Annotated in this window: 66 protein-coding genes (1 of these 66 cut by a window edge); 44 read left to right on the plus strand and 22 right to left on the minus strand. The window is 68.2% G+C overall.

All coding sequences use genetic code 11. The annotated features are described in order from the left end of the window. Positions 1-77: the end of an ABC transporter ATP-binding protein gene (locus tag ACFY36_RS48875; RefSeq protein ID WP_499752777.1), read on the plus strand. Its footprint begins 922 nt before the window's first position; the window shows 77 of its 999 coding nt (coding positions 923-999); its start codon lies off the left edge, out of view; it ends in the stop codon at positions 75-77. After that, the gene (locus ACFY36_RS48880) at positions 74-892 is read left to right on the plus strand and encodes an ABC transporter ATP-binding protein (protein WP_499752778.1); all 819 of its coding nucleotides are present in this window, start codon (positions 74-76) and stop codon (positions 890-892) included. Before ACFY36_RS48875 ends, ACFY36_RS48880 begins: the two co-directional genes overlap by 4 nt. A 23-nt stretch (positions 893-915) precedes the next feature. On the opposite strand, the gene ACFY36_RS48885 is transcribed toward ACFY36_RS48880, so the two are convergent. Then, on the minus strand, positions 916-1,521 hold the full coding sequence (locus tag ACFY36_RS48885; RefSeq protein ID WP_499752779.1) for a TetR/AcrR family transcriptional regulator: 606 nt from the start codon (positions 1,519-1,521) through the stop codon (positions 916-918). A gap of 89 nt (positions 1,522-1,610) precedes the next feature. Here ACFY36_RS48885 and ACFY36_RS48890 point away from each other — a divergent pair, with 89 nt between their 5' ends. From ACFY36_RS48890 to ACFY36_RS48920, 7 genes are all read left to right on the plus strand, one after another. Then, entirely contained in the window at positions 1,611-2,087 is a 477-nt protein-coding gene (locus ACFY36_RS48890; RefSeq protein WP_499752780.1) for a hotdog family protein, read from the plus strand. A gap of 8 nt (positions 2,088-2,095) precedes the next feature. After that, positions 2,096-3,520 carry an amidase gene (locus ACFY36_RS48895; protein WP_499752781.1) on the plus strand — a complete coding sequence of 475 codons (1,425 nt, stop codon included), beginning with the start codon at positions 2,096-2,098 and terminating at the stop codon, positions 3,518-3,520. 39 nt (positions 3,521-3,559) lie between these two features. Continuing rightward, positions 3,560-5,215 (plus strand): CocE/NonD family hydrolase, encoded by a 1,656-nt coding sequence (locus ACFY36_RS48900; RefSeq protein WP_499752782.1) that lies wholly within the window; start codon positions 3,560-3,562, stop codon positions 5,213-5,215. Positions 5,216-5,357: 142 nt separating this feature from the next. After that, positions 5,358-6,941 carry a class I adenylate-forming enzyme family protein gene (locus ACFY36_RS48905; RefSeq protein WP_499752783.1) on the plus strand — a complete coding sequence of 528 codons (1,584 nt, stop codon included), beginning with the start codon at positions 5,358-5,360 and terminating at the stop codon, positions 6,939-6,941. A 160-nt stretch (positions 6,942-7,101) separates the two neighbouring features. Continuing rightward, positions 7,102-8,652, plus strand: coding sequence for a CocE/NonD family hydrolase (locus ACFY36_RS48910; protein WP_499752784.1), 1,551 nt, complete (start codon positions 7,102-7,104; stop codon positions 8,650-8,652). A gap of 111 nt (positions 8,653-8,763) precedes the next feature. After that, positions 8,764-10,224 carry an AMP-binding protein gene (locus ACFY36_RS48915; RefSeq protein ID WP_499752785.1) on the plus strand — a complete coding sequence of 487 codons (1,461 nt, stop codon included), beginning with the start codon at positions 8,764-8,766 and terminating at the stop codon, positions 10,222-10,224. After that, the gene (locus ACFY36_RS48920) at positions 10,214-10,969 is read left to right on the plus strand and encodes a TIGR03084 family metal-binding protein (RefSeq protein ID WP_499752844.1); all 756 of its coding nucleotides are present in this window, start codon (positions 10,214-10,216) and stop codon (positions 10,967-10,969) included. Before ACFY36_RS48915 ends, ACFY36_RS48920 begins: the two co-directional genes overlap by 11 nt. 123 nt (positions 10,970-11,092) lie before the next feature. Here ACFY36_RS48920 and ACFY36_RS48925 read toward each other — a convergent pair whose 3' ends face one another. Then, positions 11,093-12,031 (minus strand): 3-carboxyethylcatechol 2,3-dioxygenase, encoded by a 939-nt coding sequence (locus tag ACFY36_RS48925; RefSeq protein WP_499752786.1) that lies wholly within the window; start codon positions 12,029-12,031, stop codon positions 11,093-11,095. Continuing rightward, positions 12,031-13,011 (minus strand): zinc-binding dehydrogenase, encoded by a 981-nt coding sequence (locus tag ACFY36_RS48930; RefSeq protein ID WP_499752787.1) that lies wholly within the window; start codon positions 13,009-13,011, stop codon positions 12,031-12,033. Before ACFY36_RS48930 ends, ACFY36_RS48925 begins: the two co-directional genes overlap by 1 nt. 101 nt (positions 13,012-13,112) lie before the next feature. Here ACFY36_RS48930 and ACFY36_RS48935 point away from each other — a divergent pair, with 101 nt between their 5' ends. The 11 genes from ACFY36_RS48935 (at position 13,113) to dmpG (ending at position 22,796) form a co-directional block, all read left to right on the plus strand. Beyond that, the gene (locus ACFY36_RS48935; protein ID WP_499752788.1) at positions 13,113-13,883 is read left to right on the plus strand and encodes a 2-keto-4-pentenoate hydratase; all 771 of its coding nucleotides are present in this window, start codon (positions 13,113-13,115) and stop codon (positions 13,881-13,883) included. A gap of 14 nt (positions 13,884-13,897) precedes the next feature. Further along, positions 13,898-15,196 (plus strand): aromatic ring-hydroxylating dioxygenase subunit alpha, encoded by a 1,299-nt coding sequence (locus tag ACFY36_RS48940; RefSeq protein WP_499752789.1) that lies wholly within the window; start codon positions 13,898-13,900, stop codon positions 15,194-15,196. Further along, positions 15,193-15,531 carry a non-heme iron oxygenase ferredoxin subunit gene (locus ACFY36_RS48945; protein ID WP_499752790.1) on the plus strand — a complete coding sequence of 113 codons (339 nt, stop codon included), beginning with the start codon at positions 15,193-15,195 and terminating at the stop codon, positions 15,529-15,531. The genes ACFY36_RS48940 and ACFY36_RS48945 overlap by 4 nt, the downstream gene beginning before the upstream one ends. Continuing rightward, on the plus strand, positions 15,528-16,703 hold the full coding sequence (locus ACFY36_RS48950) for an NAD(P)/FAD-dependent oxidoreductase (protein WP_499752791.1): 1,176 nt from the start codon (positions 15,528-15,530) through the stop codon (positions 16,701-16,703). Before ACFY36_RS48945 ends, ACFY36_RS48950 begins: the two co-directional genes overlap by 4 nt. Before the next feature lie 4 nt (positions 16,704-16,707). Further along, positions 16,708-17,217, plus strand: coding sequence for an aromatic-ring-hydroxylating dioxygenase subunit beta (locus tag ACFY36_RS48955; RefSeq protein ID WP_499752792.1), 510 nt, complete (start codon positions 16,708-16,710; stop codon positions 17,215-17,217). Between the two features lie 9 nt (positions 17,218-17,226). Further along, positions 17,227-18,051 carry an alpha/beta fold hydrolase gene (locus ACFY36_RS48960; protein ID WP_499752793.1) on the plus strand — a complete coding sequence of 275 codons (825 nt, stop codon included), beginning with the start codon at positions 17,227-17,229 and terminating at the stop codon, positions 18,049-18,051. Continuing rightward, positions 18,048-18,872 (plus strand): 3-(cis-5,6-dihydroxycyclohexa-1,3-dien-1-yl)propanoate dehydrogenase, encoded by an 825-nt coding sequence (gene hcaB, locus ACFY36_RS48965; RefSeq protein WP_499752794.1) that lies wholly within the window; start codon positions 18,048-18,050, stop codon positions 18,870-18,872. The genes ACFY36_RS48960 and hcaB overlap by 4 nt, the downstream gene beginning before the upstream one ends. A gap of 81 nt (positions 18,873-18,953) precedes the next feature. Further along, on the plus strand, positions 18,954-20,498 hold the full coding sequence (locus tag ACFY36_RS48970; RefSeq protein ID WP_499752795.1) for an AMP-binding protein: 1,545 nt from the start codon (positions 18,954-18,956) through the stop codon (positions 20,496-20,498). Then, positions 20,495-20,833, plus strand: coding sequence for a hypothetical protein (locus ACFY36_RS48975; RefSeq protein WP_499752796.1), 339 nt, complete (start codon positions 20,495-20,497; stop codon positions 20,831-20,833). The genes ACFY36_RS48970 and ACFY36_RS48975 overlap by 4 nt, the downstream gene beginning before the upstream one ends. 2 nt (positions 20,834-20,835) lie before the next feature. After that, positions 20,836-21,732 carry an acetaldehyde dehydrogenase (acetylating) gene (locus ACFY36_RS48980; RefSeq protein WP_499752797.1) on the plus strand — a complete coding sequence of 299 codons (897 nt, stop codon included), beginning with the start codon at positions 20,836-20,838 and terminating at the stop codon, positions 21,730-21,732. Then, positions 21,729-22,796, plus strand: coding sequence for a 4-hydroxy-2-oxovalerate aldolase (gene dmpG / locus ACFY36_RS48985; protein ID WP_499752798.1), 1,068 nt, complete (start codon positions 21,729-21,731; stop codon positions 22,794-22,796). Before ACFY36_RS48980 ends, dmpG begins: the two co-directional genes overlap by 4 nt. 97 nt (positions 22,797-22,893) lie before the next feature. On the opposite strand, the gene ACFY36_RS48990 is transcribed toward dmpG, so the two are convergent. Continuing rightward, on the minus strand, positions 22,894-23,685 hold the full coding sequence (locus tag ACFY36_RS48990; RefSeq protein ID WP_499752799.1) for an IclR family transcriptional regulator: 792 nt from the start codon (positions 23,683-23,685) through the stop codon (positions 22,894-22,896). Between the two features lie 105 nt (positions 23,686-23,790). On the opposite strand from ACFY36_RS48990, the gene ACFY36_RS48995 reads away from it, so the two are divergent. Beyond that, positions 23,791-24,393: a helix-turn-helix domain-containing protein gene (locus ACFY36_RS48995; RefSeq protein WP_499752800.1), complete on the plus strand. Its 603-nt coding sequence runs from the start codon at positions 23,791-23,793 to the stop codon at positions 24,391-24,393. Here ACFY36_RS48995 and ACFY36_RS49000 read toward each other — a convergent pair. Then, complete coding sequence (locus tag ACFY36_RS49000; protein ID WP_499752801.1) at positions 24,302-26,005, minus strand: tyrosine-type recombinase/integrase; 1,704 nt, start codon at positions 26,003-26,005, stop codon at positions 24,302-24,304. The genes ACFY36_RS48995 and ACFY36_RS49000 overlap by 92 nt on opposite strands. A 170-nt stretch (positions 26,006-26,175) precedes the next feature. Between ACFY36_RS49000 and ACFY36_RS49005 the strand changes: the two genes are divergently transcribed. Next, positions 26,176-26,301, plus strand: coding sequence for a hypothetical protein (locus ACFY36_RS49005; RefSeq protein WP_499752802.1), 126 nt, complete (start codon positions 26,176-26,178; stop codon positions 26,299-26,301). Positions 26,302-26,456: 155 nt separating this feature from the next. Further along, complete coding sequence (locus tag ACFY36_RS49010; RefSeq protein WP_499752803.1) at positions 26,457-27,662, plus strand: tyrosine-type recombinase/integrase; 1,206 nt, start codon at positions 26,457-26,459, stop codon at positions 27,660-27,662. A 15-nt stretch (positions 27,663-27,677) separates the two neighbouring features. Here the strand turns inward: ACFY36_RS49010 and ACFY36_RS49015 are convergent, their stop codons facing one another. From ACFY36_RS49015 to ACFY36_RS49035, 5 genes are all read right to left on the minus strand, one after another. Then, positions 27,678-28,217 (minus strand): hypothetical protein, encoded by a 540-nt coding sequence (locus ACFY36_RS49015; RefSeq protein ID WP_499752804.1) that lies wholly within the window; start codon positions 28,215-28,217, stop codon positions 27,678-27,680. 2 nt (positions 28,218-28,219) lie between these two features. Continuing rightward, complete coding sequence (locus ACFY36_RS49020; RefSeq protein WP_499752805.1) at positions 28,220-28,783, minus strand: hypothetical protein; 564 nt, start codon at positions 28,781-28,783, stop codon at positions 28,220-28,222. 97 nt (positions 28,784-28,880) lie between these two features. After that, complete coding sequence (locus ACFY36_RS49025) at positions 28,881-31,094, minus strand: DEAD/DEAH box helicase (RefSeq protein WP_499752806.1); 2,214 nt, start codon at positions 31,092-31,094, stop codon at positions 28,881-28,883. A 46-nt stretch (positions 31,095-31,140) separates the two neighbouring features. After that, complete coding sequence (locus tag ACFY36_RS49030; protein ID WP_499752807.1) at positions 31,141-32,532, minus strand: hypothetical protein; 1,392 nt, start codon at positions 32,530-32,532, stop codon at positions 31,141-31,143. Positions 32,533-32,719: 187 nt separating this feature from the next. Next, positions 32,720-33,070: a hypothetical protein gene (locus ACFY36_RS49035; RefSeq protein WP_499752808.1), complete on the minus strand. Its 351-nt coding sequence runs from the start codon at positions 33,068-33,070 to the stop codon at positions 32,720-32,722. A 642-nt stretch (positions 33,071-33,712) separates the two neighbouring features. Here ACFY36_RS49035 and ACFY36_RS49040 point away from each other — a divergent pair. The 6 genes from ACFY36_RS49040 to ACFY36_RS49065 all read left to right on the plus strand — a co-directional run bounded on the left by ACFY36_RS49040 (position 33,713) and on the right by ACFY36_RS49065 (position 48,131). Then, the gene (locus ACFY36_RS49040) at positions 33,713-34,153 is read left to right on the plus strand and encodes a hypothetical protein (protein ID WP_499752809.1); all 441 of its coding nucleotides are present in this window, start codon (positions 33,713-33,715) and stop codon (positions 34,151-34,153) included. A 628-nt stretch (positions 34,154-34,781) separates the two neighbouring features. Next, positions 34,782-35,621: a hypothetical protein gene (locus ACFY36_RS49045; RefSeq protein ID WP_499752810.1), complete on the plus strand. Its 840-nt coding sequence runs from the start codon at positions 34,782-34,784 to the stop codon at positions 35,619-35,621. A 116-nt stretch (positions 35,622-35,737) separates the two neighbouring features. Continuing rightward, positions 35,738-36,865: a TIGR02391 family protein gene (locus ACFY36_RS49050; protein WP_499752811.1), complete on the plus strand. Its 1,128-nt coding sequence runs from the start codon at positions 35,738-35,740 to the stop codon at positions 36,863-36,865. 735 nt (positions 36,866-37,600) lie between these two features. Then, entirely contained in the window at positions 37,601-44,461 is a 6,861-nt protein-coding gene (locus ACFY36_RS49055; RefSeq protein WP_499752812.1) for an AAA family ATPase, read from the plus strand. A 1,046-nt stretch (positions 44,462-45,507) separates the two neighbouring features. Continuing rightward, on the plus strand, positions 45,508-46,731 hold the full coding sequence (locus tag ACFY36_RS49060; RefSeq protein ID WP_499752813.1) for a DUF3500 domain-containing protein: 1,224 nt from the start codon (positions 45,508-45,510) through the stop codon (positions 46,729-46,731). Then, positions 46,728-48,131, plus strand: coding sequence for a nickel/cobalt transporter (locus tag ACFY36_RS49065; protein WP_499752814.1), 1,404 nt, complete (start codon positions 46,728-46,730; stop codon positions 48,129-48,131). The genes ACFY36_RS49060 and ACFY36_RS49065 overlap by 4 nt, the downstream gene beginning before the upstream one ends. A gap of 78 nt (positions 48,132-48,209) precedes the next feature. Here the strand turns inward: ACFY36_RS49065 and ACFY36_RS49070 are convergent, their stop codons facing one another. Continuing rightward, a complete protein-coding gene (locus ACFY36_RS49070; protein WP_499752815.1) occupies positions 48,210-48,437 on the minus strand; it encodes an RICIN domain-containing protein in 228 nt (75 codons plus the stop codon). A gap of 198 nt (positions 48,438-48,635) precedes the next feature. On the opposite strand from ACFY36_RS49070, the gene ACFY36_RS49075 reads away from it, so the two are divergent. The 8 genes from ACFY36_RS49075 (at position 48,636) to ACFY36_RS49110 (ending at position 63,477) form a co-directional block, all read left to right on the plus strand. Beyond that, positions 48,636-50,483 carry a sigma-70 family RNA polymerase sigma factor gene (locus ACFY36_RS49075; RefSeq protein ID WP_499752816.1) on the plus strand — a complete coding sequence of 616 codons (1,848 nt, stop codon included), beginning with the start codon at positions 48,636-48,638 and terminating at the stop codon, positions 50,481-50,483. A 109-nt stretch (positions 50,484-50,592) separates the two neighbouring features. Then, positions 50,593-51,951 carry a hypothetical protein gene (locus ACFY36_RS49080; RefSeq protein WP_499752817.1) on the plus strand — a complete coding sequence of 453 codons (1,359 nt, stop codon included), beginning with the start codon at positions 50,593-50,595 and terminating at the stop codon, positions 51,949-51,951. A gap of 307 nt (positions 51,952-52,258) precedes the next feature. Next, positions 52,259-55,486, plus strand: a complete 3,228-nt coding sequence (locus ACFY36_RS49085; RefSeq protein WP_499752818.1) for a family 43 glycosylhydrolase — start codon at positions 52,259-52,261, stop codon at positions 55,484-55,486. Positions 55,487-55,500: 14 nt separating this feature from the next. Further along, positions 55,501-58,263 (plus strand): alpha-L-arabinofuranosidase family protein, encoded by a 2,763-nt coding sequence (locus ACFY36_RS49090; protein ID WP_499752819.1) that lies wholly within the window; start codon positions 55,501-55,503, stop codon positions 58,261-58,263. A gap of 11 nt (positions 58,264-58,274) precedes the next feature. Beyond that, the gene (locus tag ACFY36_RS49095; RefSeq protein ID WP_499752820.1) at positions 58,275-60,704 is read left to right on the plus strand and encodes an immunoglobulin-like domain-containing protein; all 2,430 of its coding nucleotides are present in this window, start codon (positions 58,275-58,277) and stop codon (positions 60,702-60,704) included. Between the two features lie 13 nt (positions 60,705-60,717). Beyond that, positions 60,718-61,326: a hypothetical protein gene (locus ACFY36_RS49100; protein ID WP_499752821.1), complete on the plus strand. Its 609-nt coding sequence runs from the start codon at positions 60,718-60,720 to the stop codon at positions 61,324-61,326. Then, entirely contained in the window at positions 61,323-62,252 is a 930-nt protein-coding gene (locus tag ACFY36_RS49105) for a COG1470 family protein (protein ID WP_499752822.1), read from the plus strand. The genes ACFY36_RS49100 and ACFY36_RS49105 overlap by 4 nt, the downstream gene beginning before the upstream one ends. Before the next feature lie 325 nt (positions 62,253-62,577). Next, a complete protein-coding gene (locus ACFY36_RS49110; RefSeq protein WP_499752823.1) occupies positions 62,578-63,477 on the plus strand; it encodes a hypothetical protein in 900 nt (299 codons plus the stop codon). Here ACFY36_RS49110 and ACFY36_RS49115 read toward each other — a convergent pair. The 3 genes from ACFY36_RS49115 to ACFY36_RS49125 are packed head-to-tail and all read right to left on the minus strand — an operon-like array spanning position 63,462 to position 65,919. Then, positions 63,462-64,154, minus strand: coding sequence for a 4'-phosphopantetheinyl transferase family protein (locus ACFY36_RS49115; RefSeq protein ID WP_499752824.1), 693 nt, complete (start codon positions 64,152-64,154; stop codon positions 63,462-63,464). The genes ACFY36_RS49110 and ACFY36_RS49115 overlap by 16 nt on opposite strands. A 5-nt stretch (positions 64,155-64,159) precedes the next feature. Then, positions 64,160-64,999 (minus strand): metallophosphoesterase family protein, encoded by an 840-nt coding sequence (locus ACFY36_RS49120; protein ID WP_499752825.1) that lies wholly within the window; start codon positions 64,997-64,999, stop codon positions 64,160-64,162. Then, complete coding sequence (locus ACFY36_RS49125) at positions 64,996-65,919, minus strand: phytanoyl-CoA dioxygenase family protein (protein ID WP_499752826.1); 924 nt, start codon at positions 65,917-65,919, stop codon at positions 64,996-64,998. The genes ACFY36_RS49120 and ACFY36_RS49125 overlap by 4 nt, the downstream gene beginning before the upstream one ends. Before the next feature lie 145 nt (positions 65,920-66,064). On the opposite strand from ACFY36_RS49125, the gene ACFY36_RS49130 reads away from it, so the two are divergent. Both ACFY36_RS49130 and fgd read left to right on the plus strand, forming a co-directional pair. Further along, on the plus strand, positions 66,065-66,706 hold the full coding sequence (locus ACFY36_RS49130; RefSeq protein WP_499752827.1) for an O-methyltransferase: 642 nt from the start codon (positions 66,065-66,067) through the stop codon (positions 66,704-66,706). Between the two features lie 81 nt (positions 66,707-66,787). Then, positions 66,788-67,792: a glucose-6-phosphate dehydrogenase (coenzyme-F420) gene (gene fgd, locus ACFY36_RS49135; protein ID WP_499752828.1), complete on the plus strand. Its 1,005-nt coding sequence runs from the start codon at positions 66,788-66,790 to the stop codon at positions 67,790-67,792. A gap of 27 nt (positions 67,793-67,819) precedes the next feature. Here the strand turns inward: fgd and ACFY36_RS49140 are convergent, their stop codons facing one another. The 3 genes from ACFY36_RS49140 to ACFY36_RS49150 all read right to left on the minus strand — a co-directional run bounded on the left by ACFY36_RS49140 (position 67,820) and on the right by ACFY36_RS49150 (position 70,464). Continuing rightward, on the minus strand, positions 67,820-68,581 hold the full coding sequence (locus tag ACFY36_RS49140; protein WP_499752829.1) for an alpha/beta hydrolase family protein: 762 nt from the start codon (positions 68,579-68,581) through the stop codon (positions 67,820-67,822). A gap of 76 nt (positions 68,582-68,657) precedes the next feature. Continuing rightward, positions 68,658-69,479, minus strand: coding sequence for an LLM class flavin-dependent oxidoreductase (locus ACFY36_RS49145; protein ID WP_499752830.1), 822 nt, complete (start codon positions 69,477-69,479; stop codon positions 68,658-68,660). Positions 69,480-69,651: 172 nt separating this feature from the next. Next, positions 69,652-70,464 carry an NAD(P)H-binding protein gene (locus tag ACFY36_RS49150; protein ID WP_499752831.1) on the minus strand — a complete coding sequence of 271 codons (813 nt, stop codon included), beginning with the start codon at positions 70,462-70,464 and terminating at the stop codon, positions 69,652-69,654. A 466-nt stretch (positions 70,465-70,930) separates the two neighbouring features. Here ACFY36_RS49150 and ACFY36_RS49155 point away from each other — a divergent pair, with 466 nt between their 5' ends. Both ACFY36_RS49155 and infA read left to right on the plus strand, forming a co-directional pair. Next, positions 70,931-71,680: a GNAT family N-acetyltransferase gene (locus ACFY36_RS49155; protein ID WP_499752832.1), complete on the plus strand. Its 750-nt coding sequence runs from the start codon at positions 70,931-70,933 to the stop codon at positions 71,678-71,680. Next, positions 71,677-71,898: a translation initiation factor IF-1 gene (gene infA / locus ACFY36_RS49160; RefSeq protein ID WP_499752833.1), complete on the plus strand. Its 222-nt coding sequence runs from the start codon at positions 71,677-71,679 to the stop codon at positions 71,896-71,898. The genes ACFY36_RS49155 and infA overlap by 4 nt, the downstream gene beginning before the upstream one ends. Before the next feature lie 66 nt (positions 71,899-71,964). Here the strand turns inward: infA and ACFY36_RS49165 are convergent, their stop codons facing one another. Together ACFY36_RS49165 and ACFY36_RS49170 are read right to left on the minus strand one after the other, a co-directional pair. Beyond that, on the minus strand, positions 71,965-72,606 hold the full coding sequence (locus tag ACFY36_RS49165; RefSeq protein WP_499752834.1) for an NADPH-dependent FMN reductase: 642 nt from the start codon (positions 72,604-72,606) through the stop codon (positions 71,965-71,967). A 68-nt stretch (positions 72,607-72,674) separates the two neighbouring features. Further along, positions 72,675-72,929 (minus strand): hypothetical protein, encoded by a 255-nt coding sequence (locus ACFY36_RS49170; protein ID WP_499752835.1) that lies wholly within the window; start codon positions 72,927-72,929, stop codon positions 72,675-72,677. A gap of 577 nt (positions 72,930-73,506) precedes the next feature. Between ACFY36_RS49170 and ACFY36_RS49175 the strand changes: the two genes are divergently transcribed. Together ACFY36_RS49175 and ACFY36_RS49180 are read left to right on the plus strand one after the other, a co-directional pair. Beyond that, a complete protein-coding gene (locus ACFY36_RS49175; protein ID WP_499752836.1) occupies positions 73,507-74,799 on the plus strand; it encodes a response regulator transcription factor in 1,293 nt (430 codons plus the stop codon). Between the two features lie 87 nt (positions 74,800-74,886). Beyond that, complete coding sequence (locus ACFY36_RS49180) at positions 74,887-76,029, plus strand: questin oxidase family protein (protein ID WP_499752837.1); 1,143 nt, start codon at positions 74,887-74,889, stop codon at positions 76,027-76,029. A gap of 65 nt (positions 76,030-76,094) precedes the next feature. Here the strand turns inward: ACFY36_RS49180 and ACFY36_RS49185 are convergent, their stop codons facing one another. The 3 genes from ACFY36_RS49185 to ACFY36_RS49195 form a co-directional block, all read right to left on the minus strand. Beyond that, on the minus strand, positions 76,095-79,343 hold the full coding sequence (locus ACFY36_RS49185; protein WP_499752838.1) for a DUF6531 domain-containing protein: 3,249 nt from the start codon (positions 79,341-79,343) through the stop codon (positions 76,095-76,097). Between the two features lie 15 nt (positions 79,344-79,358). Next, positions 79,359-80,138 (minus strand): phytanoyl-CoA dioxygenase family protein, encoded by a 780-nt coding sequence (locus ACFY36_RS49190; RefSeq protein WP_499752839.1) that lies wholly within the window; start codon positions 80,136-80,138, stop codon positions 79,359-79,361. 106 nt (positions 80,139-80,244) lie between these two features. Then, positions 80,245-81,477, minus strand: coding sequence for a cytochrome P450 (locus ACFY36_RS49195; protein ID WP_499752840.1), 1,233 nt, complete (start codon positions 81,475-81,477; stop codon positions 80,245-80,247). A gap of 267 nt (positions 81,478-81,744) precedes the next feature. On the opposite strand from ACFY36_RS49195, the gene ACFY36_RS49200 reads away from it, so the two are divergent. Beyond that, positions 81,745-82,659: a serine protein kinase RIO gene (locus tag ACFY36_RS49200; protein WP_499752841.1), complete on the plus strand. Its 915-nt coding sequence runs from the start codon at positions 81,745-81,747 to the stop codon at positions 82,657-82,659. The last annotated feature ends 139 nt before the right edge of the window (positions 82,660-82,798 follow it).

The raw sequence follows: 82,798 nt of genomic DNA on the forward strand, positions 1-82,798 counted from the left end.
GGCAGATCGGCACTCACACCGTGGCATGTCACCGCGCCGAGCAGGTGGCCGATCAGATGGTGGGAGAATTGGCATGACCGGCGACATCTTGCAGGTCGACGGCCTGCGGAAGGTATTCCGTGGCCGTGGCAGCCACCTCGGCCAGCACGTCGCGGTCGACGACGTGAGCTTCACCGTCGCGCAGGGATCATGCCTGGCGATCGTGGGCGAGTCCGGATCCGGCAAGACCACGACCGCCCGCATCATCGCCGGTCTGGAGCAAGCCGACGCGGGAACGATCACGCTGGCGGGCAACGCTCGGGATGTTCGCGACCGTTCCCGGCGGCATCGCGACACCGGCGTACAGATGGTGTTCCAGGACCCGTTGGGTTCCCTGGACCGCCGGCAGCGCATCGGCGACGGCCTCGCCGAATTGCTGAGCCTGGGACGGCGGACTCCCGCCGGGGCACGCCGAGACCGCGTTGCCGAGCTGTTGACGCAGGTCGGTCTCGACGAACGGCACGCCGCTGAACTCCCACGCAGCCTGTCCGGGGGGCAACGCCAGCGAGTCGCGGTCGCCCGGGCCTTGGCGATGCGGCCGTCACTACTGATCCTCGATGAACCGACATCGGCGCTGGACGTCAGCGTCCAAGCACAAGTGCTCAATGTGCTCAGCCGCCTGCGACGCGACACCGGGATCAGCTACCTGTTCGTCACGCACAATCTCGCGGTGGTCCGGCAGGTCAGTGACCGCTGCCTGGTGATGCGGGAAGGGCGGGTCGTCGAGCACGGCCCGACCGATGACGTCCTTTCGCGCCCGCAGCAGCAGTACACGCAACGGCTGATCGCATCGATCCCGCGCCCGGGCTGGCGTCCGGTGCGGGCGCAGACGGTACCGGAGGCGATCCGATGATCGCGCCGGCCCTGACCCGGCCCTCAGGCGCCGTCGGGGAGCATATGCTCGTCGGCAGCCAGGCCGAGCCCGCGCAGCGCGCGGTCCACCGCCTGTTCCACGGCGCTCTCCGGCCACATGCCGGGATGCTCGACCGCCGACAGGGTCAGCCCGTTGACTACGGCGCGCAGGTAGGCGACCGCCGAGCCGAGTTCGTCGTCACCGACCAGACCGACCAGGCGGATGCGCAGCATGGTGCGCATTATTTCCTCCATCGCGTCGAAGAAATGGCTGATCGCGTCGTGACCGGCCCGCTGGGAGATCAGCGCGATCCGTCCCGCCTCCGACTCGATGTCCTGCGGCGTCGTCGGCGCCATCCAGAGCAGGAGGGCGCGCAGCCTGTCGTACCCGCCCAGGCCGTCGTCGATCGAGGCCAGTTCGGCCTCGTAGCTGGCAATGAGCTCATCGGTGATCGCGACGAACAGTTGCTGCCGGTTGGCGACGAAGTGCGTCACCAGGGTGATCGATCCACCGAGTTCCTCGGCCAGGCTCTTCAAAGTCAGTGCCGAGGCGCCGCCCCGGGCCAGGATCCGGATGGAAGCGTTCGTGATCTCCAGGCGACGCTGCTGCGCATCGATGGGGCTGGGCAACCGAGCTCCTCACGGGTGAACGCGTCGCGGGAGAACACCCGGACCGCAGTACATCACGCCCACTATATAAGACACGCTATGTACGGAGGATGTCTGTGTTCCTGATCGCTGACGATCCGATCAGCGCCAGTGCGACCTGGGCTGAGGTGCCTGGCCTGGCCGGCCGTACCTTCCGAGGCTCATGGTTCTCGGCCTCGCCGGAGCGTAACGGCGCTTTCGACGAGGTGACTTACGTGCACGACAACGTCCATCAGCTCGACGGCGGGCACTTCCCGGACGGGCTGATGGAAGGCTTCTACGTCCTGTCGTTGCTCGATCATCTGGTCAATGAGGTCGTCTATGTCGACGACCCGCGCTGGAGCGGCTGGAACTACGGCCTCGACCGGGTTCGATTCGTCAGCCCGTTGACGGTCGCCGACCGCTTCCGGGTCCACGGGACCATCCGCGAGATCACTGCTCGCGGCGAGAACTACTTGGTCCTGCTCGACTGCGCGTTCGAGGTGGAGGGCCGGAACAAGCCCGCGATGGTCGCGGCATGGCGCGTCCTGTGGACACGAGAGAAGTGAGGAACAGCGTGAGTAACGACGACATAGTCTGGATGCCCGGTCACGAGATGGCGGCGGCGATCAAGGACAAGAAACTGTCTCCCACTGAGGCGGTCACGGCGGTGCTTGCACAGTTGGAGAAGGTCGAACCGCACATCAACGCCTTCGTCACCGTCACCGCCGAGCAGGCTCTGGAGCAGGCGAAGCAGGCCGAGCAGCACTTGGCCCGGGGCGAAGCGGTCGGCGCCCTGCACGGGGTGCCGATCACCGTGAAGGACCTGACCAGCACCGCCGGTGTGCAGACCACGTACGGGTTGAAGTCCTTCGCCGGTCACGTGCCCGAACACGACGACACCTCGTGGGCCCGGTTGAAGGCCGCCGGCGCGATCCTGATCGGCAAGACGACCACCCCCGACATGGGCATGCTCGGCATCACCGACTCCAGCCTCACCGGCAAGACGTCGACGCCGTGGGCGGCGGGAACTCACACGTCCGGTGGTTCCAGCGGCGGTGCCGCGGCATCGGTGGCGTGCGGTGTGGCGCCCTTCGCGTGGGGCTCGGACGGTGGCGGTTCGATTCGGGTTCCGGCTGCCTGCTGTGGCGTGGTCGGCCTCAAGTCCTCGCCCGGCCGGATCCCGGACGGCGAGTCCGCCTGGGACACCACCGGCGTGGTCGGGCCGCTGACACGCAACGTGCGCGATGCGGCCCTGCTGCTCGATGTCACGGCCGGGCCGGACCCGAGACGGCCGCTGAGCCTTCCCCGGCCGACCGAGTCGTTCGAAGGGGCGACCATCGGCGCGTCCCTGCACGGGCTGAAGATCGCTTTCTCGCCTGACTTCGGGTCGGCGGAGATCGACACCGAAGTTCTCGCCATCGTCACCGCGGCTGTGCTCAGCATGGAATCGCTGGGCGGTGCCTACACGGAGCAGGTCGAGATGACTGTTCCGGACCCGATCGAGTACTTCGGCAACGTCTACGGTCCGGTGTTCGCCAACGCCCTCACGATGGTGCCCCCGGACCTGGCGATTCACCCAGCGATCCGGTACATCGCCGAAAAGGGCAAGTCGATGACGGCGCTGGAGTTCTTCCACACCGAGTACGCCGTCCGCACTCAGATCCTGCAAGGCTTCCTCGCCGTTCTCGAGGACTACGACCTGATCGTCTCCCCGACCATGCCGGTGGCCGCGTTCCCGCACCCCGGACCGGAGGCCGGCAACACTCACGTCAACGGCAAGCCCGTTCGCGAGCCCATGCTCGACTTCCACCGGATGACCGAGTCGCCGACCCACGCCGCGCTGCCGGCGATCACCGTCAACTGCGGCTTCACCTCCCAGGGCCTGCCCGTCGGGCTTCAGATCATCGGCGGCCAGCATGCCGACGCCGCAGTCCTGGCCGCTGCCGCCGCCTTCGAGTCGATCACCGACTGGCACACCCGCCGTCCCCCGATCGCCTGACTCGCCCCCGTCGAGCACCCAGCAGGGAGCACATCCCCCATGAAGATCGATCGACTTGGTCCCGGCCGGCCGGCCGAGAACGCTGAGCAAGTCGCAGTCCCGATGCGCGACGGCGTGCACCTGGCTGCCGACCTCTATCTGCCGACAGGCGCCGCGGCGCCGGTGCCGGCAGTCCTGGTACGCCTGCCGTACGACAAGAACGGCAGCTACTGCTTTATGGAGGAGCTCGCCACCCACATCACCGGCCGCGGCTATGCCGCCGTCATCCAGGACGTCCGCGGAAAGTTCCGCTCCGAGGGCGAGACCGTCTTCGCCATCCATGAAGTCGACGACGGCTACGACACGGTCGACTGGGTGGCCCGGCAGGACTGGTGCGACGGGTCCGTGACGATGTGGGGCGACTCCTACTTCGGCTTGACCCAGCTCGCCGCGGCCGCCTCCGGGCATCCGTCGCTACGGGCCATCGCACCACGCCTGACCGGCACCCAGTTGGCGAATGTCGTCACGCACGCGGCTGGAACCACCACTGTCGACCAGACCTCACGCCGCGCCTATTTCGCCACTCATTTCGTCGGTCGCGACACTTACGACTGGCCCATGGACTTCACCCGCCGCCCTCTGGCCGACGGTGTTGAGGAGTTCTTCACTGAACTGGGCACCCGGTCGCCCAGCTACGATCTCGACCTGAAGAACCCGGCAGGACTCGGCGTCTCGATCGAGCAGCTCCTGCACGCCCGGCCGGTGCCGACATTGTTCACCGTCGGTCAATATGACAACTGCGCCGTCTGGTCCTGGGCCGACCTCACCGCCCTATTGGCGGATCCCACCTGGTCAGCGGAGTTGCACATCCGCTTCGAAGCGATCGATCATGAAAACTACCGACGGGCGGACGTGCCGATCACCTCCGACAACGACCACACCCAGTCGGCTGCCGCTCGTGCCGAACTGATCCCGCGCATCCTCGATCCCGCGCTCGACTTCTTCGACCACATCCTGGGCCGACAATCGGCCAGTTCGCCGCCGCGGGTGGCCTACCAAGTGGTCAACGACCGATGGCATTCGGCAACGCAGTGGCCTCCGGCCGGGAGCCGGGCTTGGACCCTGCACGCCGTGGCCGGTGACGACGACCGAACCGCTGTGCTGACTGAGCTGCGCCCGGCGGACGGTGGCAGCTTGCGCTGGACCTCCGACGGCGTCCACCCGGTGCCCTCGATCGCCGAAAACCCGTTCGCCCTGATGCTGGCCACTGCCGACCTGTCCGCAGTCGCCGACCGGAACGACGTGGTCACCGCCACGAGCAGCCCAGTCGATCATGATGTTGTGCTGATCGGCGAGGTCGAGCTGACCGGAAGCCTCACCGCGACCCTGCGCAGCGTCGATCTGTTCGCCCGGCTGCTCGATGTCAGCCCGCAGGGCGAAGCCACCCTCATCGCTCGCGGTGACCTGCGCCTGCACGGCCTCGACGGCGAGCAGCAATTCCGGATGAGTCTGCTGCACGTGGCATACCGCCTGGTGGCCGGCCACCGGATCATGCTGCACCTGGCCGGCTCCGACTACCCCGAGTACACCCTCAACCCGGGTGACGGCTCCGACCCGTGGCTGGCCGTGAGTATTCCCGCGGTGACCACGACCCTGCGCCTCGGTACGACCGATGGGCTGACCTTGCACCTGCGAACGGCAGCAGCCGACGACTGACCGGCTTGCCGGTGCGTTTACCTGGGCAAACCCATGGCGGAGAATATAGTGAGCGCTATATAGCGCATTCTACTCAGCGGTGGTCGGCCACATGGCCAAACGTCCTCCTGACCTGGATCACCACGACATAAGCGAGAACCACATGACCGCCACTTTGACGATCGACCTGGACTCCCACCAGCGCGCCCTGCGCCCGATGACCATCCCCGAGGCGCTCGACTACGCCGCCGCCACGTGGGGCGACCGGCTCGCCCTGACCACCCTCGAAGACGACCAGCCGTCCTACACCTGGGCGCAGCTGCGGCAGCAGATCGCACAGTTACGGTCGGGATTCGAACAGGCCGGGATCGCACCGGGCACCAAGGTCGGGATCATGCTCGGCAACGACCGAGCCTTCCCGCTGAGCTGGCTGGCCGTCATCGAAGCCGGCGCGGTCGCAGTGCCGCTCAACCCCAAGTACACCGCCCGCGAAGTCGACTTCATCCTGCGCGACGCCGGGGCCACCTGGCTGATCACCACGAGTGAGACCGCGCAGCGACTCGTCGAGGGCGATGCCGTGGGCCCGGTCCTGTCGGCCAACATCATCGAGGCCGAGGGGCGGCTGACCGAGTTGATGCGGTCACCGGTCACCCCGCGCACCCACGTGCCGGGCCCGCGTGACGTCGTCAACATCCAGTTCACGTCCGGTACGACCGGGCTGCCCAAGGGCTGCCTGCTCACCCACGAATACTGGGTGGAGTTCGGCGTCTACTCCAGCGCCCTGTTCGACCAGCCGCAGCGGCTGCTGGCCGACCACCCGTTCTACTACATGCAGAACCAGGCGTATTTCTGGATCGCCCTCGCCGGCGGCGGCGCCCTCTACGTCACCAAAGGCCTGAGCCGTCGCAAGTTCATGGGATGGCTGCGCGACCACCGGATCGACTTCGCCTGGATCGACGAGTTCATGCTGGAGGAACCCGAGCGGGACGACGACCGGCAGTTGGGCATCAAAAAGGCGCCCATCGCCGGTATCTACGGTGACACCCATCGCGCCCTTGAAGAGCGCTTCGGTCTCCAGGCCCGCGACTGGTACGCCAGCACCGAGGCCGGCAACGGCACCTTCGTGCCGTGGGAACGCACCGACCTGGTCGGCGTACCCACCATTGGCCTGGCCTGGGCCACCCGCGAAACCAAGATCGTCGACGAGTACGGGCAGGACGTGCCCGCCGGCCAGCCGGGCGAACTCTGCCTGCGCGGCACCGGCATGATGCTCGGCTACCACAACCGGCCCGACGTCAACGCCGAGCTCTTCCTCGAAGGCGGCTGGTACCGCACCGGTGACCTGGTCCGCAAGAACGCGGACGGACTGCACTACTTCGAGGGCCGGCTCAAAGACATGATCAAACGCAGCGGCGAGAACATCAGCTGCGCCGAAGTGGAACTGCACATCATGGGCCTGCCCGAGGTACAGGAAGCCGGCGTCATCCCCGTACCCGACCCCGACCGCGGGGAAGAGGTGAAAGCCGTCATCGTCCTTAAAGCTGACGCCGACCTGTCGGTCGAGAAGCTCGAAGCGTGGTGCCGGCAGGGACTGGCCGCCTTCAAGATCCCGCGCTACGTCGAGTTCCGCGACGCGCTGCCTCATACGCCCAGTGGCAAGGTCGCCAAGTCCGAGCTGCGCAGCGAACCCGATCCGTTCGGCGACAACGTGCTCGATCTGCGTCCGGTGAAGTCCGCGTTGCGCTAGTGACGCGAGCCGCGACAGCTGAAGGAAAGACCGTCACGGGCCACACGGAACCCCCGTCAACCCAACCGGCAACCGGAAAGGTAGTTCTCTGATGGCCCCAGGCGCGATCGGCTTCGAGCCGAGCCCGGTACCCCCCTCTGCCGCGCAGCACTTAGTTGTCATGCGTGACGGCATCCGGCTGGCGACCGACGTCTACCTGCCCGAGGCCGACCGCAGCCCGGCGGTCCTGGTACGGCTGCCGTACGACAAGAACAGCCGCTACGTGTTCATGGAAACAGTGGCCAAGCGGCTCACCGCCCGTGGCTACACCCTCGTCGTGCAGGACGTCCGCGGCAAGTACCGGTCCGAGGGCGAACCGCTGGGACCGCTCAACGAGGTCCGCGACGGCTACGACACCATCGACTGGGTCAGCAAACAGCCATGGTGCGACGGCCGGGTCGGCATGTTCGGCGACTCCTACTACGGCTTCACCCAATGGGCCGCCGTCAGCGCGAACCACCCGGCGCTGCGCGCCATCGTCCCCAGGGTCACCAGCATGCGCATCCCGCTGTTCGACCACCTCGAACACGGCACCGTCACGGACCTGCCCTGGTTGCAGTTCGTCACCTACATCGCACAGTGCTGGACCGGAAAACACATCCATGACGCGGCGTTCGATTGGGATCGCCTGCCGCTCACCGACGTGTACGAGCAGTTCTTCCGCGAGGTCGGCGAACGTTCCAGCTGGTACGACCTGATGGTGCCGCGAGTCCTGCCGGTGCCGGTCTACCCCGAGGGCCATCCGAGCGACGCCCGGCCGGTTCCCGCCCTGCATTGCGTCGGCTGGTTCGACAACGTCGCCACGTACTCGATGCGCGACTATCTGGCCCTGACCGCGAAACCGGGCTGGGCGCCCCTGCAGTACCTGTACGCCGACTCCACCGATCACGAGAACTTCCACCTCGACAACGTGCCGATCCGGCCCGAGGACAACCACGACAGCAACGACGACGCCCTCGACCGGATGATGGTCAAGTATCTCGGGCCGGCCATCGACTTCTTCGACGTCTTCCTCGCCGAGAAGTCGGAGCCGTCCACCTTGCCGCGCGTGCGCTGGCACCTCGGCCATGTCGGCTACCGCGATGCCGCGTCGTGGCCGCCACCTCAGGCGAAACCCCAAACCCTTCATTTGGGTACGGACGAGCTGCTCACCGAAGCTCCGGATGCGGCCGAGATCGTGACGTGGAACTACGATCCGCAGAACCTTCCGAAGTCGACGATCGGTGACTCGTTCGCGTTCATCCTCGAATACCCGGACGAGGCCGTCGCCGCCGAGCACCCCGACGTCGTGTGTTTCGACGGTCCCGTTGCCGACGCGCCGATCGACCTGGCCGGGTCGGTCGACCTCTACGTACGGGTTTCCTCGACCGCCCCCACCACCGACGTGTTCGCGAAACTCTGCGACCGCACGCCGTCCGGTGAGATCCGCCAGATCGTCCGCGGCCAGGGGCTGCTCACCACGCCCGGTCCTGACGGGCTCGCTCGCATCGAGCTGGGTCACACCGGTTATCGGCTGCGGCCTGGACACCGCCTGCACCTGCAGATCTCCAGCAGCGACTATCCGGAGTTCCCGCCCAACTCCGGTTCCGACGCCGACCGCTGGACGGCCATCGATCGGCGCCCCAGCGTGCAGACCCTGCACGCCGGACACCTGGTTGTGCACACGCTCTGACCGTGACGAGTCGGTCCGGTTCACGAGGCGTTCCGCCCGGCGGCACGAGCGATGGCATCCCGGCACCGTTACGCCGACGATGCCTGACACGACCGTTTCGAGGAGGCAGCAGTGAACTGGATCGACCACCATGCCGCCCGAGATCCCGGACGGGTCGCCCTCATCGATCTGCACCGTGGCCATCACACCAGCTACGGCGAGCTGGCCGCTCGAATCCGGTCATTGGCCTGGTCGCTGAAGCACGAGTACGGCGTGCAGGCCGGCGATCGGGTGGCGATCCTGTCCCACAACGACACCCGGGTGTTCGAATCGATCTACGCCTGCGGAGTGGTCGGGGCCATCGCCGTGCCGCTGAACTGGCGGCTGACCCCGGCCGAACTGGCTGGTATCCGCGCCGACGCACGACCCGCGGTGCTGCTGCACGAGGGTGACCCCATGGGCCTGGACGTTCCGGTCACCATCGGGTGGGACGACTCCTACGAGTCCGCGGCCACCGCAGCGGTGCCCGCGGACTGGGAACCGGAGCCGGTGGACCCGGACGCGGTGTGGACGATCATCTACACCTCGGGCACCACCGGCCAGCCCAAGGGCGTGCAGGCCACTCACCGTGGGGTGCTTGCGAGCATGCTCGGCATCCTGGTCGCCCACGGTGTCACCGCCGAGTCCCGCTGTCTGACCGTGCTGCCGACCTTCCACGTGGCCGGCCTCAACCTTTTCGCCAACCCGGTGCTGTATGCGGGCGGCACCGTCCTGGTCGCCCGCATGTTCGACCCGGCGCAGACCCTAAGGCTGCTGGCCGAGATCACGCATTTCTGCGGCGTTCCGGCCAATTATCAGTTCGTCCAGCAGCTGCCCGGGTTCGCCGACACGCCGCTGCGGCCGTTCACCGCCGCGGTCGGCGGGTCACCGGTGCCGTCCGCACTGGTGGAGAACTGGGCACAACGCGGGATCCGGCTGACCACCGTCTACGGCATCACCGAGGCCGGTGCCTGCGTGACCACCATGCCGCCCGGCCGGGAATTGAGCCACAACGGCACCATCGGCCTGCCGACCCTGTACGCGCGCTGCCGCATCCGGACCGCCGACGACGAGCCGGCGACGGTGGGGGAGACCGGCGAACTACAGATCTCCGGTCCGCTGGTCACCTCCGGGTACTGGGGCAAGCACGACGCCACCGCGGCGGCGTTCACCGCCGACGGCTGGTTGCGGACCGGGGACGCCGCCATGATCGGCGAGGACGGCCACCTCGTCCTGGTCGACCGTTGGAAGGACATGTACATCTCCGGTGGCGAGAATGTGTACCCCGCCGAAGTGGAGAACGTCTTGTACACCCATGCCGCCGTCGCGCAGACCGCGGTCGTCGGGGTGCCCGATGATCGTTGGGGTGAGACTGGTGTCGCGTTCGTTGTTCGCGCTGTCGGCGCTGCCGTCACCGCCGACGAGCTGACCGCCTGGTGCCGGGGCCGGCTTGCCGGCTTCAAGGTGCCGTCCCGGATCCGGTTCGTAGATGAACTGCCCCGCAACGCCACCGGCAAGGTGCTCAAAGCTCCGTTGCGTGCCGATGCCTGCTGACCTCAACAGTCTCCGGGTGGATCTGGCCGCCGAGTCCGACGAGCTGTTCCGGTTGCTCAATGGTGCCGATCTGTCGCTGGCGACGCCCGCCGAGGGCTGGACGATCCACGACCAGGTGACGCACCTCGCTTACTACGACCACGCCACCCGGCTTGCGATCACCGATCCCGACCGGTTCCGCCGTGATGCTCTCGGCGAACCGGAGACGGTCGCCGTCCGGTACCGGGCATTGATGGTGCCGGAAGTGGTGCCCTGGTTGCGCCGCGAACGTGACGAGCTGCTGCGGATCTACACCACGCTGCCGGCCGACCGACGGTTGCCGTGGTTCGGCCCGGCGATGAGCGTGGCCTCGTCGATCACCGCGAGGCTGATGGAGACGTGGGCCCACGGCCAGGACATCGCCGACGCTCTCGGGGTTCCTCGGCGGCCTTCCGGCCGCTTGCGGCACATCGCCCATCTGGGGGTACGGACGTTCGGCTGGAGCTTCCAGGTCCATGGCCGCCCGGATCCCGGCATACCGGTGCGGGTCGAGCTGGACGCCCCGGACGGCTCCCGCTGGGAGTGGGGCCCGCAGGAGGCCGTCGATCGAGTCACCGGTCCCGCCGAGGACTTCTGCCTGGTCGTCACCCAACGCCGGCACGTCGCCGCCACCGCGCTGGAAGCCACCGGGCCGGCCGCCATCGAGTGGTTGTCACTCGCCCAGGCCTACGCGGGCCCTCCAGGATCGGGCCGGCCGCGCAACTGAGGTGGCCGGCCGTGGTTGTCCACGGCCGGCCACCCGACCTATCGGGCTCCCAGGCGCAGCGCGCGGTCGAGCCGGATCGTCTTGCCATTGAGCATGGGATTGTCGACGACGTGCCCCAGCAGCTCAGCCAGGCAGGGCGGTGGTGATCGCGAAGCCGGCGATCCACTCCGGGATCGCCCGGTAGAAGCGCGAGGTCACGGTGTACGGCCCGGTCGCCGCGAGGGAGGCGTAAGCGGCGATCCAGGTACGGACCTCGTGCCCCGAGCCACCCCCCTCGGCGCCCATCCACTCGACCGTCCACGCGTCGACCTGCTCCAGCGAGCCGCCGGCGAGCGTGTCGAGGACAAGGTTGTCCCAGGCGGGGTTGATCGGGATCATCGCGGTGGAGCCGGCCGCGTAGTCGCGCCCGGCCTTCACCACCCGCTCCTCCCCGCGAGCGCGCTGCTCGGGAGTCGGCGAATGCCCCTCGATCAGCGCGTCGGCGACCCGCGGCGGCGCACCCTCGAGGACTGGGACCGGCGGGTCGTGCGACAGCCCACCAGAGCCGAGGAACAGCACGCGCTTGTCCAGATCGGCGGCGGCCCGGCCGATCGCGTCACCGAGGGCGCGGATCCGGGCGATCGGCCCCAGGGGGGTGGCTACGCCGTTGACGAAGATCGGCACCACCGGTACCCGGTTGATGCCACCGAACAGCACCTCCAGAGGCTGCACGAAGCCGTGGTCGACGGTCATCCGGGCGGAGATGGTCAGGTCGACGCCGCGGGCGAGAACGCCTTCGGCGATGGCCTGCGCGGCGGCGGTGTCCACCGACAGCGGGCCGGCGGCCGAGCCGAAGTCGCCGACCGCGGTCGCTGCGGTGGCGAGACAGAACGGTGGCATCTCCTTGTAGAAGAAGCCGTTGTAGTGGTCAGGCGCATAGAGCACGACCAGCTCGGGATCGAACTTGCGGACGAAGGCGCGCGCCTGATCGACGGCGTCCTCGACCGCGGCCAGCACGGATGGATCCGGGTCGTTCTTGCCGATCAGTGGGGAGTGGGACAGGCCCACGAGGGCGGCGGGCATCACTTACCTCCGGACGGGTGGATGACGAGCTTGCCGGTCAGCTCGCCGTCGATCATGAGCTGGAAGCCCTGGTAAATCTCGGTCAGTGGCAGCGTGCGGTCGATGATCGGGCGCACCCCGGTGGCCTGCATCATCCGCAGCATGGCGACGAGCTCGCTGCGGGTGCAGCCGGTCGAGCCGAGGATGCGCTGTTGCAGGTAGAAGATGCGGCCGAGATCGGCGGGCGGGTTCATGCCGCTGGTCGCGCCGGCGATCACGACCGTACCGCCGGGTCGTAGCGCCTTGAGCGAGTGTGACCAGGTGGCTTCGCCGACGGTCTCGATGACCACGTCGACCTTTTCCGGCAACCTGTCACCAGTGGCGACGGCCTCCGAGGCGCCCCATTTGACCGCCTCGGCGCGCTTGGCCTCGGAGCGGCTGGTCGCATAGACCACCGCGCCGGCTGCCGCGGCGAGGCTGATCGCCGCGGAGGCCACGCCGCCACCGGCGCCCTGCACCAGGACCCGGTCACCGGCGGTGATCTTGGCTTGGGTGAACAGCATCCGGTAGGCGGTGGTCCAGGCCACCGGAAGGCAGGCGGCCTGGTCGAAGGAGAGCCAAGCCGGCTTTGGTACGAGATTTCGCGTGGGCACGGTCAGATATTCGGCGAACGCGCCGTTGTGGCGTTCGGACAGCAGCGCCCGGTTCGGGTCGAGGGTCTCGTCGCCGCGGCCGGCGTCCGGGTCGGCGATCACCGGGTGCACGATGACTTCGTTGCCGTCCTGGTCGATGCCGGCGGCGTCGCATCCGAGCACGATCGGCAGCCGATCGGCGGGGTGTCCGACGCCGCGCAGCGTCCACAGGTCGTGCATGTTCAACGACGAGGCGACGACGCGGACCACCGACCAGCCGGGTTGGGGTTCGGGATCGGGGACGTCGCCGACCACCAGACCGGACAACGGGTCGGTGGCGCTCTGGGAGATAGCGCTGGCTGCGAGCATGGCACCACCGTGCCGCAGCACCGGCTACCTGCGACAACGCGTGTGCCGTCAGGTGGCACAACGGTTCGCCACCGCGTTTGTCGATCATGTCTTCTTGGTCCGTGACCGACATCCGGGCCGAACTGGCCGATCAACTTCGCCGCGCCGAGCGCGACCGCGTCGCCGTTCCTCCGCTGACCGCCCAGGCGCAGCTGAGCCCGAACGATGCGTATGCGGTGCAGGCGATCAACACCGAGCGCCGGCTCGCCGAGGGGGAGCTGATCGCCGGCCGCAAGGTCGGCCTGACCTCGCTGGCGATGCAACGGCAACTCGGCGTCGACGAGCCGGACTTCGGTGTCGTCTTCGACCGCATGGTCATCCCGAACGGCGGCACGCTGCTGCTCGACGAACTGATCGCCCCGCGGGTCGAGGCGGAGATCGGCTTCCGGCTCGGAACCGACCTTGGCGGACCGGATGTCACCGAGGAACAGGCCGGTGCGGCGGTGGACGAGGTGTTCCTGGCCCTGGAGGTGATCGACAGCCGGATCGCCGAGTGGAAGATCACCCTGGCGGACACCATTGCCGACAACGCGTCCTCGGCGCGCATGGTGACCGGGCCGGGCCAGAAGTACCCGGCCGACCTGCCAGGCGTGCACATCTCCCTCGCCGTCGACGGCGAGGAGATCGCCACCGGCGCCGGTGCCGCTGTGCTCGGCGACCCGATCAAAGCCCTGGTCTGGCTTGCGCGTCGCCTGAGCGCGTTGGGCGAGACCCTGCGCGCCGGTGAGCTGATCCTGGCCGGTGCCGTGCACGCCTCCGTGCCATTGACCGCCGGCACCCGGGTGACCGCCGCCGCCTTCGGCTTCGCCCCGGTACACCTGACCATCCGATGAGAGAGGAGAGCACGATGCACCGACCTGCCGCATTGGCGCCGATCCTGGACGTCTCGGGCCTGGTCGACGCCGAGGGTGGACTGCTGGATCGGGCGATCTTCACCGATCAGCAGATCTACCGGCAGGAGCTGCGCCGGGTGTTCGCTCCGAGCTGGTTGTTCCTGGCGCACACCGACCAGTTCAAAAAGCCCGGCGACTTCTTCACCACGTACATGGGTGAGGACCCGGTCATCGTCACGATGGACAAGACCCGCACGATTCGGGCCTACCTGAACTCGTGCCGGCACCGCGGTGCCCGGGTCTGCCGCGCCGACATGGGCACCACCCGCAACTTCACCTGCACCTACCACGGCTGGGCTTACGACCTGGGTGGTGACCTGGTCAGCGTCCCGAACGAGGCCGGCTACCCGTCGACCTTCGAACGCAAGGACTGGGGTCTGGTCGAGGTCGCGAAGGTCGACAGCTACCGCGGCCTGATCTTCGGGACCTGGAACCCCGCCGCCCCGGCTCTGCGCGAGGCACTCGGGCCGATGACCTGGTACATGGACGCGATGCTCGATCACGATGAGCAAGGCACGGAAGTGGTCGGCGGCGTACACAAATGGGTTCTTGAAGGCAATTGGAAGCTGGCCGCGGAGCAGTTCGCTACCGACTGGTACCACGTCAACATGAGCCACGCGTCGGCGCTCATGGTGATGTCGCCGACCGGCAAAGGGCCCAGGGACGAGATCGTGCACCGGACCGGGCGGCAGTACACCGACACGAACGGGCACGGCGCCGGCTTCCCGGTGCATCCGAAGAATCGTTTCGACGCCAAACCGGTTCACCAGCACGTCGACTATGCGGCGCTGCGGGAACGACTCGGTGACGCGCGCGTCGAAGGGCCGCTGACCAACGGGCACGCCACAGTCTTCCCGAACTTCTCCTATCTGCCGGTCAACGGCAGCGTCCGGATCTGGCACCCGAAGGGCCCGGACCGGATGGAGGTGTGGGCTTGGACGCTGGTCGACAAGTCCTGGCCCGACGAGATCAAAGAGGCGCAGCGGCTCTACAACCTGCGCACCTTCGGGCCGAGCGGGATCTTCGAGCAGGACGACGGGGAGAACTGGAGCGAGGTGCAGGCCATTTCGCACGGCTTCGTCACCAACAGGGTCCCGCTGAACTATCAGATGGGTTTGGGGTCGGAGAAGGACGACGGCCGTTACCCGGGGCAGACCAGCGAGCTGTACAGCGACGCGGCCGGCCGGGCCTTCTACGCCCGCTGGAAAGACCTGATGACGACCCCCGCCTGGCACGAGAAGGACCCATCATGAGTGACGGTATCCGGGTCGCGGCCCTTGACGACATCCCCGAGGGCGAGGGCATCGCCGTCGACCGGGAGGTCACCGGCACCGACGACGACATCGCGCTGCTGCGCGACGAGGACGGCTCGGTGTGGGCACTGAACAACACCTGCACGCACGAAGTCGCTTCGCTTGCCGAAGGCTGGGTGGAAAGCGGCAAGGTCGAGTGTCCCCTGCACTCCAGCAAGTTCTGCCTGCGCACCGGTGAGGTGTCCGGCCTGCCCGCGACCCGTGGCGTCGTGCCGCACCGAGTCGAGGTCCGCGACGGCGAGGTCTACCTGTATCCCGGCGAGGTCCCGTCATGAGGATCGTGATCGCCGGCGCCGGGGTCGCGGGAGTCAGCACGGCCGCCGCGCTGCGTGCCGGCGGCTTCGGCGACACGATCACCCTGATCGACGCCGGTGACTTCCCGCACGACCGCCCGCCGCTGACCAAGGACTACCTGGCCGGCCACAGCGACGCCAAGCAGCTCGCCCTTCAGCCGCCGGAGTGGTACGACCAGCAGGACATCGACCTGCGGGTCAACACGTCGGTGGTGGCCCTGCGCCCCTCTGCCGGTGGTGTCGAGCTCTCCGATTCCACGACGCTGCCGGCCGACTTCGTGGTGCTGGCCACCGGCGGCCGCGCGGCCCGTCCACCGATCCCCGGGATCGGGGCGGCCCACACGATTCGCACGATCGAGGACGCCGACCGTCTGCGCACCCACCTGGTCCCTGGCACGCGGGTGCTGGTCATCGGTGCCGGCCTGATCGGCGCCGAGCTGGCCTCGACCGCGGCGGCGCTGGGCTGTGCGGTCGTGCTGGTGGACCCGGTCGCGGTGCCGCTGGCCGGCGCGGTCGGTACCGACTTCGCGACCTGGTTGCACGAACAGCACGCGACGCGCGGCATCACGACGCTGCACGCTGGAGTCGCCGAACTGCGTGAGCATGAGGCGATCTTGACCGATGGCCGGACCGTGCCGTTCGACGTGGTGGTCGCGGGCGTCGGGATGACGCCCGCGACAAGGCTGGCCGAGAGCGCGGGACTCGCCGTCGATCGGGGCATCCTCGTCGACCAGCGCCAGGTGACGTCGCATCCACACGTGCTTGCGGTCGGCGACCCCTCCAGGCGTACGGGTGAGAACCGCGCCGAGCACTGGGAAGCCGCCCAGCGGGGCGGCGAGCGAGCAGCAGCGACCCTGCTCGGGATCGCCGCGCCGCCGGCGCAGGCGTCCTGGTTCTGGACCGATCGGCACGGCTACCACGTGGAGGCGGTGGGCCGGATGGCCGACGCCGACCTGACGGTGCTGCGCGGATCCTTCGACGACACCACGTTCGCGGTGTTCGGGTTGCGCGGCGACAGCGTGGTCGCCGCCGCTTCCGTCAACGACAGTATCGCGGTGCGCACCGCCCGCCGGCTGATCGATCGCGGACTGGTGGTTTCCGCAGCGCAGCTCGCCGACCCGTCGGTGAACCTGCGCCGCCTGGTGAAGGGATGACGCCGTGACTCTGACGACTCCCGAGCACCTCGCCCTTCAACACGAGGTCGAGCAGCTCTACTACCGCGAGGCGGAACTGCTCGATGACGGCCGGTACACCGACTGGCTGGAGCTTTTCGCCGACGACCTCGTCTACTGGATGCCGACCCGCACCAACCGGCTGCGTCGCCAGCAAGCCTTGTCGATCGCGGCCCGCGGCGAAGCGGCGTTCTACGACGAGACCAAGGAAAGCCTCGCCTGGCGGATCCGGCGGTTCGACTCCGGGATGGCCTGGGCGGAAGATCCGCCGTCACGGACCCGGCACCTGATCACCAACGTGCGGATCACACCGGAAGGTGACGACTTCCGGGTGCGCTCCAACTTCCTGGTCTACCGCAACCGCCTGGAACGCGAGGAGAACGTCTTCGCCGGCCAGCGGACCGACCTGATCCGGCGCGACCTGCTGATCTGCGAGCGCGTGATCCTGCTCGATCAGAACGTCCTGCTGGCCAAGAACATCTCGACCTTCTTCTAAGGACGCCGCGTGAAGACCTACACCGTGCCGACGAAACTCGGCGACATCTCGATCAGTGAGGCCGGCGAGGGTCCGGCCCTGGTCATGCTGCACGGCGGCGGCCCCGGTGCCTCCGGCGTCAGCAATTACCACCAGAACCTCGCCGCGTTGACAAAATCCTTCCGGGTGATCCTGCCGGACCAGCCGGGCTTCGGCGCAAGCTTCCGTCCCTCGGCCGAGGACCTTACCGCGCGCTCGATCACGGACATCACCGTCGACGCGCTCGCCGAAGCTCTCGGCGACGAAAAGTTTCATCTGCTCGGCAACAGCCTCGGCGGCGCCGCGGCGATTTCCTTCGCCCAGCGGCACCCCGAGCGGGTCGAGAAGCTGGTGCTGATGGCGCCCGGTGGCGGCTGGCTGCCGTTCGGCCCGACCCCGACCGAGGGCCAGAAGGAGATGTTCCGCTACTACAACGGCACTGGCCCCAGCGAGAAGAAGATGGCCGCGTTCATCCGGACGATGGTCTTCGACCACAAGCAGTTCGGCGAGGACGTGGTCAAGGCGCGTTACGAGGCGTCGCTCGACCCGTCGCACATCGCCTTCTACCACCTCTACAACGCGGCGTTCGCCAAGCGTGGCGGCATGGACTCGCTCTGGCGCGACCTGCACCTGATCAAGGCGCCGACCCTGCTGCTCTGGGGCCGCGACGACCGCACCATCACCCTCGACGGGGCGCAGCTGATGCTCAAACAGATCCGCGACGTGCAACTGCACGTCTTCGGCCGCTGCGGCCACTGGGTCCAGCTCGAACGCCAGGCGGAGTTCGAACGTCAGGTCCTGGGGTTCCTGTCGTGACGGGCTGGCTCGCCGGCGACGTCGCCCTCATCACCGGCGGCGGTTCCGGGATCGGGGCGGCGGTCGCGCACCGCTTCGTCGAGGAGGGTGCTTCCGTTGTCATCCTCGGAAGAGAGGATCAGAAGCTTTCCGCCGTACGGGATGAGTCGCCCGCCCCGGCCCGCGTCCACACCGTCGTCGGTGATGTCCGTTCGATGGCGGACCTGAACCGTGCCGTCGGCGAGACCGTCGAGCGGTTCGGCAAGCTCGACACGCTCGTCGCCAACGCCGGCGTGTGGGACTACCAGCGCCAGCTCACCCGGTTGACGGGCGAGCAGCTGGACACCGCCTTCGACGAGGTTTTCTCGATCAACGTGAAGGGCTACCTGCTGGCGGCGTCCGCGGCGTGGCCCGAGCTGGTCAAGTCGCGCGGAAGCATCGTGATGACACTGTCCAACGCGTCCTTCTACGTCAACGGCGGCGGCCCGCTCTACACCGCCAGCAAACACGCTTGTCTGGGGTTGATGCGCGAGCTCGCGTACGAGCTGGCCCCGAAGGTCCGGGTCAACGGCGTGGCCTGCGGCGGCATGCGCACCGACCTGCGCGGCCCGGAGTCCTTGTCGCTCAGGGGCCGATCAATCGCGGCCTCATTCGACAAGCAGACCGGACCGCCGCCGATCCCGCTGCACGATTCCAGCGTCGACCCGTACGACTTCACCGCCCCGTACGTGCTGCTCGCCGCTCGTGCGCAGAGCGGCACCATCACCGGCCAGGCCATTCAGGCCGACGGCGGCATCGGTGTGCGCGGCTTCGCGTCCGCTGCCGGCGGCGATCACCTCTGACCCCCGGTCGGTTCCCGCCGCTGTCCCCGGCCCCTCGGGACAGCGGCGGGAGCTGGGCGGCACTGCCGATCGGAGTGCTCGATGAACATCAACCCGGCCGCCGGCCTCGCCCGGCGCGCCCGATACTTCCCCGACGAGATTGCGATCCGTTACGAGGGCGGTGACCTGACCGCTCGTGAGCTCGACGACCGTGCCGCCCGGCTGGCCACCGTGCTGGCCGCGCGCGGCGCCGCTGTCGGCGAACGGGTCGCGTACGCCGGCCTGAACAGCCCATCCTTTTTGATCACATTGCTGGCCGCGGCCCGCCTAGGTGCCATCTTTGTCCCGTTGAACTTTCGTCTCGCCGGTCCGGAGTTGCGGCAGATCCTCGACGGCAGCGAAGCGCGCATCATCGTCGCCGAACCCGGTCACCGGCCGGTCGTCGACGAGATCGCCGGCCAGACCGGACTCAAGCAGTTCCTGCTCGTCGACGACGACCCGGCCGTTCCCGCCGGTGACGCCCCGGGGCCGTGGCAGCCATGGTCATCCCTGCTGGGCGCCGTGACCGAACACCCGGAGATCGCCGAGCGTGACTTCGGCGACCCGGCCATCCTGATGTACACCAGCGGCACGACCGGCCTGCCCAAGGGCGTGATCCTCACGCACGGGAACGTGTGGTGGAACGCGGTCAACGTCGACACCATCGTGGACACCCGCCGTGGCGACGTGACCCACGCGGCCGCGCCGCTGTTCCACATCGGCGCCCTGAACTCGTTCACCCTGCGCAACCTGGTGCGCGGCGGCACGGTCGTGGTCCGCCGCGGCTTCGACCCGGCGCAGATGCTCGACGACATCGTCCGGCACCGGGTGAACTCGACGTTCGGCGTTCCGGCGATGTTCGCCGCGCTGGCCAGAGTGCCGGGATTCTTCGACGCCGACCTGAGCAGCCTGCGCTCGATCATCGTGGCCGGCGCGCCGGTCCCACCGTCGCTGATCGCCGACTACGCCAAGCACGGCGTCACTCTGCAACAGGCGTGGGGGCTGACCGAGACTGCGCCGTTCGCCACCCATCTGCCCGTCGAGCGCACCACCGACAAACTCGGCTCGGCCGGCATCCCGATGAGCTACACCGAGGTACGCGTCGTCGAGCCGGGCACCAGCGCCCCGGTGAGGGCGGGGAAGCACGGCGAGGTGATCGTTCGCGGCCCCAACGTCACTCCCGGCTACTGGCAGAACAACGAGGCCACCGACGCCGCGTTCGACGCCGATGGCTGGTTCCACTCCGGCGACATCGGCTACCTCGACGACGACGGCTATCTGTTCATCGTCGACCGGCTCAAAGACATGATCATCACCGGTGGGGAGAACGTCTACCCGGCCGAGGTCGAGTCCGCGTTGGCTGATCTGCCGGGCGCGGTGGACGTGGCGGTGGTCGGTGTCCCGGACGAGAAGTGGGGCGAGACGGTCGTCGCGCTGGTCAGCGTGACCGGCGCCGTGCCGACCCTGGAGGACGTTCGTGAGCACGCCGCCCGCAAAGTCGCCCGCTACAAATTGCCCACCCGGCTGAAGGTTGTCGACATGGTGCCCCGCAACGCCTCCGGCAAGCTGAACAAGCAGGTCATCCGCCGATTGGCGGCCGAGCAATGATCACCTTCGAGCGCTGCGCGACCGGCCGGCTCCGCAACGCGTACCCGGTCAGCGAGAACGACCTCGAAGTGGACGTCTCGGATCCAGCGCTGCTGTGGACGGCCACCACGCAGGCTCTGGTCGCCGAACCCGCCTGCCGCCGGATCATCTACGCGGTCCCCGAAGGCGACCTGGCCGGCATCGAGGCCGCCGAAGCGGCCGGCTTCCGGTACGTCGTGGACGTCGACCTGCCCGACGGCTCCGCCCTCAGCCTGCTCGTCGTGGAACCGGACTGGGTCACCCGCATCGACCACGACACCGACGCCATCACCGCTACCGCCCCACCAAGGAGTTGACCATGGGCTTGCGCTGCGCGGTCGTCGGATCCGGCAACATCGGATCCGACCTGCTCATCAAGATGACCCGATCCACCACTCTCGAGCCCGCCCTGCTGGTCGGCATCGACCCCGCCTCCGACGGTCTGCGCCGTGCCCGCGAGATGGGCATCGAGGCCACCGCCGGCGGTGTCGACGAGCTCATCGCCCGAGCCGGTGAGTTCGACCTGGTCTTCGAGGCGACCTCGGCGGCGGCCCACGCGGCCAATGCGCCCCGCTACCGGGAAGCCGGGCTGACCGCGCTCGACCTCACCCCGGCAGCGGTCGGCCCGTACGTCGTCCCGGCCGTGAACCTCGACCAGGTCAAGGCCGAGCCGAACCTGAACCTGGTCACCTGCGGCGGGCAGGCGACCGTCCCGATCGTCGCCGCGATCTCAGCGATCGCCCCGGTCAGCTACGCCGAGATCGTCGCAACGATCTCGTCCCGCGCGGCTGGGCCGGGCACCCGGGCCAACATCGACGAGTTCACCGAGACCACCGCGAACGCCCTGGAACAGGTCGGCGGCGCGGGCCGCGGCAAAGCGATCATCATCCTGAACCCGGCCAAGCCGCCGGTCATCATGCGCAACACGGTGTTCGCCGCTGTGGACCCGAACGCGGAGCCTGCGGCGATCATCGCGTCGATCGAGGCTATGGCCGAGACCGTCCGCGAATACGTGCCCGGCTATCGGCTCAGCGCGCCGGTCCAGGTCGACCCGGGTGCCGGCCCCGGCGGCAGCACCAAGGTCAGTGTCTTCATCCAGGTGGTCGGCGCCGGAGACTACCTGCCGGAATACGCCGGCAACCTGGACATCATCACGGCCGCCGCGATCGCCACCGCCGACCGGCTCGCACCGCAACTCGTCAAGGAGAACGCATGAGCCTCGAAACACCGGTGATCAGCGACCCCTCCTCCGCCGATCCGCTCCGCGGCCGGCCGATCGAGATCTGCGACACCACGCTGCGCGACGGATCCCACTCGATGGCCCACCAGTTCAGCATCGGCAACGTCGAGGAGATCACCGCCGGGCTCGACGCCGCTGGGGTCGACGTCATCGAGGTGACCCACGGCGACGGTCTTGGCGGTTCGTCGTTCAACTACGGCTTCGGCCGCTGCGACGACCTTGACCTGATCACCGCGGCACGCAAGCAGATCAACCGGGCCAAACTAGCCGCGCTTCTGCTGCCCGGCATCGGCACGATCCACCACCTCAAACAGGCCGCTGACGCCGGCATCGACATCGTGCGAGTGGCGACGCACTGCACTGAGGCCGACATCGCGATCCAGCACCTGCGGGCGGCCAAGCAACTGGGGCTGGAGACCGTCGGCTTCCTGATGATGTCGCACATGACCAGCCCCACCGCACTCGGCGAACAGGCCGTGATCATGCGCGACGCCGGGGCGGACACCGTCTACGTCGTCGACTCGGCCGGAGCGATGCTCCCGCACCAGGTCGCCGAACGGGTCGTCGCCATGCGCGCCGCCGTCGGACCGCAGACGCGGATCGGCATGCACGCGCACAACAACCTCGGCTGCGGGATCGCGAACGCGCTCGCGGCGGCCACGGCCGGGGCAGTCATCCTCGACGGCTCCTGCCACGGACTCGGCGCTGGCGCGGGCAACGCCTCCACCGAGGTGCTGGCCGCCGCACTGGACCGTTCGGGGGCGTCCACCGAAATTGACACCCTCGCTCTGGTGGACGTGGCCGAGGATATTGTGGCCCGGATCTGCGAGGGGCATCTGCCCAGCCTGGATCGGGGAAGCCTGCTGCTCGGCTACGCCGGGATCTACAGCTCCTTCCTGCTGCACACCCGCCGGGCGGCGTCGAAGTACAACGTCGCCGAGGCGGACGTCCTGCTGGAGCTGGGCCGGCGCCGAGTGGTCGGCGGTCAGGAGGACATGATCATCGACGTGGCGATCGAGCTGGCGAGCAGCGGGACCTGACGAGCGGAACGGCCCGGCACTACTGCGAGTGCCGGGCCGCGCTTCACGACGTACCGAATCAATCGGTTGATCTTGCTTTGGCTCTTGATTCTCGTCCTTACCCGCGACGCTGAAAGGGGGTCTGAGCGGCGGCGAGCGCCCGACCCGCCGCGAAGCACGCCCGGCGCAGTGCCGGCGCGTGGGCCTGCGGCGCGAAGCGGCCGGTAGGGCCGGAGACCGAGATCGCCGCGACCGGACGCCCGTCGGGCCCGAAGATCGGCGCGGCGACACAGGTCAGGCCATCAAGAACCTCGCCGTTGTCGAACGCGACGCCGTCGCGGCGGACCTGGCTCAAATGCGTACGCAGCTCGGCCGAGTCGACGATGGTATGGGCAGTGACCGGTCGCAGGCCCTGGCGCAGCGTCGCCTCGGTCGCTTCGGCGTCGTAGGCCAGCAGTACCTTGCCCACGCCGGTGCAGTAGGCCGGCACCTGTCCGCCGAGCCGTGACGGCGAGCGGACGCCACGGTGACCGAAGAGCTTGTTCACGTACAGCACGTTCGTGCCCTGCAATACGGCCAGGTGCACCGTCTCGTGAGTCATCTCGTAGATCTCGGCCAGGTATGGCGTGAGTAGCGCGCCAAGCCGCTCGTTGGCGGGGGAGTAGACGTGTCCACCGAGCTCGTGCAGTACCCGGCCGAGCCGGTAGTCGCTGCCCGCCCGTTCCACCATGCCGTTGCGTTGTAGCACGCCGAGCAGCCGGAACGTGGTCGACTTGGTCAGCCCGCTGCGCCGTGACAGTTCGGAGACGCCAATGCCGGTGTGCGACTGCGGCCCGAACGAGGTCAACAGGATGAGGGCCTTGTCGACCGCGGTCGGCTCACTCGCCACGGCGGTATCCGCGCTGGCCATGGTGCCTCCAGGGGAATTGTTGCGGGGGTATTGCCATCGTCGGTGAGACGACTACGATCGGTCAAGATTGACGATCGGGCAATTAAAAGTGACGGCGGAAAGCGGATGAACGACACCAACAAGCTGGTCGCACGCAACATCCGGCGCTTCCGGCAGGAACGCCAACTGTCCCTGGGTGAGTTGGCCAAACGGGCCGGACTGTCGAAGCAGACCCTGTCGAAGATCGAACAGGGCACCGGCAACCCGACGATCGAATCCGTCGGCGCCATCGCCGAGGCCCTGCAGATCACCGTCCGCCGGCTGGTCACCGAATGGGGCACCCCGCTGTTCGTCCAGCGTGGCGCCGCCGCGCCCTGGGACGAAGCGGACGCGGCGTGGTCGATGCGGCAGATGGACCAGGTGTACGGGTCGGGATACGTCCGCACCGCGATCCTGCACCTGACTCGCGCCGAGCGTGATCACCGCCGGTCGTTCGGTGCGGGTGCGCCGGGAACCTTGCTTCATCTGTACGTCATCGAAGGCGAAGTCCGCACCGGGCCGCTGAAGGACCAAGCGGTGCTTACTGCCGGAGACTTCGCCCGGTTTCCCGGCGACACCGGTCACGAGGTCAACTGTCTCAGCGATCATGCGACGATCCATGTCGTGACGACGATCCCGCTGGTGCCCCAATTCGACACCGGCACAGCAGCTGATCGCGGTGACTCCTGAAACCGGGGCGCCCATTGCCGACCCGTGGCCACCTGGATCGCCTCGTCACGACCTTGCAGGGCGTCATCGCTCTGCTGAGCGATTCGACGAATGACACCGGCCGACCCGCGAACTGGCTCGGCCGGGCCGCTACCTCCGCTGACCGCATGGCGGTTTCGAGCAGCCCTCGCCGCGCCGTCCGTCGACGTTCGGTCGGTTCATAGCGCGCGTTGCATCGCGCAACTGTTCGTGTTCCTTCCGAACGGGGCGCAGCCGCATGCGGACTATCCAGCTGCACGACCAGGCCGCCCGCCACTGCGGCGCAGTCGGCGGACAGGTCGAATCCTCGCCGCGGGCACAATCCTCCTGAGGGGCGGGCCGAATGACGGGTGTGCAGGTGGCCGGACATCAACGGCGTACGAGCGGATTGGATAGGCCGCAGCTGCCGGTCGAGTCCCATGAGCCCTGAATGGTCGCCGTGGGGCAGCAGATGCCCGTACACGTCGAAGGTGGTCCTGACCGAGGCGTGGCCGAGCCGCAGCTGGATGGCGAGGAAGTCCCAGCCGGCCGCGACGAGGTAGGCGACGTGGGTGTGCCGCAGGTCCTGCAATCTCGGCCGGACCCGAAGCCGTCCTGGGCAGTGGCAGGCGGAGACGGCTCGCGGACTCACCCACCCGGACAGTGCCGCCGCCGGTGGATGCTGCGGGCAACGCTGCGCGGCGACGACCGCCCGCTGCCAGTACCGGCGCCGCAGCGTTCCCGCGTTCCACGGCCCACCACGGGGCGCCGTGAACACCAACTCCTCGGGCCGCCGGCCCACGATCAGCCGGCCGAACACCGCCGCCGTGCTCGGCGTCAACGCGACCGTCCGCCGCGATCGCGCTGTCTTCGGCTCGGCAAACGTGCCGTCACGGCGCAACGTTCGCTCGACGCGCGCCACCGGATCCGAGCCGAGACCAACGTCGGCGATGCGCAGCCCGAGCACCTCGCCCAGACGCAGCCCGGTGCCAAGCACGACCACGACGAGGTCGCGGATCGCCGCCGGACAATGCTCGAGCAGGATGTCGACCTGATCGGCGTCGAGCACGCAGGCGTGGTGCGGAGTGACACGGGGCAGACCGTTGCCACGCCGGCCGACCGGCCGGCGCATCGGATTATCGGAGCGCAGATGCGGCACCGCGTCGCGCATCACCTGGTTCAGCACCGTCCAGTGCTTGCGGACCCCGGCCGGCATCAGTTCTCGCGACAACGCGGCCTTCCACGGATCGAGATGCTCGTACCGGCTGATCTCCGCCACCTGCAGATCTCCGAATTCGGCGGCGACTCGCCCACGCAGGATTCGCGCGTATTCGGCGTGGGTGGTCGGGGCGATGTCGACCTTGAGGGCCAGCCACCGCTCGATCCACTGACGCAACGGCGTGGTGGGCGGCCGCGGTAACGCCCGAGACGAGCTTGGGTCGATGGCCGCGTACACCTGCGCACGGGTAACCAACGCACCCTGCGCCTCAACGTACTGCTTGGCCGCGAGGGCCTTGATGTTGGACGGGCCACTGAACGTGCAGCACTGCTGCCGCCCACAGGCAGCCCGCCACCGGACACAGAACGACTTTCCTCGTGCATAGATCGAAGCCATAAGTCGACCTTGACGCGCACCATGCGCGAACCGTGTAAACCGAACGGGGAGGGCTCCCTCTCCCAGGTGGCATGACGTTGCTGTCCAATGTTCCTAGGACGCTTTAGGCGAGGTGTCTTCCGCCCACGGCGTGCCCGCTGCGATTCCCCGGCGGCGAGGCCGCCTGCGTCGTGGACCAGATTGGTGACGGCGTAGCCGGGGTCCGCCTCGGCGACGAGGTGTTCGGGCTGACGTCCACCGGGTCGTACGTCGAGTTTGCCCTCAGCGGTGTCGTCGCGATCAAGCTGCAGCGTTGAGCTGCGTTCATGCAGCCGCCCTCGGAGTCGCCGATGTTGCCCGTGACTTGGAGGCCGGGCGATGAGCAGCAGTCATCAGACGGCTTGCAAGAATGCCTTTGTCATCCCTTCGGGTGACCCCCTTCAGGTGTCACCCGAAGGGATGATCTCGGTGGTTGGCTTGCCCGGGTGCCACTCGTGATCTGAGCCGCGCTCACCTGCATCTGCTCAAAGCCAGCAGCACCCTCGCCAGGCGAGCTCACGGTTTCACCGATGAGCAACGACGCCTCCTGCTAGATGCCCACCACGTGTTGGGCAACGCGCTACGCGGCGAGCATGAACATTTCGACCGCCTCCGAGCAGCACCCCGCGACGTCAGCGGCGAGGTGACTGCGGACATGACCGTGGAACAACTCGGCGACGCCTGGATCGACGAGATCATCATCGAAAACCGGGTCAAGAGACAGACCGTCGACCACTACACCGGCAACCTGCGCTACTTGATCCTGCCCGCCATCGGGGACATGGCCATCCGGGAAGCCACCGTCGGGGCGATCGACCGCTACCTCAAGACCCTCGCCCGAACCCATCCTGCCGGGGCGCAGCGGAGTAAGAGCACCCTGTTACAGATGTTCAGCCTGGCCGTCCGTCACGGCGCACTTCCCGCCAACCCGGTCCGTGACGTCGGCCGGCTACCGAGACCACACAGAACAGTCCAGGCCATGACCTCCGACGAGATCACCAGAGTCCGGCACGCTCCGCACCTGTGGCGCACCACCAAAGCCGTCGGGCCGAGGAAAAGCCGCGCCTGCACTGATCTGTTCGACCTGCTCCTAGCGACCGGCTGCCGGATCGGCGAGGCTTGTGCTCTTCGCTGGCAGGACATCGACCTGCACGCCGGAACACTCACGGTCGCTGGCACCATGATCTTCCTGAGAAACACCGGCTGGCAGCGCCAGGAGTTCCCCAAGACCGCCACTGGGCAACGCACGATCCACTTGCCGCCGTTCGCCCTGACCATGCTCCGGCGCCGCCAGGCGGAGGAACCCCATTGCCCGGACGACCCCCTCTTCGCCAGCCGCACCGGCACGTTCGTACAGCCGGACAACATGCGCCGCTCGCTGCGCTGCGCCCTGCAACGACAGACCGACCTGAAATGGGTCAGTCCCCACGTGTTCCGCAAGACCGTCGCTACCATCCTGAGCGGACACGGCCTGGCCACCGAAGCCGCCGCCCAACTCGGGCACGTCGATGAGAGCATCACGAAGAAGTTCTACGTCCAGAAACCCTCGACCGCCCCCGACGTCAGCCACGTCCTGCAGATCCTGATCGACCCGAATTTCGGCGTCCCGATCGCCGCCGAGTCGATGCCGACGAGTTGAGGGAAACTCAATGCGTTAGAGGTGACCCTGCTTCTTCAGCAGCCAAGCAGGCAGGGAGCCGCCCTGTCGAGCGACATGCACGCACAGCTCGCGCTCGCTGTACCCGCCCTCAACGCCGCTACCTACGGAGGCCCAGAACGCCTTCGACGATCCCGAATGCCCGCTGCCGGTGTGCCACACCACGCCGGGATGCTCGGCGCGCAGCGCTCGAAGAGCGGCAGCGGCCAGACCGCTGCGCTGGTATCGCTTGATGGTGTGCGGCTTGTCGACCCAGCCGATCCGGCAATGCGGGCAGACGACGTACTCCACGACGAAGGCCATGCCGCCGTTGAGGTTGGCCTGGCGGCACCGCCAGCCGAAGTAGCGGCCGGAGTCGGTGTCCTGCCACGGGCTGTTCAGCATGGGCAGCTGCGCGGTGGTGTAGCGCGGCCGCCGGTCGATACGTCCCCGGGACAGGTGGTATACGGCGGTCCAGATCGGCTTGCGGTTTGGCCAACGAACGACGTGAGTCGCCGCCTGCTCGCGCAGCCGCCGCAGATCGCGCTCGAGATCCACGTTCATATTGCCCGGCCGTTCTCGAGGCCCAGGCGTTTGAGCGCCCAACCCGGCAACACCCCGCCATGGTGAGAGACATGCACGCACAGCTCTTCTGAGCGGTAGCCGCCGGGCACGCCCTCACCCACCGCGGCCCAGAACGCTTTCGAGTCGGGCATGTGCCCGCTTGCGGCGTACCAGGCCGTCACCTCGGGATGCTCGGCGCGAAGAGCCCCAAGGCCAGCGGCGGCCAGCCCGCGGCGCTGGTACCGCTCATCGGTGTAGGGCCGGTCGACCCAGCCGATCGCGCAGTGCGGGCACACGATGTACTCCACGACGAAGGCCTCGCCGCCGTGCAGGTTCGCCTGCCTGCACCGCCACCCGGGGTATCGGCCGGAGTCGGTGTCCTGCCACGAACTGTTCAGCCTGGGCAGATCGCTGAGTGTGGGCTGGGGTCGTTTGTCGATCCGGCCGCGTGTCAGGTGATAGAGCGCTGTGACGATTGGTGTTCGGATCGACAACCGGGCGACATCGGTCATCGCTTGCTCGCGTAGTAGCCGCAGCTTCCTTTCGAGATCGGCGTCCACGGGTGCCTCGTCTTCCTGCGCTCGATGGGCATCGTTTCGGGACGTGGGCTTCAGTGCTGCGTTTCCTCGTTCGGCCTGCCGGATGGCCGGTAGGGGATCATGGCTTGTTCAGGCGGTCGGTCTCGGCGTCGATGATGCGTTCCTGGTCGAGCGCACCGACTTCGTAGTCGAGCAGCCGGGGGTCGGTCGCGGCGCCGGAGGCTCGCTTGGCGACGCTGTCGTGCGCGTACGCCCGGAACAGTTTGCGTTTGTCGTGCAGTAGCTCCTCGAGACGTTCGTCGACCGAGTCTTTCGCGAGCAGCCGGTGAACGCGCACCATGCGCGGCTGTCCCATGCGGTAGGCGCGGCGGATCGCTTGTTCCTCGGTTGAGGGTTTGAGCTGTGGTTCGGCGAGCACGACCACGGAGGCGGCCTGGATGTTGAGGCCCTGGCCGATCGCCTCGATCTGGCCGATCAACACGTGGTGCCCCTCGTAGGCGGTGAATCGTTCGATGTGTTCGTGCCGGCGCGCCGCCGGGATGTCGCCGTGCAGCACAATCTGCGGTGTGCCGGCCAGGGTGACAGAGATCGTGTCGATCACGTTCCGGAACTGGGAGAAGATGATGACCTTCCAGCCGTCGTCAGCGGACTCGGCGATGATCTCCCGCAACCGGACGATCTTCGCCGGCGTGTTTTGGCCAGGTGTGGCGTACGCGGCCCGGCGCATGTCGGGGAAGTGGCGGCGGGCGACCGCGTCGGCGTACACCTGGGCTTCAGTGGGCTCCATCTCGACCCAGTCGTCCATTTCGACGAGCTCGGGCAGTTCCTGCAGTACGTCTTCCTGGTTCCGGCGCAGATACACGGCCGCGACCCGTTCCCGAAACCGGACCGGGTCGACGAACGCCTTCTCGTTCGGAATCAACCGGTCCGCCAGGCGAGGGTCGAGGTAGCGCACCAAGTTCCGGAACTCGGATACCCGGTTCTCCATCGGCGTGCCGGTCAGCAGCAGGACCCGGTCGGCGTGCCGGGTGAGCGCGGCGACGTTTTGTGACTGGGCCGCCGCCGGGTTCTTGATTTTGTGGGCTTCGTCCACGACGAGCAGGTCGATGCGGAACCCGGGCGGCAGGTTCAGCGTGCCGAGCATCCGATAGGTCGTTACGGCGACACCGCCACCGGCGATCCACGCCTGTAGGGCCTGCTGCCGATCCGGTCCGTGCAGGCGCAGGCCCTGCAGCCGGCTGTGCGCGTCGATCTCCATCAACCAGTTGACGAGCACGCTCGCCGGCACCACCACCAACGTCGCCATCCTGCCGCGGCGAGCCAGGTGCGCCATCACCGCGATCGCCTCGATGGTCTTACCCAGCCCCATCTCGTCGCCCAGGATCGCCGCATTGCGCGACAACACATACTGGGCGCCGAACGCCTGGTAAGCGCGAAGCCGGACCGTCAACAGGGCGCCGTCCAGCGTGATCCGTTCGGCGGCCTGCGCGACAGCGTGCGGCACGTGACCGGTCTCGGCTGCGCCCGTCGCGGTCTCACCACGGACGGCCGCCAACAGCGTCTGGTAGACGGCGGCGGCCTGGCTGAAGTCGCGCCACACGATCGCCTCCGGCACCCGCCGGGCCTCGTCCCTTGCCGCGTTCAGGTCAGCGAACGCGGCATCCACCGCCGCAGTGTCCGGGCCGGTGAGCAACGCGGCGAGCTCGTGGAGCGCCTTCTGATCGTCGGCTTTCGCCGTCTGACCGGCGAAGATGCGCCGAAGCAGACGCCCGCCTTTGCTTGCCGTTGTGATAGCCGGCGGCAGCGCGGCGACCAAACGTTGCCGGAACTCTTCGACGCCGGTGATGATCCGAGTTGCTGTCACGAGCTCCCGTAGACCCCGCAGGAGCACGGTATGGCCCGGTGTCGGACGGCTGGCGTCCAGCCGGACCACGGTTTCCTGTGCGATCGACATCCGCGCCAGTTCCGCAGCGCGGATGATCGCCGCAACGGACGGCGGACCCAGCTGAGGCAGCGCTTGAAGACGCTGCGGGCTGGCCGTCAGAACGGCCCAGACCGTCGTGTATCCGTGATCGGTCAGCGCCTTCTGCCCGTGAAGGCGTTTGGGAGCGAAGGTCCGTAACTCTGTTACCGGCATGCTCTCGAGCCGCTGCCGTACGACGGCGCTATGCAGCTGATCATGCTCCCGTCGCAGCTGAGCGACCAAGTCTGCGGGGATGTCGCCGAGCCGCTGCGCGTCGCGGTACAGCCCTTCACCGGCGGCGACCAGCTTCCGGGCCTCACCGCGGTTGACGAAACCGCCGGATGTTCCGGCTTCCTCGCCGACAGTCATCGACCGCTCCATACAAGAACATGCGACATAGGGAGGGCTGGCATGGTCAGTCGTTCTCGATCCTGATCACCAGAGCGCTGCCGTCGTCGCCCACCGAGAAGGCGTCCCCGGGCGGGCGACGGCGCCGTTGCGTCCACCACCGGCGAAGCCATCCAGCATTACGCAGATAACGAGGAAGGTCGCCGTCGGCGAGCTGCCGATACAGGTGACTCTCCAAACCCCGAAACACTGCCAGGGTGCGGCCGTCACCCAACCGCATCCGCTGGGTGTGACCCAACAGGGTCGGGCCGCCTTGCGGAAAACGAATGCGATCGTGGGTGGAGTTGGACCATGACTCGAAGTCGTCCAGCGGCTCCTGCTGCCAGCCCAGCTGCCGCGGGGTCGCATAGCCAGACGCGGACGCGTTGTTCCCCGCGAACGCCAGCATCGCCGCCGCCGTCGTCGAACTCAGTACCTGAGTGAACCAGGGCCGATGATCCGCAGGGATCTGATACGGCGGGGGAGTACCGAGCACCTGCTCGCCATCGGAGGCCTCGTCGGAGGCTTCGGTGTGGTCGCTCGACGGCGGGGCGAGCGGAGGGAGCCAACGTCCAGGCCGCCAGTCCTTCTCCGCCGGCGGCTCTGACAAGAGATGCCGCAGATCCTCCGGATCGCCGGACCAAAGCTCGTCGTCACCGGGCGGGTCGAACACGTACGAGCAGATGCCAGTGTCCCTCAGCCGCGAGGCGACCATCAGCCCGTACAGCGGCTCGTTGCCCACCGCAACAGTGCGGACCTGCAAACTCGCATCGGCCAGCTGCTTCTTGACGTCTCGCATCTCCTGGTGCGTGCCCTTACATTCCAGCACCGTCACATGCACCGCCGTGCCCGGGTCGCCGCGCTTGAAGCCGATCAGAAAGTAGTCCGGCCGCTTCTTCGTCGCCGGCCGGTTCCTGACCTCACCCGGCAGACCCCGGATGTACCCCGCTTTCAACGCGACGTCAGCGTCAACCACGTGGTAAGTCAATGTCGGATGCAGCTCCCGCAGCACAGCCCGGGCCACCACCAGCGCCAACCCGATGCCCAGCTGCTCCGACTGGGCCACCTTGTGGTGGTGCACGACCGACTGCGCCGCATCCGGCGCCAGCGCCAGCATCTCGCGGCGGGACCGCATCGTCGCGCAGTACCGGACATGCGCCCACAACTGAGCCACCGGAAGAAACCGCGACCGGCTGACGAACGTAGTCGCCACACCGAGCTCACGCAGGACATCAGCCGGACTGGTCGTCAGCGGGGACGGCACCGACACCGGACTCGGCGCCTTCAGATAGCTGATGTTGCCCTTGACCCGCGGCTTCTTCTCCGCAAGGACATGCACCTCATCAGCGAGCTCCGGCGGCGAGAACACCGGCAACTGCGCGGACGTACGCAACCGCTGCAACACCCGCTCGATGTCCACGCTCGGCGTCGAGCGGCTGATTCTTGAACGTCGATACGGCACACTCCACAACGTAGTCACCAGGTCGCCCACAGTGAAAGTGAGTGAATGCTTGTATCCCGGCCACACGCCACGAGCTCAGGGCCGAGCCCGGCTGGTCGGCACAGACGATGACCTTTAGTGGGTGGGTGGGCGTCGACGACCTTGATCAGGGGAGTGGGCTGCCCGGCTCCATCCAGCCCCCGGACGTTCCACGTAAGCCCGTGACGAAAGTGCCGCCCCAGCGACGGCCGGACACGGTGAACTCTCTGAACCCGCACGCGCCGGCGAACTCGTTGACGTCGAAGTTCGGGTCGTTGTAGGCGAGCACCTGAGCGGCCACCCACATCGCGTTGACCTTCACGCATTCGGTCTGTACGGGGTCGAGCTGCGCGGTCCCGTAGGCGTTGCTGTCGCGCTCGCGGCGATGTCCGGCCCGGTCGGCCCGGAACGGAGCGTCCGACCAGTCGTGCATAGCGATTTCGGCCGCGAACTGGGTGGCCAGGCGGCTCAAGGCCATGATTCCCTCCGACAGGGATGAAGCGGTGCCGAACCCCCGACGGGCCGACCGTGGCATCACCGTAGGCTGCGGTCGGCGAGCAGAATCGCACAAACTGTCAGGCACCTCGGTCTGATCCTCAAAGCCGGTAAACGAAGGGTCGCCAGGCGCTTCCGTCAATCCAAGCCCTCTGCTCAGCTGGGGATCGGCCGTGTCCTCACTCGTCCGGACGAACTCGCTCTCCAAGACGCCGAGACCGCCGACAGAACTCCGAACTTAAGCCGTATCGTTGCCCCGGAGCCGCTTCATGAGGACGACAAGGGTTGGAGCCCGATCTTCCGCCAAGCCCTACCACTGAATGTGTACGAGGTTCGTCGCGTCCCCACCCTGGCTGCCGCGGTCCGGGACGCGGCTGAGCTAGAGATGCACCATGCCCCACACCTCGGATAGGCACCGCCGCGCGGCGCGGCGCCGCCTCACCTACGAGCCGGCCGCTTGGCCGCTGCCGGCCTGCCGCCACGCGATCAGACGATCGCCATGCCCATGTGCCCTCGCCGATCGTCACCGTTCGGAGAGAGTCGCGGTCGAACTCTCGTCACCCACTACCGAAACCGCTGTCGATCGCTACTATTCTGCCCAACGTGACCCGGCAGAGCGACTGACATGAGAAACGCGAATGGCCGCGAGGTAGGGCCGATCAAGGCCGCGGCTATGAGCTTTCGCGTAGCCCTTGACTCGGGCTGCCTCCGGCTCGCCCGACTCGCCGCCTTTCCGCACGGCTCGTGCGGCGACACCTGTGAGCTGCTGGGCCAGTTCTTGATCGACTCCGGGCTGGGGGAGTGGCGTTTCAGTGCAGGAGTACGGAATCACTCCCTCGCTACACACGCCTGGCTTGAGCAGGATGGTCTGATCCTCGACATCACTGCCGACCAGTTCCCGGAGATCGACGAACCAGTGCTGCTTACCCGCGATCGGGTATGGCACGACCAGTTCTCCCTGATCGAGCGACACCGCACAGCAAACCTCGAGTACCTCCTCCTCCTGGACTCCCCGGCCGACGCTGAGTGGACCTACCACGAGCTGTGCCGCCGTGCCGGTCAATAATCCGCGATGCCGCGACATACGGCGCGGCGCGACAGCGGCCACGCCATCCCAAACAGCACCGGAAAGGGGCAGCACCAATGCCGGTCCGCTTAGCAGACCTCCCTCCCGCAGACTGCGACCAGGACCTCTCCGTCTTCCTCGCGTTGCCGGCAATCACACGCCTGGCGTGGCCCGACGAGGTTGTCCAACAGTGGCTCTACGATCACGGCCGACACCTCGAATTCCTCGATGACTACGGCAACCTCGACCTCAGCCCGATCCAGTGGACGCTCAAGGACGTAGCAATCGATGACTTGAAGAACGCTCCCACCGGACCGAGCGACCAAGCCTGGCTCGACCGCGTCGCCGCAGAACATCGATACTGGCTGAGCCTGCGCCCGCAGCGCTACCGCGACGCCTGGGAAAACCAGGGGAGCTGGCTAGTCCGCCCATACTCATCACCCGGGACCTGCTGCGCCCGGGAACCCCCGGCCTTCAACTCATCGAGGGCCGTATGCGCATGGGAATCCTCCAAGGCAGGTCCGCCGACGGCCTGCGCGTCGCTGACACCCACCAAGCGTGGGTCGGCTCAGCCTCGACCTCTGCCCACCCGAAAACGCAACCGAAGACGGCCGAATAGGAGACATCATTGCTGGTACTCGACTGCGAGACGCCTGACACCGCCGTCTCGTCACTGAGCCGCGCCACCGTAGTGCCGCCGCAGGACCTGCTCAAAGCCATCCAACACGCCGATCAATCCCTAGCCCGGCCGTGGCAAGATCCCTCGAGCGCCCTCCCGGAGAACGCACTCTCAGCTGTCGGCGTCGACATCGAGAAAGTGGCCTTCGACGCCGCCTATTACTTCCACGGCACGCGAACCGTCGACCCCAGGCTCTTCCTCGCCGACGGCATCAAGCCACTCGGCCTGGTCCTCGACCAACTGTGGAACGCGCTGCATCTGCTGTGCGCCGACGACATGCCGGCCGACCGGTGGAAGGCCATTCGTCACGAGCTCGAACACGGAATCCCTCGCAGCCGGTCCGATGGCCACCGCGCATGGCTGTACCGGCTGAAACAACCCAATCCTGCGCACCACGGCCCCTACGCGTCCCTCATCCGCGAGCACACCCTGAACCCCATCGACGGCCAACACGATTACCTGACGACCCCAGAGATCGTCCAAGACATCGCCGGGCACATCGGAGGCGACCTCCAGGCAAGATTCGAGGCCGCAGCGACAAGCTGCATTGTCAAGTTCCGGCACCCCGAAGTCGGCCTGCACCAGATCGAAGCCACCATCTGGTATCTCCACCGCCACCTGAACGGCGAGCCACTCGACTGGAATACGCTCCACTTTATCGACTGTCGTAACGTCGCGGTGCCGGCCGTCGCCGTCGAGTACGTCGATGAGATCGAGCCGAAGAGCCGACCCGACCATCCACGGGCAAGCCGACACCGCCATCTGCGAAGTGGCGACGCCGTTGGCTAACGGTTCGCAGATCCCAGCGGCTCCTTGACGGATGGCAGCGCGGATGTTGCCAAGCGCGAAACCGTGGGGGCGCTAGCCTGTGCCGGCGGTCATACCTCCGAAAGAGAGCTGCTGGCATGAGCTGGGATGATATCGAGATCCTTCGGCGAATCGACCGCCACCAAAGTCAGCACGGTGGCGGAGAACTGTGGAGCGTCAACGGCAAGGACCTGATGGAGGAGGTCGCAGGAGCGCTGGTGCCTGAAGATCACCGACACCGCGGATTCGTGCGGGAACTGCACAACCTGCGCGATGCGGGGTATCTGCGGCTCACCGTCGACTCGATGGTGAGCGGCGCCCTCCCGGACCCGGATACCAACCCGTACTTCTACCTGCAGCAGGTCCGCAGATTCGCGCTCACGACCGCAGGCCAGGACCGAGCTCGCGGCCGTGTCGTGTTCACCACCACCCCGGATCCCGCCGAAGACGACGGCCGCCCCATCAGCAAGCTGGTGTGCAAGCAGGTCGCCGAAAGTATCGCCAGCCAGTATCGACCTGATCAGATCCGCCTCTTCTTGGAAGATGCGGGTATCCCACTTGACCGCCTGCCCCTGCCAGAAGGGGAGCGAGAAGTCGATGTCGATGTCGTGCTGGTGGCCCTGGATCGATGGGGCTCCGACGGCCGCCGCACCCTGCGCTCCTTCCTTGGACAGTGGCTGGACGGACGCCTACACACCGGACCGGACGACGAACTGCGGACCACAATCATCGATCAGCTCGCCCGTCAAGGCTGGTATCTCGCCGATGACCGGCTTGTAGTCGGGGAGCCCGCAGCCGGCAAACGAGTCAGCTCACCGGTGCTACGGGAAGCGCGCCTCGCAGCACTGCATCCCCAAGTGGTAGCCGCCGCAAAACCATATCTCCGCAGCGGACACCACGCCGCAGCGGTATTCGAATCCATGAAAGCTGTGGTCAACCGGGTCAAGTCCGCCACCGGGCTCGACCGCGACGGTGTGGACCTGATGAACCGAGCCTTCTCTCCACACGCACCGATGCTTGTCCTCGGAGGATCAGAAACAACCACACAGCGAAACGTCCAAGCTGGCTACCGTGAACTCTTCGTCGGCGCCGTACAGGCAATCCGCAACCCGCCAGCCCACGAAGCCATGGGCACCATGGACGTCAACGAAGCGTTCGAACTCCTCAACCTCGCGAGCCTGCTCATGCGCCTGCTCGACAATGCGATGCCTTCGCCTGAGCGCTGACGGCACCAGCCAAGAACTCGACCGGGCGATACCCGGATCCGTATGGCCAGCCGCTTGAATGCTGCGACCGTGGAGTACGGAGCATGCATCACGCTGATCTTGCAGCTGGCCTCACCCCCACCTCGACCTCTGCAAGTCGAATGGGTCGACTCGATCCTGGATCGCCGCCTTGACCAACTCGACGGCACACGCAGTACGGACGGCGTGGCCGAATCACTTTCGCTCACTTGGATCGGCGCGCACCCGACGGCGCGATCGTGTTTCTGCCCTCGCCGCCGACTCGCTTGCCATCGCTGAAGCCGCGACCCGCGACATCATGCGGCAGGCCCCGGACCGAAGCGAGCTACTCACCGACTGGGTGATCACTAGCCGCGAGGTCGGCTCGAACGAACAGGTTGTCGAGGTGGACCGTAAGCCGCCGACGCCCCGCCGTTCCTCCCGATGGCCCGGCGAGGGCGCCGTCGCCAACACCGAGACGTCCTCGTGTGCTCGAGGGCCTGCCCGAACGATTCGCGCACCGCCACAACGGCTGCCTCTCCTGCCGGTTCTTCGTCGCCACCATCATGATCACGACGCGGCTCGCCGCCGCCCAATGGACTCCGCCTGGCAAGCGGACGCGGCGACACAGCTGACAAGGTGGCGCGCTACGAAGATTGAGCGCCGGGTGGTTTGGTCGATCTTGGAGTCGTCATAATGTAGTGCTGGACATGCTTTATCAGGTACAGGTGAGGGCAATTGGAAAGCGTCAGCGCGAGCGGCGAGCAGGAGGCCATCCGCGGGTATGGATACCAATACGATCATGTAGCGGCCATCGCCTACGACCTGTACCGCGAGAAGGGCGAGTTTGAGCTGCGGCTTGTCGACCCTGAGGCCGGAGCGGTCGACGACTGTGTCTTGGTCCGGCCTGGCCCCGCGCCGGAAGTGCATGGATATCAGTACAAATCCGCCAGTGGGAATCTGACTCTGGCCGCTCTACTGACAGAGCGTAAGACCCGAGGTGGGAAACCGAAGGCATCGCTGTTTGCCGAACTTGTCGAGGGCTGGCGAAAGCTGCGTACCCGGTACGGCGGGCACAAGGTGATCGTGCACCTCGTGTCGCCTGAACCGTTGTCTCGCTGGGACCGCCCATTCGCGGCCGCGTTGAAATCGATCGGGCCAACTGGGACAACCGGGCCAAGCCCGCAGCACTCGGCGGCGTTCGCTGCAGCGATCCTGCAGCCATTACGTGAGGGCAAGACTCTTCCCGAGACAGATCAACTGTGGAAGCCGGTACTGGCCTGGGTTCAACAGCAGGCTAGTTTGCAGCCGGACGAAGTCGAACCCTTCCTCGCATCACTGGATATCGATACGGAGACCGCTGCTGCGATGCCTGCGCGTCCGGATCGGCTACCACCTGATCAACGCCTGGACGATGTTGGACGCCTTGCAGCCGTGCTCTACCGGCGCGTGCAGGACAGCGAACCTGGCGAGGCCGTTGTCCTTCACCCCGATGATGTCGCCGCATTGGCCGGATTCGGCAGCCGAGGCAGGCGCCGGCACCTCCACCGATTCCCTGTCGAGTTCGATCGATATACGCCGTTGGTTGCCGCAGAAGAAGCGCTTACCGTCGCGCTCGACACGACCCGAAGCGGCTATCTGTGCGTGCTAGGGCCACCAGGAAGCGGGAAATCGACGCTGATCGCTCACGCGACACCGGCGCTTGCCGATCGCGTGATCACCTACTTGGCCTTCCTTCCCGGCGATGCAGCTGCGGCCGGGCGCGCATCGGCCACTGACTTCCTCCACGACGTGGTAGTCCAGCTTGAAGAATCGGCGTTGCGCGTCAAGGACAGTTTGCCCGAGCGCGACGTCCACGAACTGCGTCTCAGGTTCCAGAAACAGCTGGCTGCGGCCAGCAAAGAATTCATCAAGACGGGACGCCGCACGTTTGTGATCGTCGACGGACTGGATCACGTCGTCCGCGCGGAGGTGAGTGAGCCCCTGCTCTCCGAACTGCCGTCACCCGCGGCAGTCCCTGACGGCGTGATCATCCTGCTCGGTTCGCAGAACCTCACCTTGGTCAATCCCCGGATCGTGCATCACGTAAGCGAGCCGCTCGCGGACGGCAGCAGCCGAACGATTGACCTCACCGCGCACCGATTGGCAACGGTCGCAGTGCAACGAGCATGCCGCCAGATCGCCGCAGAGACCCCCGGGCTTGTGCTGACCAACCGCCAGATCGACCGGGTCGCGCAGTTGGTGAATGGGCACCCGCTGGCCCTGGGATACGTGACTAACGCGCTCGTCGACCTCGCCGGTCCGCTTGAGCATCCGGGCGACGGCCCGATACCTACGGCCGATGTGGACGAGGCGTTGATCCGGTGCGTTCGCTATTCCGGCAGCGTGGCCGACGACTACGCAGCCTATCTGGCCGACTTGCCCGAACGAGACGCGGTGCGTCAGCTCCTCGGCGACATGGCCCGCCTCCGGTCGCCCATCGACATAGGATGGGTTAAGAGCTGGGCGAACGAGACCGCGCTGCAGGGCCTGCGCGGCATCAGGCACCTCTTCCGGATCCTGGACCGCAAGTCGTGGATGTTCTTCCACGATTCGTTCCGCCAGTTCGTTCTTGAGTCAACTCGCGTCAACGTGCTCGGCGACCCCGACCCCGATGCCGACATCACCCGACACGCAGTCCTGGCAGACAGGTGCGCGTCAGCAGACGAAAACACACGTGAGCGCGGCGAAGAATTCTTCCACGCGTCCCAGGCCGGCCAGCCCCAACGCGCCCTCGCTCTGGCAACACCACACCACCTACGGGCCCGGTTCCTGGCAGGCACCTCACCAGTCGTCCTTACCGAGGACATCCACATCGCTCTGCGCCTGGCCGCGCAGGAAGACGACGCTGCATCACTCGTTGGACTCATGTTGATTCACGCCGAACTCCGCTCCCGCGAGCAGGCGCTCCAAGAAGTCGACCTGACCGGAATGTGGATCAGCGCCGGCGACCCGGCCGCCGCCATCGCACACGCCCTGCCCGACGGCACGCCGCGCATCTCCTCCCGCTTCGCGCTGCAGGCGGCAATCCGACTCGACGAGATCGCCCATCCCGCCGCCCGACTTTTGTTCGACGCCGCGGACATCCGCGAAATCGACGCCGTCGGAAGCAGCGAATACTGGGACACACTGCAGGCTTGGGCGGCTGGCACGGCACGTTTTCGTCCTCTCTCGGTGATCCACACCATCCTGCGTCGAATGTCCGAGCGTGCCGCGGGCCGCCGATCCACGCGAAGGGATCTCGACGCGTACGCACTCGGTGGCCGCGCTGCACATTTCGCTGGCTACGCCATCGCGGAACTCCTGCGGATCGGACGAACCGGCGACGCCGAAGAACTCGCGGCCGCCCTGCGTAGTGCGCTGCTCGGCACGCTCGCGGCCAGCCCACACGAAAACAGCCGCGACTCCAACCGCAGCCCCGGCGAATCGGCGTATCAGACTATTGCGGAGGCAAGTCTGCAAATCGCGGCCGAGCAGCTCAAGGCCGGCCACCTTTCCCAGGCGTTCGACACACTCCGTAGCCTGGCGTTACCAGCCGGCGATGACAACGCAGGGCAAAGCATCCTTGCTGTTACCGATCGGGCTTCCCGTGGCGACGCCGCCCGGCTCGCGCTGCAGATCGCGGTCGCTAGCACAAACCCTGACTCCGAAGAAACACCAACTACTGCGGACAGCGAGCAAGCCGAGTCCGATTCGACTGCAAGGACACTCGCCGCATCTGCCTTTGCTTTCGGCAACGACCTGCTGGCCGGCATCGGGAATCCCGCAGCGATAGTCATCAGAGACCTGTCGGCCGTCGAGGACGTGTATGACGTGCTGTCCGCAGCAGTGATCGAACGCGTCAACCCGATAGTTGCCGCCGGTCACCAGGCTCGTCTAACCGGTCTCGCGCTCACGGCGGACCTCCTGATCACGGCAGCTCCTCAGCTGCTCCGCCCACTGACTGACCAGCCGACGGACGCTCGAATCGACCCCAATCATGTCAGTCGCAACCAGCGCGTGCCCGCGCACGACGAACAGCTGAACAAGACGATCACGGACCTTGCCGTGTTTAACGCGGCCACGATCCTCGATGCTCTGCCTACTCTGACGATGCGGGGCCTGGCACTACGCGTGCTTGCTGCCATGCCGAAAGTTGCCGAAGGGCTTTCGCTCAGGGACCGCACCTCTCGGATCAACAGCGCGCTGCTTCGCATCCTCGTCGATGTTGCCGCCCGCCATTCTCAGGAACTGCTTCGCTTCGTCGCGACGGGGATGAACGAATGGGACGACGGCTCCCTACTATGGGGCGAAATATCAGGGGGAAGCCGAGATGACGACTACGGCGCCCACCAACGGCAAATACTGGGCCTCTACATCCTGCAGCACGGCGTGCAGCCCGACTGGCTCGCCGGGGCCGTCGCAGAGGTCGACCGCGAGATTGAGTATGCGGCCGGCGCGTACGAGCGTACCGACCTGCTTGTCACCCAGGCCGCCGCGCATCTGCACATGGGCGACACTCAGATGGGCCGGACGCTGCTCGACCGCGTCATGCCCGAATCCTTCAGCCCCTACTGGCGGAAAGACCCGCAACTCGACGTCTGGATCCAATGGCTGATCCGCGCGACACAGGGCAACCCGGGAGCGCTGCTGAGCGAAGCTGAAGAACTCGCGCCGTTGATTGCCGCCCTTGCCGAAGCCACCGAAGGCAGCGCCGAAGCTGCCGCCGAGCGCCTTCTATGCTCAGTTGCCGAAGCCGCCCCACGTCACGCGGTGCGCTTGGCCGCCTGGCAGTTGGCACAAGGCTCACTGTCGTTCGCCGCGGCTCACAACGCCCTGGTAGCAGGGATGGGCCGGAAGCTACTGGAAGCCCACGACGGCGATCCGCGCGATCCCAACGCCGAACAGACTGCCCAACTCCTCTGCGCTGTGGTAGCAGCTCTGCTCGGACCGATGTGCCCGACTGTCCCCACGGAGGCGCTCACGTCCCTGCGAAGCCTCATCGAACAGATGCCGTCCCCAGCAGCGGCGATCATGACCGAGCAGTTGTCCCGAGCGGTCGACGTCCATGTTCCCGGCGGAGCCCGCCGGCACTGGCGCGATGTGCTCGAACTCCCAGCCACTCCCACGAGCCGACGAGACGAATCGGACGACGAAGCCAGCCTGAAATCGCAGCAGTCGGTCCGTTCATCCAGAGACTGGGGCACAAGCGACTACGGGCACTTCAAACACATCGACGGATCAACTCGAACCCCAGAGGCCATGAGGGACGAAATCTCGGATCTCGACTCCGCCCTGACTTGGCGATCACTACAAGCAGACCCCGGAACCTTCTCCTGGACGCCCATCCTTCGTCGCCTGATCCGCAAGGCAGACGACCAACAGCTTGAGAAACTCGTCCAAGCATTCAGCGGTGTCCACGACGAGGCGACCCTACTCGTGGCCGTGGCACACCAACGGCTGGCAAACGGAAACCCGGACGCAGCAGCGGCCACCGCGCGAGCTGCTCTCGGCAGAGCCGAACCGGTCTCGTGGGACCGCCACCACAGCGCCGGCATCCGCAGAAAGGCCTGGAGCATCCTCGCCGCCTGTGAGGGGCAGCAGACCCGCAGCGAGGCGATGCAGGACCTAGTCGAACTCCTCGTTGCAGCCGACTACTGGCCAGGTGAGCTGATGCTGCAGCTGGACGACATCCTCCCTGTCATCGCCCCAAGCCTGCCCGCGAAGACAGTGTGGGTCCAGGTCCGCCAACATCTGCTCGCCATGAGCACCGGAATCCCGACACACGGCCCCGCCCCGCTCGAAGGACCGATCCACGGTGGTTGGTGGGCTCAGCAACGCCCCATGCTGGAAGCTGACAGGCAGCCCTACAGCAAACCATCGCGCCCGGACACAAACGCAAGCCAAACTCCGCCCGCCGAACTCATTCAACAGGCACTACTAGAGCTGACCTTTACCGACCTGGACCACCCGGCGTGGACCGTTCGTGAAGGAGCAAGCGCAGTCCTATCCTGGGCCCTCACCCAAACGGGATCCTTGGCTAAAGACTCCGGAACCCGCGCCGCGTCGTTGCTGTTGAGCCGAACTCCGCGACTGGAACTCGCTGCCCCTCTCGCACCCGCTGCCCTCACTGTCGGCACAGTGCTATCGCCTAGCACAGGGGGCGCGGAAGCGGACCAACCGGAAGATGCCGCGCTGGCCGGCGACCTGATACGCGAAACGGCGGCACGCGCCGTTGCCGCAGCCGGCCGCAAAGACCTCGCATCTTCCTCCGTCCTAGGCGCAGGAAGCGGGTCGTGGCTTGTCGATGGTTGCCTGCGACAAGCAGCCGTCATCGACGATCGCATCAGAGCCCCGCTGACCCCACTGCCAGCGATCTATCACCTCGCCGTTCCCCGAACGCGACGACGCCTGCCCGACGCCGTTGACCAGTTCGGCCCATACGCGCGCAGAATTCACGAGCTTGCTGAACAAGCCGACATGGATCCCGCGATCCTGCTGCGCCGGCTCAACACTCTCGCCAGCCGCGCGATGCAACACCTGCCCGACGACCACGCAATCCAACAGGCCGCGACCGGGATGTCGCTCCACGGGATGCTGGTGCCGCCGCCCTGGGCACAAGCAGTCCGCGCAGCCTTCGGTCGAATGGTGGCCGAGTTGATCGCGGCACAACTGATACAGCCCAACGACCGTCAGCACGCGGCCCATCTCCGCCTGACGGACATCGGTCTGGTAACCCAACCGTACGTCGCTACTCCACCCTGGGTGCCCACACCTCGTGTTGACGATTGGCTAAGCGAAGAGCTATGGCTCGGCGACACAGAACCGCAGCTTGAAAGATATGCCGCACGCCTGGTCGCCGACGAGACAAACGGCGAGAACGCCAATCTCAACAGCCGCCTCACCCTCACCTCCAACCTTCTCGACGTCGCCGCGACCGTGGACATCGAGTCGAGCATCACGCTCATCGGCGCTGACCACGAGTTCGTCACAGGTCAGCGCAGCGACCGCGGCGAGCGATACATGCTGTCCGCCACGTTCGATCAATCCAACAGGCCAACCCCGAGTCCGCGCTCCAATCTCGTTCTGTTGCCCGAACCGGCACCGGCGATAGCCATGCAGAAAGTCAAAGACTGGCGCCTGGAAGACGGCACCTTTAATCCCGCGGTTCATGCTCAGCCCACTCGTTTGTCCGACCTTGCCGAACTGCCCCTAGTCGTCTGGACGACCTCCGCCGCATTGCACAACAACGCCACCACGTGGGTCTGCCTCAGCCCTGTCGTAGCCATCGCACATGGTTGGAAGCCCCACCCAAAGCAGCCTCTCTGTTGGCAAGACTCAAGTGGAAACATAACCGCGGCAACCGTGCTCTGGCGGCGATCGACGCTCAACACCAAGAACGGCAGCGATAAAACAGTCGGCGAAGGCAGTGCTGTGATCCTGACGAATGACGGCAAGAATTCCCTCGAACGCACAGCCCCGCTCAAAAGGGTCCACCAACTGACCCGCTATGCTATCGAAGACGGATATCAGCGGCCAGAATCGCAGCGCGTCGTCACGTCTCTGCTCCGTGCCGAGTAATGCAACATGTGCTGCAATGGCTTATCGCCGTATCCGCTCAAGATAAGAATGGACGAGTCAAGGTGCCGCGCCGTCGGATCAGGAGCACGGCGCTCGTCCGTCAGCTCGCATGTACCTGAACTCCGAAACAAGAGCTCAAACCCGTCACGCGGCCCCCGCTGAGTGAAGGAAAACGACGAAACCCCAGCTAGAGTGGCTAACGCGGGGTTTGTCGGGACGCACCGCTAGCGACCCCTTTACTCGGCCGAGTATACTTTTCAGCGACCTGGTAAAACGTTTGTTAGCACGTCGCTGCCCCCAATAAATGCTGGGGGTCAAGGGGTCGCAGGTTCAATCCTGTCAGCCCGACATTTTGAAGCGTTTCCGCAGTTCAGAGACTTGCGGGAACGCTTTTTCATGGATGCATTTCGATGGTGGCAGGCGATAGACCTCTTGACCCGGTACGAGTTCGCCGTCTCCACAATGAACCTCCGGCCGAGTCTCCGCAGCTCAAGCCCCATTTTCGATGGTCTGGCGGGTGAGGCGCGGCTTAGATGGTGCCCTTGACTCGGCCATTTCCGCCCCATGCAAACCCAAGTTTTCGCAGGTCACAGCGTTTTAGCTTGATGGCGAGGCGGGTCTCGTAGCTTGCACGCCGCTCAGCGCTACTGGAGAAAGCAAGCGCCGTCCGAGGGACCCCTTAACGCCGCTCCAGAAGCGGTATGCCTGCAGCAGTTCTTCCGCTGGTTGCTCGAAGAAGGCGAGATCGAGCGGTCTCCGATGTCCGGGATGCCGCAACCGATGGCCGAGCAGAGCCGGCCTGATCGCCGGCGCCGGCAAGCCCAGCACCCGCGCCGCAGACTGACGCCCGCCTGACGGCTTCACCATCAGCGGGGGAGTGGCCGCCACTGGCCGCTCCGGCCTGGCCGTTGGGTTCCGGCGTTCTTCGCACAGGGCTGGCTGCCGGTCACGTGGCACTTGAGCTGATCATCCCTCTTGCGATTCATAGGTGATGCATAGGTACGAAACGAACCTCTATGGCCGATTCCGGCATTACGCTCCGGATCATGTGGCTCTCTTCTCAACAGCAGTGTGCCGCCCGTGTCGGGCGGATCGCTCTGACCGGTCTGCTCCTCGCGGGCTTGGCGGCGTGCGGCGATGATGACTCTTCTTCGTCTTCGAGTAGTTCGTCGAGTTCGGCGGCGTCGTACGGGTCGGACACAGCGGGGATCGTGGCGGCGGCGAACGCTTTTCTGGGCACGTTGAGCAGCACGGAGAAAGACAGCGTGCTGTTCGATCGGGGTGACAAGGAGCAGCAGCAGCGCTGGTCGAATTTCCCGGAGGGGTTGTTCACCCGGGCCGGTCTCATGGTCGGCAATCTGGATCAGAGCAAGGTGGACGCTTTCCTGACGCTCATGAGGACGACGATGAGCACCGAGGGCTACAACCGGGTCATGGCGGAGTGGGCGGCCGACGACGCCCTGGCCGCCACCGACAGCAGCAGCGGGACGGGCACGGCCAGCGGGGCGCCGGGCGGCGGGATGTCGGGTGGCCCGCCCAGCGGCGCGATGCCGGGAGGTTCGGGTGGCCCTTCGGGTGGTGCGATGCCGAGCGGTATGGGCTCGAGCGGCGGCACGGGTATGGGCAGCATGCAGTACGGCAAGAAGTACTACTGGATGGCGATCATCGGGGAGCCGTCGGCGACCGAGGCGTGGCAGTGGCAGTTCGGCGGTCACCACGTGACGGTCAACGCCACGGTCAAAGGCGACGACCTGTCGATGACGCCGAGCTTCATCGGCGCGCAGCCGGGCACATACACCTCCGACGGCGCCGAGGTGCGGCCGCTGGGCGACATCATCGACGAGGCGTACGCCCTGGTGAGTTCCTTCGACGCCGCGGACAAGAAGAAGGCCGTGCTCGGCTCGTCCTACATCGATCTGGTGCTCGGCCCCGGCGAGGACTGCAAGACCATCCAGTCCGAGGGCCTGGCCGGCGCCGACATGTCGGCCGAGCAGCAGACCGCGTTCCTGAAGCTGATCGACGAGTACGGTTCGCTGGCCAACGACACGAAGGCCGCGACCCGGCTGGCCCAGTTGAAGACCGATCTGGCCAAGACCTATTTCGCCTGGTACGGGCCGACGACCTCCGGCAGCGCCTCCTACTTCCGGGTGACCGGCCCGCACCTGGTCATCGAATATTCGCCGCAGTCCATGGGCGGCGACGCCGCCGACCACATCCACGGCATCTACCGTGACCCGACGAACGACTACGGCGGCACGGTCTGCTCGTGAAGCGTCTTCTCCTGCTGGCCGCCCCGCTGTTCTGTGTGCTGCTGCCGTCCCAGCCGGCGGCGGCACACCCCCTCGACGTCTACTTGCAGGCCGCGTACGTGACCCCGGCCCCGTCGGCCATCGCGGTCGAGCTCGCCCTCACTCCCGGTGTGCTGGTCGCGCCGAGTGCACTGACCGACCTCGACGCCGACCGGGACCGTCAGATCATCCAGGCCGAGGCCGAGGCGTACGCCCGGAGGGTCTTCCAGCACGTCTCCGTGAGCACCGACGACCGTGCACTGCCGCTGACGATCACGAAGGTGGAGGTGCCGTCGTATCTGGCGATTCAGGCCGGGTACGGAACCGTGCGTATCCAGGCGCAGGCGTCCGGCGCACCCGCCACCGTGGGAAGTCACACCGTGGTCTTCCGCAACGACTTCGCCCCGCAAGGCGCCGCCTACCAGGTGAACGCGCTCATCGACCAGAAGCAGCCGGTGACCGTGGGCACGCAGCGCCGCGACAAGACCCAACGGCAGAGCCGCATCGACTACAGCATCGACGCCGCGACTAGCGACGTCGTCACGCCGGCCGAAGCGGAGAGTCCGCCGGACGGCCGTCTGGCGGGTTATCTCGGCTCGTCGTCGCTGTCGGTCACCCTGGTGCTGTTCGCGCTGGCCATGGCCGCGCTGCTGGGCGCTCTGCACGCGCTCACCCCGGGGCATGCGAAGACGTTGATGGCGGCATATCTGATCGGCAGCGGCGGCACCACCCGCAACGCCCTGACCCTCGGCGCGGTCGTCACTTTCACCCACACCGCATCAGTCATCGTTATCGGCCTGGTCGCCCTGTTCGCCAGCCAATTCCTCGTACCCGGCGTACTCGTACCCGCGCTGGAAATCATTGCGGGCGTTTTGGTGCTGGCCATCGGCGTACGGCTGATCCGGCGCCGCTGGCACGCCCGAGCCGCCCGGCCCGCGCACGTGCATGACCGCGAGCCGGTTCTCGTCGGAGCCGGGCACACCCACCACCATGACCACGTGCATGAGCACGGCGGCCAGCCCCACTCACACGCCCTGCCCGCCGGCGGGATCACCCCGCGCGGCCTCATCGCCATGGGCGTCTCCGGCGGCCTCGTGCCCTGCCCCGAAGCCCTCGGCGTCATGGTCGTGGCCGTCGGCGTCAACCGCACCGTGTTCGGCCTCGGGCTGATCCTGTCCTTCAGCCTCGGCCTCGCCGCCGTCCTGATGGGCTTGGGTATCCTGTTGGTCCGCTCGCGCAGCCTGATCAGCCGCTTCGAGGGTGTTTCGCGCCGCTGGACAACGATTCTCCCCGCGATCAGCGCCATGGTCGTCACCGTTCTCGGCGCCGGCCTGCTGGCGAAGGGCCTGCTCGCCGGGCTGCCACTGCTCCCGTTGACATAGGTCGCCTCCGGCCAGTGCCGAGGAGGCTGCGATTCTGGCGGGCCCCGCTAAACCTGCTCGGCCTTCTTGTGCTGCGGTTCAGCGGCCGAGCAGCCGCCATGTCTGGTTCAGCGGGTCGTTCTGGTTGACCGGGTTACACGTCCACTGGTGGATGCGGGCCCGGGCCGCGGTGGAGATGCCACTGACGTCGACGCATTTGCCGGTCTGCTGGTTGGCCACGGTGTAGGTGTTGGCGAGTCCGGCCACCGGCGCCAACGTGCCCAGCCTGGTCAGCACATACTCCGGACCGCAAGCCGACATCGTCATGTAGTGACTCCTGGTAATGGCGCGGGTGCCGGGTGTTTGCTCCAAGGAAGGGGCCTGACCAGGAAGAATTCACAGGCGAAAAACTGATACGGCATCGGCGGTGCGCGGGCGCAGTACGGGGTGCTCACCCAGCGTTGACACGCTGGAGATCGGAAACCTAGGGTCGCTTCGACCCCCAGAGAGTGGATTTCCTTCACCATGAGCACGGCGCCGCGCAGTGATCGCAAGCTCGTCCTGGCCGCGCAGGCCGGGGACGAACGGGCGCGGGACGCCCTCGTGCGCCGCTATCTGCCGCTGGTCTACAACATCGTCGGGCGGGCCCTCAGTGGCCGGCCCGACGTGGACGACGTCGTGCAGGACTGCATGCTGCGCATCGTCCGTGACCTGCCGCAGCTGCGGGAGCCGTCACGGCTGCGGGCATGGGCCGGCTCGATCGCCGTCGCCCGGATCAGCTCGTATCGCGCCGAGCTCGAGGCCCACGCCTTCGTGCCGCTGGAGTCGGCACCCGAGGACGGCGTCGACTTCGAGGGCGAAACGATCCTGCGGCTCGAATTGTCCGGGCAACGGCGTGAGGTCGTCGAGGCGACCCGCTGGCTCGACCCCGGCGAACGGCTGGTGCTGTCGTTGTGGTGGCTGGAGGCGGCCGGTCAGATCAGCCGGGCCGAACTGGCGCAGATGCTGGACACCACGGTGGCGTACGCCGGCGTACGGGTTCAGCGCATGCGCGCTCAACTCGACACCTGCCGCTCGGTCGTGGCCGCGCTCGACCAGCGCGGCTGCCCCGGCATGTGGACCGTCCTCGACGGCTGGGACGGCAGGCCCGGCCCGCTGTGGCGCAAACGGATCGCCCGGCACGTTCGCGACTGCCCGATGTGCGACCGGGACGCGACCGCCCGGATCGCACCGGAACGGCTGCTGCTCGGTTGTGCCCTGGTCCCGGCGCCGGCGGCGCTGGGAGGAAAGCTGACGATCGCGGCAGGCGGCGGAAGCGGCCCCGCGACGCCGGGCCGGGTGGCCCGCAGATTGCGGTCCAACCCCGTCGCCGCGGCGGTCACCGCAGTCGCCTTGGTCGCGGCCGCCGCCGTTGCCTACGCGCGCGTGCCGGAGTCGCAGGAGCAGCCGGTCGGCCAGATCGTGGCCGCGACGCCGAGCAGTGAAGCGCCGGCGCCGGTGCCGTCGCGGACGACAGCGACCAGGGCGGCGCCGAAACCGTCGCCGACGTCATCCCCGACACCGTCGCCCAGCCCGTCCGTGAAGGCCCTGTCCCGGCGCTGGGCCAACTGGCCGATGCCGGCCAAAGCCTCGTACAAGGTCAAGGGTGAGACCGTCCACGACACCGTGACCGGTCTGGTCTGGCAGCGAGGATTCTCCAAGGACGCGCTGCCCTGGGCGCAGGCCAAGCAGTACTGCGCCGACCTCGACCTCGCCGGGGGCGGCTGGCACCTGCCCACCCGGATCGAGCTGACCTCGATCGTCGATCACGGCCGCTACCAGCCGGCGATTGACGTCGACGCCTTTCCCGGTACGCCGCCGAAGTTCTTCTGGTCGTCTACGCCGTGGGTGGTCAGCCCGGGCTGGGCTGCCTGGACGTTCAACTTCTTCGAGGGGCTGACCAGCAACGCCGGCCGGCTCGAGGGGCTGGGTTTCGCCCGCTGCGTCCGGTCCGGCAACGGCAGCGGCGACCCGGACTACCGGATCAGCAAGGGTCAGGTCACCGACCCGACGACCGGCCTGGTCTGGCAACGGACGGGCCCGACCGGAGTGATGAGCCCGCAGGCCGCCACCGCCTACTGCGCCGGCCTGTCCCTGGCCGGGCACGGCGACTGGCGGCTACCGAGCGTCAAGGAGATCGCCACCACCGTCGACGACAAGCGAGTTCGCCCGGCCATCGACATCAGTGCTTTTCCGAACACTGTGGGTAACGGCTGGTATTGGACGTCGACACCGTCCGGCCCAGAACCGGGAAAGCGGTGGGCGCTCAATTACGACGACGGTTACACCAACTATCGCAAGGCGACCGAAGCTTTCGTGCGCTGCGTCCGCTGAAAAAGTGATATGCCGTCCGATGAATCGGAGCGCACGATTCTTCATGGATATCCACCGAACGACGAAATAGCCTTCGGGGGATCCCCCATTCCCCTAGGAGTCGAACCTTATGAGATCTCGTTTGTGGATCGGTGCGGCCGCTGTCGCGGCCGGAGCCGTGCTGATCGGAACGGGAACGGCGCTCGCCTGGACGCACGGCCCCGGCGAGCGCGCCGACCGTCACGCCGAGGCGGGAGCCCAGCGTTCCCGGCCGTCGCACTCGGCGAGCGCCGGCCGTCCGGCGTCGCGCCCGGCCACGCCCGCTTCCCCGGCCACCGCCAGCCCGTCGGCGACCAGCGTGGCCCCGGCCGCCACCAGCGCTTCCCCGGCTACCACGGTCCAGCCCGCCGCTACAGTGACCAGCGGCGCCCCGGCGGCGGCTCCGGCCTGTGGCGCCGGCGCGTTCAACGCCGAGGTGGTCAAGAGCGGCGACACCTGGACCTCGCGTAACGGCGACCGGGTCGTCTACACCGGCACCGACATGCTCGCCGCCGTCCAGACCTCGGTGAACAACCTGACCCCGGGGCGCACCAGCAAGGAACGGGTGGTGGTCCGCGGGTCAGGCACGGTCAAGGCAAACCAATGGATCCGACTGGGGGATTACACCGTCCTCGACGTGTGCGGCACCATCACCGCGACCGGTGACGGAGCCTACGACTACGGGCTGATCTACGCCCGGGCCGTGCACGACATCGAGGTGCAGCACCTCACGATCAAGAGCAGCTCCTATTACGGCGTCTTCCTGCGGGACGTGACGAACGCCAAGCTCGGTCAGATCACCATTGACGGCACCTATATCGGCGTACGGGTCGACGTCGCCAAGGGCTCGACCAACTGGAGCCGGAACATCGCCGTCGACAATCTGACCGTCAGTAACACTCTGTCGCAGGGCATGGAAACCCTGCGTGTCGACGGACTGAAGGTCGGCACGGTGACCGCGCACGACACCGGCGAGTCGGGGCTGCTGCTCAACACCACGGTCAACGCCGAGATCGGCACGGTCGACGGGGACAACGCGGGGGCCGGCACCGGGTATGCGGCGTTCCGGATGGCCAACCGCAACGGCCGGATCGGCGACTCGTACGCCACCAATGTGCACGTCGGCCTGGTCAAGGCCCGCCAAGGCGGCCGGGGCATCTTCTGTGTGTCGGAGAGCGGCGGCGTGCTGATCGACCGGGTCGACATCGCCGGCACCGGCAATCATCCGGTCCTGATCGAGAACTGCTACAACGTCACCATCGCGAGCGGCTCGATCACCGGCCCCGGCGACATCCGCATCGCCGCCCGCGCCGAGTTCCCGGTCACCAGCGACGTGACGCTGAAGAACCTCACCGTCACCAACGCCCAGATCGTCGAGACGCCCTGCTCAACGCGGCTCACCGTCGCCGACGTCAAGCTGGCCGGCGGCGCCACCATCAAGCGCTGCTGAGATCACCACCAGCAAAAGGCCGGCGAGGCTCAGCCTCGCCGGCCTTTTCGTGCGCCCCGGAAGAGCCGGCCCGGATATCACTTTTTCCCAGGAAGTTCTTTGTGGAGCGTGGCATCGGTCGATGCGTTGACAGGCTCGTTTCCGCGATGTTTCAATCTGGCGACCATCATTTGTGAACGATCACACCGACGCGGCTCTCTCCCGGCGGCCTCGGGTTCGGTTCTGCGTGCCTGGCGTTTCTTCCTGTCTCATTTTCCGTGCGACGAGAGTGGGTCCTGTGTTGTTAACGTTAACTAGCTGCCGGTGGATGGCGGCGGCCGCCGTGCTGGCCCTGTGCGGCGCCCTGCTCTCGGCGACGGCCGCCGAGGCGGCCACCGACGGCCCGGTGCTGTGGTATCCGATGGACGAGACCACGGGCAGCACACTGCACAACGCCGCAGCCGGGGGAGCGGCCGCGACCCTGGTCAACGGCGCGGCCGCCGGCGGCGCCCAGGGTGTCGCCTTGGACGGCGTCGACGACCACATCGACCTGCCGGACAACGTCCTGGCCGGGCTCACCTCGGTCAGCGTCTCGATGGACGTCTGGATCGACCCGGCCCAGGCCACTCCCTACTTCCTGTACGGGCTCGGCGTCTCCTCGGCCGGCGGCTACCTGTTCACCACCGGCGACGCCTACCGCACCGGGATCACCGCCAGCGACTACCGCGGCGAGCAGAACACCACCAAGGGCTCGGCCCTGCCCCGCGGGACGTGGAAGACGATCACCTACACGCTCGACGACGCCACCGACACCGCGACCCTGTACGAGGACGGCCGGCAGGTGGCCCGCAACACCGCGGTCACCCTCACCCCGGCCTCGATCGGCGGCGGTGTCACCACGGCCAACTACATCGGCCGCTCGCTGTACGCGGCCGACCGGTACCTCAAGGGCCGGGTCCGCGACTTCCGTCTCTACGACCGGGTGCTCACCACCGCCGAGCTCACCGCCGTCGAACTACGGGGCGCCCGCGACCAGCTCGCGCTGCCGGAGGCCGTGGCTACCGATCTGACCCTGCCCGGCACCGTCGGCGACGGCATCGCGGTCACCTGGCTGTCGGACAACCCGCAGGTCATCGACGCCACCGGCAAGGTCACCCTCGGCGAGCAGGCCGGCCGGGCCGTCCTCACCGCCACGCTCACCAAGAACGGGCAGACGCTCACCCGGTCGTTCACCGTCGCCACGGTCGCCCGCCCCGACGTGGTCGCCGCGCTCGCCCACACGTACGTGATCGCGCCCGTCGTCGCCTCCGGCACCTCGGCGCCCGCGGTGCCGGCCGGCTTGAGCCTGGAGCTGGCCAGCGACGACCCGGCCGTACGAACCAGCGGCGCGACCATCACCGCGAGCGGCGACCGGGTCGTGACCGCGACCATCACCGCGACCGTCCGCGACGGCAGTGCCACCGTGCTGACCAAGGTGTTCACCGTCTCCGTGCTGCCCGAGGCGCAGGCCCGCTATGTGCTGAGCTACCACCGCGCCCCGCTGCCGGAGGCCCGCGCGTACAGCACGAACATGTCCTACAGCGGCCACCTCGCGCTCGGCGCCATACCGACCGCGTTCACCCCGCTGAACGAGAACTACGGCATCGTCTTCCCGAAGGCCGTGCCGACCGCGAACGTCGACATCAACGAGATCCGCACTCTGCGCGACCCGTACGTCTTCCGGCAGGCCGACGGGACGTTCGGCGTGGTCGCCAGCCGCACCCTCTCCAGCGGTGCCGACGACAGCTCGGGTACGAGCTCCATGCTCTACTTCACCTCGGCCGACCTGCGCCTGTTCACCGAGGCCGGGCTGGTCGATCTGGGCACCACCGGCGGCGTCAACCGGCCGCAGGTGACCTGGGACTCGGCCGCGAAGAAGTACCAGGTCCGCTGGGCCGACGACACCGGCATCGCCCGCTGGACCACCTTCGGATCCCTGACCGACGCCACGAGCCGGGGCACGGCCGGGCTGTGGTTCGGCGCCCTCGACCAGGCGCCCGCGACCACGATCACCGGCGCCTACCCGACGAACGTCGTACCGGTCGACAAGGCGACCGCGTCCGGCCTCGAGACCCGGTTCGGGCGGATCACCAACACCGGCGTCACCGTGCCGGACCTGACGGTCCCGCAGGGCACCCCCGCGAACCTCGGCCCGGCGAACCTGAGCTACAGCGACGGCTCGACGGCGCGGCGCGCGGTCGACTGGGACGCCGTCGACACCAGCAAACCCGGCGCCTACACGGTCCAGGGCACGGTGAAGCAGACCGACTACCCGTTCCCGTTCATCGACGACCGCGCCGACCCGACGATCTTCCGCTACCAGGGCAAGTACCTGTTCATCGCCACGAACGAGCTCAGCGGCGCCCAACTGCTGATCCGGCAGGCCGACACCATCGCCGGCCTGCGCACCGCGGCCGACCACGTGCTGGTCGGCACCGACGTGGCCGACATCAAGGGCTGCATGTGGGCGCCGGAGCTGCACGAGTTCAACGGCACCCTGCACGTCTTCTTCGCCCCGTGCGTCGGCGCCAACGCCTGGTCCAGCGTCCAGGCCCACGTGCTGCGCCTTGAACCGGGCGGTGACCCGACGAAGGCCTCCGACTGGGAGACTCCACAGCGGGTGCTCAAGGCGGACGGCAGCCCGCTCCAACTGGACGCCGCGCACCCCGGCATCTCACTCGACATGACCTACATCTCCGACGGCGGGAAGTCGTACGTCGCCTGGTCACAGCGCTACATCGTCGGCAGCCTGATCGGCGACGCCGAGATCTGGATCGCCCGGATCGACCCGGCCAACCCCTACCGCCTGACCAGCGAGCCCCGGAAGATCATCACCGCCGAGTACGGGTGGGACAAGAACGGCGCCGCCGTCGCCGAGGGCCCGTTCGTCATCGAGCACGACGGCAAGCTCTGGATGACCTACTCCGGCTCGTCGGTCGGCCCGACCTACGTCACCGGCCTGGTCTCCGCGACCGCCGGAGCCGATCTGACCGACCCGAAGGCGTGGACGAAGTACAACTATCCGGTCCTCAAGACCGACACCGCGCTCAACATGTGGGGTCCCGGCCACAACAGCTTCTCGGCCGACGAGGACGGCGTCCCGCTGGTCGTCTTCCACGCCAAGCTCGGCATCGGCGGCTCCCGCGACGTCGCCGTCCGCCGCGTCCACTTCGCCGCCGACGGCCTGCCGGTCCTCGACATGGCCAAGGACGAGGAGGTCGCGCCGGCCAACCGGAGCGTCACCGCCACGGTCACCGTCGAGCCGTCGCCGCTCACCATCACGGCTGCCGCCCGGTGCGTCGGCCCGAACGCCTACGTGGCCGTTACTGCCGTCAACAACGGCACGGCGGCGGTCGACGTCGCGCTGTCCACCCCGTACGGATCGAAGGCTTTCTCCGGGATCGCCCCCGGCAAACAGGCCTACCAGTCCTTCAACGCCCGCACCACGCGGATCCCTGCCGGGACCGCGTCGGCGGGCGGGCAGCAAGCTCCCTACTCCGCGATCAGCTGCGGCTGAGATTGGAACCCGGAATGCGACTCGCCACGGCCATCTTGCTGGCCGCTGCCGTCCTCGTCGTGCCGGCCGCGCCCGCGGCCGCCGCCGTCACCGACCACGCGCTGACCATCGACGCCGACGCCGCCCGCACCGAGATCAGCGACGACCTGTACGGCATCTTCTACGAGGACATCAACTACGCGGCCGACGGCGGCCTCTACGCCGAGCTGGTCCGCAACCGCTCGTTCGAGTTCAACACCAGCGACAACGCCTCGTTCACCGGGCTCACCGGCTGGGAGACGGTCAACCGCGGCGGCGCCACCGCCACCCCGCAGGTGGTCACCGGCGACGGGCGCCTCAACGACAGCAACCGGTACTGGCTGACGCTGACCAGCACCGGGCCGGGCGCCGGCGTGCGCAACCTCAGCTACAACGCCGGGGTGGCGCTGAAACAGGGCGCCCGATACGACCTGTCGGTGTGGGCAAGGTCGGAGACCGCACAGACCTTGACCGTACGGGCCGAGGACGCCACCGGCGCCACCGAGCTCGCCGCCGCGACCGTGCCCGTCGACGGCTCGAACCAGTGGCGGAAGTACACGGCCACGCTGACCGCCTCGACCACGACCGACGCGGCGCGGCTGGCTGTGCTGGCCGGCGCGGCCGGCACGGTCCACCTCGATCAGGTGTCGCTGATGTCGCAGGACACCTGGACCGGGCCGGTCAACGGCCGCTCGGTGCTGCGTAGGGACCTGGCCGACAAGATCGCCGCGCTGAAGCCGAAGTTCCTGCGCTTCCCGGGCGGCTGCGTCACCAACGTCGGCACCTTCGACACCTACCTGGACTCCGGCGGCGCCGACCGACGGCGCACCTACCAGTGGAAGGAGACGCTCGGTCCGGTTGAGCAGCGGCCCACCAACTACAACTTCTGGGGCTACAACCAGTCGTACGGCATCGGCTATCTCGAGTACTTCAAGTTCGCCGAGGACCTCGGGGCCACCCCGCTGCCGGTGCTCAGCGTCGGCGCGAACGGCTGCAACAGCAGCGTTCCCGAGCTGACCGACGCCGCCGGGATCAACCGGTGGGTGCAGGACACGCTCGACCTGATCGAGTTCGCCAACGGCGACGTCTCCACCCCGTGGGGCGCCAAGCGGGCCGCGCTCGGGCATCCCGAGCCGTTCCGCCTGCGGTACATCGGCCTCGGCAACGAGGAGATCCACACGACGTTCGAGGCCAACTTCCCGAAGTTCCGCGACGCGATCAAGGCGAAGCACCCGGAGATCGTGGTCATCTCCAACACCGGCCCGGACGCCGAAGGGTCGCGCTTCAACGCCCTGTGGAACTTCAACCGGGCGCAGAACGTGGAGATGGTCGACGAGCACTACTACCGCGATCCGGCGTGGATGTACAACAACATCAAGCGCTACGACTCGTACGACCGCAATGGTCCCAAGGTCTTCCTCGGTGAGTACGCCTCGCGCGGCAACACGCAGGCCAACGCGTTGGCCGAGGCGTCGTACATGACGATGCTGGAACGCAACAGCGACGTGGTGAAGCTGGCCTCGTACGCGCCGCTGCTGTCGAACGAGTCGTACGTGCAGTGGCGGCCGGACGCGATCTGGTTCGACAACGACGAGTCGTGGAACTCCGCCAACTACTACGTGCAGCAGATGTTCTCGGTCAACCAGGGCGACCAGGTCGTGCCGAGCACGAGCGCCACCACCGGGACCGCCCCCGCGGTCAAGGGCGGCGTGTTCCTGTCCACCTGGGCCACCAGCGCCGCCTACGACAACGTCAAGGTGACCGGCGGCGAGGGCACGCTGTTCGCCGACGACTTCTCCGCTCCCACGACGTTCCAGCCGCAGGCCGGCTCGTGGGCGGTCACCAACGGCGAGTACGTGCAGTCGTCGACCATGGTCACCGACGCCCGCACGATCGTCCCGGACGCCTACGCCAAGGACTGGTCGAACTACACCCTCGAGGTCGACGCCCGGAAGATCGCCGGCGCCGAGGGCTTCCTGATCGGCTTCGCGGCCGGCGGCGCCGGCGACTACTACTGGTGGAACCTGGGCGGCTGGAACAACACCCGGCAGGGCCTGGAACGGGCCGTCGGCGGCACGAAGTCCGAGGTCGCGTCGAAGGCGAACTCGGCGATCGTGACCGGGCAGACGTACCGGGCGAAGGTCGTCGTGGCTGGCGCGAAGGTCAGCCTCTACCTCGACGGTGTGCTCCAGATGGAGTACACCCAGCCCGCCCCGCAGCTGCACCAGGTCGTCACCCACGACGACGAGACCGGCGACATCGTGGTGAAGGCGGTCAACCCGACCGGCGACACCGCGCGCACCCGGGTCAAGGTGGACGGCGGCGCCACCATCGCCGGCCGGGCCGAGGTCACCGAGCTGGCCGGCCCGCCCGGCACCACCAACACCAAGGCGGCGCCGACCGCCGTGGCCCCGGTGGAGAAGACGTTCGACGCCGCGTCCAACGACTTCACGTACGAGTTCGCGCCGTACTCGGTCACGTTCCTGCGCCTGCACGACCTCGGATTGCGGACGACCGCCGTGGGCCGCTGCGTCAACGGCTCCGCCCACCTGGCCGTGTCCGCCCTCAACACCGGGGACGCCCCGGCCGCCATCGAGTTCGCCACGGCCTACGGCGGCAAGACGTTCGCCGTCGCGCCGGGACGTCAGGCGTACCAGTCGTTCAACACCCGCGCCTCGGCCCTGCCCGCCGGCACCGCCGCCGTCACGGTCACCGGCCGTGGCACCAGCCGCGTCAGCTACCCGTCCACGAGCTGCTGAGAGAGATGACGATGAGATCCTTGACCGCCGCGGCGCTGAGCGTGGGCCTGGTGCTCGCCGCCGCGTCACCGGCCCTGGCCGCCGACGACACCGGCCTGCTGGCCTGGTATCCCCTCACCGAGACCAGCGGCACCACCGCCGCGAACGGCGCCACCGGCTCACCGTTCGGCGCCGCCACCGTCCTCGGCGGCGCCGGCCGCGGCACGACCGGGGTGACGCTCGACGGCGCCGACGACTACGTGGAGCTGCCCGACAACCTGCTGACCGGGCTCACCGACGTCACCATCAGCATCGACGTCCTGGTCGATGCGGCCCAGGCCACCCCGTACTTCGTCTACGGCCTCGGCAACGCCACCACGGCCGACCCCAACGGCTATCTGTTCACCACCGGCAACGTCTACCGGACCGGCATCACCACCGGGAACTACCGCACCGAGCAGAACACCACCAAGGGCGCCAACCTCACCCGCGGCTCGTGGAAGACGCTCACCTGGACCCTGTCCGGCAGCACCGGCACCCTCTACGAGGACGGCGTCCAGGTCGCCCAGAACACCGGCATCACCGTCGAGCCGAGCGCGATCGGCGGGGGCGTCACCGCCGACAACTGGATCGGCCGCTCGCAATATCCCAACGACAAGAGGCTCAAGGGCCAGGTCAAAGACTTCCGGTTGTACGGCCGGGCGCTCACTCCGGCCGCCGTGGCCGACCTCGCGGCGCCCACCTCCACCGCGGCCGTCGAGGCCGATCACGCCGCGCTGACCCTGGGCGACACCAGCGGAGTCCTCACCGACCTGACCCTGCCCGCGCTCGGCGTCAACGGCTCGGCGATCACCTGGTCGTCCAGCGACCCGGCGACCGTCGCGAACAACGGCCGGGTCACCCGCCCGCCGGTCGGCGCGCCGCCGGCCACCGCCACCCTCACCGCCACCCTGACCAGAGGCTTGCAGATCCGGACCAAGGCTTTCACGGTCACCGTGCTGCCACAGTTCGACGACGCCACCTCCGTGCGGCGGGCGGTCGACGCCGTGGTCATCCGAGACCTGAACGCCGTACGCGGGAATCTGACCCTGCCCACCACCGGCGAAGGCGCCGCGCTCACCTGGACCACCTCGAACGCCGCGGTCATCACCCCCACCGGCGAGGTGCACCGGCCGAAGGCCGGAAGCCAGCCCGTGACGGTCACGCTCACCGTGACCGCCCGCAAGGGTGAGGCCACCGCCGGCCGCGACCTGGTCGCCACCGTGCCCGCCCTGCCCGCCGCCCAGGACGACTACGGCTATCTGCTGGCCCACTTCGTCGAGGACGCCAACGGCTACAAGGAGAAGGTCTACCTCTCGCTGAGTAAGGGCGAGGACCCCACCAAGTGGAAGCGCCTCAACGGCGGTGAGGCCGTCCTCACCTCGGACAAGGGCACCACCGGCGTGCGCGACCCCTATCTGCTGCGCTCCCCGGAGGGCGACAAGTTCTACATCATTGCCACCGACCTGCGCCTGTTCGGCGGCGACAACGCCGGCTGGGACGTGTGGACCCGCCAGGGCAGCCGCTCGCTGCTCGTCTGGGAGTCCACCGACCTGGTCCACTGGTCGGACAGCCGCCTCGTCAAGGTCGCACCGGACACCGCCGGCATGGCGTGGGCGCCCGAGGTCATCTACGACGACACGACGGGGGAGTACGTCGTGTTCTGGGCGTCCAAGCTGTACGCCCCGACTGACCCGAACCACACCGGCGCCAGCTACGCCCGGATCCTCTACGCCAAGACCCGCGACTTCCACACCTTCACCCCGGCCGAGGTGCTGATCGACTCCGGCGGCGAGCTGATCGACACGTCGATGATGAAGCACGCCGGGAAGATCTACCGGTTCAGCAAGGACAACGGGCTCGGCAAGGGCGTCTACGCCGAAGCCGGCTCCGGCATCTTCGCCAAGGACTTCCAGATCCTTCAGACCAACATCGGCCAGGCCGCCTGGGGCGGCGTCGAAGGGCCACTGGTCTTCAAGGACAGCTACGCCGAGAAGTGGTACCTCTGGGTCGACCGGTACGGCAGCGTCCAGGGCTACCGCCCGCTGAGCAGCACCGACCCCGCCGCCGGGAACTGGGCGCCGGTCACCGGGGCGTTCGAGCTGCCCTCGGAGACCAAGCACGGCGCGGTCATCGCCTTGCGCGGCGACGAATGGGACCGCCTGGCCGGAGCCCAGACCGCGGTCAGCGTCCAGCCCCGGTGCATCGGATCGACGGCCTACCTGAGCGTGTCGGGCACGAACACCACCACCGACACGATCGCGATCCGGCTCAACACGTCGTACGGCTCCAAGACCGTCACCGGCGTGGCCCCCGGCCAGCAGGCCTACCAGTCGTACAGCAGCCGCGCCTCGCGGATCCCCGCCGGAACCGCCACGGTCGCCGGCCACCAGGTGTCCTACTCCGCCATCACCTGTAACTAGAAGGAGCAGCCCCATGTACCGCTTTCTGGAGGCCGGAGCCGTCGCGGCCGTCATCCTGGTCGCCGCGGCCACCCCGGCGCTGGCCGACCCGGGCGACGTCGACCTCAGCGTCACCATCGAGAAGAACACCACGCCCGGCGAACTGACCATGACGGTGGCCGCCAACAACGGCGTCACCCTGGCCGAGAACGGCTCGGACGCCTCGGCCCGCCAGTTCACCGGCACCCTGCCGACGGTCACCGTCACCGACACCCGCGACCCGGCCGACATCCCGGCCGGCTCGTTTTGGGCCGTGGTCGGCCAGGCCGGGCAGTTCACCCCGACCGGCAGCACCGGCACCGCGTTCGGCCCGCAATATCTGGGCTGGGCCCCGCACCTGCTCACCGGCAGCCAGACCGGCGCGGTCGCGGCCGGCGAGCCGGTCTCCAGCGTCGTCGGTGACGGCACCGGAGCGCCCACGGTCGGCCTGCAGGGCCAGGAACTGCTCGTCTCCACCGCGAACGCGGCCGACGAGACCGGTTCCTGGCAGGTCAACGCCGACCTGGCTCTGCGGACGCCGACGACCGTGGCCGCCGGGCAGTACAAGTCGACACTGACGCTGTCGCTGTTCGACCAATCATGATCCGTACCTCTCTCGTGGTCGCCGCCGTGCTGAGCCTGGTGCTCGGCGCGGCGGCGCCCGCCGCCGCCCTTGCCTCCTCCGACGTCACCTGGTCGGTGGTGCCCGCGACCGCGGCCGGCCCGGACGGCCGGCGGGTCGTCGATCTCGAGATCGGGGCGGGGGAGAAGGCCACCGAGCACATCGCGGTCACCAACCACACCGCGAAACCGGTTGCGTTCCTCGTCGACGCCAACGACGGCTATCTGACCGCGAGCGGGCTGTTCGACATGCGGGCGGCCGATGTGAGACCCGTCGACGGCGGCTCCTGGATCACCACGGCCGGCACGGTCACGGTCGCCGGCGGCGCCACCGTCGTCGTGCCGGTCACCGTCCAGGCGCCGGCCCACGCCACCCCGGGCGACCACCCGGCCGGGGTCACCGCCTCCCTCACCACCGGCGCCGGCCAGGTGCGGGTGCAGAACCGGGTCGGCGTCCGCTTCAACATCCGGGTCACCGGCGCGCTCGTGGAGAAGCTCGCCGTCACTGGCGCCACCGCCACCTACCGCCCGAACTGGAACCCCTTCCGGCCCGGAGCCGTTGACGTCAGCTACACCGTCGCCAACCAGGGCAACGTGCGCGCCTCCGCAGGCTTCCCCATCCGCGCCGGCGGCCGCACGGCAGCCCAGCCCGGCACCGCGCGTGCCCGGGAGGTGCTGCCCGGCGGCAGCCGCGACTTCACCACATCCCTCAGTGTGTGGCCGCTCGGCCGGATCACCACCGAGGTCGGCGGCACGACCGTCACCACGTGGGCCCTGCCCCTGCCGCAAGGACTGCTCGTCCTCGCCCTTCTCCTCGGCGCGTACGCCCTGCGCGCGGCCCGCCGGCGCCGCCAGGCCCACCTGCAGCGGCTGATCGCCCAGGTCCGCGCCGAAATGCTCGCCCCCTGAGACCGGAGGTCCGCCATGTTCCCGCTCCTCGTCACCCGCCGCGGCGGCCTCGGCGCCGCCGCCGGCCGCCCGCCTTCCCGTTCCGCTCCCACGTGCAGGGCCACTTCCTGACCGCGTGGGCCCAGGCGTGGGCGACTCTCGGTGACACCGTCTGCCGGGACAAGGCCAACTACATGGTGTGAGCTTCCCCCGGTTTGATGGAGCGGTTGGTGTTCCACGAGCTCCGCCAAGGCGGCGCTGGACGCACACGGTCGATGAGCCTGGCCAGGTTGGGCTGGCTTCGACCGGCGCCCCGGCCGCGACGATAGCCATTACAGTCGCATTCGTGAGCGCAGATCAGGGTCTTGTCCGAGTGTCCGATTCGTTCGGCGTACGCCGTGCCCGAGCTGGATCGATCCTCGGGGATGACGGGACGAACTATCAGGTCAAGTGGGATGACACCGGTGAGGAAGAGCTTGTCCCGCGGGGCGCCGGCGTTCACGTCGCGACGAGGGGTTCGCTGCGTTTCCTGGCTCTGTCCGACTCCCGGCTGTTCCACGCCGTCTTCGCCCAAGAGCCCCTCGCGGTGGTTCTCCGCCTGCTGGCCGAGTCGTCGGTCCCGCTGAAGGTGCGAGAGATCCGGGAGCGTCTGGCCGAGCTCGGTCTCCGGAACGACACCTGGGCCCGGCACGGGCCCCGCGCGCTGGCGGTTCTGCCCAAGTGGCCCAATGTCGTCCGGCGGCAGAAGGGCGACACTCTGGCCTACACCTGGGTGGGGGACGATCTTCCCGAACTCCCGTCAGAGGCAGAACCGGAGCCGGAGCCGGCGCCTACGCCCGTGCCTGCGTCGAAGCCCGCTTCCCCTACCAAGCCGATCGCGGCGGCTGCGACACCGGCCGAACCGGCGGTGCCGTCCGCCGAGCGCCTTCGGCGTCAGATGAGCGCCGCGCGGAGCCTCGGCGAGGTTGCTCGCCTGCTCACGCTTCCGAGAGAGTTCGTGGCTGAGTTGTCACCGGAGGTAGTCGCCTCCGCGCTTCGCCGGGTCGCCGCTGAGGATCGGCTGGTCGCGGGCTGGCTCGACGCCCTGGCCGCCTCCGGGCCGATCGGTGCGCTGACCGAGGAACTGGCGACGGCCCGGGCGGCGAACGCCGCACTCCAGAGCCGGGTCGACGAGCTGGAGGAGTGGTGGACGGCCCTTGAGGAGAGCACCGATCCGGGCGCCGCGACCCGTCAGCCGGGTAGCTGACGAGCTTCTGGTGCGCCGGCTCGGAAGTGCGCAGCCTGGGCCACTGCGGTCACGATGAGGCCGCTCGCGACCATGAAACGGCCGTGCAGGCTGGTCAGCGGGGGTCCTCCGTCGATGCGTGTGCCGTCGGCGGACAGTGTGGCGTGGAATGTTCCCGCGTCCGGGTCGATGGTCAGCTGGGCCTGTTCGAAGCCCAACCACCGCCGCGTCACCGGGAACCACGCCTTGTAGACCGACTCCTTGGCGCTGAACAACAACCGTCCCCAATGTGTGCCCGGATGGCTTCGGCCCAGGCTCTCCAGCATTTCCGGCTCGCCGGGTGCCGTTATCGCCTCGCCGACGCCCTCGGGCAGCTTGTCGTGAGGCTCGGCGTCGATGCCCAGCAGGTCGATATCGTTGGCGCGGGCCACGGCGGCGGCACGGTAACCGGCGCAGTGCGTGATGCTGCCCGTCATGCCCGCCGGCCACAGCGGCTCGTTTCTGGGGCCTGGCCTGATCGGTGAGTCGGCGTGGCCCAACGCGCGCAACGCCTGCCGGGCGCATCGGCGCGCGGTGATGAACTCGCGCCGGCGGCTCTCGACCGCGTTCGCGATGATGTTCTGTTCGCCGGGGAACGGCGCCTCGCCGGGCACGTCCTCGAACGCCTCGACGGCCACCACCGCCTCGGGCAGCAGCACTTCGATCACGGGTGGCCCGCCAGCACGCGCCGCACGGGCTCTGGTGTGCCGCCACGCCGGACCCATTCGCGTGGGTAGCCCAGCGACACCTCCTCGAACGGCACTCCGTCGTACCAGGTCGTGCGCGGTATGTGCAGATGGCCGTATACCGCGGCCCTGGCCCGGAAACGCAGATGCCAGTCCGCCGTGCCGTCGGTGCCGCACCACTGGGCGAACTCCGGGTACCACATGATGTCGGTGGGCTCGCGCCGCAGCGGCCAATGACTGACCAGCACCGTCGGCAGGGCCGCGTCGATCGACTGCAGCCGCTTCTCGGTCTCGGCCAGCCGCGCGGCGCACCACTCCGCCCGGCTGGGATACGGATCGGGGAAGAGCAACGTCTCGTCGGTGCACACCACACCGGCCTCGTACGCCCGCTGCAGCGATTCCTCCTTCGTCGTCGTTCCGGGCGTCAGCCATGAGTAGTCGTAGAGCTGGAACAACGGCGCCACGACCACCGGGCCGTCCGGGCCCGCCCAGACCGGATAGGCGTCCTCGGGGGTGACCACGCCCAGCTTGCGGCACTGCTCCACCAAAGCCCGGTAACGCTCGTCGCCGCGCAGGCCGACCGGGTCCGCCGGATGCGTCCACAGCTCGTGGTTGCCCGGTGCCCAGATCACCTTGGCGAACCGGTCGCGGAGCAGGCCGAGCGATCGGACGACATCGTCGAACAGCTCACCCACGTCACCGGCGACGATCAGCCAGTCGTCCTCGGAGCCGGGCCGGATGCGATCGACGACCTCGCGATTCTCCCGGTAGGAGATGTGCAGGTCGCTGACCGCCAGCAGAGACGCCCCCGTGCTCATCGATCTTCGAAGGTGTGGACCAGGGGTCGTAGTGGGGTGAAGTCGTGCCAGGGGTCCTGGAGGATTTCGCGCCAGGTTGCTTCGTGTCCGCGGCGGCGGAGGCGGAAGTAGACGGTGCGGCGGGTTTGGTTGGAGGTGTTGTTTCCGACGTTGTGGCCGACCATGTAGTGCTTGAGGAGCATGTCGCCGGCTTTGGCGCGGACTTGTTCGCGTTCGGGGAGTTTGATGTCGGGGTAGGAGGTGAAGGCGTCGGGTCCGTGTTCGCGGAAGTATTGGGCGTGTTGGCGGTGTGTTCCGGGCCAGACGAACAGGTTGCCGGTGTCGTGGGTGTCTTGGTCGGTGAGGAAGAAGCCGGCGAGGACGGTGAAGGTGCGGGGTGGGTCGTCGGCTTTGCGGGTCATGCCGCCGTCGATGTGGGGCATGCCGCGGTCGTCGGTGTAGGGCGGATAGGTGAGGGCGACTTGGGTTTGCCAGGGGTATTCCATGGCGCCGTCGCCGGTGAGTTCTTCGGCGAGGGCGAAGGCGGGGGTGTCGCGGAGCAGGGCGGCGAGGGCTGGTTCTTCGTCCCATTTGCCGAACATGAAGTGGGGTCCGGTGTGTCCGTCGGCGGGTGGCTGCTCGCGGAGCCGTTCGTCGATGGCGGCGTTGGCGGCGGCCAGGATGTCGGGGGGTATGACGTTGGGGATGACGATGTATCCGCGTTCGGCGAATTCGAGGAGTTGGTCGCGGGTGAGTTTGCGTTGGACGCTCAGGGTTTGTGAGTCGATGGTTGTGGGTGCGGTGGGGGTGGCGCGCCGGGCTGTTTCCAGGATGGCTTGCTCGATGGCGGTGGTGGGTGAGATGCCGCCGCGGGTCAGGGCGGTGAGGGCTTGTTCGATCCGGTCATCGACGTGAATGGTGATCGTGTTGTTTTCAGCCACGTGCCGAGGTTAAGGCGGATGTGGCGGGGTCTATATCCCCAGTGTTGACAGCAACGTGGTGTGCCGGTCTGTCAGCCCAGGGGATGCCGGTGACGACCAGGCAATCGTTAATTTCGATGTCTTGTCGCCCAACCGGAGGATTCCGATGGCTACGCTGACCAGCGCGCCCGTACAGTCCCTGCTCGCCACGCTCTACGCCGACGCTGAGCGAACAGGCGAACGCTTCGGCCGGGAACGCGCGGAGCTTCTCGCCCAGGGGCACCGGCCCGGCTCGCCCGAGCTCGCCGCGGCCGCCCGCCTGGCGCACCTGGCCGTCGCGCCTGAGGCCGGGCGACTGCTCTACATGCTCGCCCGCACGTCCAAGGCCCGGACCGTGGTGGAGTTCGGCACCTCCTTCGGCGTGTCGACCCTGCACCTGGCGGCCGCCCTCCGCGACAACGGTGGCGGGTCGCTGATCACCACCGAGATGGAACCCACCAAGGCCGCCGCCACCCGCGCCACGCTGGGCGAAGCCGGGCTCGCCGACCTCGTCGAGATCCTCGAGGGCAACGCCCTCGAGACCCTCCCGCGGCGCCGGCCCTCCGCGATCGACCTGGTCTTCCTCGACGGCCGCGCCGACTTGTACGTCGACGTGCTGCGGCTGCTCGAGCCCGATCTCGCGCCGGGCGCCGTCGTCGTGGCCGACAACGCCGAGGCGCCCGGCTACCGCGAATACATCGCGGCCCACGACCAGTACGTCACCGTCTCCTTCGGCGATCGCGTCGAGGTCAGCCTGCTGGCCGGCTGACCACAGAGGACAGTGGCGTGCGCCGCCAACCGTCAGGCCGAGGGATATTGGCGCCTCCCCGCGCGTCCTAGCTTGGGGAGCATGCCATTGAAGATCGGTTACAAGGCGTCGGCCGAGCAGTTCGGCCCCCGTGAGCTTGTCGAGTACGCGGTCCGGGCCGAGGCGTACGGCCTGGACAGCGTCTGGATCAGCGATCATCTGCAGCCGTGGCGCCACGACGGCGGCCACGCACCCTTCGCCCTGACCTGGCTCAGCGCCGTCGGCGAGCGCACCGAGCGGGTGCAGCTCGGCACCAGCGTGCTGGCTCCGACGTTCCGCTACAACCCGGCCGTGATGGCGCACGCGTTCGCCACCCTCGGGGTGATGTACCCGGGACGGATCGCGTTCGGCATCGGCAGCGGCGAGGCCCTCAACGAGGTCGCGGTCGCGCGTATCGCCTGGCCCGATTTCAAGGAGCGGTTCGCCCGCCTGCGCGAGGCCGTGGACCTGATCCGCCGGCTCTGGACGGAAGACCGCGTCACGTACGAGGGGCAGTACTACCAGACCACGAGCGTCTCCATCTACGACCGGCCCGAGGTGCCGGTACCCATCTACATCGCCGCCGGCGGTCCGCTGATGGCCAAGTACGTCGGCCGCAAGGGCGACGGCTTCATCTGCACCAGCGGCAAGGGCATGGAGCTGTACACCGAGAAGCTCCTGCCCGCCGTGGCGGCCGGAGCCGAGCAGGAGAGCCGCGACCCGCACGCGATCGACAAGATGATTGAGATCAAGCTTTCGTACGACTCGGAGCCGGCCCGGGCGCTGGAGAACTGCCGGTTCTGGGCGCCGCTGTCGCTCAGCGCCGAACAGAAGGCCGGATTCGACGACCCGGTCGAGATGGAGAAGGCCGCCGACCAGCTGCCGATCGAGGAGGTCGCCAAGCGCTGGATCGTCGCTTCCCGTCCCGACGACGCCATCGCCCAGATCAAGCAGTACGTCGACGCCGGGTTCGATCACCTGGTCTTCCACGGCCCCGGCCACGACCAGGAGCGGTTCCTCGAGGCCTTCGCCGGCGAGGTCCTGCCCGGCCTGCGCGCTCTCGGCTGAACCGACGCGACCGCACCCGCCGGGGATTCACCTCGGCGGGTGCGTCGTTTTCAGGTGGCGCTGGAAGAACCGGACCGCGCTGTCGGTCTCGAACCGGGGCACTTCGTGGTGCCGGCCCGCGTTGGCGTGCAGCGTCTTCTCCTTCGAGGCGAACGCGTCGAACAGCCCGAACGAGTCCTCGCGCGTCATGTCCTCGTCGTCCCACTGCATGGCGAACTCGATCGGGACGGTGATCTGTTTCGCCGTTATCACCAAGGTGTCCGCCCAGAACAGGCCGAACATCGCGGCCGAGATGCGAGGCTCGGCCGCGACCAGCGGCACACCGATCGCGGTGCCCAGGCTGAAACCGCAATAGCCCACCGGGCCGTCGGCGCCGATCTCCGGGAGGTCCTGCAGGGCGTCCAGGGTCGCCCGCCACTCGGGCACGGCCAGCTCCGCGAGATGCCGGCTGTAGCGGCGGGCGATGGGCCCTTCCGGCTCGCCCGCCTGCCTCGCCTCACGCAGCGTTCTGACCTCCAGATCGTCGTACGCCGTACGCGGCCGGTCGCCGTGACCGGGCGCGTCGATCACGGCGACGTGGAAGCCGGCGTCGGTCACCAGACGCCGGGCGCCGCCGATCATCGCCGGGTGTCTCTTGTGGTTGCCGCCGGCGTGGCCCATCAGAACCAGCGGTGCCCGGCCCGCAACGGGAGCCGGCGACCAGAGAACGCCGGGGACCTCGCCCACGACGAAGTCCCGCTCGATCATGCCGTTCGACGTCGACTCGGCGGTGAACCGGGGTGATGGCATGGCTGTGCCGCCTTCCGGGAGGCCGGGACCGGACCGCCGGGGCGCCCGGCGTCGGCGCCCCGGCGGTCCGGCGTGGTCAGGAGAGGAGTTCGACGACCGGGGCGAACTGCTCGATGAAGAGCGCGTTCACCGTGAAGCCGGAGACGCCGAGGGTCTCGCGCCGGTGCAGCAGCTCGTCGGCCATCTGCCGCGGGGTTCCGCGCAGGATGCCCAGCGAGTCGGCGGCGGCGAGCTTCGCCGCGTCGGTGTGCAACAGACGGCTGACCCACTCCGGCGTCTCGTCGCCGATGACGAAGATCGGGGCGATGAACTCGATGTCGTCGGCCCGGTCCCCGGCCCGTGCCTTGATGTCGGTGATCAGCGAAGTGATGTCCTCCCGGGTGGCGAACGGGCTCGCGGCGACCGTGACCATGTCGGCCCTGGCACCGGCCAGGGCACGGGCCTTGGGACCGCCGGCCGCGACCAGGATCGGGGTGTGGTACCCCTCCCCGTCGAGGGCGCGCAGTTCGTCGATCGTCTTCTCCACCGACGCGAGGCGTTCCTTGGCCGAGGGCGTCGGGACACCGAGCAGCTTCTCGGCCTCCTCGAGGACGAATGGGCGGCCCGAGCCGATTCCCAGGTCGAAACGCCCACCGCTCAGCACCGACAGCGTGTGCGACTCCCACGCCGCCATGCGCGGCGCACGCAGCGGGGCGGCGAGCACCCACGTTCCCATCCGCAGCGTCGTGGTCGCCCCGGCGGCGAGGCCGAGGGCGGGGAACGGCGACGGTGACGTCATGACGTCGGCCATGAGCAAGCGCTGGAAGCCGAGGCTCTCGGCCTGCCTGGCCAGGTTCAGCCAGCTTTTCCCGTCCTGAGGTTCCGAGATCACGGAGAACTTGAACGCCTTGTCGGTCATAGGTGAGACCCTGTCCTTTCCTAGAGCGGACCCCATCGGGCGCAGGGTGCCGTCAACCCGCACTGAGGACGCTAAGAGGGACGGTGCCGCTCCGGCATCCCTCAGCTTGATAGACGCCCCAAACAAAAGCGCCGCCGCCCGGATCGGGCGGCGGCGCTCTCGTACGGCTGGGTCAGCTGAAGTCTTTGACGTGGTCCTCGGCCCACTGGCGGAACGTGCGGGCCGGCACCCCGGTGGCTTCCTCGACGTCGTTGGTCACCGTGGTCGGGCTCGCCATCAGGGTCTGCGTCAGCTTGACGAAGAACTCGTGCATCGGTGGCACGGCGTCCTCCGGGGCCACCTCGACGGTCTCGATCTTCCGGCCGATGGCCTCCCCGATCGTGTCGATCTGCTCCTGGGACGACAGGGCCTCCGGCCCGGTCAGCCAGTACGCCTTCCCCTCGTGCCCGGGCCTGGTCAGCGCCGCGACTCCCACGTCGGCGATGTCACGCTCGTGGATCACCGCGGACTGGGCCTGGAGGAAGGGCAGGCGCAACACCTCGCCCGACTTGATCCGCGGCGCCAGGCCGAGCTGCTTGCTGGCGAAAGTGGTCGGGCGCAGGAAGGTCCACGCCATGCCGGATTTCTCCAGCGCCTCCTCGACCACGGCGTGCATGTGCGCGTTCCGGGAGTTGCGGGTGGCCTCCTCGACGACCGAGGCCGAGGACAGCAGCACGACGTGTTCCACCCCGGCCGCTTGCGCCGCGGTGACGAACTCGGCGATGCCACTCGGCTTGGCGTACAGGAAGACCTTCTTGATGCCCTCGAGCGCCGGCGGAAGGGTCGCCGGGTCCTCGAGGTCGAGGCGGACCATCTCGACGCCGCTCGGCGGCTCGGTGCCCTCCACTGTGCGGCTGGTGCCGCGGACCGGGGTGCCGGCGGACCTGAGCCCGGCCACCACATTGCTACCGACATTGCCGTACGCACCGATGACAAGTACCGACATTGACCATCCAAAGGGTGATGAGGCATGGATTGGACGAAACGCTCGCAACGTACAGTATCCGCGTCATCCCAGCAACGTGAGGAAGTCGCACGGCGGGACCTGGCGGGACGTCGCCCGGCGGGTGGCCGCAGCCAAGATCAAAATGCCGCCGTCCGTCCTATTAGAACACGGCGGGGACCCGGATCTGGTGTGACCACTCACTTACCGAAAGCGAGAAAGTCGCCCCGAGGGGTTTGCGCGAGGCGGCGCCGCGCCGCTAATGTCGTGTCCGGACGTGACGTCGTTGCAAGGAGGTGAGACCCGTGACCGCAGCCACCCATGGGTGCTCCCCCCTCTCGTCACCGTCCGGCGACTGACCTTTGGTGTCGCCGGGAGCGCCTGAGATCGAGGCACTCCCGAGGAGACTCCGATGGATGCAACGCCTTCCCCATCACGACCCTCCCCTTCCAACCTGATCGATCGTCCGGTGACGATCACGCGGGTGTCGGACAACCACTGGCACGCGCTGGATGACGACGTCGTGGTCGGCCGCGGGCACGCCCGCCGCCGGCCCGACGGGCGCCTGTTCGTCAGCATCGACGCCTGGTACGACGCCACTTTCGACCGTATCGCCGAGGCGATGGTGGCGGACCTGCCGGCGCCGCTCCACACCGTGGTGGACGACGCGGACGTCGACCTGACAGCCTCCTGGCTGCGGGCCGGCTTCCGGGTCCGGCGCCGCGAATGGGAATTCTCCGTGCCGACCGACCCGCTGATCACCGGGCTCGGGCAGGCCCGTCCTCCTTCGGACGTGACCATCGTGCCCGCCGGCCAGGCGGACGAGGAACTGTTGCGAGCCGTGGACCGCGCGATCCGGGACGAGGTCGAGGCCGATGTCGGGTGGCATGCGATGCCCGCCGAGGTGATCGCCGTACCCGACGGCGACACGATCGGCGACGGATCGAAGTACGCCGTGGCCGCCGGGCCGCACGGCTACCTGGGACTGATCCGGGTGGTGACGGTGATCCGGCCACGCATCGGACTGGTCGCGGTCCGGGCCGGTGAGCGTCGCCGGGGCGTGGCGCGGGCGCTGCTGGCCCACGCGCTGGAGACGTTGCACGACGCGGGGCACGGCGCGGCCTGGGCCGAGGTTCAGGAGTCCAACCGGGCGGCCTCGGCTTTGTTCAGGGGCGCCGGAGCCCGACCGATGAGCAGCAACCTGGAGTTGGTGAGATGAGGGTCAGAAAAGGCGTCGAAGTCGAGGGCCGGGTCGTCGAGTGCCTGCGCAGCGCCATGTTCACCGTGGAGCTGGAGAACGGGCACCGGGTGCTCACCCACGTCAGTGGCAAGATCCGGCAGAACTTCATCAAGATCTACCTGGAGGACCGGGTGCTGGTCGAGCTCACGCCGTACGACCTGACGCGGGGGCGAATCGTGTTCCGGTACCGCAACTAGGGTCGCGACACAGAGATCTGCCCGGTCCCGCCAGAAGTCCGGCGGGACCGGGCAGATCTGCGTTGGTCAGGGGCGCGGTGGCCGGGGTGGCATGGCCGCGAAGAACGCGCGCAGTGGCGCCACCGCGTGGTCCCCGGCGCCCGACTCGACCGCGGTGGCCAAGGACTCCAGCTGGACCTTGGCGATCCGCTGGGTGAGCGGGTCGGAGATGGTCGGGACGAACTGGCCCTGCTCGTCCTCGACGTCGGCCAGTTTGTTCTGTGCCTCGGTGAGGACCACCCACGGTCCGCTGATCACGTGCGCGTGACAGTCGTGCAGCACCCGCCCGAGGTCGGCCAGCACGTTGCGGCCCAGGCCGCCCCCCGTGGTGGCCACCATGGTCACCACGCTCTTGCCGTGCAGGGCGGCGTCGCGTACCGGGCGGGACGCCCAGTCGACCGCGTTCTTCAGCACGCCGGGGATCGAGCTGTTGTATTCCGGCGTGACGATGAGCAGGCCATCGGCCTGGCGTACGGCGTCGCGCCACACCTCGGCCTCGGCCGGGCCGCCGTCGCGGGAATCGAGGTCCTCGTTGTACAGCGGCAGATCACCGAGCCGGTCGAAGACGTCGATCGTCATCCCGTCCGGGGCCAGCGGCCGGACGGCCGCCAGGAGCCGGGCATTGAAAGACCCCTTACGAAGCGACCCGCAAACGCCGAGAATCCGCAACTCAACACCCTCGCATTCATTTCGCAACACTGTGCTGTGGTCATCGTAGTGCGCCCGATCCGGTGTCATTACCGGCCGGGCTCGTCCCGGTGCCCCGTGGGGCCGTCCAGAAGCCAGATCCCGTCGATGTCCACCTCGATATGCGAGGAGAAGGCGACTCGGCGGTGTGCATCGTCGACAGGCGCGAAGGCCGGCTCGACAAACAAATAGAAGGCCGGCGTGGCGAAGCAGGCGAATTGAGCCACCTCGTACGCGGCAATCGAGTGTGCCCGCGCGGCGGCCCGGGCCCACCGACGCAAGAATGCGTTCATCCGGATGCCCATAGTCGTCCTTCACCATCCGAAATGGGAGGCGGGGACGTTCCGGCCTCGTGCGCCATCGTCGCAACCGCGCGTGAACGGCGGCAACTACCCAGCCTGACAGTCTGCCCGGCGCCGGATCGCTCGGAACGTGAGGATGGCGGAGCTCACCGAGCGTCACCGGCAAGGGGGTCTCCGCCCGGCGCCGGCGGCGACAGTCCATCCTGGACGATCTACACCGATCCAGGCCAAGGCGGCCGGGGGAGTGCCGTCGCCATTCTCGGCCACGCCAATCCGATCGAGGGCGCCGTCGGCGAACCGTGTCGATCAATTACACAACTGCTCGAAATGCGCCACCGGACACCGTCAGACTTGACAGAAATGCCTGTCAGGGCTGTTAGGAATCTGTCAATACGGTCCGGAGTTGACCTTTGACAGACCGGAGTCATGGGGTATCGTCGTCCATGGTTACGGGGGCGATCACCGTTTTTCGGCGCCATTTGCTCCCCTCGGAAACAAAGCTTCGCGAATAGCGGAGCAGCTCAGGAATCGAGTCGCACACCAATCCTGGAAATGCACTCGAAGACTTCGGGGAGTTCCATTGGGCGTTTTCGATGTTCCCGCGCCATTTCTATCCTCGCACCACTGCGTCAACCTCGAGATCCTGCATACGGCCGGCTCGGTCTGGCTGGAGGGCGACGTCGCCTCCGCCGTATCGCTGGCCGAAGCGGCGGCGACGGCCCGATGCCGGCGGGGCACCGAGCAGTGCTCGGCTCTCGCCGGCCTGCAGCTGGCCCTGCTGCTGACCAGCCTCCGGCGCCTCGACGAGGCCCGCGACGCCGTGCGCCAGGCCGCCGGGATCGGTGGCGCCTCGGCCATCCACGCGTTGACCGCGCTGGTCCGCGCCAAGATCGCACTCTGCGAGGGCCGCATCGACGAGGCCGCCGACCTGTGCGACACCGGGATGGTGGTGGCCAACGACCCGCGGTACGCCTCCTGGGCCTCGGTCGGCAACATGGTCCGGGCGATCATCGCGATGCGCCGGGGCGAGCTCGCCTCCATGAGCCACCATGCCAACCAGCTCATGGAGGACGTCCTCCTCGGGCGGGACGTGCTGTTCGGCCGGGACACCTTCCCGTGGGATTCTCCCGCGTGGCTCGTCGTCCAGATCACCGAGGCCGAGAAGGGCTGGGAGGTCGCCGTGCCGCTCGCCCGCGGGCTGCTGGAGTTCGAATCGTCGACCCGGTGCGTTCTGCTGTCCGATCCGACGGCGGCGTCCTTCCTCGTGCGCATCCTGCTGAGGGCCGAGGACCGGGAGACCGCCCAGCGGGTCCGGGGTGCCGCGGCGGCGCTCGCGGCCGAGAACCCGGGGGTCGACGCCATCACGGCCACCGCCCTGCACCTGGAGGCCCTCCTGGACAAGGAAGTGGGCCTGCTTCAGCAGGCGGCCGCCACGGTCCGCGACAAATGGACGCGGGCATCGGCCAATGAGGACATCGGCGACCTGCTGTCCGAGGACCGCGGAGACTTCCGCGACGCGTGCTCGCACTACGAGACCGCGATGCACTGCTATGCGAACGCCGGGTCCCCCCGGGACTCGTCCCGGGTCCGCAGCAAACTGCGGCGGTACGACACCTCCATGGCCTCGGCCCGGTACTGGCCCAGCAGCCGGATCCCCGTGCTCACCGACACCGAGTACGCGGTGGCCGAACTGGTGGCCGGCGGACTCACGAATGCCGAGGTCGCCGGAAAGATGTTCCTGTCGCGGCACACCGTCGCCTTCCACCTCCGCAAGATCTTTCAAAAGGTGGGGGCCAAGTCGCGCATCGAGCTGGCGGTCAGGTGGAAGCAGCTGGTCGGCCGGGAGGACCTCGACGTGGCCCGCAACTACTAGGGCCGGGGATAGTGGGCGTCTCGGCGGCCGACCTAATGTCCTCAAAGGGTGGCAGACAGAGCTCCGTAACCAGCTTGGAGTTTTCGCATGAGTGACAGTGACCCGAACCTGTTGGAGGCGTACCAGCGATTCCATGAGACGGGACCGGAGTGGGGCGGCCATGGTCTGAGCAACCACGGTCCGATGGCCGTCGAGGCCATGGTCCGGCGCGGATACGGCGAGTCCGTGCGGCGCTGGGTCGACAATTACGCGCGACGCCTGGTGGAACCTCCGCGTGGCCTGGCCGCGGTGACCGAACAGGACTGGCGGGAGGCGCTGGGCGACATCCAGCGGGTGGCCGACTGGACGGCGTTCTTCCACCGTGAGCTCGCCGAGCACCCCTGGCGGGAAGTGGTCACGCGATGGTGGATGCGGCTGCTGCCCGGAATCGCCGGCGGCGCGACCCACGGCGTGATCCGTGTCGGGCACGTCGTTCACGCGCTGGCCCTGGCCGAGGCGGGGACCGGTCCGGCGGTGGAGCCCGCGGGCGACATCGGCGACGATCCGCTCCTGGTCGAACTGATCGACTCGCTCGGGTACTGGGCCGCGTGCTGGAAACCCGTGCACGGCGATCCCTCGCATCGGCCCGGATCGCTGTCGGCGGCCGAGGCCCTGGCCGCCGTGCCGCCGGTCGCCGATCAGGTCCGGGGCGTGCCGTACCGGATCGCCCAGCTCCCGGCCACGGAGCTCTGGCAGCCGGCGCTCGGCGGGCTGCGGGCGGTCGACGATCCGGAGGACGTCCCCACGCTGCTGACCCAGGTGATCGACGCGACGGTGGTCGACTATCTGCCCCACGGCCACGGCCAGCCGGTCATGCGGGTGCACGCCTCGACGGCGCCCGCCGCGGTTTCCCGGGTGCTGCCCGTCCTGCCGCGCGAGCTGTGGGTGCCGAGCATGGACCTGGCCTGGCAGGCGGCGGCCGCCCTGCGCGCCGCGTGCCTGCCGCCGACCGCCGACCCGGCCGATCTCGCCCCGCACGTCAAGGGCGTCACCACGCCCGAGGACGCCATGGACCGGGCCATCGAGAACGGCGACGAGCACGTCATCAAGTTCGTCGACATCGCCATGGACACCTTCGCGCGTACGGGCGATCCGGACGCGCTGGCGGCGTCGAGCCGCTGCGTGGAGCTGGTGACTCACGTGGAGACCGCGGGACGTTCGAAGTTCGACGGGCGCGGCTCCGCCAAGTAACGACATCCATCGAGAAAAACTCCGCCCGGTGCGTCCGCTTGTTCCACGGACGCACCGGGCGGAGCTCATTCGCCCGGCTGCAGCGGGATCCGCGGGTGGAAGCCCGTACCGAGCACGGGCTCACCGGTGAACAGCCGCGCGTCGAATCCGTCGGCGCCCGAGGCGACCGGCAGATGACGGGACGAGCCGAGCAGGAAGCCGATCCAGGACTCCGCCGTCCTGGTCCACGGCGCCGGGAGGGTGCCCGACGCGGCCCGCAGCGCCACGACGCCGTCCCGGACCACGGCGGCCGCCTCATCACCGCTGAGCAGTCCTGGAGGATTGCTGACGGCAACCGGAACCGGGACGGACGCATGCGGGTTCGGCCCGGCCGAGAGCGCCGCGGTGGCCGGCGACAGGTAGACACCGGTCACCGGGTCGTAGTACCGGTGGTTGTGGTACTGCAGCCCCGACTCGCCGTCCTGGTACCGGCCGGGCCCGCGCCACGGCGTGGTCGCGTCGCCGTCGATGGACCCGTCGGGAGAGACCAGTTCGCTCGGCACGCCGCCCTGACCGGTCACCACGGAGTGGAACTCCTCGCCCGACGCCTGGGTGAGCGGGATGTCGGAGCCGCTCCGGTAGGTCCAGGTGGTGACCCGCTCCGTGTCGCCGCCGAGGTCCCGCTGCTCGACGAGCCGCGGCCCGTCCCACGAGAACCGCGTCTCCGTCACCACGCGGCCGTCGGCCGCGAGATGACGCTTGCCGACGCGGCGGCTGAGGGGGTCGTACTGGTACATCCACTTGCTCCCGTCGGGGACGGTGACCGAGTGGAGGTGGCTGTTGGCATCCCAGGAGTAGCGCCAGGCCTCCGGCTCGCCGGCCGTACCGGTCAGCGTCCGGGATATCACGCGGCCGGCGGCGTCGTAGCGGTAGTGGACGTTCCCGGCCCGTGCCGTGAAGGTTCCGTTGATCTCCCGGACACCGTGCGACGGCATGTCCGGCACTCCGGCGGCGGGACCGGCGACGTTCACCAGATTGCCCACCGGGTCGTACTGGTAGCGCGCGGGATGGCCGCCGCCGTCGCCGGTGACGATGGTGAGGCGCCCGGCGGCGTCACGCTGAAAATTCCGGTCGCCGGCGGTCGCTTCCGCCGCCTTGGAGACGAACCCGTCCGGGCCGAACTTGTACGTACGCCGCCGGAGCGGCTCCTCGGCGGCCGGGCCGGTGAGATCCTGTGCCACGAGGCGGCCGAGTTGATCCCACCGCTGGGTGACGACGGCGCCGCCGGGCAGCTCCCGACTGATCTCACGACCGGCGGGGTCGTGGCCGAACCGCAGCTCCCGGCCGTCGGCGGTGAGCGCCGACGGCGTGCCGGCGGCGTCGTAGGCCCAGGTGGCGCCGGCGCCGGACGGAGTCACCAGGCTGGTGAGGTTGCCGGCCGCGTCGTAGGCCCGGGTGACCGTGCTGCCGTTGTGGCTCTCGGACACCACCCGTCCGAGCTCGTCGCGGACGAGGACGAGATCGTCGTCGTCGTTCCACGCCCGCAGCAGCCGGCCGGCCGGGTCCCAGTCGAACTTCGTCACCGTGCCGTCCGCGACGTGGTGCCACGCCAGCTTTCCGATGGGGTTGTAGGCGAACGACGCCTCGTGGCCGCTGGCGTTCACCCGGTGGACGAGCTGCCCGGCCGGGTCGTACCAGTACTGCGTGGTGGCGCCGTTGTAGTCGGTCTGCGCGCTCAGCCGGCCGACCGAGTCGTGCTCGTAGCGCCATTTCAGCCCGCCGTGGATGACTACCCGGGGGGACCGGCTGTCGTCGTGCTCGAACTCGCTCAGCGTTCCGTCCGGCCAGGCGATCGAGACGAGTTGACCGCCCGGAGCGTACGTGAAGGACGTGACCGCTCCCGTGGCCGAGGTCCGCCGGAGCAGGTTCCCCTCACCGTCCCAGTCCCAGGACTCGGTTGTGCCGTCCGGCCGGGTCCGCGAGAGCGGGAGGCCCTCGGCCGTCCAGGCGCAGGACGTGGTGCCGCCGTCGAAGCCGGACAACCGCACGACCCGGCCCATCTGGTCCCGCTCGTACCGGATCGTCGCGCCGCCGGGTCCGGTGACGGCCACCGGCAGCCCGGCCGGATCGCATTTCACCCTGGTGACCGCGCCGTTCGCATCGACCGCCTCGCTGAGGTGGCCGCGGGCGTCGTATCCGTTCCGGAGCACCGTGCCGTCGGGCGCCGTCAGCTCGGTGAGGTTCCCGTTCTTGTCGAAGGCCTGGAGCCAGACGCCGCCGTCCGGGCACGTCACCCGGATCGGAAGGCCGGCGTCGTCGATCTCGGCGCGGGTCTCGTGGCCGTCGGGGTTGGTCACCGAGACCACGTTGCCGCGCTCGTCGTAGGCGAACCGGACGGCCCGGCCCACGGCGTCGATCTCGGCGGCGACGCGACCACGGTCGTCGTACTCGGTCCGCGAGGTCTTCCCGGTCGCGTCGGTGATCGCGGTTGTCCGGGCCGCATCGGCGATCTCGTACGTCGTGACGGCGCCGCCGGCGTTGGTCCAGCGGGCGGCGCCGGGCTCGAAGGCGAGGGCGCCGAGCAGAACGCCGTCGGCGCCGTCCACCCGGGCGCACCGGCCCTCGTCGTCGAAGATGTAGCGGTAGGAGTGGCCGTTGCGGTCGGTCCAGCCGCTCACCCGGCCCGCGTCGTCGTAGGTGAAGCGCCGTGCCCGGCCGGTGGAGTCGACGACGGCGGACAGGTTGCCGGCGCCGTCGTACTGGAACTGGCGCAGGGGCAGGTCGCCCTGACCGTCGCGGCCGGCGAGGGTCAGCGCGATGACGTGCCCGCCGGCGACCGACACCCGGACGCGGTAACCGCCCGAGTGGGTGATGCCGAGTGGCCGGCCGGCGCCGTCGTAGCCGAAGGTGATCTCGTGGCCCGCGCGGTCGGTCACCGAGATCAGCGGGAGGGTGCCGTCCTCATGGCCCGCCCGCTGTTCGAAGTGCCAGGTGAGGCCGCGCTGCGGGTCGTTGACGGCGTAGGAGCCGTCCGGGTTCCGGCGCAACGGCCACGCGGGCCCGCTCACCGGCACGGCGGAGGATCCGGCGTCGCCCGGCGGCAGCCAGGTCAGGACCTGGCCATCGGCGAAGCTCGCCTCGACGCGCTCGCCGGTCACCCGCAGGCGCTGGTCGAGGCTCGACATCCAGGACCGCCCGAACCACCGGCCCGCGCGCGACGACGATCGGTGGCGGCGCTCGATCACGAGCGGCAGGACGCCGGGCAGCGTGACATCGGTCTCGGCCATGATGACGTCGCCGGTCGCCACGTCCACGAGATCATTGACGTCAGGCATAGCAATTCTCTCCTGTCATCGGGGCGAGCTCGGACTCACTTCGAGGGACGGCGCCGTCAACTCCCGCAATGGCGGGAAATCGTGCCAGGGGTCCTGCAGGATCGCGCGCCACGTCGGGCCGTGACCTTTGCGCCGCAGCCGGAAATAGGCCGTACGCCGGACGATGTCGCTGGTGTTGTTGCCGCCATTGTGGCCGAGAAGGTAATGCTTGAAGAACATGTCGCCCGGGCGGCCGCGAACCGTATCCCGCTCCGGCAGCTCGACGGTGGGATAGGTGGTGAAGGCGTCGGTACCGCGCTCCCGGAACAATTGCGCGTGCGCCTCGTGGGTGCCCGGCCAGACGAACAGGTTGCCGGCGTCGTCGGCCGACTGATCGGTCAGGAAGAAGCCGGCCAGCATGGTGAAGGTCCACGGCGGGTCGTCGGGTTTGCGTCCCTTGCCGCCGTCGATGTGCGGCTGTTCCCGGGCGTCCACGAACGGCGGATAGGTCAACGCGGTCTGCACCGATTCCGGGAAATCCAGCGCGTCCGGTCCGATGAGCTGCTCGGCGAGCTGGACGGCCGCGGTGTCCCGCAGCAACGCCGCCAGCGCCGGGGCGTCCTCCAGCTCCTGGAACAGGTAGCGCGTGCCGACATGCCCGGCCGGTGTCGGGCGGGCGCTGATCAGCGCGTCGACCAGGCCGTTGGCGGCGGCTATCAGATCCGGCGGCACCACGTCCGGGATCACGATGTAACCGCGCTCGACGAATTCTTTCAGCTGTTCACGAGAAAGCAGCCGATCACCATTGTCCGGCACTGCCACCACCCTTCTTCAACATCCTTTTCATCGGGATGTACGGCTGATGCTAGGTCTCACGAAGAGGTGCCCGTATCCCTCGGCCTGACAGTCGGCCGGCGGGCGTTCAGTGCTTTTCCACCTCGAGCGGAAGCTTGTTGACGACGCCCGGGATCATCATGTCGCCGATGCCCCACTCGCCGGGCCTTTCCCCGGCCGTCGCCCAGGGATTGCGGAGGTCGGCCGGGGCGTCCTCACGTACGCGGATCTTCCGGTAGCGCTCGAGCAGGAGAGTGAACGCTGCCTTCGCTTCCAGCCGCGCCACCGGCGCCCCGATGCAGTGATGGATCCCTTTGCCGAACGACAGGTGCGGGTTCGGTTTGCGGGTGAGGTCGAACCGGTTCGGGTCGGCGAAGACGCGGTCGTCACGGTTCGCGGTCATCGCCCACACCACCACGGTCGCGCCGGCCGGGATCCGCCGGCCGTCGAGCACGGTGTCCTTCGTGGTCTGCCGGGGCGACCGCGGGAACGGCGGCCGCAGGCGCACCGACTCCTCGAACGCGGCCGGGATCAGTGACCGGTCGTCCAGCAGCCGCTGCCACACGTGCGGGTTCTCGTCCAGCGAGAGCACCGTGTTGCCCAGGGCGGCGGTCGTGGTGTGGTGGCCGGCGACCAGCACGTTGAGCATGCCGAGAGTCTCCTGCTCGTCCAGCCGGTCCCCGTCGGCCTCGATGGTCAGCAGCCGGCTGATCAGGTCGTCACCGGGGTTCTTGCGCCGGGCGCGGATGAGCTCCAGCAGGTACCGATCCAGCTCGTGGCGCGGCTTCAGCTCGCGCAGCGCCGGCCCGTCACCGTTCTCCGGCGCCTCGCCGGACCCACCCGGGTCCATCCGGCGGACCTCGATGATGGCGTCGGACAACTTGCGGATGAACGCGTGATCGTCGGCGGGGACGCCGAGCATCTCCGCCATGACCATGAACGGCAACGGGTGGCCCACGCTGTCGATGAAGTCCCACCGGTCGCCGGCGGCGTCCGCCGCGTCGAGCAGCCGGGTACTCAGTTCGACGATGCGCGGCTCCAGGTCCGCGACCATCTTCGGGGTGAACGCCTTGTTGGCGACGCCGCGCAGCCGGCGGTGCCGCGGATCGTCGGCCCGCAGGAAGTTGCCCTCGAAGTCCTCGCGCCCGGTGATCTCCGAGGAGAAGGTCACCGGGTCGGTCTGCACCTGCTGGGCCTGCTGGTAGCCCAGCACGTGCCACACCCGCATCCTCTCGTCGAAATGCACGTCCCCCTGCTCCCGAAGCTTGTCGAGGTAGGCGACAAGACCAGCGAGGGTGACTTCGGACTGCGTCGCGGCCATGGCAGCTCATCTCTGTGGTCGGCCCGGTATGGCGATGCTCCTCGGAAACGCTAGGTCCGGACCCCGGCGCCCTGGCATCCCGCACGCTGCTAGTCGTACGGCGGTCACGAGCCAAGTCGGTTGCGTCAGCTGGGTGGCGTCTGAAAGAGTGGAAATCGCATCTGTCCGAGGCTTCTTGTCGAGATGAGGAGGTTTCAAACCCATGGACGTTCAAGTCCTTCGTCGTGTCCGGGTTCAAGAACCCTTCTTCTCCGAGGAGACGCTCGAGTGGAGCGCAAATCGCACCGTCAGCGGGCCGTACGCCGTGGCCCTCACGAAGCCGTCGACGACGCTTCCAACTACGTAAAGTGGGAACGGCCCCGGCGGGCCCTGAGCGAGGAACCTGACCTTCCCGAGACCGGTGATCGCTGGTCGACCTGGGACGGCGCCGTCCACGGTCCCCTGCCGCGACCCGACTGGGTCCGCACCGAATACCGCGCGGTCGACACCGAGCTGGGCATCCTCAAGACCGGTAAGGAAGCGGACGTCTTCCTGGTCCGGCGCGAGGTGCCGGGAACCGATCAGATCAGCATGCTGGCGGCCAAGCGTTACCGCGACGGCGACCATCGGCTGTTCCACCGCGACGCCGGCTATCTCGACGGGCGCCGGGTGCGCCGGTCCCGTGAGATGCGGGCGATGGCGAACCGTTCGAACTACGGCAAGGAGCTCATCGCCGGCGAATGGGCGGCGGCCGAGTTCGGCGCGCTGTCCCGGCTCTGGCAGGTGGGGCAGGAGAGCGGCACGATCTCGGTGCCGTACCCGGTGCAGCTGATCGGCACCGAGCTGATGCTGGAGTTCATCGGCGACTGGGAGACCGGCGAGGCCGCGCCGCGGCTGGCGCAGGTCCGCCCGGATGACGACTTCCTCGCGGACCTGTGGCGGCAGATGACCGACGCGCTCAGCGTGATGGCCCGGGCCCAGGTGGCACACGGCGACCTGTCGGCGTACAACACGCTGGTGCAGGGCGACCGGCTGGTGGTCATCGACATGCCGCAGATCGTCGACCTGATCGCCAATCCCCGGGGCGTGGAGTTCCTCGCCCGCGACGTGCGCAACGTGGCGTCCTGGTTCACCTCGCGCGGCCTGCCGGTGGAGGTGGACGGGCTGATCGAGCGCCTGTCGTACGAGGCGGGCCTGCTGTGAGCTGAGACGGGCCGGGGGGGGGGGGGGGCCCCCCCCCCCCCCCCGGGGGGGCCCCCGGCGGGGGGGGGGGGCGCCCAACCCAAAGCGGTGGTAAAACCCCCTGCGACCCCCCACCCCCGGGGGGGGTACTGGGGTATTG

Origin of the sequence: Actinoplanes sp. NPDC000266, from assembly GCF_042899005.1 — a bacterium.
In the GTDB taxonomy this organism is placed as follows: Bacteria; Actinomycetota; Actinomycetes; order Mycobacteriales; family Micromonosporaceae; genus Actinoplanes.

Excerpts from the sequence above, each read along its gene's own strand:
- ACFY36_RS48940 (WP_499752789.1), top strand. The coding sequence starts at position 13,898 with ATGCACCGACCTGCCGCATTGGCGCCGATCCTGGACGTCTCGGGCCTG.
- ACFY36_RS49075 (WP_499752816.1), top strand. The coding sequence starts at position 48,636 with ATGAGCACGGCGCCGCGCAGTGATCGCAAGCTCGTCCTGGCCGCGCAG.
- ACFY36_RS49000 (WP_499752801.1), bottom strand. The coding sequence starts at position 26,005 with ATGGCTTCGATCTATGCACGAGGAAAGTCGTTCTGTGTCCGGTGGCGG.
- ACFY36_RS48900 (WP_499752782.1), top strand. The coding sequence starts at position 3,560 with ATGAAGATCGATCGACTTGGTCCCGGCCGGCCGGCCGAGAACGCTGAG.
- ACFY36_RS49180 (WP_499752837.1), top strand. The coding sequence starts at position 74,887 with ATGAGTGACAGTGACCCGAACCTGTTGGAGGCGTACCAGCGATTCCAT.
- ACFY36_RS49080 (WP_499752817.1), top strand. The coding sequence starts at position 50,593 with ATGAGATCTCGTTTGTGGATCGGTGCGGCCGCTGTCGCGGCCGGAGCC.
- ACFY36_RS49120 (WP_499752825.1), bottom strand. The coding sequence starts at position 64,999 with ATGAGCACGGGGGCGTCTCTGCTGGCGGTCAGCGACCTGCACATCTCC.
- ACFY36_RS49105 (WP_499752822.1), top strand. The coding sequence starts at position 61,323 with ATGATCCGTACCTCTCTCGTGGTCGCCGCCGTGCTGAGCCTGGTGCTC.
- ACFY36_RS48975 (WP_499752796.1), top strand. The coding sequence starts at position 20,495 with ATGATCACCTTCGAGCGCTGCGCGACCGGCCGGCTCCGCAACGCGTAC.
- ACFY36_RS49060 (WP_499752813.1), top strand. The coding sequence starts at position 45,508 with ATGTGGCTCTCTTCTCAACAGCAGTGTGCCGCCCGTGTCGGGCGGATC.
- ACFY36_RS49195 (WP_499752840.1), bottom strand. The coding sequence starts at position 81,477 with ATGGCCGCGACGCAGTCCGAAGTCACCCTCGCTGGTCTTGTCGCCTAC.
- ACFY36_RS49040 (WP_499752809.1), top strand. The coding sequence starts at position 33,713 with ATGAGAAACGCGAATGGCCGCGAGGTAGGGCCGATCAAGGCCGCGGCT.
- ACFY36_RS48930 (WP_499752787.1), bottom strand. The coding sequence starts at position 13,011 with ATGCTCGCAGCCAGCGCTATCTCCCAGAGCGCCACCGACCCGTTGTCC.
- ACFY36_RS49090 (WP_499752819.1), top strand. The coding sequence starts at position 55,501 with ATGCGACTCGCCACGGCCATCTTGCTGGCCGCTGCCGTCCTCGTCGTG.
- ACFY36_RS49145 (WP_499752830.1), bottom strand. The coding sequence starts at position 69,479 with ATGACCGACAAGGCGTTCAAGTTCTCCGTGATCTCGGAACCTCAGGAC.
- infA (WP_499752833.1), top strand. The coding sequence starts at position 71,677 with ATGAGGGTCAGAAAAGGCGTCGAAGTCGAGGGCCGGGTCGTCGAGTGC.
- ACFY36_RS49095 (WP_499752820.1), top strand. The coding sequence starts at position 58,275 with ATGAGATCCTTGACCGCCGCGGCGCTGAGCGTGGGCCTGGTGCTCGCC.
- ACFY36_RS49140 (WP_499752829.1), bottom strand. The coding sequence starts at position 68,581 with ATGCCATCACCCCGGTTCACCGCCGAGTCGACGTCGAACGGCATGATC.
- ACFY36_RS49085 (WP_499752818.1), top strand. The coding sequence starts at position 52,259 with ATGGCGGCGGCCGCCGTGCTGGCCCTGTGCGGCGCCCTGCTCTCGGCG.
- ACFY36_RS48990 (WP_499752799.1), bottom strand. The coding sequence starts at position 23,685 with ATGGCCAGCGCGGATACCGCCGTGGCGAGTGAGCCGACCGCGGTCGAC.
- ACFY36_RS49025 (WP_499752806.1), bottom strand. The coding sequence starts at position 31,094 with ATGACTGTCGGCGAGGAAGCCGGAACATCCGGCGGTTTCGTCAACCGC.
- ACFY36_RS49130 (WP_499752827.1), top strand. The coding sequence starts at position 66,065 with ATGGCTACGCTGACCAGCGCGCCCGTACAGTCCCTGCTCGCCACGCTC.
- ACFY36_RS48945 (WP_499752790.1), top strand. The coding sequence starts at position 15,193 with ATGAGTGACGGTATCCGGGTCGCGGCCCTTGACGACATCCCCGAGGGC.
- ACFY36_RS48950 (WP_499752791.1), top strand. The coding sequence starts at position 15,528 with ATGAGGATCGTGATCGCCGGCGCCGGGGTCGCGGGAGTCAGCACGGCC.
- ACFY36_RS48980 (WP_499752797.1), top strand. The coding sequence starts at position 20,836 with ATGGGCTTGCGCTGCGCGGTCGTCGGATCCGGCAACATCGGATCCGAC.
- ACFY36_RS48910 (WP_499752784.1), top strand. The coding sequence starts at position 7,102 with ATGCGTGACGGCATCCGGCTGGCGACCGACGTCTACCTGCCCGAGGCC.
- ACFY36_RS49070 (WP_499752815.1), bottom strand. The coding sequence starts at position 48,437 with ATGACGATGTCGGCTTGCGGTCCGGAGTATGTGCTGACCAGGCTGGGC.
- ACFY36_RS48890 (WP_499752780.1), top strand. The coding sequence starts at position 1,611 with ATGTCTGTGTTCCTGATCGCTGACGATCCGATCAGCGCCAGTGCGACC.
- ACFY36_RS48995 (WP_499752800.1), top strand. The coding sequence starts at position 23,791 with ATGAACGACACCAACAAGCTGGTCGCACGCAACATCCGGCGCTTCCGG.
- ACFY36_RS49035 (WP_499752808.1), bottom strand. The coding sequence starts at position 33,070 with ATGGCCTTGAGCCGCCTGGCCACCCAGTTCGCGGCCGAAATCGCTATG.
- ACFY36_RS48925 (WP_499752786.1), bottom strand. The coding sequence starts at position 12,031 with ATGCCCGCCGCCCTCGTGGGCCTGTCCCACTCCCCACTGATCGGCAAG.
- ACFY36_RS49185 (WP_499752838.1), bottom strand. The coding sequence starts at position 79,343 with ATGCCTGACGTCAATGATCTCGTGGACGTGGCGACCGGCGACGTCATC.
- fgd (WP_499752828.1), top strand. The coding sequence starts at position 66,788 with ATGCCATTGAAGATCGGTTACAAGGCGTCGGCCGAGCAGTTCGGCCCC.
- ACFY36_RS48920 (WP_499752844.1), top strand. The coding sequence starts at position 10,214 with ATGCCTGCTGACCTCAACAGTCTCCGGGTGGATCTGGCCGCCGAGTCC.
- dmpG (WP_499752798.1), top strand. The coding sequence starts at position 21,729 with ATGAGCCTCGAAACACCGGTGATCAGCGACCCCTCCTCCGCCGATCCG.
- ACFY36_RS48905 (WP_499752783.1), top strand. The coding sequence starts at position 5,358 with ATGACCGCCACTTTGACGATCGACCTGGACTCCCACCAGCGCGCCCTG.
- ACFY36_RS48880 (WP_499752778.1), top strand. The coding sequence starts at position 74 with ATGACCGGCGACATCTTGCAGGTCGACGGCCTGCGGAAGGTATTCCGT.
- ACFY36_RS48970 (WP_499752795.1), top strand. The coding sequence starts at position 18,954 with ATGAACATCAACCCGGCCGCCGGCCTCGCCCGGCGCGCCCGATACTTC.
- ACFY36_RS49150 (WP_499752831.1), bottom strand. The coding sequence starts at position 70,464 with ATGTCGGTACTTGTCATCGGTGCGTACGGCAATGTCGGTAGCAATGTG.
- ACFY36_RS49050 (WP_499752811.1), top strand. The coding sequence starts at position 35,738 with ATGAGCTGGGATGATATCGAGATCCTTCGGCGAATCGACCGCCACCAA.
- ACFY36_RS49170 (WP_499752835.1), bottom strand. The coding sequence starts at position 72,929 with ATGGGCATCCGGATGAACGCATTCTTGCGTCGGTGGGCCCGGGCCGCC.
- ACFY36_RS49100 (WP_499752821.1), top strand. The coding sequence starts at position 60,718 with ATGTACCGCTTTCTGGAGGCCGGAGCCGTCGCGGCCGTCATCCTGGTC.